Raw genomic sequence first — 110,089 nt, 5'->3', positions numbered from 1 at the left:
CAGCAGGGCGCCTGCCACGGAGGCAGCGCCGAGCCGCACGGAGGTGCGGTTCATGGGTGTGGCTTTCTGTGGGGTGAAGAGGAAGAGGGCGGTCAGACCGCTGCGGGCGGTGCCCGCTCCCCCACCACGAGCACCCGGATCCGGGACGGCTCCACCAGCCGACGGCCGGTGGCGGGGACGGCCCACAGTGCGGGCGTCCCGACGCGAGGCACCGACCAGTGCGACACCACACGGTCGGCGAGCGCGAGAAGTGCCCGCTCGCCCCACGTGAGCACGGCGAGGCTCACCGCCGTGCCGACGGCGTGGCCCACCAGCATCGTCCCGCCTGCCGACGGATCGGCCGACGAGCACGCCAGGTGGACGGCGGCCTGGGCCAGGACGAGGAGTCCGAGCAGCCGGCCCGTCCCGAGCCTCTCGCCGGCCAGGGACCAGCAGAGCGGCACGAGCGCGGCGTAGAGAGCCACGACGACGGCACCGTCGGCCTGGCCGCCGCTCCCGAGGTGGGCGCCCGCGGCTGCGATGGTGACGACGGCCGCGGCTCCGAGGGCACGAGCCGCCCGGAGACCGGCCACGGGGGGCGCCCAGGGCGCCACGCTCGTCCGGTCCGTCACGGCACCGAGCCTATCCTGGCTCCGTTACGGTGGAGGAATGGCCACCACACCCCGTGCACAGTCGTACATCGAGCTCGACGAGCGCTGGGGAGCGCACAACTACCACCCGCTCCCCGTCGTGATCTCCGAGGCCGAGGGCGCCTGGGTGACCGACGTCGAGGGCAACCGCTACCTCGACTTCCTGTCGGGCTACTCCGCGCTGAACTTCGGGCACCGCCATCCCGACCTCGTCGCCGCCGCCCACGAGCAGATCGATCGCCTCACGCTCACGTCGCGCGCGTTCCACAACGACCAGTTCGGTGCGTTCTGCGCTGAGCTGGCCGACCTCACCGGCACCGAGACCGTCCTCACCATGAACACCGGCGCCGAGGCCGTGGAGTCCGCCATCAAGGTGGCGCGCAAGTGGGCCTACGAGGTCAAGGGCGTCGCGTTCGACAGCGCCGAGATCATCGTCGCCACCAACAACTTCCACGGTCGGACCACCACGATCGTCTCCTTCTCCGACGACCCCGCGGCCCACGACAACTACGGGCCGTTCACGCCCGGCTTCGTCACCGTGCCGTACGGCGACGCCCAGGCCGTGCGCGACGCCATCGGCCCCAATACCGCCGCCGTCCTGATGGAGCCCATCCAGGGCGAGGCCGGCGTCATCGTCCCGCCGGCCGGCTTCTGGTCCGACGTCCGCGCCGCGTGCGACGAGAACGACGTGCTGCTCATCTCCGACGAGATCCAGTCGGGGCTCGCGCGCACGGGCAGGCTGTTCGCGCTGGACCACGAGGACGTCCGGGCCGACCTCTACACCCTGGGCAAGGCGCTCGGCGGCGGCATCATCCCGGTGTCGGCCGTCGTGGGACGTTCCGACGTGCTCGGCGTCCTCAAGCCCGGCCAGCACGGATCGACGTTCGGCGGCTATCCCGTGGCCTGCGCCGTGGGCCGCGCCGTCGTGGGCCTGCTCGCCACGGGCGAGTTCCAGGAGCGTTCGGAGAAGCTGGGAGCCCACCTGCACGAGCGCCTGCAGGCCCTCGTCGGCCAGGGCGTCGCCGAGGTGCGTGGGCGCGGCCTGTGGGCCGGCGTCGACATCGACCCGCTGGCCAAGACCGGACGCGAGGTCTCCATGGCGCTGCGGGACCAGGGCGTCCTGTGCAAGGAGACGCACGAGCGCACACTGCGCATCGCGCCTCCGCTCGTGATCACGGAGTCCGAGATCGACCACGCCGTCGACGCGCTGGCCATCGCCCTGAAGGCATGAGCGAGGCGCTCGCCCTCGACGGCGTGACCTTCGTCCGGGGCGGGCGCACCCTCCTCGACGACGTCACGTTCCACGTCGGCCGGGGCGAGCAGTGGGCCCTGCTGGGCCCCAACGGTGCGGGCAAGAGCACGCTCCTGTCCATCTGCTCGGCCACCACGTTCCCGAGTCGCGGCACGGCCTCGGTGCTCGGGAGCCGCATGGGGACGGTGGACCTCCGCGAGCTGCGCCGCTCGATCGGGGTCGTGGACCCGCGCCACCCGCTGCGCTCCAACCTCGGTGTGCTCGACATCGTGCTCACCGGCATCACCGGCACCGTCGAGCGCGTCCCGCGCTGGCAGCCCACCGACGAGCAGCTGGAGCGGGCGCACCACCTCGTCAAGACGCTCGGAATCGACGGTCCGGAGGATCCGCGCTGGCTCACGATGTCGCAGGGCGAGCGCGGTCGGGCACTCATCGCCCGAGCCCTCATGACCGATCCGCCCCTCCTGCTCCTCGACGAGCCCAGCACGGGGCTCGACGTCGCGGCGCGCGAACAGATGATCCGGACGCTCGACGAGCTGCCCGTCACGGTGCCGGGCATCACGACCGTGGTCGTGACGCACCACTTCGAGGAGCTCCCGCGGGGCACCACCCACGCCGCACTGCTGCGGAACGGTCGCCTCGTCGCGGCGGGGGCCGTCGACGACGTGCTCACGTCGGAGCACGTGAGCGCCTGCTTCGACCACGGCATCAGGGTGGAGCGCGACGACCGCGGGCGCTGGCGGGCTACCGCTTGACCTGAGCTGCCCACTTGTCGGTCCAGCGCGGCGGGGAGGCGAGGACCTCGAGCAACCGGTCGAGGTCGCCGTCGATCGCGACGATGTCGCGCTGGCTCTCCTTCACGAACCCGGCCTCGATCATCGAGTCGAGCATCTGGCGCATCGGCTGCCAGAACCCGAGCACGTCGAGGAAGCCCGACCGCTTGTCGTGGATCGTGAGCTGGGCCCACGTCCACTGCTCGGCGATCTCCTCGAGCGTGCCGGCGCCGCCGGGCAGGGCGAGGAAGGCATCGGAGTGATCGGCCATGACGGCCTTGCGCTCGTGCATCGTCTCGACGACGTGCAGGTCGGTGACCCCGGTGTGGGTCAGCTCGCGGTCGTGCAGCGACCGCGGGATGACGCCGACGACGCGACCGCCGGCCGCCAGGGCCGCGTCGGCGACGGTGCCCATGAGGCCCACGTGTCCGCCGCCGTAGACGACGTCGATGCCGCGCTCGGCCAGGGTGCGCCCGGTGAGCGCGGCCGCCGCGGCGTAGGCCGGGTCGTTCCCGAGGCTCGAGCCGCAGAACACGGCGACGGCACCCAGCGTCATCCGGCCACCACGCGCAGCCGGCGCACGCCGCCGGGCTCGGCGATCTCGACGAGTGCTCCGGGCGAGAGCTGGCGCCCGCGCCGGGTCTCCACCTCGCCGTCCACGCTCACGTCGCCCTCGGCGACGAGGGCCCCTGCCTCGGCACCCGAGTCCGACACACCGCTGAACTTGAGCAGCTGGCCCAGACGGATCATGTCTCCGCTGATGGGGATGTCCTCGATCTGACCGGTCATGGGTCCATGGTCTCAGGCACCGTAGGCTCGACGTCGTGGAGTCCGTGCGCGTCGACGTCTGGGTGTGGTCGGTGCGTCTCTATGCCTCGCGCTCGGCCGCGTCGACGGCCTGCAAGGGTGGCCAGGTGCACGTGAACGGCAAGCGGGCCAAGGCCTCGCAGGCTGTGCACGTGGGCGACAAGGTCGAGGCCACCACGCCCGGAGGCCCACGCGTCGTGATCGTGAAGGGTCTGCTGTCCAAGCGCGTGGGTGCAGCCCCGGCCCGCGAGGCCTACGAGGACCACTCGCCGCCCCCGCCGCCGCGGGAGATCCGGCTCTCCATGCCGCAGCGCGACCGTGGCGCCGGGCGCCCGACCAAGCGGGAACGACGCAAGCTCGAGCAGCTCAGAGGACGCGACGGCTGAGCAGGAGCGGCAGCAGCACGTCCTTGCTGAGCGGCGCCAGGCTCACGTTCCCTGGATGCGCGGGGTCGATCCGACGCATCTCGGCGATCTCGGCTGCGGCGACGGGCATCTCGTCCATGAGCTGTGCCGACCAGACGTCGGCGCTCAGGCGGTGACCCGGCTCGTTGGCGGCGTCGGACTCGAAGCGTCCGAGCGCCTCGAACCGCTCGGGAGCCAGGTCGAGGCCCAGCTCCTCCCGCAGCTCTCGGCGCAGGGCCTCGAGCAGGTCCTCACCCGGCTCGGGCTTGCCACCTGGCTGCATGAACGGCTGCGTGCCGTGCTTGCGGACCATGACCGCCAGACCGTCCGCGTCGGTGAGGAGCGCCGCGACGACCTGGATCACGAACCGGCCAGCAGGTCGACCGCACCACCCACGGCGGACGGGCGCCCCGCGACGTACCAGCGGTAGCCGTCGACCTCCACCGACGTGGCCGAGCCGCCGACGCCGAGCAGCAGCGCACAGCCCGGCAGCCAGTCCCACGCCGGCGTGGAGTGCTGGTACCAGAGCCCGAGCCGGCCGAGAGCGACGTCGACCATCTCCATGGAGCCGGAACCGAAGGTGCGGAGCGTGGCCGGACCGGTGGCAGCGCGGAGCCAGGGCGTGCGGACGGCATCCTCGCCGACCCACCCAGGATGCAGGTAGGTGGCGGCGCCGACCTGGCCGAGCTCGCGGTCCTCGAGGCGTGGCAGGACCTCTCCGTTGCTCGTCGTCGGCAGGTCCGGCCCACCGACGAGGACGCGCTGGTCCGCGTGGTGCGCGACGGCACCCAGGACCACGTCCTCGCCGTCCTGGAGGGCGAGCGCCGAGCACCAGTGGTGCAACCGATGAGCGAAGTTGTAGGTCCCGTCGACCGGGTCGATGACCCACCGTCGGCCGGAGCGGCCCTCCTCGGCCGTGCCCTCCTCGCCGAGCAGCCCGTCGTCGGGGCGCTCGCGCTGGAGGGTCTCCACGACGAAGGCCTCGGCGGCCTTGTCGGCGTCGGTCACGAGGTCGGACACCGAGGTCTTGCGGCTCACGTCGAGCCCTTCGTCGCGCATGCGCGCGGCGAGGGCGGCTGCCTCGGTGACGAGATGGGCTGCGAGTGCGGCGTCGTCCACGATCCTCAGGCTAGCCTGCGCCCATGGACGTCCTGCACGTAGCCGTGGCCGCCTTCGCCGCGCTGCTCCCGATCACCAACCCGTTCGGCGCGCTGGCGGCCTTCGCCGGTCTCACCGGCTCTCTTCCCGCCGAGCAGGTGCGCCGCCAGGCCGTGCTCACCGGGATCTACGTGGCCGCCATCCTCGGGGTCTTCGCGCTGCTCGGCTCGCTCGTGCTCGAGGCGTTCGGCATCAGCCTGCCGGCCCTGCAGATCGCCGGCGGACTCGTGGTCGCGCACTCCGGCTTCGGCATGATCGTCCCGCGCGAGAACTTCAGCGAGGCCGAGAAGGCCCACGCCGCGACCAAGGCGGACGTCTCCTTCTCCCCCATGGCGCTGCCGCTCGTGGCCGGGCCAGGCGCCATCGGCGTCGTGATCGCCCTGGGTGCTCGTTACCCGGGGATCGAGTCGCGGCTCGCCGTTGTCGTGGCGGCCGTGGCCCTCGGGCTCGTCGTGGCGGTGCTGCTGCGCTTCGCGACGCCGTGGGTCGAGAAGCTGGGGGCGACGGGGATCGGCGCCCTCACGCGGATCATGGGGTTCCTGATCCTGGCCATCGGCGTGGAGCTCGTGACGCACGGCGTCCTCGCCGTGACACGCTGACCTCAGGCGCCCGAGGCCGCCAGCCCGTCGCGGATCTTGGCCAGCAGGCCCCTCAGGGTGACGAGGTCGTCGAGGTCGATGCCGAGCGAGCCGATCATGAGCTGGGCCATGCGCGGGGCGAGCGAACGCATGGCGTCGCCCTCGGCGGTGAGCGTGACGATCGTCGAGCGCTCGTCGGCGGGGTTGCGGTGACGCGTGACCAGACCGCGGGCGTCGAGGCGCTTCACGAGCGGCGAGATGGTCCCGTAGTCGAGGTTCACCCGGCCCGACAGCGCCTTCATGGACTGCTCGTCCTCCTCCCACAGCGCGAGGAGCACGAGGAACTGCGGGTACGTCATCCCCACCTCGTCGAGCAACGGCCGGTAGACACCGATCACCTGGCGCGACGTCGCGTACAGGTCGAAGCACAGCAGGTCAGACAACGTGAGCTCGCGGGCTGTGTCCGAGGTCGGCGTGGTGGCCATGTCCCTCACGATACATCGCCCACGATGTTTCATCCAGGAAAAGCGTTCCCACCGCTGCCGGGGCGGGCCAGACTGACTCAGCGCTGCTGGTTCTAGACCCTGACGCCTGCCGCAGCCATCGTCTCGACGGCGGCGGCGCTGGACTCCGCAGCCACACCGGCGTGCAGCCCGTCGAGCAGGCGCACCGAGAAGCCAGCACCCCGGGCGTCCAGCGCCGTGGCGCACACGCAGTAGTCGGTGGCGATGCCGCACACGTCGACCTGGTCGATCTCCCGAGCACCGAGGAAGTCGGCAAGGCTCTCACCGTCGGGGCCGAAGCCCTCGAACCCCGAGTAGGACGGCATTCCGTCGCCCTTGCGGAAGACCGCCTCGATGCGGCTCGTCTCGAGGTGGGTCGAGAAGTCGGCACCCTCGGTCCCCTGCACGCAGTGCACGGGCCACGTGGTCGTGAAGTTCGGCTCGGCGTCGAGCGCGAAGTGTCCTCCGTTGTCGCCCTCGGCCTGGTGCCAGTCCTTCGTGGCGACGATCGCGGCGTAGTCGTCGTGATGCTCGTCGATCCAGTCCGAGATCCTGGCGGCGACGGCATGACCTCCCTCCACGGCCAGCGACCCGCCCTCGCAGAAGTCGTTCTGGACGTCGACGACGACGAGTGCGCGCTTCGTGTTGCTCATGCGTCCAGGCTAGACGGACGTGTCGGCCGCGCAACGAGCCCGAGCGAGCACTACGGTCGGACGCATGGACGACCAGGGACGCAAGCCGTCGCAACGCTTCCGGCCGGGTTTCTGGCGTCAGTACGGGATGCTGCTGGGTCTCGCCCTGGCCAGCTGGGCACTCCTGCTCCTCCTGGACCAGGTGATCGACTCCGAGTCCGGCGAGCTCGTCCTGGTCTTCGTCCGCCTCGCGGTGACCATCGCCTTCGTGATCCTGTTCTTCCGCTTCATCCGCCGTGAGCGCGACCGGAACGACCGCGCCGAGCTCTGAGGGCTGAGCCGTCGAGCTCCGCGTGGGAATCACTGCCGGAGACGCAGAGAGCCGGGACGCTCTCGGCGTGAGAACGTCCCGGCTCTGCAGTGATTCCATCGGTCGGGCTGACAGGATTTGAACCTGCGACCCCCTGACCCCCAGTCAGGTGCGCTACCAAGCTGCGCTACAGCCCGATGAACCTCGGTAACTCTATCCCACGAGGTGCTCCGCCCCGCACCGGGCCGGTCCCACGCAGCGATGTGTGCCGCTGTCGTCGTCATGAGGGCCGTTTGACCGCGGAAAGGTCACAAATCGGGGTGGGCGCGGGGGGAGCGGCGGTAGGCCGAGACGGTCGGGTCCCCCGTGACCCAGAAGCGCCAGGGGACGTCGGCGGCCTTGGAGACGCCCACGCGAGGACCGGCCGTGATCGGCGGTGGCGTGGCGGGCTCGGGGCCGAGGCGGACCGCCGAACCCTCCTGCAGCAGCGGGGTGCCGAGGTCGGCGCCGGTGATGCCCAGCGCCTGCGCCAGGTTGCCGGGGCCGCGGGCCAGGCGGACGTCGGGGACTCCCCCGCGACGCTCGCGAGCCACGTCGAGCCCGTCGACCACCTCGCCTGCCCGCACGAGCACCGCCGCGGCCTGCTCCGTCGGGCCCGTCACGATGTTGGCGCACCAGTGCATGCCGTACGAGCGGTAGACGTAGAGGCGCCACGGCGGGCCGTACATGATCTCCGAGCGCGCGGTGCGCGTGAAGGCGTGGGAAGCCGGGTCGAGCACTCCCCCGTACGCCTCCACCTCGGTGATGCGGACGGTGACGTCGTGACCGTGCAGGTGCCGACCGAGCAGCGAGCGCGCCCGGACGACGACGTCGGGCTGCTCAGACGTCAACGGGTGAGGCGGGAGCGGAGCTCGCCGAGCTGCTCGCTCACGCGGGCCTGGGCGGTGCCGCCGCGACCGTTGCGCGACGCGATGGATCCGCCGACTGACAGGACCGAGCGCACGTCGGGCGTGAGGTGCGGGGAGATGGCGGCGAAGTCGTCGTCGCTCAGGTCCCACAGCTCGATGCCGCGCTGCTCGCACGCCTGGACGCACGCGCCGGAGAGCTCGTGCGCGATGCGGAACGGGACACCCTGCTTCACGAGCCACTCGGCGATGTCGGTGGCGAGGGCGAACCCCTGCGGCGCCAGCTCGGCGAGCCGCTCGGTGTGGAACGTCAGCGTGGCGACCATGCCGGTGAAGGCGGGCAGCAGGACCTCGAGGGTGTCGACGGAGTCGAAGACCGGCTCCTTGTCCTCCTGGAGGTCGCGGTTGTACGCCAGGGGCAGCGCCTTGAGGGTGGCCAGCAGACCGGTGAGGTTGCCGATCAGGCGGCCCGACTTGCCGCGCGCGAGCTCGGCGATGTCGGGGTTCTTCTTCTGCGGCATGATGCTGGAGCCCGTGGAGTAGCCGTCGTGCAGCGTGACGAAGCCGAACTCCTTGGTGTTCCAGAGGATGATCTCCTCCGCGAGACGCGAGACGTCGATGCCGATCTGCGCGGTCACGTACGCGAACTCGGCCACGAAGTCGCGGGCGGCCGTCCCGTCGATGGAGTTGGGCGTGGAGCCGGTGAAGCCGAGGTCGGCGGCGACCTTCTCCGGGTCGAGGCCGAGCGAGGATCCCGCGAGGGCGCCCGAGCCGTACGGAGAGTCCGCAGCGACCCGCTCGTCCCACTGGGCGAGGCGGTCGAGGTCGCGCACGAGCGGCCAGGCATGAGCCAGCAAATGGTGCGAGAGAAGAACCGGCTGGGCATGCTGCAGGTGCGTGCGGCCCGGCATGGGCACGCCGATGTGCTGCTCGGCCTGGGCTGCGAGGGACTCGACGAGCTCGCGGACGAGCTGGGCCACCTGGCGACCGTGGTCCCGCAGGTAGAGCCGGAAGAGGGTCGCCACCTGGTCGTTGCGCGAGCGTCCGGCGCGCAGCCGGCCGCCGAGCTCGGCTCCGAGGCGCTCCACCAGTCCGCGCTCGAGCGCGGTGTGGACGTCCTCGTCGTCGGGCTGCGCGGCGAAGGAGCCGTTCTCGACGTCCACCTCGAGCTCGTCGATCCCGGCGATCATGGCGATGAGGTCGTCGTCGCTCAGCAGGCCGGCGGCGTTGAGGACCCTGGCGTGGGCACGCGACCCCGCGAGGTCGTAGGGGGCGAGCCGCCAGTCGAAGTGCGTGGAGCGGCTGAGCTCGGTGAGCTCCGGGGACGGCCCGCTGCCGAAGCGACCGCCCCAGAGCCGGGTGGTCTCGTCAGGCGTGGAAGTCACAGGGTCTCCTTCGTGGATGCGGCCAGGCGCCGGAAGCGCTCGGCCACGACGGGGCCACCGTCGGCCTCGCGGCAGATCAGCATGACGGTGTCGTCACCGGCGATGGACCCGAGGACGTCGGCCGTCCCCACGTGATCCACCGCAGAGGCAAGGTACTGGGCGGCGCCGGGCGGTGTGCGCAGCACCACCAGGTTGGCCGAGCCCTCGGCCGAGACGAGGAGCTCGCGCGAGAGGCGGGCGAGCCGGGCCTGGGCGGTGGCCGAGTCGGTGGCGGGACGCGGCGTGCGGTCGCCACCCTCAGCGGGAACGGCGTACACGAGCCCGCCGTCGGGATGGCGGACGCGCACGGCCTCGAGCTCGACGAGGTCGCGCGACAGCGTGGACGGCGTGGCGTGCACGCCCTGCACCTCGAGCAGCTCGGCGAGGTCGGCCTGCGACCGCACCGCGTGGCGGCTCAGCAGCTCGATGATCCGCTGGTGCCGCGACGCCTTGGTGTCGGTGACGGTGCTGCGCTGACGCTCGGTCATCGCGAGCGCTCCAGGAGCCACACGAGGAGGGCCTTCTGTGCGTGGAGGCGGTTCTCGGCCTCGTCCCAGACGACGCTGCGGGGTCCGTCGATGACGTCCGCCGCGATCTCCAGGTCTCGATAGGCGGGCAGGCAGTGCATCACGATGGCCTCGTCGTCCGCGAGGTCGACCATGTCCTGGGTGATGGAGTAGGCGCCGAAGATCTCGAGCCGAGCGGCCTTCTGCTCCTCCTGGCCCATGGAGATCCAGGTGTCGGTGATGAGGACGTCGGCGCCGGTCGCGGCCTCGACCGGATCGGTGGTCACCAGGACCGAGCCGCCCGTGCCGGCCGCGATCTTCTCGGCGTCGGCGACGATGTCGGCCCGAGGCTCGTAGCCCTCCGGAGCCGCGACGCGCACGTTCATCCCGGCCGTCGCTCCGCCCACGAGGTACGAGTGCGCCATGTTGTTGGCACCGTCGCCCAGGTAGGCCACGGTGAGCCCGGCGAGAGCCCCCTTGTGCTCCGCGACCGTCTGCCAGTCGGCCAGGATCTGGCACGGGTGGAAGTCGTCGCTCAGCGCGTTCACGACCGGGACACCGGCGTGGGCGGCCATCTCGTCGAGCCCGGCCTGGCTGTAGGTGCGCCAGACGATGGCGTTCGTCATGCGACCCAGCACGCGCGCGGTGTCGGCGATGGGCTCACCGCGGCCGACCTGCGTGCCGCCGGCGTCGAGGATGACGGCGTGCCCGCCGAGGTCGGCCACACCGACCGCGAAGGACACCCGGGTACGCGTGGAGGCCTTGTCGAAGAGCACCGTGACGCTCTGCGGACCGGCCAGCGTCTGACGGGAGTAAGGCGCGGCCTTGAGCTCGGCCGCGAGGGCCAGCACCTCGGCCTGCTCCGCGGGCGACAGGTCGTCGTCCCGCAGGAAGTGCCGGACGCTCGTCATGACAGCACCTCGGAGATGATCGCCGCCAGGGTGGCGACGGCCTGCGCGGACTCGTCCTCGGTGAGGATGAGCGGAGGGGCGAGCCGCAGCCGGTCCGGGGTGGGCGCGTTGACGATCAGTCCGGCGTCGAGCGCAGCGGCCTGGACCTCCGCGGCGCGCGGCTCCGCCAGCACGACGCCGCGGAGCAGTCCGCGACCGGTGACGGCGACGACCTGCTGGTGACGCTCGAGGCCTGCGGCGAGCTGGTCTCCCCTGGCCACGACGTGGTCGAGGAGCTTCTCGGACTCGATGGTCTCGATGACGGCGAGCGCGGCCGCGGTGGCCACGGGGTTGCCACCGAACGTCGTGCCGTGGTTGCCGGGCTGGAGCAGCGTGGCGGCGTCGCCGATGCCGATGCAGGCACCGATGGGGATGCCCCCGCCGAGCCCCTTGGCGAGGGTCACGAGGTCGGGCGTGATGCCCGATGCCTGGAAGCCGAACCAGTCCCCCGTGCGTCCGACACCCGTCTGGACCTCGTCGATCCAGAGCAGCGCGCCGTGCTCCGTGGTGAGGCTTCGCGCGGCCTGCAGGTAGCCCTCGGGCGCGTCGACCACCCCGGCCTCGCCTTGGATGGGCTCCAGCACGACGGCTGCGACGGTCTCGTCGACGGCAGCGGTGAGCGCCTCGACGTCGCCGTACGGCACCCACCGGACGTGTCCGGGCAGCGGCTCGAACGGCTCTCGGTAGGCGGCCTTGGACGTGAGCGACAGCGCGCCCATCGTGCGGCCGTGGAAGCTGCCCTCGGCCACGACGACCGTGGTGCGACCGGTGCGGCGGGTCGCCTTGAGCGCGGCCTCGTTCGCCTCGGAGCCGGAGTTGGAGAAGAAGGTCCGCACCTCGTGCTCGGGAGCGACGAGCTCGGCCAGCTTCTCGGCGAGCCGCACCTGGGGCTCCGACGTGAAGAAGTTGGAGATGTGACCCAGGGAGCCGAGCTGCGTGGTGACCGCCTCGACGATCGCGGGGTGGGCATGGCCCAGCGCGTTCACAGCGATGCCGGCGAGCAGGTCGAGGTAGTGGTTGCCGTCGACGTCCCAGACCGTGGAGCCCTCGCCGCGCACCAGCACCCGCTGGGGGTCGCCGAAGGTGTTCATGAGAGCACCGCGGTACCGCTCGGTCCACTCCTGACCGCTGGTCTTGCGACCCTGCGCCGCGAACGGGAGCTGCGACCTCTGCTGCTCGCTCATGACCCCTCCTTCGAGACGCTCGTGGAGTAGAGGGCGCTGCGGATCCGGGTGGTCGCACCGGGCACCACCTGCGTGCCCACGCCCTCGTCGGTGAAGATCTCGAGCAGCACCGAGTGCGGCTCACGTCCGTCGACGACGGTCGCGCGGGCGACGCCGCCCTCCACCGCCTTGAGGCAGGCAGTCATCTTGGGGATCATGCCGCTGGCGAGACCGGGGATGAGCTCGGCGAGCGACTCCGGACTGATCTCGCCGATCACGTCGTCACTCTCGGGCCAGCTGGCGTAGAGGCCCTCCACGTCGGTGAGGACGAGCAGCTTCTCGGCCTTGAGCGCGACGGCGAGCGCGGCCGCCGCGGTGTCGGCGTTGACGTTGTGCACCTGCCCCGTGCTGTCCGGGGCCACGGTCGAGACGACCGGGATGCGCCCGGCCTCGATGAGGTCGAGCACCGCCTCGGGGCGCACGCCGACGACCTCGCCGACGAGCCCGACGTCGGTGGGCACGCCGTCGATGACGGGCATGGTCTTCTCGGCGGTGAACAGCCCGCCGTCCTCACCGGAGAGGCCGACCGCGAGGTCGCCGTGCCGGTTGAGCAGGCCCACGAGCTCACGCCCCACCTGGCCCATGAGCACCATGCGCACGACCTCCATGGCCTCCGGCGTGGTGACGCGCAGCCCGCCACGGAACTCGGACTCGATGCCGAGGCGGTCCAGCATGGAGCTGATCTGCGGGCCCCCGCCGTGCACGACCACGGGCTTGAAGCCGGCCAGCCGCAGGAACACGATGTCCTCGGCGAACGCCTTCTTGAGCGACTCGTCGGTCATGGCGTTGCCGCCGTACTTCACCACGACGACCTTGCCGTGGTACTTCTTCAGCCACGGCAGGGCCCCGGCGAGGGTGTGCGCCTTGTCGGTGGCGCGCTTCCAGTCGTCGGGGTTCCACTCGTCGTTCACGTCGGTGGTCTCGGGTGTCTCGCTCATGTCGAGTAGGCGGAGTTCTCGTGGACGTACGCCTGCGTGAGGTCGTTCGTCCAGATCGTCGCCGCCTCCTTTCCTGCCTTGAGGTCGATGGTCACGGTGACGGACCGCTGCTCGAGGTCGACGAGCGTCGGGTCCTCCGCCGGCGTGCTGCGGCGGCAGACCCACACGCCGTTGAGCGCGACGTCGAGGTCGGCCGGGTCGAACGCGGCCTGGGTGGTGCCGATGGACGCCAGCACACGGCCCCAGTTGGGGTCCTTGCCGTAGATGGCGCACTTGAAGAGGTTGCTGCGGGCCACCGAGCGGCCCACCTCGAGCGCGTCGGCCTCCGTGGCGGCGTTCACCGTCTCGATGGCGATCTCGTGATCGGCGCCCTCGGCGTCGGCGAGGAGCTGCAGCGCGAGGTCGCGGCACAGCTCGGTGAGCGTGTCCGCGAACTCGTCGAGGTCGGGCGAGACGCCGCTCGCGCCGCTCGCCATGAGCAGCACCGTGTCGTTGGTGGACTGGCAGCCGTCAGAGTCGAGGCGGTCGAACGACTGCGCGGTGGCGCGCCGCAGGGCCTCGTCGAGCAGGTCGGACGGAAGGACGGCGTCGGTCGTGATGACGACGAGCATCGTGGCCAGCGCCGGTGCGAGCATGCCCGCGCCCTTGGCCATGCCACCGACCGTCCAACCGCCCTCGGGCGAGGAGCCGGAGCGGACGGCCTGCTTGCTCACCGTGTCGGTGGTCATGATCGCCGTCGCGGCCGCCTCTCCCCCGTCGGCCTGCAGCTCGCCCGCGGCGGCACGCACGCCGTCGAGGATCGTGTCGCGGTCGTTCATCAGTCCGATGAGGCCGGTGGAGCAGACCTGGACGTCGATGGGACCGATGCCGAGCAGCTGTGCCGTGAGCTCAGCCGTCTCGTGGACGGTCTGGAAGCCCTCGGGTCCCGTGTAGCAGTTGGCCCCGCCGGAGTTCAGCACGACGGCGCGCGCCGCACCGGTCTTGATGGCCTGCTCGCTCCACAGCACCGGGTTGGCCTTGCACCGGTTGCTCGTGAAGACCGCCGCCGCCGAGGCGGAGGGTCCGTCGTTGACGACGAGGGCGAGGTCGGGCGTGCCGCTGGCCTTGAGCCCGGCGGTGACGCCTGCGGCCCGGAAGCCCTGGGCTGCGGTGACGGTCATGGTGCGACTCCATCGGTGGGGAGACCCGTGGTCTCAGGAAGCCCGAGGGCGATGTTCATGGACTGGACGGCGCCACCGGCCGTGCCCTTGACGAGGTTGTCGATCGCGCTGACGGCCACGAGCCGGCCGACCGCTGCGTCGACGGTCACCTGCACGTGCGCCGTGTTGGACCCGAGCGTGGCTGCGGTGGTGGGCCACTGGCCCTCGGGAAGGAGCCGGACGAACGGCTCCTGTCCGTAGGCGGCCTCGTAGACCTCGCGGACCCGGGCGGCGTCGACGCCCGGCCTGAGCCGTGCCGTGGAGGTGGCGAGGATGCCGCGGGCCATGGGCACGAGGGTGGGGGTGAACGAGATGGTCACCTCGTCGGCACCGGCCTTGCGCAGGTTCTGGCCGATCTCCGGGACGTGCCGGTGGGACCCGCCGACGGCGTACGGTACGGCGCTGCCGAGCGCCTCCGAGGCGAGCAGGTGCGGCTTGGCCGCCTTGCCGGCGCCGGAGTACCCGTTGGCGAGCACCGCCACGAGGTCGGTCGTCTCGATGATCCCGGCCTCGACGGCGGGCTGGAGCCCGAGCGTCACGGCGGTGACGTTGCAGCCCGGCACCGCGATGCGGCGGACGCCCTCGAGCTGGTCGCGCTGCCTGGCGCCGTCGACGACGAGCTCCGGCAGGCCGTAGGGCCACGTCCCGGCGTGCTCCGTCCCGTAGAAGGCGACCCAGTCCTCGGCGCTCTCGAGCCGGTGGTCGGCACCGCAGTCGATGACGACGACGTCGTCGCCGAGCGCCGCCGCGACCTTGCCGGACTCCCCGTGCGGCAGACCGAGGAAGACGATGTCGTGGCCGCCGAGCGTGGAGGCGTCGGTGGGCTCGATGATGCGGTCGGCGAGGCCCACCAGGTGCGGCTGGTGCTCGCCGAGACGCGAGCCCGCGCTCGACGCCGCGGTGACCGCGCCGATCTGGATGTTCGGGTGGTTGCTGAGCAGGCGCAGCACCTCGCCGCCGGCGTACCCGCTGGCGCCGGCCACCGCTGCTGTGAAGGTCGTCATGATCAGTCGGTCCCAGTCTCCATGGCGGCGGCGTCGAGGGCCACCTCGTCCTCGCTGCGCGCCGACGGGTTGGCCTCGATGCGGGTGGCACCGCCGGCCGGGAGCTCGCCGAAGAGCGTCCCGTTCTCGACGAGGACCTGGCCCTGGTCGAGCGGCTGGGCCGCGTACATCTCGAGCTTGGCCCGCGAGTCCGCGATGTCGAGGTTGCGCATCGTGAGCTGGCCGATGCGGTCGGTGGGTCCGAACACGGCGTTGTCGGTGCGCTCCATCGACAGCTTGTCGGGGTGGTAGGAGAAGTTCTCGCCCTGCGTGTCGAGGATCGAGTAGTCCTCGCCCCGACGCAGCCGCAGCGTGACGCTGCCGGTGACGAGCGAGGCGATCCAGCGCTCCACCGACTCCCGCAGCATCATGGACTGCGGGTCGAGCCAGCGGCCCTCGTACATGAGCCGCCCGAGTCTGCGCCCGTGGGCGTGGAAGTTGGCGATCGTGTCCTCGTTGTGGATCGCGTTGACGAGCCGCTCGTAGGCGATGTGCAGCAGCGCCATCGCCGGGGCCTCGTAGATGCCGCGGCTCTTGGCCTCGATGATCCGGTTCTCGATCTGGTCCGACATCCCGAGCCCGTGCCGACCGCCGATGGTGTTGGCCTCGTGGACCAGCGCCACCGCGTCGCCCTCGAAGGTGTTGCCGTCGATGGCCACGGGGCGACCGGCCTCGAACGTGATGGTCACGTCCTCGGTGTCGATGTCGACCGACGGGTCCCAGAACTTGACGCCCATGATGGGCTCCACGGTCTCGAGGGAGACGTCGAGGTGCTCGAGCGTCTTGGCCTCGTGCGTGGCCCCCCAGATGTTGGCGTCGGTCGAGTAGGCCTTCTCCTGGCTGTCCCGGTAGGGCAGTCCTCGCGCCGTGAGCCACTGGCTCATCTCGGTGCGGCCGCCCAGCTCGGACACGAAGTCGGCGTCGAGCCACGGCTTGTAGATCCGCAGCTCGGGGTTGGCGAGCAGCCCGTAGCGGTAGAAGCGCTCGATGTCGTTGCCCTTGAACGTGGAACCGTCGCCCCAGATGTCGACGCCGTCCTCGTGCATGGCTCGCACGAGCAGCGTGCCCGTGACGGCGCGGCCCAGCGGCGTGGTGTTGAAGTAGGTCCGGCCGCCGGAACGGATGTGGAACGCTCCGCACGCGAGGGCGGCGAGCCCCTCCTCCACGAGCGGCTTCTTGATGTCGATGGCTCGGGCCAGCTCGGCGCCGTACTCCATCGCGCGCCCCGGGATGCCGGAGATGTCGGGCTCGTCGTACTGGCCGATGTCGGCGGTGTACGTGCAGGGCACGGCGCCCTTGTCGCGCATCCAGGCAACGGCCACGGAGGTGTCGAGACCTCCGGAGAAGGCGATGCCGACGCGCTCGCCGACGGGAAGGGACGTGAGGACCTTGGACATGCACACATTCTTGCACACCACTGCAAGTTCTTGCATTCAGGGTCAGGTGGCCCACGGGGCCGCGTGGGAGCCCTAGGGTGAGCGGCATGCATCGCCTCGTGCTGCGCAGCATCGCCGTCATCGCGGCCATCATCGTGATCGTCGCCCCCGTGGCCGGCTCCATCATCGACGAGGAAGCCGTCACGAGCGACCCGGTGCGGATCACGGACCACTCGGCTCGCTACACGGTCCAGAAGGACGGGACGCTCGTCGCCCGTGAGGAGATCACGGCGGTCTTCCCGTCGGGGCGCCACGGCATCTTCCGCTTCTGGGACGTCACCGACGCCGACGACCTCCACGTGCGCTACCTCCCCGAGGACATCGCCGTGAGGCTCGACGGCCAGAAGGAGCCCTTCGACCTGTCGTGGAAGAACGCGCGTCGCTTCCGCGTGGCCAAGATCGGCGACGCCGACCGCTTCGTCACGCCCGGGGAGCACACCTACACGATCGACTACCGCGTCGAGGGCGCCTTGTCCCCCGTCCGCGAGCGCACCGGGAACAGCTGGGGCACGAAGACCGACGACGCCTCGGTGTTCGCCTGGCGCGTCGTCGCTCCGGGGTGGCAGATGACGATCGACCGCAGCGAGGAGACCGTGGTCCTGCCCACGGCGCCGGCGTCGGTCACCTGCGTCGTGGCCGACGGGAACCCGTGCGAGGTCAGCACCGAGGGCCAGCAGGTCACGCTCACCACCGGCGCGCTCCGCCCGCCTGACACGGGCGTGACCGCGCGGGTCGGCCTCGACGTGCCTGCCCCGGACCAGGTGCGGCTCCCCTGGTCCGCAGCCTGGGACACCTCCCTGGGTCGCTCCGTCCCCCTGCTGCTGCTCAGCATCGTGCTGGGTCTCGTCGGTCTCGTCGTGGGCTACCTGTGGGACCGTCGCGCCCGCGAGGACGAGCCCGGCGCCCCGGTCATGTTCGAGCCGCCGGCCGGTCTCGGACCGGCGCAGACGGTCTACGTGGCCTCGGAGTCCGCGCCCGACCGCGCCCTGAGCGCCACGATCCTGCACCTCGCCGAGAAGAAGCTGGTGACCCTCGAGCGCGACGGCTCCGACTGGACCATCACGGGTCTGGCCGACGCCGCCGGCTGGGACCAGGCCGACTCGGTCTCCCGGTCGGTGGGCGAGGCCCTCGGCGTCACCACCCAGGGCTCTTCGTTCTCGGCCGACGGCTCCGTCTCGTCGGGCCAGGTCCTCCAGTCGGTCAAGCAGTCCATCCCCGGCACGCTGGCCGAGTGGGGCCAGTCCTCCGAGACGGTCGTCACCGCCGGCAACGAGCGCCTGGGGCAGGTGCTCGTGGGGGTGGCGGTCGCGGTCGTGGGCGTCATGATCTTCGTGCTGCAGGTGCCGGCCACGGCGTACACGCTGCCCTTCCTCGGGTTCTTCGTGGGCGGCGCGGGCCTGTGGTCCACCGGCGTGGGGACACGGCGCACGGCGGCCGGGCGTCAGGTCTGGTCGCACGCGGCAGGATTCCGGCGGCTCCTCACCACCGACTCCGCCGAGACGCGGTTCGACTTCAGCAGCCGCAAGGAGCTCTACACCGCCTTCATCCCCTACGCCGTCGCGTTCGACGCCGCCGACGCGTGGGCCCGCAAGTACGAGCAGTCCACGGGCACCTCGGCCCCGCTCCCCCTCTGGTACGGCGGGGGCGCCGGCGTCGGTGCGTCCTCGTTCAACGACGCCATCTCGAGCTTCGAGTCATCCGTCTCGAGCTCCATCTCCGCCTACGCCGCCACCCAGTCGTCCTCCAGCAGTGGGGGCGGCGGGGGTGGCGGCGGAGGCGGCGGGGGCGGTGGCGGCGGCTCCTGGTGAGCCTCGCCCCCTGCCCCGGTCCTCACGCACCACCCATCCTCTGAAGGAGCCCTCATGGTCATCGCCATCGTCGTGGTCGTCATCGTCGTCGCCCTCGTGCTGTTCGGCGTCGTCGCGTTCAACAAGCTGCGCAAGGCCGACATCGGCGCGCAGGAGGCGCTCGGCGGCATCGACGTCCAGCTCACGCGCCGCGCCGACCTCATCCCCAACCTCGTGAACACCGTGAAGGGCTACGCCGAGCACGAGAAGGGTGTCTTCGAGGAGGTCACGGCAGCCCGTGCGGGCGTCACCGCCGCGGCCAAGGACGGCTCGGTGCCCGAGAAGGCCGCAGCCGACGCCCGCCTCGACAAGGCACTCGTCGACGTCCTCGCCGTCGCGGAGGCCTACCCCGACCTCAAGGCCTCGGCCAACTTCCAGCAGCTCCAGGCCGAGCTGAGCGACACCGAGAACAAGATCAGCTTCGCTCGCCAGTTCTACAACGACGCGGTCGCCACCCTCAACGGCCTGGTCCAGACCATCCCGTGGATGTTCTTCACGGGCATCGCAGGCGTGTCCAAGCGCGAGTTCTACGAGGCTCCCGCGGGCCAGGAGACCCCTCCCGCCGTCCAGTTCTGAGCCGACGAAGGCTCAGCGCAGGACGCCGCCGAGCTGCTCGGCCGCTGACACGAGGGCGGCCCGGGCCTCGGTGATCTCGGTGTCGGTGAGGGTGTGGTCGGGAGCGCGCAGACGCAGCGCGAACGCGAGCGACTTCTGCCCCTCGGGCACCGGGTCGCCGGTGTACACGTCGAAGAGCCGCACCGACTCCACGAGCGGGTGGGCCGACACCAGCGCCGAGCGCAGCGACTCTGCCGTCACGTCGGCGTCGACCAGGAACGCCAGGTCCTCCTTGGCCACGGGCAGCGCCGAGAACTCCGGGCGGGGCCCGATCTCCGGCGAGGCGGCGATGAGCGCGTCGAGATCGACCTCGCCGGCGACGGCCCGCTCGGGCAGGCCGTAGGCGGACGCGACCGAGGGGTGCAGCTCTCCGGCGTAGCCGACGACGGAGCCGTCGAGCCGGAAGGCAGCACAGCGCCCGGGGTGGAACGGAGCCCGCTGGGCCTGCTCCACGACCAGCTCGACGTGCAGCGCCTCGCCGAGGCGACGGACGACGTCGATGGCGTCGGCCCAGTCGGCAGCGCGCCCCGGCCCCGACCAGCCGCGACGGACCCGCTGGCCGACGAGCGCGAAGGCGACGTGGAAGGGCTGCTCCGGGAGCGAGGCGTCGAGGACGGCCAGCTCCTCGGGCGTGGGTCGACGGTCGACGCCGTACAGCGGTGCGTCGGGCGCGCCGGGGCGCGGCAGGAAGACCCGGCCGATCTCGTCGACGGCGACGTCCTCATGACCCCGGCCGACGTTGAGCGACGCCGCCTTCAGCACACCGGTCAGGAGCGTGGTGGTGAGTCCGGGCTCCTCGGAGGAGAGCGGGTTCTCGAGCAGCACCTGGGTGCGACGCGGGTCCTCGTCGGCGAGGCCGAGCCGGTCGAAGTCGGCCGGTCCCACGAACGGGAGGGTCGTGACCTCGACCAGACCCGTGCCGGCGAGCACGTGGCCCACCCGACGGCGCAGCACCTGGCTGCGGCTGAGCCCCCGACCACCGGTGGGGGTCGGCAGGACGGACGGCACGTTCTCGTAGCCGGCCGAGCGCAGCGCCTCCTCCACGAAGTCGTACGGGTCGTTGAGGTCGAACCGCCACGACGGCGGCGTGACGCTGAACGTGTCGCCCTCGCGCGAGACAGCACAGCCGTTGCGCTCGAACGTCAGCTGAGCGTCCTCGGGACTGATGGCCAGGCCGCTGATGCGGGCCGGGAGGTCGACCGGGAACGTGACCGCCGCCCGGGCGGGCGCCTGCCCGATGGTCGTGTGGCCGGGCTCCAGCGTGCCTCCGCCCAGCTCGACGAGCAGCTGCGCCACCCGGGCGGCACCCCGCAGGGTGAGCTCCGGGTCGACGCCGCGCTCGTAGCGCTTGGCCGCCTCGGACGGCAGCTTGTGCCGACGCTCGCCGCGGAAGATCGTGGCCGGGTCCCAGAAGGCAGCCTCCACGACGACGTTGCGGCTCGAGTCGTCGAGCTCGGTGGACGCGCCACCCATGACGCCGGCCAGGCCGATGATGCCGTTGTCGTCGACGATGACGAGGTCCTCGGGCGTGAGCGTGCGCTTCACGTCGTCGAGGGTCGTGAGCGACTCCCCCGCCTCGGCGCGACGGACGACGAGGTCGCCCGCCACCTTGTCGCGGTCGTAGCAGTGGTTGGGCTGGCCCAGCTCGAGCATGACGTAGTTGCTGATGTCGACCGAGAGCGAGATGGAGCGCATCCCGGCCTGCGTGATGCGGCGGGCCATCCAGCTCGGCGTCGTGCGCGTGGGGTCGACACCGGTGACGACGAGGGTCGTGAAGACCGGGCAGCCCAGCGGGTCCTCGACCCGCACGGGGTAGCCACCCGATCCGGTGGGGACGGCAACGGCGTCGGCCGGGTCCTGGAACGGGACGCCGAAGGCGAGGGCCGCGTCGCGGGCGACCCCACGCAGGCTCAGCGCGTAGGCCCGGTCGGGGTTGACCTCGAGGTCGAGCGTCTGGTCGTCGAGACCGAGCAGGCTCGTGGCGCTGTCACCGGGCTGGGCGCTGCCGGGCTCGAGCACGAGGATGCCGTCGGCGGTGGTGGCGTCGTCGGGCAGACCGAGCTCCTTGGTGGAGCAGATCATGCCGTCGGAGACGTGGCCGTAGGTCTTGCGCGAGCCGATCTCGAAGCCGAGCTCGGGCAGGAAGGTGCCCGGCAGCGAGACGACGACCAGGTCGCCGGGCTTGAAGTTGTGGGCGCCGCAGATGATGCCGCGCGAGGGGACGTCGTCGCCCGGGGCGTCGGGGACGGACGGCTCGTTGAGCGCGCCGACGTCGACCCGGCACCAGTTGATGACCTTGCCGTTCTTCTGCTCCTCGGGGCGGACCTCGAGGACCCGGCCCACCGTGAGGGGACCCGTGATGCCGCCGCCGACGATCTCCTCCAGCTTGAGGTCGAACATCGTGAGGCGCTCGGCGATCTCCTCGGTGGAGACGTCAGGGAGCGAGACGAGCGACCGGAGCCACTCCAGGGGAACTCTCATGTCAGGACCACGCCCCCGCCGAAGAGCAAAGATACGGGGACGCTGTCCTGAGTGACTCGTGGTTCACTCGCTGGCGCTCGTTCACAGACCAACTCCGAAGGGCTCGGTGAAGCGGATGTCGCCGTCCCAGAGATCGCGCAGGTCGGCGATGTCGTAGCGGCTCGTGATGGTGCGATCGAGGCCCATGCCGAACGCGAAGCCCGAGTACACCTCGGGGTCCACGCCACAGGCCACGAGGACGCGCGGGTTCACGACACCGCACCCGCCCCACTCGACCCAGCCCTCACCGCGGCAGGTGCCGCACGAGGCGACCTCGGCCGGGTCGTTGTGGCACACGTAGCAGAGCAGGTCGACCTCGGCGCTGGGCTCGGTGAACGGGAAGTACGACGGGCGGAAGCGCGTGGTCATCTCGGTGCCGTAGACCGCTCGGGCGAAGTGGTCGAGCGTCCCCTTGAGGTGGGCCATGGACAGGCCCTTGTCGATGGCGAGGCCCTCGACCTGGTGGAAGACCGGCATGTGCGTGGCGTCGGCCTCGTCGGTGCGGTAGACGCGCCCGGGGACGACGACGTAGATCGGGGGCTCACGCGTGAGCATGGTGCGGGCCTGCACGGGCGACGTGTGGGTGCGGAGCACGCGCGCGGCGCTGGCCGGCGTGACCCAGAACGTGTCCTGCATCGTGCGCGCCGGGTGGTCCGGTCCCAGGTTGAGCGCGTCGAAGTTGAGCCACTCCGCCTCGACCTCGGGCCCCTCGGCCACCTCCCAGCCCATGGCCACGAAGATGTCGGCGACGGTCTCCTGGATGGTGGTGATGGGGTGGCGGGCACCGACGGGGTCGCGGTCGGTGGGCAGCGTGACGTCGACGGTCTCCTCGACGAGCCGGCGCTGCTCCTCGAGCTGCTCCAGCTCGGCTGTCCGTGCGGCGAGCGCCTGGTTGATGGCGCCACGGGCCTGACCGATGCGCTGGCCGGCGTCCTTGCGGGCCTGCGGCGGCAGCGCACCGATCTCGCGGTTGGCCAGCGCGATGGGCGAGCGGTCGCCGGCGTGCTCGATCCGGACCTGCTTGAGCTCGGCGAGGGTGGAGGCCGCTGCGACGGCGGCCACGGCCTCGTCGCGCACGCGCTCCAGCTCGTCGGCCCGCAGCGGGGTGACCTCGACGGGATCGAAGTCCTTGTTGGGCGCAGACATGCGCCCCATCCTAGTGAGGTCTGCGGGGTGCCTGACCCCCGCCCACGCCCCTACGAGCGGTGCCATAGCGTCCGTTTGAGCCACGGATCCGGCTTCGAACGGACGCCAAGTCACCGCAGGCACGTGGAGCGGGCGTGAAACGGACGCCAGCTCACCGCCGGACGGGGGCGGCGGGAGTCAGTCGGTCAGGGCGTCGGGCTCGTTGATGGGGAGCCAGATGCGGATGGCCGCTCCCCCGCCCTCGGAGTCCTGGATGTCGATCCGGCCGCCGTGCTCCTCCACGATGCCGCGCACGATGTACATGCCGAGGCCGCTGCCGGCGCCGGGGCCGGAGCGCCAGAAGCGGCTGAAGACGCGCTGCCGCATCTCCTCCGGGATGCCCGGCCCGTTGTCGTGGATCTGGAGCGAGACGCCGCCCGTGTAGTCGGGGTGCTGCGTGTTCTGGACGAGGACGCGCTTGAGCCCGTGCCCGTGGCGCATGGCGTTCTCGATGAGGTTCGTGATGACCTGGGTGATGCGGTCGGCGTCGCCCCACACGATCTCGAGGTCCTCGCCCACCTCCACGTCGTACTGGTCGCTGTTGCCGGCGGCGGAGATGCTGCGCAGCACGTGGTGGACCACGTCGTCGATGCGCACGGGCCCCCGGCGCAGGGTGAGTCTGCCGGCGTCGATGCGGGCGGCGTCGAGCAGCTCCGTGATGAGCCGCGTCAGCCGGTCGGCGTCGGAGTCGACGGTCTCGAGCATGAGCTGGCGCTGCTCCTCGGAGAAGCGGTCCCACTTGGTGAGGAGCGTGGACGTGAAGCCCTTGATGCCCGTGAGGGGCGAGCGGAGCTCGTGGGCCACGGTCGCGACGAGGTCGGAACGCTCGCGGTCGCGCTGGTTGCGGACCTTGGCGTTGCGCACGCTCACGATGACGCGCTCCACCGTGCCTCCGGGGCGGTCACGCTGCAGGCGTGCCGTGATGAGGTACTCGCTGCCGCGCGGCGACCACCACGACTGCTCCGAGACCCGCGTGCGGATGTTGAGCCCGTCGTAGGGCCGTGTCATGGAGTACCAGCTGTGCCCGTTGAGGTCGTCGAACGGGATCGCCTCCGAGAGGTGCATGCCGAGCATCTCGGTGTCGTCGGCTCGCGCCATCTGCAGGATCCGCGGGTTGACGAACTCGACCTTCTGGTCCGGTCCGGCGATCACCACGCCGTCCGGGAACTCGTCGAGGACGTCCATGGGCCGAATCTAGTACGGACCGCTTACTTCAGCAGGGCCCGGGCACTCGCGTAGAGGCACACGGCGGCAGCCGTGGCGAGGTTGAGGCTCTCGGCCCGGCCCAGGATGGGCACCGACACGACGTGGTCGGCTGCGGCCCTGACGTCGGCGGTCATCCCGCGGGCCTCGTTGCCCATGACCCAGGCCGTGGGACGGGCCAGGTCGAGCTCTGCGTCGAACAGGCCGAGGTCTCCCCCGCCGTCGGCGGCCAGCACCTGCAGACCGCGGTCCCACGCGAGCGTGACCGCCTCCTCGTGGTCTCGGTGCACGAGGACCGGGAGGTGGAACAGGCTTCCGGCGCTGGCGCGGACGGCCTTGGGGCCCTGGGGGTCGACGCTGTCGCCCGTGAGCAGCACGGCATCGGCGCCGACGGCATCGGCGCAGCGAATGACGGCTCCCACGTTGCCAGGGTCGCGGATCTCGTGGCAGATGACCACGAGACGGGCGGGGTCGGGCAGCGCCTCGATGCCCCGCACGAGGCTGGGGCACCGGGCCACGACGCCCTGAGGGTTCACGGCGTCGGCGATCTCGACCACGACGTCGTCGTCGACCACGTGCCACTCGACGTCGGCGGCACGGGCGGCGGCGGCGAGCTCAGGATGCCGCTCAGTGGCCTCGACGGTGGCGAACACCTCGAGCGGCGGCACCGGATGGGCCAGTGCTTCACGCACGGCCTGCGGACCCTCGGCGAGGAACTCGTTGGTCTTGGCCCGGAACGCACGAGTGGCGAGCCGCCGAGCATGCTTCACCCGTCCACTACGGACGGTGAAGGGCTCGGGACTCGCCACTCGTGCGGTTGAGGCAGTCGCGATCAGGCGACCGCGTCGTCCTTCGGCGCGTTGACGTCGGCCGGGAGGCTGTCCTTGGCCACCTGGACGAGCGCGGAGAACGCGGCGGGCTCGTTCACGGCGAGCTCGGCCAGGATCTTGCGGTCGACCTCGACACCAGCGGCCTTGAGGCCCTGGATGAAGCGGTTGTAGGTGAGTCCCTCAGCGCGGGCCGCAGCGTTGATGCGCTGGATCCAGAGCTTGCGGAAGTCACCCTTGCGCGCCTTGCGGTCGCGGTAGTTGTAGACGTGGGAGTGGATGACCTGCTCTTTGGCCTTGCGGTACAGGCGCGAACGCTGGCCGCGGTAGCCCGAGGCCTTCTCGAGTGTCTCCCTGCGCTTCTTCTTGGCATTGACGGAACGCTTGACGCGAGCCATAGGTTTTCTCCTTCAGTTCAGGGACGCGTCAGCGACCGAGCAGCTTCTTGACCTTCTTGGTGTCAGCCTTCGACACGTCGACCGTGCCGGCGAGCCGGCGGGTGCGCGTGGAGGACTTGTGCTCCAAGAGGTGACGACGGTTGGTCTGCTCGCGGCGCAGCTTGCCGGATCCGGTGATCTTGACGCGCTTCTTCATGCCCGAGTGGGGCTTGAACTTCGGCATCTCATGCCTCCATGTCTGGGTCGAGGTTCTCTGAGCGACGCCGGGGCTTCTTGGGCGTCGCGGTCTGGTTGGCGTTGGCGGCCTCGCGGTGTGCCTTGTCGGCAGCCTCGTTGGCTTCGCGTTCCGCGGTCTTCTCAGCCGTGGCCTTGGCCTTCTCGGCCTTGACCTCGGCCTGGGCTTCGGACTTCTTCTTCAGTGGTGCGATGACCATGGTCATGTTGCGGCCGTCCTGGCGAGGACGGGCCTCGACGACACCGAGGTCGGCGACGTCCTCGGCAAGTCGCTCGAGCAGGCGGTAGCCGAGCTCGGGACGGTGCTGCTCACGACCGCGGAACATGATCGTGATCTTGACCTTGTCGCCCGCCTTCAGGAACCGGACGACGTGGCCCTTCTTGGTGGCGTAGTCGTGACCGTCGATCTTGGGGCGGAGCTTCATCTCCTTGATGACGGTGTTCGTCTGGTTGCGTCGCGACTCGCGTGCCTTCTGGGCGGCCTCGTACTTGAACTTGCCGTAGTCCATGAGCCGGCAGACCGGCGGACGGGCAGTCGGGGCCACCTCGACGAGGTCGAGGTCGGACTCGGCGGCGAGACGCAGGGCGTCCTCGATGCGCACGATGCCGACCTGCTCGCCGGCCGGGCCGACGAGACGGACCTCGGGGACGCGGATGCGGTCGTTGACGCGAAGCTCTGTGGTGATGGGTCCTCCTGCAGTTCTTGGAGGAGGCCACGAAAAATGGCCCCCGTGCAAAGCGGGAGCCATCGGATGTGCAGTCCCCACGGTGCGCCTCTCGGCGTCCGTCAGGACCTCGGGGTCAGACCTGGGTCTGACCAGAACCCCACGATCCGGAGATCGAGCAGGTGGGAGATGGCCTCCACTTCGGACTGAACTCTACCAGCGGTGCTGCGCGATCGTGAAATTGACTGGCCGGAAACACTGAGGTAGCAACCGGGCAACGCCCAGGAAGCATCGTGGGACCCATGATGTGGAGGGTGCGCACGACGCTGGCCGACCGCCCGGGCCTGCTGGCACAGATCGCGACGGCGTGCGGGCGCGCCGAGGTCAACATCGTGGCCATGCAGGTGTTCCGCACCCGGCCCGACGACGTGATCGACGAGTTCGTCGTGCAGGCGCCGGAGGGATGGACCGAGGTCCGGCTCGCCGACCTCTTCGTCGCTGCCGGCGGCGACCACGTGTCGGTGACCCGCACCGGCGAGGGATCGCTCGGGGACGCCCCCACCCGCTACCTCGAGGCCGTGCACCAGGTGCTCGAGGAGGAGCGCGACGTGGAGGAGGTCCTCCACGAGCTGCTCGACGTCGCTCCGCCCGACGTCGCCGACTACGCCGGGCACGACGTCCTCGACCTGACGCGGCGCAACGGCACGGTGCTGCGCATCAGCCGTGCCGTGCCGTTCACCCCCGTCGAGCGAGCCCGGGCCCAGGCCCTCGTGTCGCTCGTCAACGACGCCGGGATCGACGTCCCCCTGCTCGAGCCCTCCCCCCGGCACCCGCTCCCGCTGGTGCGCACCGCCACCCTCGCCGACATCGAGGCCGTGGCGGCGCTCCACAGCCGCTGCAGCGTGGAGACGCTCTACACGCGCTACCAGGTGCCGCTGCGCATGCCCATGACCACGCGCATGACCCGACGCCTCGTGGTGCCCGACCACGGCACGGCCCTCGTCGTGCAGGTGGGGCTCGACGTCGTGGGACACGGCGTGCTCGAACGCGTCGAGGACGTGTGGACGTTCCAGCTCCTCGTGGAGGACGCCTGGCAGGGCCGCGGGCTGGGCACGATGCTGGTCAAGCACGCCGCCGGCCGCGCCAAGGGCCTGGGCGCGAGCCACCTCGTCTTCATGTCGGCCGGCACCAACGACACCATGCTGAGGGCCGTCGGGTCCGCCGGGTTCGTGGCCCGCGTGGAGCGTCACGACGGGGCGGTCCACATCACCGTGCCGCTCACGTCGGTCCGGGCGATCGATCCCTCGTCGGGCTCAGGGTCCGAGATCAGCTGAGCCAGGCGGTGCCGGCGTCGGTGCTGACGAGCCGGTGTCCCGCGGCCAGGTGCTGCACGTCCCCGGTCTCCACGACCGTGAACCCGGGGCCGGCGAGGTCGAGCAGCAGGGCGGCGGCGCCCTCGTCGATCGCGGCGCGGGCCGCGTCGCGTCCCCACACCGGGACGGGTCGGGCCTGCGGGTCCCACCGGCCCATCGCGGCCACGCTGCTGAAGGTCAGGAGCGCCTGGCGGCCGTCGGCGCCGGTCATGAGGACGGCGGCCATGTCGGCGTCCTTGTCGCCGCCGGTCTCCGTGCGACCGCCGGACCCCAGGGTCGCAACCACCGGCACGTACACCCGCACGTCCCCGTACACCGCGAGGACCCGGTCGTCGCGGACGTCGTCGGGCTGGGCCAGCGCCTCGGCGAGCTCTGGCGCGACCTGACCGTCGTCGTCGGGGAAGGCTGGAGCGGCGAGCGAGCGCTCGTGCTTGCTCATGCGGCGTCCGCGCGGCGGGCGATGTCCTGGGCGGCGTCGCGCACGAGCGCCGTCCCGCTGCTGGCCTGGATGGCGAACAGCATGACGCGGTCGTCGTCCTGGGTCACGAGCGTGGGCCACGGCGCGCCCTCGGGCAGGGCGACGCCCTTGACGTCGGCCCAGGAGAGCTCGTGCGTGCGGTAGCCGTTGACCACCGTGATGCCGTCGTCGCTGACGCGCACGAGGCTGCGTCCGATGCCGTGCAGGACCGCCATCATGGCGAGGACCGTGGCCAGGAGGGTGAGCGCCTGCGAGAACGTGACCTGGGCGCGGATGTCTGCGGGCAGGGCCACGATGATGGCCACGGTCATGGCCGTGAGCGCGACGCAGCTCCCGTAGACGACGTAGCGCGTCCCGCCGGGACGGTACGTGATCAGACCCGGCACGCCAGGATGTCCGTCACGAGGATGCCGCGGGCGCCCAGCTCGTACAGCCCGTCCATGATCTTCTGGGCGGCGTCGCGAGGCACCATGGAACGCACCGCGACCCACCCCTCGCGATGCAGCGGGGAGACGGTGGGCGACTCGATGCCGGGCGTGAGCTCCACCGCCTGCTCGACGTTCTCGACGCGGATGTCGTAGTCCATCATCACGTAGGACCGCGCCACCAGGACCGAGTCGATCCGGCGCTTGAAGACCTCGTAGCCGGCCGGCTTCTCGACGTCGCGCGTGATGAGCACCGCCTCGGAGCTGAGGATCGGGTCGCCGAACACGGCGAGGTCGGCCTGGCGCAGGGTGCTGCCGGTCTCGACGACGTCGGCGATGGCGTCGGCCACGCCGAGCCTGATGGACGACTCCACGGCACCGTCGAGGCGGACCACGGAGGCCTCGATGCCGAGCGGGCGCAGGTAGTCCTCCACGATGGCCGGGTAGCTGGTGGCGATGCGCTGGCCCTCGAGCTGCTTCACGTCGGTCATCGCTCCCGTGGGGGCGGCGAACCGGAAGGTGGAGGCGCCGAAGCCCAGGGCCATGGCCTCGGTGGCAGGCGCGCGGGAGTCCAGGAGCAGGTCGCGGCCGGTGATGCCGACGTCGAGCGTGCCCTCCCCCACGTAGATGGCGATGTCGCGCGGTCGGAGGTAGAAGAACTCGACGTCGTTCTCGGCGTCGATCGTGACGAGGTCCTTGGCGTTGCGGCGCTGCCGGTAGCCGGCCTCGGCCAGCATCTGGGCCGCGGCCTCGGCGAGGGCTCCCTTGTTGGGAACGGCGATCTTGAGCATCGGTGAAGACTTTCTACGGTGTGCGGGAAGAGCGGATCACGGATCTCTCCTCACAGGTGCGAGTACACGTCCTCGAGCGAGACGCCCTTGGCGATCATCATGACCTGGGCGTGGTAGAGCAGCTGGCTCAGCTCGAGCGCCAGGTCCTCGTGGGTCTCGTGCTCCGCGGCCATCCAGGACTCGGCGGCCTCCTCGACCAGCTTCTTGCCGATGGAGTGGACGCCGGCATCGAGCTCGGCGACGGTGCGCGAGCCCTCGGGGCGGGTGGCCGCCTTCTCGGAGAGCTCGGCGAACAGGGAGTCGAAGGTCTTCATCTCGGCCTCAGTCTAGGGCGCGGAGCCCGCGGAGCGTGGTCCAGGTGGCGAGGGCGGCCTCGACCGCCTCGCGACCCTTGTCCTCCGCGCTCCCCGGGAGACCGGCCCGGTCGATGGCCTGCTCCTCCGTGTCGCACGTCAGGAGACCGAAGCCCACCGGGACGCCCTCGTCGAGCGCCACCCGGGCGAGGCCGTCGGTGGCGGCCGCCGAGACGTACTCGAAGTGCGGCGTGCCGCCGCGGATGATGACCCCGAGCGCGATCACGGCGTCATGGCCGGCGCGGGCCAGGGCCTGCGTGACGAGCGGCAGCTCGAACGATCCGGCGGCACGGACGAGGGTGACATCGGTGACGCCGGCGTCGGCCAGGGCGCTCTGGGCGCCGGCGACCAGACCGTCCATGACGACGACGTGCCAGCTGGACGCCACGATGGCGACGCGCGCGCCCTCGGCCTTCACCGTGAGCGTGGGGGCTCCGTGTCCACTCATGAGAGGTCTTCCTCTGCCAGGCCCAGGTCGGGCAGGTCGTGGCCCATGCGCTCGGCCTTGGTCCGCAGGTAGCGGATGTTCTCAGGCGTGGGCGTGATGGCGATGGGCAGCTGCTCGCTCACCTTCACGCCGTAGGCCTCGAGCGACTCCGACTTGTGCGGGTTGTTGGTGAGGAGACGGACCGAGCCGATGCCCAGCTCGCGCAGCATCTGAGCTCCGGCGGCGTAGTCGCGCTCGTCCTCGCCGAAGCCGAGCTCGAGGTTGGCGTCGACCGTGTCGCGGCCTCGGTCCTGCAGCTCGTAGGCCTGCAGCTTGTGGAGCAGGCCGATGCCACGCCCCTCGTGTCCGCGGAGGTACACGATGACGCCGGCACCTTCGGACATGACCTGGGCCATGGCGGCCTGCAGCTGCGGGCCGCAGTCGCAGCGACGCGAGCCGAAGACGTCGCCCGTGAGGCACTCGGAGTGCAGCCGGACGAGGACGTCGCTGCCGGAGATGTCGCCGTGCACGAGTGCGACGTGCTCAGCACCGTCGATGCGGTCGCGGAAGCCGTGCGCGGTGAACGTGCCGAACTCCGTGGGCAGCTTCGTCTCGGCGAGCCGCTCCACCTGGGACTCGTGCAGGCGCAGGTGGACCTGCAGGTCCTCGATGGAGACGAGGGCGAGGTCGTGCTCGTCGGCGAAGGCGCGCAGCTCGGGGGCGCGCATGAGCGTGCCGTCGTCGTTGACGACCTCGCCGATGACGCCCACGGGCGTGAGTCCGGCCAGCCGGGTGAGGTCGACGGCGGCCTCCGTGTGGCCGGCACGCTCGAGGACTCCCCCGGGCTTGGCCCGCAAGGGCAGGACGTGGCCGGGCATCACGAGCTCGAAGGCCTCGGTGGCGGAGTCGGCCAGGACCCGGACGGTCCGCGCGCGGTCGGCGGCGGAGATGCCGGTGGTGATGCCGTCGCGGGCGTCGATGGAGATCGTGTACGCCGTGCGCATCATCTCGCGGTTGTGCGGGGTCATGAGCGGGATGCCGAGGCGGTCGAGGATCTCCCCGGGTGCCGGTGCGCACACGTAGCCGCTGGAGTGGCGCACGAGGAAGCCCATGAGGGCCGGCGTGGCCTTGCTCGCGGCGAAGATGATGTCGCCCTCGTTCTCGCGGTCCTCGTCGTCGACGACGATGACGGCCTTGCCGTCGTGGATGTCGGCGATGGCCCGCTCGATGCTGTCGAGCCGGACGCTGGAGTGCTGTTCACTCATGCTGTCTTCTCCTGGGGGAGGTGGGCGGCGAGCAGCCGCTCCACGTACTTGGCGAGCACGTCGACCTCGAGGTTGACGCGCGAGCCGGGGGTGAGGGCGCCGAGCGTGGTGTCGGCCAGGGTGGTGGGGATGAGGGACACGGAGAACCAGGGAGCGTCGTCGCCGGTGTCGACGACGTCGACCACCGTGAGCGACGTGCCGTCGACCGTGACGGAGCCCTTGGGGACGAGGTACTTGGCCAGACCGGCGGGGACCGAGAACCGCAGGACCTCCCAGTGCTCGCTGGGCGTGCGGTCGATGAGCGAGCCGGTGCCGTCAACGTGGCCCTGGACGACGTGGCCGCCCATGCGGGCACCGGCCGCCATGGCGCGCTCGAGGTTGACCTCGGCGCCGACGGTCAGGTCGCCGAGCGACGTCTTGTCGAGCGACTCGGCCATGACGTCGGCGCTGAAGACGTCGCCGTCCTGGGCCATGACGGTGAGGCAGCAGCCGTTGACCGAGATGGACGCGCCGTGCGTGGCGTCGGAGGTGACGACGGGACCGCGCACCGACAGGCGCACCGAGTCGCCGAGCGGCTCGATGGCCGTGACGAGGCCCTTCTCCTCCACGAGACCGGTGAACATCAGGGCATCTCCTCTCGCGGGGCACGACCCGGCGTGCCGATGATGCGGATGTCGGGGCCGACCATGCTCACGTCGTGCAGCGTGATCGGGCGGATGTCGGCGAGCGTGGCCGCCTCACCCTCCAGCGCAGCGCGGCCCGAGCCGAGCATGGCGGGGGCGATGTAGCCGATGACCCGGTCGACGAGGCCGGCGTTCCAGAAGCCGCCGGCGAGACGGGGTCCACCCTCGAGCCAGACGTGCTTGATGCCCTGCTCGTAGAGCTTGGTCAGCACCTCGTCGGGCTCGCGCGTCTGGATGAGCAGCGTGGGAGCCACGCGGTCGAAGACGCGGTAGTAGTTGGGGATGTGGGTCTCCCCGACGACGACACGCAGCGGCTGCTGCGCGTAGGGCAGGGGCAGGTCCTCGGTGTCGCGGACCGTGAGTCGCGGGTCGTCGGCCAGCACGGCGCCGGTCCCGGCCATGATGGCGTCGGCCGCGGCGCGGAAGGTCTGCACGTCGCGGCGCGCCTCGGCGCTCGTGATCCACTTGCTGGAGCCGTCGGGGGCTGCGCTGAGACCGTCCATCGTGGCGGCGTACTTCCACGTGACGAACGGACGGCCCTCGGTGGTTGCGAAGGTCCACTCGACGTTGATCTGCTCGGCCTCCTCGGCCAGGACACCGCCCTCGACGTCGATGCCGGCGTCGGCGAGACGCGTGGCTCCGCCTCGCGCCTGCGGGTCGGGGTCGGTCTGGGCGAACACGACGCGTGAGACACCGGCCTCGATCAGGGCGTCGACGCACGGCCCGGTGCGGCCGGTGTGGCTGCACGGCTCGAGGGTGACCACGGCGGTGGCGCCGCGAGCGGCCTCCCCGGCGATGGTGAGCGCCTCGACCTCGGCGTGCGGGTTCCCGGCGCCCTGGTGCACGCCCACGGCGATCTGCTCACCCTGCGCGTCCAGCAGGACGCAGCCGACACGCGGGTTGGGCAGGGCACGCGCGACGGTGCGCGCGGCGGTGACGGCGCGGCTCATGGCCTGCAGCTCGTTCTCGGATGCCATCGCTTCCTCCGGTCGGGCTCACGGGACCGGGGTGATGACGGCACGGCGCAGGGCGCCGTGCCAGCGTGCGCCTCTCCTCCGGACTTTCACCGTCGGTACCGGAGTTCCACCGGTTCAACCTCGCCCCTTGCGGGACTCGGGTCGCGGACTATGACCGCCGGCTCGGAATTACACCGACCCCGGGCACGCGAGCAGTTGCTCGTACGGGAAAAGTCTAGCGCGGGGGCCGCGCTCCGGGCTCAGTGCCCGCAGGCCGAGACAGCGAGGTCGCGCAGGGTCTCCACCATGGCGCCCGGGTCGTCGGCACCGAAGACCGCAGAGCCGGCCACGAAGGTGTCGGCACCGGCCTCGGCACAGCGCTCGATGGTCTCGACGGACACACCGCCGTCGACCTGGAGCCAGACGTCGCCACCCACCTGGTCGAGGAGGGCTCGCGTCCGCCGGATCTTGGGCAGGCAGAGGTCGAGGAACTTCTGGCCGCCGAAGCCGGGCTCGACGGTCATGATGAGCACCATGTCGAGCTCGGGGAGCAGGTCGGCGTAGGGCTCGATAGGCGTGGCGGGCTTGAGCGCCATGGAGGCTCGAGCGCCCTGGCCACGGATCTCGCGGGCGAGCCGCACCGGGGCGGCGGCCGCCTCGACGTGGAACGTGATGCTCCCCGCGCCGGCCTCGGCGAAGGCCGGGGCCCAGCGGTCGGGATCGGCGATCATGAGGTGCGCGTCGATGGGCTGGTCGGCTGCCTTGCTGAGCGCCTCGATGACGGGCGCGCCGAGGGTCAGGTTGGGGACGAAGTGGTTGTCCATGACGTCCATGTGGAGCCAGTCGGCCGACGGGATGCGGGCCGCCTCGGCCGACAGGTTCGCGAAGTCGGCGTTGAGCAGGCTCGGGGTGATCTGGATGCCCATGGGGCGGAGCCTATCGACGACGCAGGAGCGCGACGAACATGGCATCGGTGCCGTCGCGGTGCGGCCACCAGCGGCGGACGGCCTCGAGCGTGGCCACGCCCGGCCCCACGGACTCGATGACGTCGATGGTCTCGGCGGGCGACGGTGAGCACGTGGCGTACGCGATGAGACCGCCGGGACGCGTCAGCTCGACCGCGCGACGCAGCAGCGCCGTCTGCAGCGGGACGAGTGCCTCGAGGTCGGCCGCCGTGCGCCGCCACCGCGACTCGGGGCGTCGGCGCAGGGCACCGAGACCGGTGCAGGGCGCGTCGACGATGACACGGTCGAACGAGCCGCTCTCCCACGGGCCTTCGCGGCCGTCGTGCACCGTGACCTCGATGTTCTCGAGCGCACGAACGGCCTGGCGGACCAGCTCGGCGCGGTGCGGCTGCACCTCGTTAGCCACGAGCGTGGCGCCTCGCTGCGCGGCGATCGCGCCGAGGAGAGCCGCCTTGCCGCCCGGCCCCGCGCAGAGGTCGAGCCAGCGCGAGTCCTCCCCCTCGACCGAGGCCTCGGCCAAGGTGACCGCGACCATCTGGGAGCCCTCGTCCTGCACGCCGGCGCGGCCGTCGCGGACCTCGGGGATCTCGCCCGGGTCACCGCCCGTGAGGATCTTGGCGTAGGGCGAGACCGTGCCGGGGTCGCCCGGGAGGTCGTCGGGCGAGCTGAGGCCGGGTCGAGACACCAGCGTGACCCGCGGCGGCGCGTTGTCGGCCGCGAGCAGCGCCGGCAGCTCGTCGGGCGCATCGATGACGCGCAGCGCCTTGCGCAGCTCGTCGACGATCCAGCGGGGGTGTGACGTCCTGATGGACAGCGCAGCGTCGTCGTCGAGCCCCCGGGTGACGACGTCGAGCCACATCTCGAGGTCCTTCTCCGCCACGCGGCGCAGGACCGCGTTCACGAAGCCGGCCGGCTTGTGGCCGATGTCGCGTCGGACGAGCGAGACCGTGGTGGACACGGCCGCGTGCGACGGGACCCGCATCGAGAGCAGCTGGTGAGCGCCGAGACGCAGGGCGTCACGCACCGCCGGGTCGATCTCTCGCTTGGCCAGGGTGTCCAGGATCGCGTCGTACGTGCCCTGCCTGCGGATCGTGCCGTGGGTGAGCTCCGTGGCCAGGGCGGCGTCGCGCCCCTCGACGCCGCGCTCGCGCAGCAGGCCGGGCAGGATCAGGTTGACGTAGGCCTGGCGTTCGTCGACGGCCCTCATGACCTCGAGGGCGATGGAGCGGGGGTCGGAGCTGGGAGCCTTGGGCGAGGCGACGGAGGGACTCACGCGAGCACCAGGCCGGGTGCCAGCTGGGCACCGCGGCCCCAGTCGGCCGCTGCCATGAGCTTCTTGCCGTGCGGCTGGACCTCGCCGAGGAGGACGTCGGTGGTGGCGGTGCCCACGCGGACCTCACGCTTGCCCACCGCGAGCTCACCCGGGGCGAGGGTGTCCTCGACCGTGGTGGTGACGGGCCCCAGCTTGAGTCGCTGCTCCCCCGCCATCGTCCAGGCGCCGGGCGCGGGCGTGCAGCCCCGGATCTGGCGGTCGACGGCGAACGACGGGAGGTCCCACCGCACGTGCGCGTCCTCGACGGTCAGCTTGTCGGCGTAGGAGATGCCCTCCTCCTGCTGGGGCACAGCGCCGATGTCACCGTCCTCGATGTGGTCGAGCACGTCGCGGAGCAGGTGGGCACCCTGGTGGGCGAGGCGGTCGAGCAACGTCCCCGAGGTGTCGTCGTCACGGATCCGCTCGGTGATGGTGCCCAGCACCGGGCCGGCGTCGAGGGCCTCGACGAGGCTGAAGACGCAGGCGCCGGTGACCTCGTCGCCGCCCATGATGGAGCGCTGGACAGGCGCCGCTCCGCGCCAGGCGGGGAGCGCCGAGAAGTGCAGGTTGATCCAGCCGTACTCGGGGATGTCGAGCGCCTCACGTCGGATCAGGGCGCCGTAGGCGACGATCGGGGCGCACGCCGGGTCGATCTCTCGCAGCCGGTCCATGAACTCCGGGTCGGACGGCTTGGCGGGCGTCAGGACCTCGATGCCGAGCTCGCGGGCCCGCTCGGCCACGGGCGACGGCACGAGCTTGCGGCCGCGTCCGGAGGGGGCGTCGGGACGCGTCACCACCGCGGCCACCTCGTGCCGACTCGCCACCAGGGCGTCGAGCGACGGCAGGGCGGTCTCTGGGGTTCCTGCGAACACGATCCTCACGTCGGCCGAGTCTAGGTGCACCGCCCCCAGCCCCCGCTGAGTGTGACGTTTCTGGGGTGAAATGGGCCGTTCTACCCCCGAAACGTCACACTCAGCGGGGTGGGGGGTCAGAGGGAGGCGGGGTCGACCTGGATGCGCAGGGGCGGGAGCTTGGCGGCCGTGCGCTCGGCCTGGACGGCTCGGACGGCATCGGCGAGGGCGAGCCCCTCCCGGCGCGGGGAGCGAAGGACGAGCCGCTCGGCCTCGCCGTGCCGCACGGGTCCGAGCACCTCGGTGTTGGGCGTCCAGGTGCGCTGCGCCAAGGGCTCGAGGACGTCGGCCGCGGCGTCGACGACGACGAGCCGCCCCACGGGCGGCAGGTGGGTCTCGGTGCGGCCGGCCAGCTCGCGCTCGGCCACTCCGACCGGATCAGCGCGCACGAGCGCCTGCAGCTGGGCGGGGTCGCCGACGACCACGGCGGCAGCCCGCTCCCTGGCGAGTGCGAGCGCGTTGAACCAGCGTCGGTGGGTCTCCTCGACCACGCGCAGGTCGTCGCGGCCGAGCGCGAGCCATGTGTCCATGAGCACGACGAGGTGATAGCCGCCCTCCACGCGCGGCTCCGCGCCGGGCGTGGCCAGCACGATGCGGCGGCCCGGCTCCACCTCGTCGAGCACCTCGGCTCCTCCCGACGTGACGACCTCGTGGTCGGGGAACGCCTGGCCGTACTCCTCACCCGTGCGGAGCTGCCCCACGGTGGGTGCACGCAGCCGGTGCGAGCCGCAGTGCCGGCACGTCCACGGCTGCTCCGGCTCCGTCCCGCACCAGCGACAGGCCAGCGGCGCTCGCGCAGCGACCTGGGCGAGCGGCCCCTCGCACGCCGCGCAGCGGGCCGGGTTGCGGCAGTCCTGGCAGGCCAACGACGTGCGGTAGCCACGCCGTGGCACCTGGACGAGGACGGCACCTTCGGCTGCGCGGATGGCCGAGAAGACCTCGCGCGGGAGCCGGGCCGGCGCTCCCCCGTCCACTGATCCGTCGGTGACGGTGACGGTGGGCCAGGCCAGACGCCGCGTGGTGGACTCGGCGACCACCTCGGCGCACCAGCCCGACGCCACGAGCGCCTGCGCCTCGGGACTGCGGGCGTACCCCGCGAGCAGCACGGCGGTGTCGTGCTGCACGGCCCGGGTGAGCAGGACCTCGCGCGTGTGGGCATAGGGGGCGCGCTGCTCGACGTACAGGTCGTCGCCCTCGTCCCACAGCGCGACGAGCCCCAGTTTCCGCACGGGAGCGTAGGCCGCAGCGCGCGTGCCGAGGACCACCTGAACCTGTCCACGGCTCACGGCGAGGAAGCTGCGGTACCGCTCCGGGGGCTTCTGCGCTCCGGTGAGGACCACGTGCCGGTCCGGTCCCAGGACCTCGGCGAAGACGTCGTCCCAGCGGGCGACGTCGCGGACGTCGGGCACGCACACCACCGAGCCTCGCCCTGCGTGCAGCGCCGCGAGGGCCGCCTGGGCGAACGCCCGAGCGGGGTCGTGACCGGGCAGGGCGCTCCAGACGGCCCGGGGAGACTCGCCGTCGACGAGGGCCTCGACGAGGCCCGGACCCTGCGGCCAGGCGAGCCAGGCATCGGGATCGAGCGCGGGCAGGTCGGCGATCTCCGGGGCCACCCGGACGTGGGCCTCGGCCCGCGCGTGCCGCGGCGGGATGGCGAGCCGCAGGACGTCGTTGACGGTGCCGGCCCAGCGCTGCGCGACGGCGCGGGCCAGCTGCAGCACCTCCGGCGTGAGCACCGGCTCGGGCGAGACCACCTTGGCCAAGGGAGCGAGCCTTCCCTCGTGCTCGGTGACCTCGGGACGCTCCACGACGAATCCGTCGACGAGCCGGCCGGCGAAACGGACCTTCACCCGGCTGCCCGGGACTGCCGCTGCCGAGAGCGCCTCGGGGACGCTGTAGTCGAAGGGACGGTCCAGGTGCGCCAGCGGCGTGTCGACCAGGACACGGGCGATGGCGGACGTGGAAGGCACGGCCCAAGTTCTATCAACCGGTCCTGACATGACGAAGGCCCCCGTCCGTGAGGACGGGGGCCTTCGAGGCGTTCAGCTCAGAGACCGGCGGCGGCGCGGAGGGCGTCGGCGCGGTTGGTCTCCTCCCACGGCAGACCTGCACGGCCGAAGTGGCCGTACGCGGCGGTCTGCGCGTAGATGGGACGCAGCAGGTCGAGGTCGCGGACGATCGCGCCGGGGCGCAGGTCGAAAACCTCGAGCACGGCCTCACGGATCTTGTCGACCGGGACGACCTCGGTGCCGTAGGTGTCGACGTAGAAGCCGACCGGCTTGGAGACGCCGATGGCGTACGCGACCTGGACCTCGACCTTGGTGGCCAGGCCCGCGGCGACGACGTTCTTGGCGACCCAGCGCATGGCGTAGGCGGCCGAGCGGTCGACCTTGCTCGGGTCCTTGCCCGAGAAGGCGCCGCCACCGTGACGGGCGTAGCCGCCGTAGGTGTCGACGATGATCTTGCGGCCGGTGAGGCCGGCATCGCCCATGGGTCCGCCGATGACGAACTTGCCCGTGGGGTTGATGTGCAGACGGTAGTCCGAGGAGTCGATGTCGTACTGGCTCAGGACCGCGTCGATGACGTGCTTCTTGAGGTCGCCCGGGAGCTGGGTCTCGAGGTCGACACCGTCCTCGTGCTGCGTGGAGACGACGATGGCCTCGACGCGGACGGGCTTGTCGTTCTCGTCGTACTCGATGGTGACCTGGGTCTTGCCGTCAGGACGCAGGTACGGCAGCGTGCCGTCCTTACGCACCGCGGTGAGCTGCTCGGCCAGACGGTGGGCGATGGTGATGGGCAGCGGCATGAGCTCGGGCGTCTCGTCGACGGCGAAGCCGAACATGAGGCCCTGGTCGCCGGCACCCTGGAGGTCGAGCGGATCGGTGGCACCGCCGACGCGGGCCTCCTCGGCCTTGTCGACGCCCTGGGCGATGTCGGGGCTCTGCGCGTCGAGGGTGACCTGCACGGCGCAGGACTCTCCGTCGAAGCCCTTGGTGGAGGAGTCGTAGCCGATCTCGAGGACGCGGTCACGCGCGATGCGCGCGATGTCGACGTAGGCCTCGGTGGTGACCTCGCCACCGACGAGCACCATGCCCGTGGTCACGAAGGTCTCGGCCGCGACGCGACTCTTGGGGTCCTGGGCGAGCAGGGCGTCGAGGATGCTGTCGCTGATCTGGTCAGCGATCTTGTCCGGGTGGCCCTCGGTGACGGACTCGGACGTGAACAAGCGGCTCACTCAGGTACTCCTGGGATCGGTAGGGGTGGGGATCTGCACTGCGGCTTCGGTGAGTCTAACGACGGCTCACGGCAAGGGTGACGGTCGTTCCAGACGCTGGACGGCCTCGTCCCAGATGGCATGGGCCAGATCGATCTTCGGACCGCGGGCCACCGGCCTGGCCGAGCCGTCGGCGCCGAGGATGACGGCCTCGTTGTCGGTGCGCCCGAACACCTGCTCGTTGCTCACGTCGTTGACGACGAGCAGGTCGCAGCCCTTGCGCTCCAGCTTGGCCCTGGCGTGGTCGAGGACCGTGCCGTTCTCGTCGCCGGTCTCGGCCGCGAAGCCGACGATGACGGGCGCCTTGCCGGTGCGGGACCGCACGAGCTCGGCCAGGATGTCGGGGTTCTCGACGAGGGTGATGACGGGCGTGGTGCCGTCGTGCGACTTCTTGATCTTGGAGCCGACGAGGGTGTCGGGGCGGAAGTCGGCAGGGGCGGCCGCCATGACGACGGCGTCGGCCTCGGCGGCTGCCTCCACCACGGCCTGCCGCAGCTCCTCGGTGGAGGTGACGCGGACGATCGTGGCGCCGGCGGGGTCGGGCAGGCTCACGTTGGCGGCCACGAGCGTGACGGTGGCGCCACGGGCGACGGCGGCCTGGGCCAAGGCGTAGCCCTGCAGCCCCGAGGACCGGTTGCCCAGGTAGCGGACGGGGTCGAGGAACTCACGGGTGCCGCCGGCGGAGACCACGACGTGGCGACCCTGGAGGTCGAGCCCGCGCCCCTGGAGCACCTGCGTGCACACGGCGTGGATGGCCTCGGGCTCGGGCAGACGCCCGGCGCCCGTGTCCTTGCCGGTGAGACGACCGGTGGCGGGCTCGATGACGACGTGGCCACGCGAGCGGAGCGTGGCGACGTTGGCCTGCGTGGCCGCGTTCTCCCACATCTCGGTGTGCATGGCCGGCGCGAAGACGACCGGGCCACGCGTGGTGAGCAGCGTGTTGGTGAGGAGGTCGTCGGCCAGGCCGTGGGCCGCCTTGGCGAGCGTGTTGGCCGTGGCCGGCGCGACGACCACGAGCTCGGCCTCCTGGCCCAGCCTCACGTGCGGGACGCGCGGGACGTCGTGGAAGACGCCCGTGGCGACGGGGTGGCCGCTGAGGGCCTCCCACGTGGGGGCGCCGACGAACTCCAGCGCCGCCTCGGTGGGCACGACGCGGACGTCGTGCCCCTCCTCGGTGAAGAGACGCAGGAGCAGCGCCGCCTTGTACGCGGCGATGCCCCCGGCGACACCCAGCACGATCACGTGCGGAGCCTTACTTCTGCTCGTCCTCGGGCTCGATGTCCTCGGCGGTCAGCAGGTCGGCGTTGATCTCGCGGAGCGCGATCGACAGCGGCTTCTCCTGGACACCGGTCTCGAGCAGGGGGCCGACGTACTCGAGCAGGCCCTCGCCGAGCTGCGAGTAGTAGGCGTTGATCTGGCGGGCGCGCTTGGCGCTGTACAGGACGAGCTTGTACTTGGAGTCCGCCTTGTCGAGCAGGTCGTCGATGGGCGGGTTGGTGATGCCCTCGGCAGCTGAACGCGTGGTGGTCACAAGGCCTCGCAGAGATTCGGTGTACGGATGGTTCACGACGAAGTGCGCGAACTGAACAAGTCTACCAACTCACGGCACGCGGTCGGGACATCGGTGTTGACGATCGTCACGTCGAACTCGCTCTCGGCCGCCAGCTCCTCGCGGGCGGTGCGCAGACGGCGCTCCCGCTCCTCGGCGTCCTCGGTGCCGCGACCGACGAGCCGGCGCTCCAACTCCTCGAAGCTGGGCGGGGCCAGGAAGCACATCAGGGCGTCGGGCATGCGCTCGCGGACCTGCCGGGCGCCCTGCAGGTCGATCTCCAGGAGCGCGGGCCGACCGGCCTCCAGCTGCTCCTCGACGGCCGCCCGCGGCGTGCCGTAGCGGTTGCGTCCGTGCACGACGGCCCACTCCAGCAGGCCGTCGGTCGCGACCAGGTGGTCGAACTCCTCGTGGCTCACGAAGTGGTAGTGCACGCCGTCGATCTCACCGGGCCGCGGCGCTCGCGTGGTGGCCGAGACCGAGATCCAGATGTCGGGGTGCTGCTCCCGGATGCAGGCCGCGACCGTGCCCTTGCCCACCGCGGTGGGACCGGCGAGGACGACGAGCCTGGACCGCGTGGGGTGGTGCTCAGCGGTCACGATGCCCGAACTCGCGCAGGAGGGCCTGGATCTGGTTGGCCCCCAGCCCCCGGAGCCGGCGCGACTCCGCGATGCCGATGCGGTTCATGATCTCCTGCGCCCGCACCTTGCCCACGCCGGGCATGGACTGCAGCAGGTCGACGACCTTGAGCTTGGCGATGACCTCGTTGGCCTTGGACTCCTGGATGACCTCGGCCAGGCTCGCACCGGAGTTCTTCAGGCGGTTCTTGACCTCGGCACGCAGGCGACGGGCCTGGGCGGCCTTGTCGAGCGCAGCTTGACGCTGCTCGGGCGTCAGCTTGGGCAGTGCCACGACGTACACCTCTCTGGAGGGCGGGTAGGAGCGGGACGGACGGGTCCGATCACGTGAGGGTGATCTTGCACTCCTGCTTCACATTCTTCACGACGGCCGTGCGCTGGTCGTTGGTGGCGTTGAACGCCTTGTAGGCCGTGTTGAGCTTCTTGAGGTCGGCCGTGCTGAGCTTCTTGACGGCGGCGGCCGACGTCATCTGCTCGAGCCTGAGCCCGACGTCCTTCTGCGCGGCCAGGACGGTGTCGGTGGCCTTGGCCAAAGCGGTCCAGTCGTCCTTGACCGTGGTGGGTGACTCCTTGGCGATGGCCCGGAACGTGGAGGCGTACTTGGTGTACGCCGCGTTCGACTTGGTCTTGCCGAAGCTGTTGAGCGTGTCGGTGCTCTTCTCGACCGTGTCGCAGTAGGGGTTGCCCCCGCCACCACAGCCGGCGAGCACGACCGCGGACATGCCTGCGGCCGCGAGACCGAGCGCCAGACGCTTCATCGAGGTTCCTCCTGGGGTCGTCACGCGCAGAGCCTACAAGCCACGCAGCTCGTCGTTGGTGCGGAGCGCCGCATCCCGCAGCGCCGTCACGTCGGGTCCGGCGGCGAGGACTCCGCGCGACGTCGAGGGAAGCACGTTGGCCGACACGTCGCCGAACAACCGGCGCAGGTCGTCGACCGTGCCGCCCTGGGCGCCGTACCCGGGGACGAGGAGCGGTCCGTTGATGTCGAGGTCCTCGTCGGTGGAGCCGATCGTGGCGCCGACGACGGCCCCGTACGAGCCCATGGGGGTGGCCCCGGCGTTGGCGTCGCGCAGGTGGTCGAGCATCGTGCCGGCCACCGTCCGCTCCCCCGGGCCGTCGGTGCGGGCGTGCTGGACCTCCGGGCCCTCGGGGTTGGAGGTGAGAGCGAGGACGAAGACCCCGCCGTCGTTCTTCTCCGCCGCGGCGAGGAACGGCGCCAGCGAGCCGAACCCCAGGAACGGGCTCACCGTGACGGCGTCGGCACACATCGGGCTGTCCTCGTCGAGGTAGGCGTCGGCGTAGGCCGCCGCCGTGCTGCCGATGTCGCCGCGCTTGACGTCGAGCACCACGAGCGACCCGGTGTGGCGCAGGTCCTGGATGGTGCGCTCCAGGACGGCCACGCCGGCCGACCCGAAGCGCTCGAAGAACGCCGACTGAGGCTTCACGAAGCCGACCTTCCCGGCGAACGCCTCGACGCACGTGGCGGCGAAGCGCTCGAGCCCGTCGAGGTCGTCACCGAGGCCCCACGCCTCCAGCAGCGAGCTGTGGGGGTCGATGCCGATGCAGGCCGGCCCGTACGCGTCGATGGCCGCCCGGGCCCGCGAGCCGAAGCTCATGCGCCCGTGACCTCGCTGGCCCAGGACTGCAGCGAGCGCACCTCGATGCGCTGCTCGATGAGTGCCTCGATGCCCTGCACCGCGGCGGCGAGGCCCTGCACCGTCGTGATGCACGGAATCCCCTCGGCCACGGCGGCCGTGCGGATCTCGTAGCCGTCGACCCGCGCGTTGGCGCCGGCCGTGACGCCGTGCGGCGTGTTGATGATGAGCTGCACGTCGCGGGCCTTGATCTTGTCGACGATCGTGGATCGTGTCTCGCCCTCGAGCGGCTCCTCGGCCAGCTTGCGGATCTCGGTGGCCTTGACGCCGTTGCGGCGCAGCACCTCGGCCGTGCCACGGGTGGCGAGGATCTCGAAGCCCAGGTCGGCGAGACGCTTGACCGGGAAGATCATGTGGCGCTTGTCGCGGTTGGCCACGGACACGAAGACCTGTCCCGAGGTGGGCAGCCCGTTCTGGGCACCCGCCTGGCTCTTGGCGAACGCGACGCCGAAGCCGGAGTCGATGCCCATGACCTCTCCGGTGGAGCGCATCTCCGGGCCCAGGATGGTGTCGACGTACGTGCCCTCGTAGGTGCGGAAGCGGTTGAACGGCATGACCGCCTCCTTGACCGCGATGGGCGCGGCGGGAGGAAGCTTGCCGCCGTCGCCCTCGGCCGGGAGCACACCGGCGACCCGCAGCTCGGCGATGCTCTCGCCCAGCATGAGCCGGGCCGCCGCCTTGGCGAGCTGGGTGTTGGTGGCCTTCGACACGAACGGCACCGTGCGCGACGCGCGGGGGTTGGCCTCCAGCACGTAGAGGGTGTCCGAGCTCAGGGCGAACTGGATGTTGATGAGCCCGCGCACGCCCACGCCGGCCGCGATGGCCTCGGTGGAGCGCCGGATGTCCTCGATCTCGAGGTCACCGAGCGTGATGGGCGGCAGGACGCACGCCGAGTCGCCGGAGTGCACCCCGGCCTCCTCGATGTGCTCCATGACGCCGCCGAGGAACAGCTGCTCGCCGTCGTAGAGCGCGTCGACGTCGATCTCCACGGCGTCGTCGAGGAACCGGTCGACGAGCACGGGGTGCTCGGGCGAGATGAGCGTGGAGCGACTGATGTAGCCCTCCAGGGTGGGCTCGTCGTAGACGATCTCCATGCCGCGGCCGCCCAGGACGTACGACGGACGCACGAGGACCGGGTAGCCGATCTCGTCGGCGATCTCCTTGGCCTCCGCGAACGTGGTGGCCGTGCCGTGCTTGGGAGCCGGCAGGTCGGCGGCGGCGAGCACCCGGCCGAAGGCACCCCGCTCCTCCGCGAGGTCGATGGCCTCGGGCGACGTGCCGACGATGGGAACGCCCGCGGCCTTGAGCCCTGCGGCGAGGCCCAGCGGCGTCTGGCCACCGAGCTGCACGATGACGCCGACGACGGGGCCGGCCTGCTGCTCGGCGTGCACGATCTCGAGCACGTCCTCGAGCGTCAGCGGCTCGAAGTAGAGCCGGTCCGACGTGTCGTAGTCGGTGGAGACGGTCTCGGGGTTGCAGTTGACCATCACGGTCTCGTAACCGACCTCGGACAGCGCGAGCGCGGCGTGCACGCAGGAGTAGTCGAACTCGATGCCCTGGCCGATGCGGTTGGGACCGCTGCCGAGGATCAGGACGGCCGGCTTCTCACGCGGCTCCACCTCGGTCTCCTCGTCGTACGAGGAGTAGTGGTACGGCGTCTTGGCCGAGAACTCGGCAGCGCACGTGTCGACGGTCTTGTAGACCGGGCGGATGCCGAGGGCGTGACGCACGCCCCGCACCACGCCGTCGCTGAGGCCGCGGATCTTTCCGATCTGGGTGTCGGAGAACCCGTGCCGCTTGGCGCGGCGCAGCAGCGTCGGGTTGAGCTCGTCGGCCTCGATGAGCTCGAGCGCCACCTCGTTGATGAGCGAGAGCTGGTCGAGCCACCAGGGGTCGATCTTGGTGGCGTCGAAGATCTCCTCCGGCGTGGCTCCCGCGCGGATGGCGTCCATGACCTTCTTGAGCCGGCCGTCGTGCGGGACCTTGATCTCCTCGAGCAGGGACGCCTTGTCGAGCTCGACGAAGTCCTTCTCCCAGTCGAAGGCCGCCTCGGGACGCTCGAGCGAGCGCAGTGCCTTCTGGAGGGCCTCCGTGAAGCTGCGCCCGATGGCCATGGCCTCGCCGACGGACTTCATGTGCGTCGTGAGCGTGGGGTCGGCGGCGGGGAACTTCTCGAAGGCGAAGCGCGGGACCTTGACCACGACGTAGTCGAGCGTGGGCTCGAAGCTGGCCGGGGTCTCCTGCGTGATGTCGTTGGGGATCTCGTCGAGCGTGTAGCCGACGGCGACCTTGGCCGCGATCTTGGCGATCGGGAAGCCGGTGGCCTTGGAGGCCAGGGCCGACGAGCGCGAGACCCGCGGGTTCATCTCGATGACGACGATGCGGCCGTCCTCGGGGTTCACGGCGAACTGGATGTTGCAGCCGCCGGTGTCGACGCCGACCTCGCGGATGATGCCGATCGAGATGTCGCGCAGACGCTGGTACTCGACGTCGGTCAGGGTCATGGCCGGCGCCACGGTGATGGAGTCGCCCGTGTGGACGCCCATGGGGTCGAGGTTCTCGATGGAGCAGACGATCACGACGTTGTCGGCCGTGTCGCGCATGACCTCGAGCTCGTACTCCTTCCAGCCCAGGATGGACTCCTCCAGGAGCACCTCGGTGGTGGGGCTGAGCGCCAGGCCGGAGCCGGCGATGCGGTGCAGGTCGGCCTCGTCGTACGCGAGGCCCGAGCCCGAGCCGCCCATCGTGAACGACGGACGCACGACGACGGGGTAGCCGCCCAGCTCGGGGACGCCGGCGAGGCAGTCCTCCATGGTGTGGCAGATGACCGACTTGGCCGACTCCGCACCCCACTCGGGAGGCAGCGTGGCGACGACCTCCTTGAAGGACTCGCGGTTCTCGCCCTTCTCGATGGCCTCGATGGAGGCGCCGATGAGCTCCACGCCGTACTTCTCGAGCACGCCGGCCTTGTCGAGGGCGATGGCGGCGTTGAGCGCCGTCTGGCCGCCGAGGGTCGCGAGCAGTGCGTCGGGGCGCTCCAGGGCGATGACCTTCTCGACGAACTCCGGCGTGATGGGCTCGACGTAGGTGGCGTCGGCGAACTCCGGGTCGGTCATGATCGTGGCCGGGTTGGAGTTCACGAGGATGACCCGGATGCCCTCCTCGCGGAGGACGCGGCACGCCTGCGTGCCGGAGTAGTCGAACTCGCAGGCCTGACCGATGACGATCGGGCCGGAGCCGATGACGAGGACCGACGCGATGTCAGTGCGCTTGGGCATCAGGCAGTCACCTTGCTGGAGTGGGGGCTCGGGTGGGTGTCCATGAGCTCGACGAAGCGGTCGAACAGGTAGGCGGCGTCGTGGGGTCCGGCCGCGGCCTCGGGGTGGTACTGGACGCTGAACGCCGGGCCGTCGACGAGCGCGATGCCCTCGACGACCTGGTCGTTGAGCCCGACGTGGGTCACGTGCGCGTCGCCGTAGGGCGTCTCGAAGGTGCCGTCGAGCGGGGCGTCGACCGCGAAGCCGTGGTTCTGGCTCGTGATCTCGACCTTGCCGGTGGTGCGGTCCTGCACGGGCTGGTTGATCCCGCGGTGGCCGTACTTGAGCTTGTAGGTGCCGCGACCGAGCGCCCGGCCGAGCATCTGGTTGCCGAGGCAGATGCCGAAGTAGGGGATCTTGCGGTCGAGGACCTCGCGCAGCACGCCAACGACGTGGTCGGCGGTGGACGGGTCGCCGGGGCCGTTGGACATGAAGACGCCGTCGGGAGCGACGGCGAGCACGTCCTCGATCGTGGAGGTGGCGGGCAGGACGTGCACCTCGATGCCGCGCTCGGCCAGCCGGCGAGGCGTCATGCCCTTGATGCCGAGGTCGATGGCCGCGACGGTGTAGCGCTTCTCCCCCTGCGCCGGGACGACGTACGCCTCGGGCGTGGTCACGTCGGCGAGGAAGTTGGCGCCCTCCATGGTGGGCGCGTCGTTGACGAGCCGCGCGAGCGCCTCGACGTCGCTGTGCTCGGTGCTGATGGCGGCCCGCATGGAGCCCCGCTCGCGCAGGTGGCGCGTGAGAGCACGCGTGTCGACGCCGCTGATGCCGACGACGCCCTGCTCGGTGAGGAGGTCGTCGAGGCTCTTGTTGGCGCGCCAGCTGCTGCGCACGCGCGAGGGCTCGCGGACGACGTAGCCGTCGACCCACACCCGGCGCGACTCGAAGTCCTCGTCGTTGACGCCGGTGTTGCCGATGTGCGGCGCCGTCATGACCACGATCTGGCCGCGGTACGAGGGGTCGGTGATGGTCTCCTGGTACCCGGTCATGCCGGTGGCGAAGACGATCTCGGCGATCGTGGTGCCGGTGGCCCCGTAGGACTCACCGCGGAAGGTGCGGCCGTCCTCGAGGACGAGGATCGCTTCCTGGGGGGCGCTCATGCGGGGACTCCTTCGGTGAGGGCGCCGTCGAGCACCGTGGCGTGGCCGCGCAGGAAGGTGGCGACGACGCGTCCGGGCAGCTCGTGGCCGCGGTAGGGGGTGTTGCGCGAGAGGGAGGCCGTGTCGGCCGGCTCGACGACGCGGGTGGCCGCGGGGTCGTAGAGCACGACGTTGGCCGGCTCGCCGACGGCGATGGGGCGCCCGTGGTCGGCGACGCGGCCGATGCGGGCGGGGGCCGTGGACATCCGGTCGGCGACCTGGGCCCACGTGAGGAGCCCGGTGTCGACCATGGTCTGCTGGACGACCGACAGCGCGGTCTCGAGGCCGATCATGCCGAACGCCGCGGCGTTCCACTCGCACTCCTTGTCCTCCATGGGGTGCGGTGCGTGGTCGGTGGCGACGATGTCGATCGTCCCGTCGGCCAGGCCCTCGCGGACCGCGGCGACGTCGTCGGCGGAGCGCAGCGGCGGGTTGACCTTGTAGATGGGGTCGTAGCTGCGGACGAGCTCGTCGGTGAGGAGCAGGTGGTGCGGCGTGACCTCGGCCGTGACGTCCCAGCCCTTGCTCTTGGCCCAGCGCACGATCTCGACCGAGCCGCGCGTGGAGAGGTGGCAGACGTGCAGCCGAGAACCGACGTGCGCGGCGAGCACGCAGTCGCGGGCCACGATGGCCTCCTCGGCAGCGGCGGGCCACCCCGTGAGGCCGAGCTCGCCGGAGAGGATGCCCTCGTTCATCTGGGCGCCCTCGGTGAGGCGGGGCTCCTGCGCGTGCTGCGCGATGACACCGCCGAATGCCTTCACGTACTCCAGGGCGCGGCGCATCAGGACGGCGTCGGAGACGCACTTGCCGTCGTCGGAGAAGACCCGGACCCCGGCGGCGGAGTCGGCCATGGCGCCCAGCTCGGCGAGCTGCTCCCCCGCCAGACCGACGGTGACGGCGCCGACGGGCTGCACGTCGCAGTAGCCGGCCTCGCGGCCGAGACGCCAGACCTGCTCGACCACGCCGGCGGTGTCGGCGACGGGGTCGGTGTTGGCCATGGCGTGGACGCACGTGAAGCCACCGCGGGCAGCGGCCATGGTGCCGGTGCGCACGGTCTCGGCGTCCTCGCGGCCCGGCTCGCGCAGGTGCGTGTGGAGGTCGACGAGGCCGGGCAGCGCGATGAGGCCCTGGCCGTCGACGACGTCGTGGTCGCCGGTCGGGAGGTCGGTGCCGACGGCGGTGATGACGCCGCCCTCGATGGCGATGTCGACGACGTCCTCACCGAGGAGGCGGACCTGACGGATCACGGTCATTCCGTGTCTCCTTCCGTGGAGCCTCCGACGAGGAGGTAGAGGACGGCCATGCGGACCGCCACGCCGTTGGTGACCTGCTCGACGATGACCGAACGACCCGAGTCAGCGACGTCGGCACTGATCTCCATGCCGCGGTTCATCGGGCCGGGGTGCATGACGATGGCGTGCTCGGGCAGGCGGTTCATGCGAGCCGTGTCGAGCCCGTACCGGCGGCTGTACTCGCGCGCACTGGGGAAGAACGAGGCGTTCATGCGCTCGCGCTGCACGCGGAGCATCATGACGGCGTCGGCCTTCTCGAGGGAGGCGTCGAGGTCGTAGGAGGTCTCGACCGGCCAGTGCTCCACCCCGACCGGAAGGAGCGTGGGTGGCGCGACGAGCGTGACGTGGGCACCGAGGGTGTGGAGGAGCAGCGCGTTGGAGCGCGCCACGCGGCTGTGCAGCACGTCGCCGACGATCGTGATGTTCTTGCCGGCGAGGTCGCCCACGCCGTCGTTGAGGTGGCGGCGCATCGTGAAGGCGTCGAGCAGGGCCTGGGTGGGGTGCTCGTGCGTGCCGTCGCCCGCGTTGATGACCGCGCCCTTGGTCCACTCGGCGTGGGCGAGACGGTGTGGGGCGCCGGAGTGGTGGTGGCGGACCACCACGGCGTCGGCTCCCATGGCCTGAAGCGTGAGCGCGGTGTCCTTGAGGCCCTCGCCCTTGGAGGCGCTGGAGCCCTTGGCGGAGAAGTTGATGACGTCGGCGGAGAGGCGCTTGGCGGCGGCCTCGAAGCTGATGCGCGTGCGGGTGGAGTCCTCGAAGAACAGGTTCACCACGGTGCGGCCCCGCAGCGTGGGGAGCTTCTTGATGGGGCGCTTGGCCACCCCCAAGAGCTCCTCGGCCGTGTCGAGGATGCGCAGGGCGTCCTCGTGCGTGAGGTCGCCGGCGCTCAGGAGGTGCTTCATTCGCTGCCTCCCTCGATGGTGACCGAGTCGGTCTGCTCGTCGATCTCCTCGAGCCGGACCTTGACCTTCTCGGCGAGCGAGGTGGGCAGGTTCTTGCCCACGAAGTCGGCGCGGATCGGTAGCTCGCGGTGGCCCCGGTCCACGAGGACGGCGAGCTGGACGGCCTTGGGGCGGCCGAGGTCGGCGAGGGCGTCGAGCGCGGCGCGGATGGTGCGGCCGCTCATGAGGACGTCGTCGACGAGGACCACGGTCTTGCCGTCGACGTCGTCGGGGATGTCGGTGTGCTCGAGGCTGCGGACCGGACCGCGGCGCAGGTCGTCGCGGTACATCGTGATGTCGAGGGCGCCGGGCGTGATGGTGCGGCCCTCGACCTCGCTCATCCGAGCGGCGATGCGCTGCGCGAGGTGGACCCCTCGCGTGGGGATGCCGAGGAGGACGAGTCCTTCGGCGTCGCGGTTCTTCTCGAGGATCTCGTGAGTGATCCGAGTCAACGCGCGGGAGATGTCGGTGTCGTCGAGGACGGTGCGTCCCGGCGAGTGTCCGGGCGTTCCGACAGCAGGGCTCGTAGAAGCCACGCTGACCTCCTTCTCCGCCTCACAGGACGGTGGTTAAAGGATGTCTGTTAACGGGATCGAGTCTACCAGCGCGGATCGGCCCCGACGGACGCGGCTCACCCCCGCCCGAGGACGAACGATGAGGGTTCGTGGTCGTCCCAGCGACCCCGACCCCTCGTCCTTGCCACGACGGAGACCAACGATGAGGGAATGCGGTCGTCACAGCGACCACGAACCCTCATCCTTGCCACGACGGAGACCAACGATGAGGGAATGCGGTCGTCCCAGCGACCACGAACCCTCATCGTTCGTCGGTCGGGCTACAGCTCCGTGTCGTCCGAGGACGGCTCGACGTCGTCCGACGCCTCGGCCGGCACCGGCGCCAGGTCACCCAGCGTCGGCTTGACCTCGACGATGCGGCTCAGCAGACCGTTCACGAACGACGGTGACTCGTCGGTGCTGAGCTCCTTGGCCAGCTCGACGGCCTCGTTAACGGCGACGGCGTCGGGGACGTCGTCCTCGTGCAGGATCTCGAACGTGGCGATGCGCAGCAGGTTGCGGTCGACCGCGGGCATGCGGTCGAGCGACCAGCCCTTGGCGTGCTCGGTGAGGAGCGCGTCGATGGACTCGCCGTGGGCGATGACGCCCTCCACGAGGTGCACCGAGTACGCATTGACCGGCGGGTCGTTGATCTCGAGGCGCTGCGCCAGCGTGCCGCCCGTGGTGGTGCCCTGCGCCTCGGACTCGAAGAGGATGTCGAGGGCGCGCTTGCGGTACTTGGTGCGGGCGCCCATCAGGCCTTCACGCGGCCGAGGTAGCTGCCGTCGCGGGTGTCCACGCGGATCTTCTCGCCCGAGGTGATGAACAGCGGGACCTGGATCTCGCGGCCGGTCTCGAGCGTGGCGGGCTTGGTGCCGCCGCTGGAGCGGTCGCCCTGGAGGCCCGGGTCGGTGTGCTGGACCAGGATCTCGACCGAGGCGGGCAGCTCGACGTAGAGCACGGTGCCGTCGTTGGTGGCCACGACGGCGTCCTGGTTCTCGAGGAGGAAGTCCACGGACGTGCCCATGGCCTCGGGCTGGATCTCCGTCTGGTCGAACGTGTTCTTGTCCATGAAGACGTAGGCCTGGCCGTCGTTGTACAGGTACTGCATGTCGCGCTTGTCGACCGTGGCCGTCTCGACCTTGGTGCCCGCGTTGAAGGTCTTGTCGACGACCTTGCCGGAGGCGATGCTCTTCAGCTTGGTGCGCACGAAGGCGGGGCCCTTGCCCGGCTTGACGTGCTGGAACTCGACGACGGTCCAGAGGTTTCCGTCGATGTTGAGAACGAGGCCGTTCTTCAGGTCGTTCGTGGTGGCCATCAGGCAATCTCCAGCAGCTCGGTGGGAAACTCGGTGAGCACGACGGGACGCTGCCCCTGGCTCGTCACGAGGACGGTGTCCTCGATGCGCACTCCCCCACGGCCCGGCAGGTAGATCCCCGGCTCCATCGTGAGGGTGGTGCGAGGAGCCAGTCTACCGGCGTTGCTCGGGCCGAAGAACGGGTCCTCGTGGATCTGCAGTCCCACCCCGTGGCCGAGGCCGGTGGTGAACCAGTCGAGCCAGCCCGCTGCGTCGAGCGAGCCACGCACCAGGGCGTCGACGTCGGACGGCACAGCACCCTCGACGAGCGCCTCGACACCGGCGGCCTGCGCCTCGCGGACGGCTGCATGGATCTCGCGCTGCCAGTCCGCCGGAGGTCCGAGGACGACGGTCCGCGTGCAGTCGGCGTGGTACCCGGCCACCCGGGCCCCGAAGTCGATCTTGAGGAGGTCGCCCGACTCGATCACCCGGTCCGTGGGGTGGTGGTGCGGGACGGCGCTGTGGGGCCCCGAGGCCAGGATCGTCTCGAACGCGATGGCCTCGGCTCCCAGGGACAGCATCCGCCACTCGAGGTCGCGCGCGACGTCGCGCTCGCTGCGTCCCACGAGCGGTCCCTCGAGCAGCGCCCCGAGGGCCTGCACCGAGATGGCGCAGGCCTCACGCAGCGCCTCGACCTCGTACTCGTCCTTGACCTCGCGCACGGACTCGACGACACGCTCGGCCGAAGCGACCTCGTGCTCGTCGAGCCGGCTGTGGTCGTCGACGCTCAGCGTGTGGGTCTCCACGGCCCAGGCATCGGAGGAGCCGGTCATGCGCCGACCACCCTCGCCCACCAGGTCGCGGGTGATGAGCAGCTCGAGACCGGGGACCTCGTCGGCGGCCTGGTCCTGGTACCGACCATCGGTGAGGAACACCCCTGTCCCCTCGGTGGGCAGGACGAGCGCCCCGTTGGACCCGGTGAAGCCCGTGAGGTAGCGGACGTTGACCAGCGTGGTGACGAGAAGACCGGCGAGTCCGCGGTCGCGCAGCCGCCGGACGACGGCGTCGCGACGAGCCTGCAGCTGGTCTGCTGACGGTCCTGTCACGGCCTGAGCGCCTCGAAGGACGCCCGGAGCACGTCCTCGTCGGGGCCGGCCAGGACCGACGGCCGCGCCAGCGCCTCCAGCACGACGAACCGGAGCTGGTCACCGCGGGTCTTCTTGTCGACCCGCATGGCGGCCAGGGCCGGCTCGAAGTCTCCGGTGTAGGTGGTGGGGAGACCGAGCAGGGTCAGGACCGAGCGGTGCCGCTCCAGCAGCTCGTCGTCGATGCGGCCCACGCGGTGGGCGAGCTCGGCCACGAAGACCATCCCGATGCTGATGGCCTCGCCGTGTCGAACGGTGTAGCCCGTGACGCGCTCGATGGCGTGCCCGAGCGTGTGGCCGTAGTTGAGTGCCTCCCGACCGACGGTGCCGTCGGCGCCCGTCTCGTGAAGGTCGCCGGCGACCGTGCGAGCCTTCACGCCGATGCCTTGGGCGATGAGCTCGGCCAGGATCGGCGAGGTGGGATCGAGGACCGACGAGGGGCCGGCGCTCTCGATGAGCTCGAGGATCGAGGGTGCCGCGATGAAGCCGCACTTGGCGATCTCGGCCATGCCGCTGCGCAGCTCCGAGCGTGGCAGCCCCTGAAGCATGTCGAGGTCGCACAGGACGGCGACCGGCTCGTGGAACGCGCCCACGAGGTTCTTGCCGGACGCCGTGTTGATGCCGGTCTTGCCGCCCACGGCCGCGTCGACCATGCCGAGCACCGTGGTGGGCAGGTTCAGGAACCGCACGCCGCGGAGCCAGCTGGCCGCCACGAATCCGGCGAGGTCGGTGGTGGATCCGCCGCCGAGCCCGATCACGACGTCGGAGCGCGTGAAGCCCGCCCGACCGAGGACGTCCCAGCAGAAGGTGAGCACCTCGGCCTGCTTGGCCTGCTCGCCGTCGGGGACCTCGATGAGGTGCGCCTCGAGCGCAGGCCCCTTCACGAAGTCGCGCAGGTCCTCGGCACGCTCACGCACGGCCGGGGCGTGGATGATGGCCACCCGCCGGACGTCGTCGCCGAGCGAGTCCAGGACGTGCGGGACCTCGCGGTGCGCACCGGCCTCGACCAGCACCTCGTAGGGGGATGCGGTCTCGACCCTCAGTCGGGTCATGCGCGGTCGTCCATCGTGCGGGTCTCCTCGTGGATCAAGGCGGCGACCTTCTCGGTCACGGCCTCGGGGGTCAGGCCGTCGGTGACGACCGTCCACCGCGCGACGGACCGGTACAGCGGCTCCCTCTCGTCGCGCAGCAGCTTCAGCGTGGCCCGAACGTTACCGAGCAGGAGGGGTCGCGACGTCCCGAGGCCCACGCGGCGGGCCTCCTCGGCGAGTCCGACCTCGAGGAACACCACGGGACGACCCGCGAGTGCAGCGCGCGTCTCCTCGGCGAGGATCGCCCCGCCGCCGAGGGCGAGCACCCCCTCGTGCTCCTGGAGCGCGGCCTGCACGGCCGCCGCCTCGAGCTCACGGAAGCGAGCCTCACCGTCGTCGATGAAGATCTCCGACACCGGCTTGCCGACGGTGTCCTCGACGTCGTGGTCGGTGTCGCGCACCGCGACGCCCAGCCGCCTGGCCAGGCCCCGGGCCACCGTGGACTTGCCCGCTCCAGGCGGGCCCACGAGGACCACGACGGGTCCCGTGGAGGATCTCGTCATCGGACCCGGAGCGAGGCGAGGTAGGACTCGACGTTGCGTCGCGTCTCCCCCACCGAGTCGCCGCCGAACTTCTCCGTGATGGCCTCGGCCACGACGAGCGCGACCATGGCCTCGGCCACGATGCCGGCAGCAGGCACGGCGCAGACGTCGGAGCGCTGGTGGTGCGCCTTGGTCTCCTCGCCCGTGCCGACATCGACGGTGCGCAGGGCCCGCGGGACGGTGGCGATGGGCTTCATGGCTGCGCGCACGCGCAGGGTCTCGCCCGTGGTCATCCCGCCCTCGGTGCCGCCGGAGCGGCCCGAGGCGCGCTTCACGTGCAGCGTGTCCGAGCCCTCCTCGCCCTCTGCGGGCAGGATCTCGTCGTGCGCGAGGGAGCCCCGGGTGCGCGCCAGCTCGAAGCCGTCGCCCACCTCGACGCCCTTGATGGCCTGGATCCCCATGAGGGCCGCGGCGAGGCGCGCGTCGAGACGCCGGTCCCAGTGCGTGTAGGAGCCGAGTCCGGGCGGGAGACCGTCGACGACCACCTCGACGACGCCACCGAGCGTGTCGCCGTCCTTGTGGGCCACGTCGATCTCCGCGACCATCGCGGCGCTCGTGGCGGGGTCGAAGCAACGCACGGGGTCGGCGTCGAGCTCGGCGAGGTCGGCGCGCGTGGGCACGGCCGACCCGGCGGGGACACGCACCGTGCCCAGCTCCACCACGTGCGACACGATCCTGGCTCCGGTGGCCTGCGCGACGAACTGCGCAGCCACCTCGCCGATGGCGACACGGGCCGCGGTCTCCCGGGCGCTCGCACGCTCGAGGACGGGACGGGCCTCGTCGAAGTCGTACTTCTGCATCCCGGCGAGGTCGGCGTGGCCCGGACGCGGGCGGGTGAGCGGAGCACCGCGCTTGAGTCCGGCGAGGGTCTCCTCGTCGACGGGGTCGGCCGACATGACCTGGTCCCACTTGGGCCACTCGCTGTTGCCGATGCGCAGCGCGACAGGGCTGCCGAGCGTGAGGCCGTGACGCAGGCCGCCGATGACCTCGAGCTCGTCGGCCTCGAAGGCCATCCGGGCACCGCGGCCGTAGCCGAGCCGACGTCGGGCCAGGGCGGCCTGGATGTCCGTGCTGGTCACCTGCACCCCGGCCGGAAGTCCTTCGAGAACGGCGACGAGTGCGGGGCCGTGGGATTCACCGGCCGTCAACCAACGGAGCATGAGCGGAATTGTTCCACGCGGCCGTTCACGCCCCGACGGGGCCCGTGTCAGCCGAAGACCGGACCCAGGGCGACACCGAGCGCCGCGCCCACCACGAGGTAGGGCCCGAACGCGAAGGAGCGCGGGTTCACGATCTTGAGGGCGGACAGGACGAGTCCGCCGACAGCGCCCAGCAGGAACCCGGCGTAGCCGCCCACCGTCGTGGTGGTGGACCCCAGCGGGCCGAGCGCGAGACCGATGACGGCCCCGAGACGGACGTCGCCGTAGCCGAGCGCTCCGCCGCGGAACCGGGTGCCGACGAACCACAGGATCCAGAAGACGGCGAAGAGCACGACGTTGCCGACCAGACCGTGCACGAGCACCGACCAGTCCCGCTGGAGGAGCGCGGCCAGTGCCACGAGGAGCAGGACGCCGGCGTGCAGCGGCACCGTGATCATGAACGGGAGCAGCCGGGTCCGCCAGTCGATGAAGGCCAGCCAGGCCCCGACACCGGAGAACAGCACCCACACGGGCGCGAAGGACGGCTCGTCCCGCAGCGGGTAGGTGCTGAGGGCCGCCAGGACGGCCGCGCCGAGCGCGAGCCACAGGGCGAGACCTCGGGTGCGCGCGAGATCGGCGTAGAGCGGCTTGGGCTCCTCCTCGACGGGCGGCGCCTCACCCTCGACGCCCTCCTCCGACGGAGCGGGCTCCGCCGGCTCGGGCTCGGGCAGCACGGCCAGGACCCGAGGGCCGGCCGCCCCCACGAGGGCAGCGGCGAGCACGGAGACGACGACGGTCAGCACGTCGCCACCCTAGTGAGTGACTCGGTCCAGGTGGTCGAGGGCGGCCGTCCGCAGGAGGTCGACCTTCACCTCGTGCCCCGTCATGAGGCGGACCTGGAGCGCGGCCTGGTGCGCGAGGAGGTCGAGCCCGGTGGCCGCAGGGCGACCGTCGCGCTCCGCCGCCTGGACCAGGACCGAGGGCCACGGCTCGTAGGCCACGTCGAACACCGCACGCGCCGACCCGACGAGCTCGGCCGCGCGGCCCTGGAACGTGCCGCCCGGGATGGTGGAGACGAGGAGGTCGGCGACGTCGAGCATGGGCTCGTCGACGAGGGCGACCGCGACCTCGAGCCCGGCTCGCTCCCCCGCGGCCCGCGCCTCGTCGGCTCGCGCGGCGTCGCGCACCACCAGCTCCAGGCGGACGGCACCCAGTCCGGCCACGGCGTGGGCGACGGAGGCCGCAGTGGCCCCGCCGCCCAGGACCCGCACGAGCGGGACCTGGTCGATGCCTCGCTCCACGAGCGCGCTCACGGCACCGGGCACGTCGGTGTTGGACGCCTCGACACGGCCGTCGTCGCCGCGGACGAGGGTGTTGGCCACTCCTGTGAGCAGCACGACGTGGTCGGAGGAGTCGGCCAGGCGGGCCGCCTCACGCTTGAGCGGAGCCGTGACCGACAGCCCGCGCCAGGACGGGCCGAGGTCGGCCACGTGCTGGGCGAGCCGGCCCTCGGCCACCTCGCTGGCCTCGTACGACCAGTCGAGCCCGAGAGCGTCGTAGGCCGCTCGGTGCATGACCGGCGACAGCGAGTGGGCGATGGGCGAGCCCACGACGCCGCACGAGCGTGCCGTCACGCGATCAGCACTCCTCGTGGGTGCGGCAGTACTCGCGCGCCTTGTCGGCGGCCCGCTCGTGGTCGGCCAGGTTGTTCGTGAAGACGGTCGTGCCCTTCTCGAAGTCGGGCACGAAGTAGAGCCAGTCGCCGTCGTCGGGGTTGAGCGCAGCCTCGATGGTCACCTCACCCGGCGATCCGATGGGTCCCGGCGGCAGGCCCTGGTGCTGGTAGGTGTTGTAGAGCGAGGGGTTGGCTCGCTCGTCGGGCGTGGTCCACACGTCGCCCTCGCGCTGGCTCACGTAGGAGACCGTGGAGTCGAGCTGCAGCGGGATGTTCTGCTCGATGCGGTTGTAGAGGACACGGGCGACCTTGGGGTAGTCGACCTTACGGTTGGCCTCGTACTCGAGGATGCTCGCCACCGTGAGGACCTGCTCCTTGTCGAGCCCGAGCGCTGCGGCCCGCGTCTCGATGTCGAGGCTCTTCTCGACCGCGAGGGTCTTCTGCACCATCTGCTGCAGGAGCTCGAGGGCCGTGGTGCCGGGCTCGACCGTGTACGTGGCGGGGAACAGGTAGCCCTCGGGGTTGCCGTTGGCCTCCGGCGGAAGGCCGAGCTTGCTCGGGTCGTCGAGCTGCTTGGTGACGTCGGCGGCCTTGATCTCCGAGCCGGCCGCGATGGCCTTCACGATCTGCCCGACGCGCGAACCCTCAGGGACCACGACGCGGCCCTCGACCCGGTTGCCCTTGTCGACGAGACCGCGCAGGGCGTTCTCGGCCGACATCTGCTTGCGCAACGTGTAGAAGCCCGCCTGGACCTGGTTGATCCGCTCGTCCTTCAGCACCAGCTGGTAGAACGCCTCGGCACTCTTGACGACGTCCTGCTTGACCAGGATGTTGGCGATCTGCTGACCGCCGGCTCCCGACGGGATCTCCACGGTGACCTGGCCCGTGCCTGCGCCGGAGTAGTCCTCGGCGCCGGCGAACCGGTCGGAGACCTTGCCGTACGCCCAGAAGCCGCCGGCGACGACGGCCACCAGCACCACCAGGACGACGACCCAGCGGCCGATCGGCTTGCGCCGAGGGGTGTCGGCCCTGCGGCGCCCGCCCCGCGAGGAGCCTCCGGCTCCGCCCGAGTCGTCGCCACTGGTCATGATGTCGAGTCCGCTGTCGCTCACACTGTCCTCACAAGGTCTCGCCCGGGGCAGTCCCGCGGGTCCGTTCGGCGTCCAAGGCTCCCTGAAGGATCACGGTAGCGGCTGCCTGGTCGATCACGTTCCGACTCATCTTGCTGGACTTGCCGCCCTGCCGCAGGAGAGATGCGGCCGTCATGGTGGTCATGCGCTCGTCGAAGAGCCGCACCTGGACCTCGTCGGGCAGGGCCGCGAGCAGCTCGAGGGCGTAGCCGCGAACCTTCACCGCGGCCGGTCCCTCGCGGCCGTTGAGCGACTTGGGAAGCCCCACGACGACCTCGAAGGCGCCCGCCTCCTCGGTGATCTCGACGAGCCGCGCGATGGATCGCGGCCCGGCCGGGACGGTCTCCACCGGCGTCGCCACGAGTCCGTCGGGGTCACACACCGCGACACCGATCCGGACGTCACCGACGTCGACCCCGAGCCGGCGACCCCTGCGCATGGTCATCGGCCGGGTCAGCCGGCCGAACGGACGGCATGCTCGACAGCGGCGAAAGCCGCATCGATCCCCGACACGTCGGTGCCGCCGCCCTGGGCGACGTCGGCCTTGCCGCCACCGCGTCCGCCCACGTGCTCCCCGATGACCCCGACGAGCGCGTTGGCGCTGAGACCGCGGTCCTGGGCGCCCTGGTCGAGCGCGACGACCACACCGGCCTTGTCGCCGGCGGTGCCGACGACCACCACGACGGCAGGGCGGCCCTGGAGCCGGCCGCGGAGGTCGAGCGCGAGGGAGCGGACGTCGCCACCGCCGAGTCCCTCGGCGCGATGGGTGACGAGTGCGATGCCGTTGACGTCGGCGGCGTTCTTCACGAGCTCGCCCGCGACGTCGCCCTGCTGGGCGGCCTTGAGACGCTCCACCTCCTTCTCGGTGGCCTTGAGCCGGCCGAGGAGGTCCTGGACGCGCGCAGGGACGTCGCCCGGCTGCGCCTTCAGGAGGTCGGTGAGCTGCAGCACCAGGTCACGCTCCTTGGCGAGGTACTGGAAGCCCTCGATGCCCGTCAGGGCCTCGATGCGCCGGTTGCCCGCGCCCACGGAGGAGTCGGAGGTGACCACGACGGTGCCGATCTGGCTGGAGCGCTCGACGTGCGTGCCGCCGCACAGCTCCCGGGACCACGGGCCACCGATCTCGACGACGCGGACCTGCTCGCCGTACGTCTCGCCGAAGAGCGCGAGCGCGCCCCACTCCCTCGCCTCCGGGAGCGTCATGTACTGCGCGGAGACCGCGAGGTCCTCGCGGAGCGCACGGTTGGAGACGTGCTCCACGTCGTGCAGCTGCTCGGCACTGAGCCCGCCGTTCCAGCCGAAGTCGAGCCGCAGGTAGCCGGGACGGTTGTACGAGCCGGCCTGCAGCGCGGTGGGGCCGAGCACCTCGCGCAGGGCCGCGTGCACGACGTGCGTGCCCGAGTGCGCCTGGCGCGCGCCGAGGCGCCACTCGTGGTCGACGTCGGCCGACAGCGTGGTGTCGAGCGTGAGCTCACCGTCCAGGACACGGACCTGGTGGACCACTAGTCCCTTGATGGGCCGCTGGACGTCGAGCACCTCGGCTCGGCCGCCGTCCCACGTGAGGGTGCCGGCATCGGCGTTCTGACCACCGGACTCGGCGTAGAAGGGAGTGCGGTCGAGCACGACCTCGCCGACGGATCCGGACGCGATGGCCGGCACTGAGAGGCCCTCGGACAGCAGCGCCTGGACCTTCGACTCGGTGGAGAGCGCCGAGTAGGCCTGCCAGTCGGTGGGGCCGAAGGTGTCGAGCGCCTGGCGGTAGCCCGAGGTGTCGGCGTGGAGCCCCTTCTTGGACTTGGCGTCGGCCTTGGCCCGCGCCCGCTGCTCAGCCATGAGCGAGCGGAAGCCGTCGGCGTCGACCTCGAGGCCCTGCTCCGCGGCCATCTCGAGCGTCAGGTCGATGGGGAACCCGTAGGTGTCGTGAAGGGTGAAGGCGGCCTCGCCGCTCAGACCGGGCCCGCCCTTGTCCTTCACGTCCGAGACGGCCATGTCGAAGATCTGCGTCCCCTTGCCGAGCGTCTGGCGGAACGCCTCCTCCTCGGCGTAGGCGACCTGCTCGATGCGCGGGAAGTCCGCCTCGAGCTCGGGGTAGGAGGCCTTCATGCGCTCGAGGCTCACCGGGAGGAGCGCCGGCAGGGCCGGGTCCTCGTAGCCGAGCAGGCGCATGGACCGGACCGCACGACGCAGGAGCCGGCGCAGCACGTAGCCGCGCGCCTCGTTGCCGGGCTTCACGCCGTCGCCCATGAGCATGAGGCCGCTGCGGACGTGGTCGGCCACGACGCGGAAGCGGACGTCGTCGGTGTGGTCGGCGCCGTAGCGACGACCGCTCAGCTCCGCGGCACGCTCGATGACGGGGAAGACCTCGTCGATCTCGTACATGTTCTGCTTGCCCTGGAGCAGGTAGGCGACGCGCTCCAGGCCCATGCCGGTGTCGATGTTCTGCTTGGGCAGCGGCTTCACGACGTCGAACGTGTCCTTGGACTGGACGTTCGTGATCTCCTCCTGCATGAACACCAGGTTCCAGATCTCGAGGAAGCGGTCCTCGTCGACGACGGGGCCGCCGTCCTGGCCGTGCTCGGGTCCACGGTCGATGTAGATCTCGCTGCACGGACCACCGGGGCCTTCCACGCCCATGTGCCAGTAGTTGTCGTTCTTGTCGCGGGTCTGGATGCGCTCGTCGGGCAGTCCCGCGATGGTCTTCCACAGCGCGCGCGACTCGTCGTCGCCCTCGAGGACGGTGACCCACACGGTGTCGGCGTCGAGGCCGAGCCCGCCGTCGGCGTCGTTCCCCGTGATGAGGCGCCACGCGTGCGAGATGGCGCCTTCCTTGAAGTAGTCGCCGAAGCTGAAGTTGCCGTTCATCTGGAAGAACGTGCCGTGCCGCGTGGTCTTGCCGACCTCCTCGATGTCGAGGGTGCGCACGCACTTCTGGACGCTCGTGGCCGTGTGGAACGGCGGCGTCTCCTGACCCAGGAAGTACGGCTTGAAGGGCACCATGCCGGCGTTGACGAACAGCAGGTTGGGGTCGTCGAGCAGCAGCGGGGCCGAGGGCACGACCGTGTGGCCGGCGGCCTCGAAGTGAGCGAGGAATCGGCGCCGGATCTCTGCGGTCTGCATCAGGAGGGGTCTCTCTCGGTGTCGTTCTGGAATGAGTCTTCGGGAAGCTCGGCGAAGGCGGCGTGATGCGCGTCGCCGAGCTGTCTGGCCAGCTGCGTCTCGTGGGCGGCCGCGCCGTCGCGCACCTCCGCGCTGAAGGCACGCCAGCCGGTTCCCAGGGCGGCGGCCTGGTCGATCAGTCCGGGCATGGACAGCCGATAGGCGGCTCGCCGGGCCTTGGCCGAGGCATAGACGCCTGCAGCCGTGCCGGCGAGGAACCAGGCAGCCCTGGTGGGTCTCACGACTCCGCCCCTCGCCCGGGGGGAAGCTCGCCCAGCCAGTGCTGGTTGGGGTCGGTGGGAGCGCGGTGCTTGGCGCGGGCAGCCTGACGACCGGCCCGCAGCCGCTCGCGCCGACGCTGTCGGTACTCGCGACGCATGAGCGCGACGATACGGTCACGGCTCTCCGGACGGAGCGCGTGGGCGAGGCCTCGGCCCAGTGTCGCGAGCCGGACCGACGGGCGTGTCAGCGCGGCCACGGCGACCTGCTCCGCCGTCGGGACCACCACGACCCGCCCCTCCACGATCCGAGCCGGCTCCGGCACGCTCGCCACGACCGCCGCGTCCTCGAGCGGCGCACGATGGCTGTTCTGGGACGGCGCGTCGTGCCGATCTGGGCCACTCGCGATCCGGTCTGCGCCACTGGGCGTCGAGATGCGCCGCGCAGCCCGCACGGCCACCACCGCTGCGCTCACCGCCACGACCGCGAGCACCGCGGTCGCGACGAGGATCGCGACGTCGAGAGGCATGTGCACGAGGTTACTAGCCCTGCGCGCCTCCGCTCCCGGGCGGTGGATCCTCCACCGAAAGCCGACCCCCAGCGCCGAGCGGTGGATCCTCCACCGAAAGGGGCTCTTATCGGTGGCAGAACCACCGCCCACCTGGCTGGACGCTCATGCGGTGGCAGGACCACCAGGCCGGTCAGCGGTCGCGGAGGATCTTGCGGATCATGGCCAGCCGGTCGGTCACGCGGGCCTCGAAGCCGTGCGTGGTGGGCGAGTAGTACTCGGTGCCGTCGACGTCGTCGGGCGCGTACTGCTGCGGCACCACGCCCCGCGGGTCGTCGTGGGCGTACCGGTAGTCGTGGCCGTGACCCAGCTTCTTGGCACCGGAGTAGTGAGCGTCGCGCAGCGCCGGCGGGACCGCCCCCACCTTGCCGGCCCGCACGTCCGACATGGCCGCGTCGATGGCACGGACGACCGCGTTGGACTTGGGCGCCGTGGCGAGGTGGATGACTGCCTGGGCGAGCGGGATCCTCGCCTCCGGGAAGCCAATCATGGCGACGGCCTGCGCCGTCGCCGTGGCCACGGGAAGCGCGGTGGGATCGGCCATGCCGATGTCCTCGCTCGCATGGATCATGAGTCGGCGGGCGATGAACTTGGGGTCCTCCCCCGCCTCCACCATGCGGGCGAGGTAGTGCAGCGCGGCGTCCACGTCGGAGCCTCGGATGGACTTGATGAACGCGCTCGTGACGTCGTAGTGCTGGTCGCCCTGACGGTCGTACCGCACGGCCGCGCGATCGACCGCGAGTGCGGCGTCGTCGACCGTGATCTCGGTGCGCCCCTGCGCCCTGGTGGCCCCTGCCGACGCCTCCAGGTACGTGAGGGCTCGACGCCCGTCGCCGCCCGCGAGCCGCACGAGGTGGTCGAGCGCGTCGTCGCTGAGCGTGACGGCCCCCTTGAGCCCCCGCTCGTCCTCGACGGCACGGCGCACCATCACGGCGACGTCGTCGTCGGTGAGCGACTGGAGCGTGAGCAGCAGCGAGCGGCTCAGCAGCGGTGAGATGACGCTGAAGTGCGGGTTCTCGGTGGTGGCCGCGACGAGCGAGACCCAACGGTTCTCGACGCCCGGCAGCAGGGCGTCCTGCTGAGCCTTGCTGAAGCGATGGACCTCGTCGACGAACAGCACCGTCTCCTGGCCCGTGTTGGCCAGCGCCTGGCGCGCTCCGTTGATGACCTCGCGCACCTCCTTGACCCCCGCCGACACGGCCGAGACCTCGACGAACCGACGATCGGTGTGGCGGCTGATGAGCGAGGCGATGGTGGTCTTGCCCGTGCCGGGAGGACCCCACAGCAGGATGGTGAGCGGCTGGTCGCCGTCGATGACCTGGCGCAGCGGCGAGCCCGGGGCCAGCAGGTGCTGCTGGCCCACGAGCTCGTCGAGCGAGTGCGGACGCATGCGCACCGCGAGCGGCGCCGAGGAGTGCGCGTTGCCGGCGAGGCTCCCGGCCGGGAGGGGTCGCGAGCCGCCACCCTGGCCCGGCAGGTCGAACAGTCCGTCGCTCACCCTGCCGAGCCTAGTCGCCGGTCAGGACTGATCCGCGGCCTCGTCGTCGTCCTCGGGCTCGAAGTCGACCCCGGCCTCGGCGCGCTGCTCGTCGGTGATGGGAGCCGGAGCCGCGGTGAGCGGGTCGTAGCCGCCACCGGACTTGGGGAACGCGATGACGTCGCGGATGGAGTCGGCGCCGGCCAGCAGGGCGACCGTGCGGTCCCAGCCGAACGCGATGCCGCCGTGCGGCGGGGCGCCGTACTTGAACGCGTCGAGCAGGAAGCCGAACTTCTCCTCCGCCTCGGCCTCGCCGATGCCCATGATCTCGAAGACGCGCTTCTGCACGTCCTCGCGATGGATACGGATCGAGCCGCCGCCGACCTCGTTGCCGTTGCAGACGATGTCGTAGGCCTGTGCGAGGGACGTGCCGGGCTCGGCCAGGGTGGCCGGGTCCTTGGGCGCGGTGAACGCGTGGTGCACCGCGGTCCACTCACCGCCGCCCACGGCGACGTCGCCGGAGTCGAGCTCGCTCACGGCCTCGAACATGGGCCAGTCGACGACGAACGCGAACGACCAGGCCGACTCGTCGATGAGGCCGACGCGGCGACCGATCTCGAGGCGAGCCGCACCGAGCAGCTGGCGCGAGGTCTTGACCGGGCCGGCCGAGAAGTACACGGCGTCGCCGGGCTTGGCACCCACGGCGGCGACGAGACCGTCGCGCTCGGCGTCGGACAGGTTCTTGGCGACGGGCCCGGTGAGCGAGCCGTCCTCCTGCACGAGCACGTAGGCGAGGCCGCGCGCACCGCGCTGCTTGGCCCAGTCCTGCCAGGCGTCGAGCGTGCGGCGCGGCTGGTCGGCACCGCCGGGGTGCACGACGGCCCCCACGTACGGCGCCTGGAACACGCGGAACGGCGTGTCCTTGAAGTACTCGGTGAGCTCGGTGAGCTCCAGGTCGAAGCGCAGGTCGGGCTTGTCAGAGCCGTACTTGCCCATGGCGTCGGCGTACGTGATGCGCGGGAACGGGCGCGGCAGCTCGACGTCGATGAGCTTCCAGAGCGCCACGTAGATCTCCTCGGCCAGGGACATGACGTCCTCCTGGTCGACGAAGCTCATCTCGATGTCGAGCTGGGTGAACTCGGGCTGGCGGTCGGCGCGGAAGTCCTCGTCGCGGTAGCAGCGCGCGATCTGGTAGTACCGCTCGAGGCCGCCCACCATGAGCAGCTGCTTGAAGAGCTGCGGGCTCTGCGGCAGCGCGTACCAGCTTCCGGGGCGCAGCCGCGCGGGCACGAGGAAGTCGCGCGCGCCCTCGGGCGTGGAGCGCGTGAGGGTGGGCGTCTCGACCTCGACGAAGTCGTGTCCCTCGAGGACGGTGCGCGCCACGGCGTTGACCTTGCTGCGCAGGCGGATGGCGTGCGCCGGGGCCGGGCGGCGCAGGTCGAGGTAGCGGTACTTGAGGCGAGCCTCCTCACCGACCTCCACGTGTTCGTCGATGGGGAAGGGCAGGGGCGCGGACGTGCTCAGGATCTCGACGTCCTCGGCGATGACCTCGATCTCGCCCGTCGTGATGCCGGTGTTCTCGTTGCCCTCAGGACGCTTCTGGACGCTGCCGACGATCTTGAGACAGAACTCGGAGCGGAGCTGGTGGGCCACCTCCTCGCGCACGACCACCTGGACGACACCCGAGGCCTCGCGCAGGTCGATGAAGGCGACACCGCCATGGTCTCGACGACGCGCGACCCATCCGGCAAGGGTGACCTGCTCGCCGACGTTGGCGGCGGTCAGGGTTCCGGCGTCGTGCGTGCGGATCACGGTGTCTTCTCCTGGGGGTCGGTGCTGGGCTGCTGGATGCGGGGCCGCAGGTCCTCGTCGGGTGGGGACCACGAGCCGAGGTCGACGTCGACCTGCTCGCCGCTGCGGATGTCCTTCACACTAGTTCCACCGAAGCCGGGGTCCTCGCCGGGGAACAGGACGTACGGGATGCCTCGACGCTCGGCGTAGCGGATCTGCTTGCCGAACTTCTGCGCCGACGCCGCCACCTCGGTGGGGATGCCGCGCGAGCGAAGGATCTGCGCGGCAGCGTCGCTGCGGTCGCGGCTCGCCTCGTCGACGAGCGCCACGAGGACGGCCGACGGGACGGAGCGGTCGGCCACGAGACCATCGGCCACGAGCGGCACGATGAGGCGCGAGACGCCGAGCGAGATGCCGACGCCGGGGAACGTGCGCTTCCCGTCGGACGCGAGCTGGTCGTAGCGTCCACCTGAGCACACCGAGCCGAGGTGCTCGTAGCCCGCCATGCGGGTCTCGAAGACGGTGCCGGTGTAGTAGTCGAGGCCGCGCGCGATGCGGAGGTCGGCCAGGACGGTGACGCCCTCGATGCCGGCGCACGCCTCGACGACGGCGGCCAGCTCGCCCAGGCCCTCGTCGAGCATGGGGTGGTTCACGCCGAGCGCGCGCACGCGGTCGACGAACGACGTGTCCGGCGCACTGATCTCGGCGAGGGCGAGGCACGCCCGTGCCTGCTCGTCCGACAGCCCTTGCTCGGCCAGGAGCTCGAGGATCTTCTCGCCCGGCAGCTTGTCGAGCTTGTCGACGACCTGCATGACCGCGGTGGGCTCGACGACGCCCAGTCCGAGGTAGAACCCCTCCAGGACCTTGCGGTTGCTCACCTGCAGAGTCATGGCCGGCACGGGCAGGAGCGCGAGCGCCTCTGCCATGACCCGGGCCACCTCGACGTCGGCGTGGAACGGCAGCGACCCGTCGCCGACGATGTCGATGTCGGCCTGCGTGAACTCGCGGAACCGGCCCTGCTGAGGCCGCTCACCACGCCACACCTTCTGGATCTGGTAGCGGCGGAACGGGAACTCCAGCTTGCCGGCGTTCTCGAGCACGAACCGTGCGAAGGGCACCGTGAGGTCGTAGTGGAGTCCCATGCCCGAGTCGCCGTCGCCGGTCTCGTGCAGGCGCCGTAGGACGTAGACCTCCTTGTCGATCTCGCCCTTGCGCAACAGCGTGTCCATCGGCTCGACGGCGCGCGTCTCGAGGTTGGCGAAGCCGTGCAGCTCGAACGTGCGGCGCAGCACCTCCAGCACGGCGAGCTCGGCGTTGCGCTCGGCCGGCAGGAGCTCGGGGAAGCCACTCAGCTTGGCCATGTCAGGCCTCCGTCCCGTCGATGAGCTCGGCGAGGAACGGGTTGGTGACCCGCTCGCGACCGATCGTGGTCTGGCCACCGTGCCCGGGCAGCACGACGACGTCGTCGGCCAGCGGGAGCACGCGCTCGCGCAGGCTGTGCAGCATCTCGGGGTGCGAGCCGCCCGTGAGGTCGGTGCGACCGATGGAGCCGGCGAACAGGAAGTCCCCGGAGAACATGACCTGCGAGACGGGCTCGGGTCCGTCGTAGTCGACGCGGTAGTAGACCGTGCCGGGCGTGTGGCCGGGGACGTGGTCGACCGTGATCGAGAGCCCGTCGACCTCGATGACGGCACCATCGACGGCGTCGCGCACGTCGGCGGGCTCGGTGAACTCCGGAATGTTCTCCAGGCCGAACTGAGCGCGCAGCATGGCCGCGGAGGGACCCGAAATGGCGGCCATGGGGTCGCTGAGCAGGTGCCGGTCGGCCGGGTGGATCCACACGGGGCACCCGTACTCGCGGGCGACGTCCTGCGCGTTCCACATGTGGTCGAAGTGACCGTGGGTGATGAGCACGGCCTCGACGCGCAGGTCGTGCTCGGCCACCACGGCGTGCACGCCGTCCATGGCGTCCATCCCGGGATCGACGAGGGCGCAGCCGGCACCTGCCTCGCGCGCCACGGCATAGCAGTTGGCCTGCAGCGGACCGGCCGGGAAGGACGTGAGAAGCACGTCGGACAGGGTACGCGAGTGCGGCGGTGCCACCGGTCGCCGCGTCCTCCTAGACTGTCCGCATGACCACTGCCGCCGAGCACGCCTGGGGCCGCGTCGACGCCGACGGAAACGTGTACCTCAAGACCACTGACGGAGAACGCCTCATCGGGCAGTGGGCCGTCGGGGAGGACCCCACCGAGGCCTTCGCCTTCTACGAGCGCCGCTACGCCGACCTCGTCACCGAGGTCGACCTGCTGGAGAAGCGCCTCGAGACGGGCAATCTCTCCCCCGACGACGCCGTGAAGGCGCTCGACAAGGCACGCACCAACATCACCGACGCCGCCGCGCTCGGCGACCTCGCCACCCTCCAGACACGGCTCGACGCGCTCTCCCCCGCCATCGAGAAGGCCCGCGAGGAGCGCAAGGCCGCTCGTGAGGCGGCTCAGGCCGAGGCCAAGGTCAAGAAGATCGCCATCGCCGACGAGGCCGAGAAGATCGCTGCGGGCACGGACTGGCGCAACGGTGCCGACCGCCTGCGTGCCCTGCTCGAGGAGTGGAAGGCGCTCCCCCGCCTCACCAAGTCCGCCGACGACGAGATCTGGCACCGCTTCAGCTCGGCGCGCACCACCTACACGCGGCACCGCAAGGCGCACTTCACCGAGCAGAACGAGCAGCGCGACGCCGCCGCCAAGACCAAGAAGGCCCTCATCGAGGAGGCCGAGAAGCTCTCGTCCTCCACGGAGTGGGGCCCGACGTCCACCGCCTACCGCGAGCTCATGTCCCGCTGGAAGGCCGCCGGCTCCGCGCCGCGCAACGTCGAGGACAAGCTCTGGAAGCGCTTCCGCGCCGCCCAGGACGTCTTCTTCACGGCACGCGACGAGGCCAACGCCGCCCAGGACAAGGAGTTCGAGGCCAACGCCGTCGTCAAGCTCCAGATCCTCGTCGAGGCCGAGGCGCTCCTGCCCATCAAGGACCTCGAGGCCGCTCGCAAGGCCTGGCACGACATCGCCGACCGCTGGGAGGCCGCCGGCAAGGTCCCGCGCGGCCAGATCAACGAGCTCGAGGGACGTCTGCGCAAGGTCGAGCAGGCCATCCGCGCCGCCGGCGACCAGGAGTGGAAGCGCAGCGACCCCGAGAAGTCCGCTCGCGCCGACGACATGATCGGCAAGCTCGAGCGTGCCATCGACGAGACCCGTGCCTCCCTCGCCAAGGCCGAGGCCGCCGGCGACGCCCGCAAGGTCAAGGACCTCACGGCCAAGCTGGAGTCCAACGAGTCGTTCCTCGCCATGGCCAAGGCCGCGGCTGCCGACTTCGGCTGAGGCTAGAGCGGCGGGTTCAGCACGAGGTCTGCGGAGCAGCCCAGCTCCCCCGCCATGAGCCACTCCCGGGGGAACCCGCCCGGGAAGCTCACGTCGCCCGCGGCCTCGAGCACGCCGACCTCGCAGTCGCCTCCGGGGCCGGTGCCCACGGCGAGCACCAGACGTCGTCCGTCCGACCCGGCCGAGACGGCCAGGCGCGGGAAGGCCGCGGTGGCCTCGGCCTGGAGCGACGAGGGTGTCGCGCGCCTGAGCGTGCGCTCGATCCTGGACTGCACGTCGGCCGGGAGCTTCTCCTCCGGCGCGAACGTCGGTGACCCGGCCGTCGCTCCGCTCGGGCACGCGATGCTCTCGCGCTCGTGCGCGTGCCGGTTGCCGTTCGCCCCGACGGTGAAGCGGTAGCACCGCTGGGCATCACTGGCTCCGACGGTCGAGCCGAACGTCCCGTCGTTGGACTCGTCCACGTGGGCGGTGATCCGCAGCACGACCTCGGCGCCTTCCTCGGTGCCGGTACGACCCGCCCAGGAGAGCGCCTCGAGCGCCGTGACGCCCGACGACAGCCGTGCAAGCCTGAAGGTCGCCGCCGCCGCGGCTGCCAGGTCAGATCCGTCCTTCGCCTGCCCCGCCGTGCGAGACCAGTCCTGCTCGACCAGGTCGGCCGCATCGTCCGCCACGTCGTCGGCTGCAGACTCGCGGACTGCACCGCCACACCCGACGAGTGCCAGGACGAGCAGCAGCGCACCCAGCGTCCCCCGAGACATGCGGGGAGCGTATCCGTCACCGACGACGTGGGGCCAGTGTCCTGGAGAAGAGACTCCTGCCGTCGACGTCGTGCAGGGTGACCGTCAGCTCACGTGAGGGGCCGTCGATCTGCACCTCGCCGAAGAACTGTGCGCCTTCCCCCGGGCCCGTGTTGGCGTGGGGTGCCGCAGCCACGAACTCGGCCTTCGGGCCGAACGTGCCGTCGAGGGCGTTGGGTCCGAAGGCCCCGGCGTTGAGTGGTCCGGAGACGAACTCCCAGAACGGGTCGAAGCGCTGGTAGGCGGCGCGGTCGGGCGAGTAGTGGTGAGCCGCCGTGTAGTGGACGTCGGCCGTGAGCCACACGTGGTTGCGGATCCCCGACTCCTGCAGGGCCGTCAGCACCCGAGCGATGTCGCGCTCGCGGCCCAGTGGACGGCCGGGGTCGCCCTGTGCGACACCCTCCTGGGCCGTGGTCCCGTCGGGCACGACGAGGCCGATGGGCAGGTCGTTGGCGATGACCTTCCACGTCGCCCTGGACCGGCGGAGCTCCTCGATGAGCCAACGCGTCTGGCGCTCACCCAGCACGCCACCGTCGTCGGGCCCGGACTCGCGGTTGGCCGTGTTGGGGTCCTTGTGCGTGCGCATGTCGAGCACGAACAGGTCGAGCAGCGGTCCGTGGTGGACGACCCGGTAGACCCGGCCGTCGGGGTCGGGCGAGATGTCGGCCACCGGCACGTACTCGTGGAACGCCCGGTGGGCCCGGGAGGCCAGCACGTCGACGCGCTTCTCGGTGTACGCGGGGTCGTCGAGGATCTCCCCGGGGTACCAGTTGTTGGTGACCTCGTGGTCGTCCCACTGCGTGATCTGCGCGGTGGTGGCCAGGAACCGGCGCCAGTTGTCGGCGAGGAGGTTGTACTTGTACTGGCCGCGGTACTCGTCGAGGGTCTCGGCGACCTTGCTCTTCTCCTCGGTCACCAGGTTGGTCCACGTGCTGCCGTCCGGCAGCGCCACGGACTGCTGCACCGGCCCGTCGGCGTAGACGTTGTCGCCGCTGCACAGGAAGAAGTCGGCGTCGCGCCTGATCATCGCGTCGGCGATGCGGAAGCCGCCGTAGGCCGGGTTCACGCCCCAGCCCTGTCCTGCGATGTCGCCCGACCACAGGAAGCGGATGTCGTCGGGGCGCCGGGGCAGCGTGCGGAAGCGGCCCGCGACCGGAGCTCCCGACCGCCGCGGGTCGTGCAGGTCGACCGCTCGGATGCGGTAGTGCACGTCGGTGCCGGAGGGCAGCCCGCGCAGCGTCCACTGACCCGTGAGATCGGTCAGCCCCGAGACGGCCGGCCCTCTCACCGTGACGCTGCGCCGGAACGAGGCATCCCGGGAGACCTCGGCCACGAGCCGCGAGGGACGGTCGGCACGGGCCCACACCGTGGCCTCGTGCCCGTGCACGTCGCCCGCCTGGACGCCGTGCGTGAGCCCGGGCCTGCCGGAGCGCACGAGCGCCGGGGCGGGGCGCGGCCCGGCGAGCGCGGTCCCCGGCAGTGCCACGGCCGCACCCAGGCCGGCCACGCCCAGCCCTGCCGCGCGCACCAGTGCGCGTCTGTCCACGATGAGATCCCCCGATGTCATGACGCCAGGCTGTCCGGCGCAGGCGAACGAGGGATGACCGGAAGATGGACCTACTGCGTCACGCGGTAGACGTCGAAGACACCCTCGACGTGCCGCACCGCGGCGAGCACGTGCCCGAGGTGCTTGGGGTCCGCCATCTCGAACGTGAACTTGGCGCGGGCCACCCGGTCGCGGCCAGTGGTGATGGCCGCGGACATGATGTCGACGTGCTGGTCGGACATGACCCGGGTGATGTCGCTCAGGAGCCTCGGACGGTCGAGGGCCTCCACCTGGATGGCCACGAGGAAGGTGCTCTTGGCTGTGGGCGCCCAGTGGACGGCCACGATGCGCTCGGGCTGGTTGCGCAGCGACTCGAGGTTGACGCAGTCGGAACGATGCACGGACACGCCGGCGCCTCGCGTGACGAAGCCCGAGATGTCGTCGCCCGGCACCGGGGTGCAGCAGCGCGCCAGCTTGGCGAGCAGCTCTCCCGTGACGCCCTCGACGACGACGCCGGCCTCACCGTGGTTGACCTTGCCTCGCCTGCTGCCCGAGCGCGCGATGGTGGTGCCCTCGGCGAGGTCCTCCTCGGCCCCCTCACGGCCTCCGGCCAGGGTGAGGACGCGTTCGACGACGTTCTGGGCGCCCACGTTGCCCTCGCCGACCCCCGCGTACAGCGCCGAGACGTCGGGCAGCCCGAGATCCTTGGCGATGGTGTCGAGGGTGTCGTGCTTGACGATGCGGTGGAGCGGCAGGTTCTCCTTGCGGAGCTGGCGCGCGATCTGGTCGCGCCCGTTCTCGATGGCTTCCTCGCGTCGCTCCTTGGTGAACCACTGCCGGATCTTGTTGCGTGCCCGCGGACTCTTGACGAAGTCGAGCCAGTCGCGGCTCGGACCGGCATCGGGCGACTTGGACGTGAAGACCTCGACGACGTCGCCGGTCTTGAGTGGCGACTCCAGGGACACGAGCCGACCGTTCACCCGGGCACCGATGCAGGCATGGCCCACCTCGGTGTGGACGGCGTAGGCGAAGTCGACCGGGGTGGAGTCCTCGGGCAGCTGCATGACGTCGCCGCGAGGTGTGTAGGCGTAGACGCCGCCGCTGTTCATCTCGAAGCGCAGCGAGTCGAGGAAGTCGGTGGAGTCCTCGGTCTCGGACTGCCAGTTCATGAGCTCGCGCAGCCACACCATGTCGTCGCTGTTGGGAGCCTCGCCGTCCTTGCGCCCCTTGGTGCCGTTCTTGCCGCCCCCGGAGCGCGCCGTGGCGTCCTCCTTGTACTTCCAGTGCGCGGCCACGCCGTACTCGGCGCGACGGTGCATGGCGAACGTACGGATCTGGAGCTCGACGGGCTTGCCCTGCGGACCGATCACGGTGGTGTGCAGCGACTGGTACATGTTGAACTTGGGGACGCTGATGTAGTCCTTGAACCGTCCGGGGATCGGGTTCCACCGGGCGTGCAGCACGCCCAGGACGCCGTAGCAGTCGGCCACGGAGTCCACCAGGATGCGCACGCCGACGAGGTCGAAGATGTCGGTGAACTCGCGTCCGCGCACGAGCATCTTCTGGTAGATCGAGTAGTAGTGCTTGGGCCGTCCGGAGACCGTGGCCTTCACCTTGGCGTGGCGCAGGTCGGACTCGACGTCGCCCACGACGCGTTCCAGGAACTGCTCCCGCGACGGCGCGCGGTCGGCCACGAGCCGGACGATCTCGTCGTAGACCTTGGGGTGCAGGGTGGCGAACGCGAGGTCCTCCAGCTCCCACTTGATGGTGTTCATGCCGAGGCGGTGGGCCAGGGGCGCGAAGATCTCGATGGTCTCGGTGGCGATGCGCTCCTGCTTGTCCTGGCGCAGGTACCTCAGCGTGCGCATGTTGTGCAGTCGGTCGGCGAGCTTGATGACGAGCACCCGGATGTCGCGGCTCATGGCCACGACCATCTTGCGGATGGTCTCGGACTGGGCCGAGTCGCCGTACTTGACCTTGTCGAGCTTGGTGACGCCGTCGACGAGCTGGACGACCTCGTCGCCGAAGTCGGCCCGGAGCTGCTCGAGCGTGTACGACGTGTCCTCGACGGTGTCGTGCAGGAGCGCCGCGCAGAGCGTCGGGGCCGTCATGCCCAGCTCGGCCAGGATGGTCGTGACCGCGAGCGGATGGGTGATGTACGGATCGCCGCTCTTGCGCTTCTGCCCGTCGTGCATCCGTTCCGCGACCTCGTAGGCCTTCTGGATGGACTCGACGTCGCCCTTGGGGTGCGTGGAGCGGTAGACGAGGAGGAGCGGATCGAGGACGGCCGTCGAGGATCCGGGCCGATTACCCATGCGGGCCAGACGGCTGCGCACGCGCACGGAGGCCGGAGCCGTCTCCCCGGGACGCTCAGCGCCCTTGGTCTCGGCCGCGGGTGGGTCGGTCTCGATGCGGTCTGCCACACGTCCTCCTGTCGTGCCCTCCATCGTAGGGCTTGGACGGTCAGGCGGGGGCGGCGGAGCCGCACGTCAGGTCAGAGCAGCTGCTCCACGAGCGTGGCCGCCGTGACGAGCACGAGGACCGCGACGAGGACGATCGCGACGAGACGGGCCTGGCGTGGGTTCACGAGGAGCCTTCAGTAGGTCTGGACGGTGGAGACCGGATGGGCGAGGCGAGCACGACCGCCCAGGGCGGCCAGCTCGATCATGACAAGGTGTGCGACGACCTCGGCGCCCACCGCGTCGACGAGCGATGCTGCCGCCTCGAGGGTGCCACCGGTGGCCAGGACGTCGTCGACGACGACGACCCGCTGACCCGCCTGCAGGGCGTCCGCGTGCATCTCGATGGTGGCCGTGCCGTACTCGAGGGCGTACTCGGCGCTGACGCACTCGGCCGGCAGCTTGCCGGCCTTGCGCACCGGCACGAAGCCGATCCCGAGACGCAGGGCCAGCGGCGCCGCGAGGATGAACCCGCGAGCCTCCACCCCGAGGAGGGCGTCCACGGGTCCGAGGGCCTTGACCTGGTCGGCCATGGCCTCGATGACGGCGTCGAAGGCGTCGGGCTGCGCGAGCAGCGGGGTGACGTCGCGGAACGTGACCCCGGGCTGGGGCCAGTCGGCGATCGGCCGCACCCAGCGCTCGATGAGCGCCGGGGCGGCCGATGCGGAGGAGGTCATGGAGCGGATCAGCTCAGGTTGACCTTGCAGGTGTCCTTGGCGTGCTTCTCGATGGCGTTGGACGCCTTCGTGAACTTGGCACCGCTCAAGGAGGAGAACTCCTTGGCGACGTCCTGCAGCTTGGCCACGTCGACGCCGTCGGGGATCTGGCCCTGCTGGATCTTGGCGAAGTCGCTGAACTTCAGGCCGGCGTCCTTGAGCGCCTTCTCGACGGTCGTGATGGCGCCGTCGAGGGTCTTCCAGTCGCTCTCGATGTCGCTGGGCGACTCGTCGGCGAGCTTGTGGAACGTCTTGAAGGCCTCGTCGAGCTGCGAGACGTCGCTCGAGCTGAGGGAGTCGAACTGCTTCGAGGCCGACTTCAGGTCCTTGCAGTAGTCGCTGTCGGCGTCGCTTCCGCCACAGCCGGCGAGGACTCCGAGGGCGAGCGCGGCCGAGGCGAGGGCCAGAGGGGTCTTCATGGGATCTCCTTGGGTTGATCAGGCGTGCGGTGGGTTCATCGACCGTTCTTGCGACCGGACCGTGAGCTGCGCGTGGGCTGCGAGCGCCGAGCCGATCCAGACGTCTTCACCGCGCGGATTGGAGCCGCGGGTGCTGCCACCACTGTGTCAGAAGCCGACACGGTGCCGTCCTTCGCCCGCCGGGCCAGCACACGCTTGGTGTGCGCCTTGACGTCGGGCTCGCGCTCGCGCAGCTGGCTGGCGAGCGGTGTGGCGATGAAGATGGACGAGTAGGTTCCGGCGGCCATGCCGACGAACAGGGCGAGGGCCAGGTCCTTGAGGGGACCGGTGCCGAGGACGCCTGCACCCACGACGAGCAGCGCCGCCACGGGGAGCAGGGCGGTGACCGAGGTGTTGATGGAGCGCACCAGTGTCTGGTTGACGGCCAGGTTGGCCTGCTCCGCATACGTGCGGGTGTTGGACTTGAAGACGTTCTTGGTGTTCTCGCGCACCTTGTCGAACACCACCACGGTGTCGTAGAGCGAGTAGCCGAGGATCGTGAGGAGACCGGTGACGGTGGCCGGCGTGACCTCGAACCCGGACCAGGCGTAGACACCCGCCGTGATGATGAGGTCGTGCGCCAGGGCGACGATGCCTGCGACGGACATCCGCCACTCGCGGAAGTACGCCCAGATGAACAGCACCACGACCACGAGGAAGACGAGCAGTCCCGTGAGCGCCTTGTTGGCCACCTGCTTGCCCCACGACGGGCCGATCAGGTTCTGGCTCACCTCGGTGGCGCCGGACTCGCTGATGGCGTCGGTGACGGTCTGTGCCTCGTCGGCCGACAGGGCCCGGGTCTGGATGCGGATGGTGTTGTCGCCCGAGGTGTTGACGATGGGGTCGGCCGCCTCGGCGACGCCGGACTCCTCGACCGCCTTCGTCAGGTCGTCGACGGCGCTGGAGTTGGCCGTCTGGACCTTGGCGGTGAACTCGACGCCGCCCTTGAACTCGATGCCCATGTTGAAGCCGCGGACGAAGAACCCGAGCGCCGCGACGATCACGATGAGCAGGGAGACGGTGTACCAGAGCTTGCGACGTCCGACGAAGTCGAAGGAGATCCGGCCCTCGTAGAGGTGGTGCCCGAACTCGCTGATGCGGCCCATCAGGCCTCCCCTCCGTCAGTGCTCACGGTTCGAGCGCCAGGAGCGCTTCCCGTGCGGTCGACACGCCGGCCGGCGATGCCGAGGTGGTCGGCGTCGAGGCCGGAGAGCTTGTGTCCCTGGCCGAAGAACTTCGTGCGCGCCAGGAGCGTGACGAGGGGCTTGGTGAACAGGAAGACCACCACGATGTCGATGAGGGTGGTGAGACCGAGGGCGAAGGCGAAGCCCCGCACCACGCCGATGGCGAAGATGTACAGGATCAGCGCAGCCAGGAACGAGACCGCGTCGGCGGCCAGGATCGTGGTCCGCGCGCGCTCCCAGCCGGACTCCACGGCCAGGCGCAGCGACTTGCCGTCGCGCACCTCGTCGCGGAGTCGTTCGAAGTACACGATGAAGGAGTCGGCCGTGATGCCGATGGCCACGATCAGTCCGGCGATGCCGGGCAGGGTGAGCGTGAAGCCGAGCCCCTTGCCGAGCAGCAGCACGAGGGCGTAGGTGACGGCGGCGGCTGCAAGCAGCGAGCCGATGGCCACCAGGCCGAGACCTCGGTAGTAGAGGAGCAGGTAGACGATCACGAGCACCATGCCGACGGCACCGGCCACCAGACCGGCCTTCAGCTGGGTCCCGGCCAGGGTGGGCCCCTCGAAGGAGCTGCCGTTGAGCGTGAAGGTGAGCGGCAGGGCGCCGTACTTGAGCTGGTCGGCGAGGGCCTTGGACGAGGTGGCGGTGAAGCTGCCGGAGATCTGGGACTGACCGTTCTGGATGTGCGCCTGCGACGTGGGAGCGCTCAGCACCTGGCCGTCGAGCACGATCGCGAACCGCGACTGGGTGGGCGTGAGCGCCTTGGTGACCTGGTCGAAGACCTTGGTGGCGTCGCCCTTGAGCGAGATGGAGACGACCCACTGCGCCTGCTGGGTGGTGTACTCCTGGACGGCCTTCTTGACCTCGGTGCCCTCGATGACCGTGGGGCTGAGGAGCTGGACCTCACCGGTGGTGGGGTCGCACGTGACGAGCGGCTTGGACGACACGTCGTCGACGGCCACGTTCTTCGTGCACTGGAAGGACGCGAGCTGCTGCTGCAGGGCCGCCGTGGCCTTCTGGTACTCCTTGGGCAGCGAGGCGATGCCGCCGGTCTCGGCCTGGATGAGCTGGTCGAGACTGAGCTTCTTCCAGTCGACGGAGTCGACGACCTTCTGCTGGTCCGCGACAGTCTTCTTGTCCGCGGCGGAGACGGCACTCTGACCGGTCCCCCACACGAGGCGGAAGCGGAGCTGCGCCGTCTTGCCGACCTGGTCCACGATCTTGGACTCGTTGGCACCGGGGATCTCGATGATCACCTGGTTGCCGCCCTGCGTCGTGACCTCGGCCTCGGTGACACCGGTGGCGTTCACGCGCTGGTCGATGATGCCGCGGGCCTCGGCGAGCTTGGTGGCGTCGATGTTGCCTCCGCTCTCGTCCTTGGCCTGCAGCGTGATGCGGGTGCCGCCCTGGAGGTCCAGACCCAGGCGCGGCTTCCAGACGGAGTCGTCGCCCTTGCTGCTGGTGAGGTCGAGCGCGGTGAGCAGCGCGTAGGCCGCCACGACGAGGACGAGGAAGATCGCCAGCGTCCGCTTGGGCTTGGGCAGCGTGCGGCTGTTGCGAGTCGCGGCCATCAGTTCTCGTCCTCCGGGGAAGTGGGGTCGGGGACGACGAGGGCCACGGCCTGTCGCTTCACCTCGATGACGGTGTCGGGAGCGATGCGCAGGTGCACGACGTCGTCGTCGAGGTCGGCCACCTCACCGAAGATGCCGCTGGCGAGCATGACCCTCTCGCCCACCGAGAGAGCCTTCTGGGTCTCCTGGAAGTCGCGCTGCCGGGCCCGCGCTGGACGAAGGACCAGGAGGTAGAACACCGGAACGATGAGAAGGAGCGGCAGGAGGCCGACGAGGTCGTTCAAGGGGTTGCTCCGATGGTCGTGGGCGCCCGGACGAGTGCGGGCCTGGGCCGCCGGTCAGTTTAACCCAGCAACCATCGTGGTCCCGACCGGTCTCACTCGGGCGCGGCGTCGAGGTGGTCGATCTCCAGCTGCGCGCCCACCGGAGGCTTGAGCCCGAGGTGGCGCCAGGCGGCCGGGGTGGCCACCCGACCCCGCGGTGTGCGGGCCAGGAAGCCGAGTCGGACGAGGAAGGGCTCGGCGAGCTCCTCGACGGTCTCGCGCTCCTCGCTCACGGCCACGGCCAGCGTGCTGATGCCGACCGGTCCCCCGCCGAAGCTGCTGCACAGTGCGGTGAGCACGGCCCGGTCGAGGCGGTCGAGACCGAGCGGGTCCACCTCGTAGAGCGCCAGCGCCTCGTGCGCGGAGTCGTGGTCGATGACGCCGTCGGACCGGACCTGGGCGAAGTCGCGGACACGGCGCAGGAGACGGTTGGCGATGCGCGGGGTTCCTCGCGAGCGCGACGCGATCTCGGCGCTGCCGTCGGACGTGACCTCGAGGCTCAGCAGGCCTGCCGACCGCTCGACGATGCGCTGGAGCTCGGCGGCCTCGTAGTAGTCGAGCTGGGCGGTGAACCCGAACCGGTCGCGCAGTGGGCTCGGCAGCAGGCCCGCTCGCGTGGTGGCACCCACCACGGTGAACGGGGGGATCTCCAGCGGGATGGCGGTGGCACCGGGACCCTTCCCGACGATGACGTCGACGCGGAAGTCCTCCATGGCCATGTAGAGGAGCTCCTCGGCCGGGCGAGACATGCGGTGGATCTCGTCGATGAAGAGGACGTCGCCCTCGTTGACGCCGGACAGGATGGAGGCGAGGTCGCCGGCGTGCTGGATGGCAGGGCCGCTCGTGATGCGCAGCGGCGCTGCGAGCTGGTTGGCGATGATCATGGCGATGGTCGTCTTGCCCAGTCCGGGCGGACCCGAGAGCAGGACGTGGTCCGGGGTGCTCCCCCGGCCGACGGCGGCCTCGAGCATGAGCGAGAGCTGCTCACGCACCCGTTCCTGGCCCACCAGCTCCTCGAGGGTGCGCGGACGCAGGGCGGCCTCGAACGCGCGGTCCTCGGCGGTTGCTTCCTCGATGCTGTCCATCATCACGCCTTGGAGAGGGCTCGCAGCGCCTCACGCAGGAGCGTGGGCACCTCGGGGACGTCGGAGGTGGGGTGCTGCTCGGCCACGTGCTCGACCGCCCGGTCGGCGTCCTTGGCGTTGTAGCCGAGACCGAGCAGTGCCTCGTGGACCTGCGCCCGCCAGATCTGCGCGGGCGTCTGTGCCGGTGCGATGCCGGGAGCGCCGATGCGGTCCTTGAGCTCGAGGATGATGCGCTCGGCACCCTTGCGCCCGATGCCCGGCACCTGGGTGAGTGCTGCATGGTCGGCCGAGGCGATGGCGGTGCGCAGCCGGTCGGGCGGGAGCACCGCGACCATGGCCTGGGCCACCTTGGGACCGACGCCGCTGGCGGTCTGGACGAGCTCGAACATGTCGCGCTCCTCGGTGTCGGCGAAGCCGTACAGCGTGAGCGAGTCCTCACGGACCACGAGCGACGTGGGCAGCTGGGCCTCCTGGCCGAGCCGCAGGCCAGCGATGGTCCCGGGGGTGCACAGCACGTGGTGGCCCAGTCCCCCGACGTCGACCACGACGGCGTTGAGCGTGAGAGCCGCGACCGGCCCGCGGACGAACGAGATCATCGGGCGGCCTCCACGGCCTGCTGGAGCCTGGTCTTGGCGGCGCCCCGCCAGATGTGACAGATGGCGAGCGCGAGGGCGTCGGTGGCGTCGACCGGCTTGGGCGCCTCGGTGAGCCGCAGCAGGCGCACGACCATGGCGGCCACCTGCGCCTTGTCGGCCCGGCCGTTCCCGGTGACGGCGGCCTTGACCTCGCTCGGCGTGTGCAGGTGCATGGGCAACCCGTGCCGCGCGGCCACGAGCATCGCGATGGCACTGGCCTGGGCCGTTCCCATGGCGGTGCGGACGTTGTGCTGGCTGAAGACGCGCTCGATGGCCACGACGTCGGGACGGTGCGCTGCGACCGCCGCCTCCAGCCCGGCCTCGAGGCGGTGGAGACGCTTCTCGATGGCCAGGTCGGCAGGCGTGGTGAGGACGTCGACGTGCGCCATGGTGAGCGGTCGGCCGACGGATCCCTCGACGACGCCGAGGCCCAGGCGCGTCAGGCCCGGGTCGACCGCGAGCACGCGCGTGTGTGAACGCATGTTCGAACGATAACCGTCCGGTCCACCAACCGGCAGCGCGCCACGCCGAGCCCCGAGATTCGCGGCCTCATCCACCGGATCGTCGATCCGGACGAGGCAGAACGGTGGATGGAGCCGCAGATCTCGGGGTGGGCGGGTCAGAGCTCGGCGAGGACCTCGTCGGAGGCGTCGAAGTTGGCGAAGACGTTCTGCACGTCGTCGCAGTCCTCCAGCGCGTCGACGAGCTGCAGCACCTTGCGGGCGCCCTCGACGTCGACCTCGACGTTCATGGACGGCACGAACAGGGCGTCGGCCGACTCGTAGTCGAGGCCTGCGTCCTGCAGTGCGGTGCGGACGGCGACGAGGTCGCTGGGGTCGCTGATGACCTCGAACGACCCGCCGAGGTCGTTGACCTCCTCGGCACCGGCGTCGAGGACGGCCAGCAGGATGTCGTCCTCGCTCGTGGGTCCGCCCTCCTGCTCGGCGGAGACGATGATGACGCCCTTGCGGCCGAACATGTAGGACACCGAGCCGGGGTCGGCCATGGTGCCGCCGTTGCGCGTCATGGCGGTGCGGACCTCCATGGCGGCGCGGTTCTTGTTGTCGGTGAGGCACTCCACGAGGAACGCGACGCCGCTCGGGCCGTATCCCTCGTACATGATCGTGGTGTAGTCGACGCCTGCGCCGTCGAGACCCCCGCCGCGCTTGACGGCGCGGTCGATGTTGTCGTTGGGGACCGAGGACTTCTTGGCCTTCTGGACGGCGTCGTACAGCGTGGGGTTGCCCGTGAGGTCGGGTCCGCCGGTACGCGCGGCGACCTCGATGTTCTTGATGAGCTTGGCGAACATCTTGCCGCGCTTGGCGTCGATGGCGGCCTTCTTGTGCTTCGTGGTCGCCCACTTGGAGTGGCCTGACATGGCGGGGTCCCTTCTACAGCTGTGTGACGAGGTCGACGAACAGTCCATGGACGCGGTCGTCGTCCCCGACCTCGGGGTGGAACGCGGTGGCCATGAGATGCCCCTGTCGAACAGCGACGATCCTATCGGTGCCCTCGATCTCGACCGAGGCAAGGACCTCGACGTCGGGGCCCGCACGCTCCACCCAGGGCGCCCGGATGAAGACGGCGTGGACCGGGTCGTCCAGCCCGACGAAGTCGAGGTCGCCCTCGAACGAGTCGACCTGACGTCCGAAGGCGTTGCGCCGGACCGTGACGTCGAGGCCGCCGAGCGTCTCCTGCCCGACGATGCCGCCCGTGATCTCGTCGGCCAGCATGATCATCCCGGCGCACGTGCCGAGCGCCGGCATCCCCTCGGAGAGTCGGCCGACGAGCGGCTCGAACAGCTCGAACGAGCGGGCCAGCTTGAACATCGTGGTGGACTCACCACCGGGCAGCACGATGGCGTCGCAGCGCTCCAGCTCGCTCGGCCGGCGGACGCCGATGGCGTCGGCACCGAGGCGCTCGAGGGCGTGCACGTGCTCGCGGACGTCGCCCTGCAGGGCGAACACTCCGATGGTGGGACTGGTCACCGGACCACCCTACGGACGCAACACGACGGCGGTGACGCAAGGTCACCGCCGTCGCTCCCTCTCGGATTCCCTCCCGATTGGGTCGTTGAGAGAGTCCAGGCCGCTCGGGGGCAGCACCTGTTGACTCCCTCGATCACCGGATAGGGGCACTCCTCCCGCCCCGGCGACGTCTTCAATGTACCTCGGTGCAGGTCACGCAACCGATGAGTTGCAGCTGACTCGTCCGAGCAGCAGCGACACGTTGAGGCGCCACGACCGGAACTCGGTCGTCTTCCAGGCGTAGGGGGCATTCGGTGAGGCAGCGGTGTAGACCCGTACCCAGACCGAGGATCCACTGAACCCGCCCAGGAACCCGCTCTCCACGGTGAACGAGGTCGTCGCGCCCGACCCGACGGCCACCGTCATCGTCGAGGTGGCGTTCCCCGAGGCGGACGAGGCGTACTCGATGACGTACGTGTTGTTCTGGTTCGAGGCGGCGTTGGGGACGGTCAGCGTCGCGGTGACCGGGATGCCGAGCGCGTTGTTGTTGTTGGCGCAGGTCATGCTCGCGGCTGCCGTGACGGACCGCGTGGCGACGGTGCCACTGGTGACCCTGCCGGTGTCGACGAAGGTGGCCATGGCGGGCGCCGCGACGGCCAGCGTCACGACACCGGCAAGGGCCGGGACAGCGAGGCGGGCAGCCTTGCGACGTCCACCCGGCCTGCGACGCTGACCACCCGAGCTGCGACGTCCTCCGTGGTCGTCAGGTCCACCGGGGCGCAGGACGACCAGGGCCAGACCAGCCGCCAGCAGACCGAGCAGGAACAGCCCTGCCCCGCTGCGCAGGAAGCTGACGGCGTAGCCGGCGAGCGGGATGTCGAACAGCACCCGGTCGGCCGAGGCCACGCGGTACAGCTCGGCATCGGGGTTCTTGTTGGCGTCGCCCTTGAGCTGCAGCGGACGTTCACCGGAACCGCTCTGGCCGATGGAGACGATGCGGTGCGTGACGCGATCTCCGGAGGAGGTGCTCACGCTCACGACTTCTCCCTTGGAGAGGTCTGCCGCCGGGACGTTCTTGGCGAACGCCAGGGCGCCGGTGCCGATGGACGGGCTCATGGAGCCGGACCGGAACACGAGCGGGCGGACGTCGAGCACGGCGCAGGCGATGGCAGCGACCAGGCACAGGGAGCCCAGGACGGCTCCGACCGTGAGGGCGCGGTCGCGAAGCGTGGTGCTTCTCATCAGCTCGTGGCCTGCGTGGCGTCGAGCTTCATGACGACCTTCGTGGACTTGTTCTGCAGCGTGTTGGTGGCCGTGGAGCTGAGGATCACGCGGACGCAGAGCGACCTGGTGGCTCCGGCCACGAGCTTCACCGGGGTGGCACCGTAGAGCGTCGTCGTGGAGCTGGTGGAGGGGTTCTGGCTGTAGGTGGAGGTGCCGCCGGTGCAGCCTCCGACCCGGTCTCCGTTGGCCGCGGTGCCCGTCGGGGTGGCCGCGGTCGCTCCGTCGAACACGATGACCTGGAGGCCCTGGGTGGGCGTGGCAGCGACGTAGAGATCGTTCGTGGTGGTGGTGACCGTGCCGTTGAAGGTGAAGGGGGCGGTACCCGAGTTCTTGACGACGACCGTCTTGGAGATGCTCTCCCCCGGCGCCAGGTCGCTGACGGCCAGTGCGGTGTAGTCCCAGTTGCTGGCGGCGTCCGTGGCGCCCACGGTGCCGGTCCCGACGAGGTTCTCCGCTCCCGTGGAGGGTCCTGCGGTGAGGTCGAGCGTGCCCGTCTTGATGGTGGCGCCGGTGATGGTGCCGGTGTCGGACCAGGAGGCCCAGGTACCGGTGCTGCCGAGGCAGACGACGACGCCGAGGCACAGGGCGGCCTTCAGGCGGGTGGAGCGCGAGGTCGAGGCAGCGCGTCGCTCGGCCCGGCGACGGGGCGCCGTGTGGCTACCGGAGGTCTGACGCATCTTCGTTCCTGTTCTTCGTGCTGATGAGGAGGAGGCCGCCGCCGAGCAGGACACCGGCGAGGAGCGCCCAGGTGAGGCCGATCTCGGTCCCGGTGTCGGGAAGGAGGCCGCGGAGGCCGCCGCCGTCGCCGTCGCCCTTGGCGCCGTTGCCGTCGCCGTTCCCGTCGAGACCGGCACCGCCGGCGGCGACGTCGGAGAACTGGGTCAGGCGCACCTCGAAGTTCAGCCTGAGGTCCTTGAGCTGGGAGAAGTTGGGCGACAACGGGTCGAAGGAGACCCGGACGGCCACCTTCTGCACGTCACGTGCAGCGACCGTGGCGCGGCTGAGCTCTTGACGACCCGGGGTGGAGATGGAGGTCCACCTGCCGTTGCCGACCCGGGTGGCGACCGAGAGGTCGCCGGTCTCGAGCAGGCTGTCGACCTGGGACCCCAGCACGTCGATCTCGAGCGTCCCGCGGTCCTGGGACTGGTTGCGCACCCAGAAGGCCGACGTCTCGGTGTCGCCCGGGACCCAGCGCATGTCCGGGTCGAAGAGGGGCGTCGTGAGCGAGGAGGACCAGGTCTTTCCGTCCGTGCTGAGACCGAGCTCGTCGGCTGCCTGTGCAGCGACAGGTGCGGCGAGCAGGGTCATGGCCATGACAAGAAGACGGAGGAGGTGACGCTTCATGACGCGACCGCCTCCTTCTTCCGTCGTCCGGGCTCGGGTGTCTTCCTGGTGCGGTCGCGCACGCCGGACCCGATCATCAGGACCGCGTAGGCGATGAGGCCGCCGGCCACGACGTAGACGGCGGTCTGACGCTGCTGGCCGTTGAGCACGTTGTTGACGTACCCGAGGTACTGCACGGAGTACCACCGCTCGCCCCGGATCTGCTCCGGGAGGCGGAGGTCGCCGTCGGGGGTGTCGTTGGCGTCGCCCTTGGTCTCGAACAACGTCGTGCCGTCGAGGCGGTGCTTGACGGCGGAGACGCGGTGCGTCACATACACGTCCTGGCCCGACCTCAGCTGGACGGTGACGACGTCACCGACCTCGAGGGCCTCGGGGTCCACCGGCTTGGCCACGACCAACGTGCCGGGCGGCATGGTGGGCTGCATCGATCCGGTGAGGACCGTGTACGGGGTTGCTCCGGCCAGACGCGGCACGAGGACGGCGACGACGAGCATGGCGACGAACCCCAGGAGCAGTGCCCACACTGCCACTCGGAAGGTGAATCTCGTCGCGCTACGCATCATCCATCGCCTTCTGCACCGTGCCGGACGGGCGGCTCACGCCGCCCGTCCGGACCTGAACGGAGCGGGTCGCTCAGTGGTTGTCGTCCTGGACCAGCGAGATGGCGATGTCGCCGATGGTGGCGGCCTTCTCCTGGGTGTCGTTGCCGTTGACCGTGGTGGACCCGTAGGGGAAGCCGACCTTGATCGTGGCGATCAGGAACTTGCCGTCGTCGGTCGAGTCGATCGTCGTGTCGGCGGGGACCGCGCCGGTGCCGTCGGCAGCCGTGGCGACCTGGTACGAGGCCGTGACGGGCAGAGACTTGGTGGGCGCCGACGTGAGCGTGCCGGTGGCGCCGGCCGTGGCCGGGGTGGTGAGCGTGGCCGAGAGGTGCGCGCCGGCGGCGTTCACCTTGTAGGTGCAGACCTTGGTCAGGCTGTCGCCCGGGACCAGGAGCTGCGTGCCGTAGGTGGCCTCCTTGCCGACGACGCCCTTGTCGAGGATCCAGGATCCGCAGGTGTCGTCGGTGATGGAGAGCTTGCCGCTCGAGATGGACGTGCCGGTGATGGTGGCGCTGTCGCTCCAGTAGGCCAGCGTGCCGACGCCGCCCATGAGCAGGACAGCGGCTCCACCGGCGGCGAGGGCGCCCTTGGTCGACTTCTTCATGATGTGCTCCGTTTCAGATGTGGCGCCCTGGTGGCGCGACATACCAAAGACGGACCGACGAACTGGATGTGACGCCGGAATGACGGAAAAAGTTCGAAAACCTCCGAAATAGTCGTTTGTGACTATCTCGGAGGTCCGAAAGGCCCGGGCCTGAGGTCCTACCAGCCCCGCGTCTCGAGGCGGTGCGGCTCGGGGATCTCGTCGACGTTGATGCCGACCATGGCGTCACCGAGCCCGCGCGAGGCCTTGGCCACGACGTCGGGGTCGTCGAAGAACGTGGTGGCGCGCACGATCGCGGCCGCCCGCTGCTCGGGGTTGCCGGACTTGAAGATGCCCGATCCCACGAAGACGCCCTCGGAGCCGAGCTGCATGACGAGCGCGGCGTCAGCAGGGGTGGCGATGCCACCGGCGGTGAAGAGCGTGACGGGGAGCTTGCCGGCCTCGGCGATCTCCTTGACCAGCTCGTACGGGGCCTGGAGCTCCTTGGCCGCGACGTACAGCTCGTCCTCGCGCAGGCTCTGCAGCTTGCGGATCTGGCCGGTGATGGCGCGGATGTGGGTGACGGCGTTGGAGACGTCGCCGGTGCCGGCCTCACCCTTGGAGCGGATGAACGCGGCGCCCTCGGTGATACGACGCAGCGCCTCGCCCAGGTTGGTGGCGCCACACACGAACGGGACGTTGAAGGCCCACTTGTCGATGTGGTTGGCGTAGTCGGCCGGCGTGAGGACCTCGGACTCGTCGATGTAGTCGACACCGAGGGACTGAAGGATCTGCGCCTCGGCGAAGTGACCGATGCGGGCCTTGGCCATGACGGGGATCGAGACGGCCTCGATGATGCCGTCGATGAGGTCGGGGTCGGAGGACCGCGCCACGCCACCCTGCGCGCGGATGTCGGCTGGGACCCGCTCGAGCGCCATGACGGCGACGGCACCGGCGTCCTCGGCGATCTTGGCCTGCTCGGCGTTGACGACGTCCATGATGACGCCGCCCTTCAGCATCTCGGCCATGCCGCGCTTGACGCGCGACGTGCCGGTACCGGCGGACGGGGACGGGGTGGGGTTCTCGGTGCTCACTCCCCCATCATACGAACGACGGCGGCACGACCCAACGCCGTCCCGTCCGGCGAGACCAGGATCAGAGCGTCGGGTCCTGCACGGCCTGCTTGTGCACGATCGCCATGCGCTGGAACACCGTGATCGTGCTGGCCACCGCCAGGGCCCACAGCGTGATCTCCGTCAGGAACGGGGCGTTGAAGATCCCGTTGAACCCCGTCATCACGAGGATGGAGACCAGTCGGTCCGACCGCTCCGCGATGCCGCCCTTGGCCTGCATGCCGAGGGCCTCGGCGCGGGCGCGGGCGTACGACGTCAGGTTGCCCAGCACGAGGCAGGCCAGGGCGAGGTAGAAGTACGTGCGCGTGGAGCCGAGGTCGGCCTCGGCGTGGACCGAGACGTAGTAGATGGCGAGCCCGCCGAAGATGGCAGCGTCGCCGACCCGGTCGAGGGTGGAGTCGAGGAAGGCGCCCCACTTGCTCGCCTGGCCCGACGCGCGTGCCATGTAGCCGTCCATGATGTCGCTGAAGACGAAGGCGGTGATGAAGAGGACGCCCCAGAGCAGCTCGCCGCGCGGGAAGAAGAAGAGAGCGCCGAACGTGACACCGATCGTGCCGACGATGGTGACGTGGTCGGGCTTGACCCCGAGCCGGAGCAGGAGGTCGGCGAGCGGGGCCCAGACGTTGGTCCAGAACTGTCGGAATCGTTCGAGCATCAGGCTTCCTTGCTGACGGGTGCGGAGTCCCAGGCCTCGGCGAGGAGGTCGCGCGTGTCCTCGAGGAGCTGCGGCAGGATCTTGGTCTGCCCCAGGACGGTCATGAAGTTGGCGTCGCCGGCCCAGCGGGGCACGACGTGCTGGTGGAGGTGCTGCGCGAGCGAGCCACCCGACACGTTGCCCAGGTTGAGACCGACGTTGAAGCCCTGCGGCTGCGAGACGGCCCGCGTGACGGCGAGCGCACGCTGGGTGAGCGTGGCGACCTCGACGGTCTCGTCGGCCGTGAGCTCGGTGTAGTCGGCGACGTGCCGGTCGGGCACGACCATGAGGTGTCCCGGGTTGTACGGGTAGAGGTTGAGCACCACGAACGCGGTCTCCCCCCGGTGCACGACGAGCTCGGACTGCTGGCCGCCCGCCGCGATGCGGCAGAACGGACAGCCGTCGTCGGGCAGGACGCCGGAGTCGGCCTCCTCGCCACGCACGTAGGCCATCCGGTACGGGGCCCAGAGCCGCTGCAGCCGGTCGGAAGTCACGTCGGTCACCCTAGTCGTGGCACTCAGACCTGGGCGCGCGAGGCGATGGCCTCGAGGATCCGTGTGACGGCCTCGTCGACGGGGACGCCGTTCTCCTGGTCGCCGTTGCGGTAGCGGAAGGAGACGGCGTCGTTCTCGACGTCGTTGTCGCCCACGATGAGCATGAAGGGGATCTTCTGCGTCTGCGCGGTGCGGATCTTCTTCTGCATGCGCTCGTCGGAGCTGTCGACCTCGAACCGGATGCCGGCGCCCTTGAGGCGCTGGCCCAGCGTGTAGAGGTAGTCCTCGTGACGCTCGGCCACGGGGATGCCGACCGCCTGCACGGGGGCGAGCCACGGGGGGAACGCACCGGCGTAGTGCTCGACGAGCACGCCGAGGAACCGCTCGATCGAGCCGAACTTGGCCGAGTGGATCATGACGGGCTGCTGACGCGTGCCGTCCGACGCCACGTACTCGAGGTTGAAGCGATCAGCCGACGGCATGTTGAAGTCGTACTGGATCGTCGACATCTGCCATGACCGGCCGATCGCGTCGCGTGCCTGCACAGAGATCTTGGGGCCGTAGTAGGCCGCTCCGCCGGGGTCCGGGACGAGCTCGAGGCCCGTCTCGGTGGCGACGTCGGACAGGACCTGCGTGGCCACGGCCCACTCCTCGTCGGAGCCGATGAACTTGTCCTTGGTGTCGTCGCGCGTGGACAGCTCGAGGTAGAAGTCGTCCAGGCCGAAGTCCTTGAGCAGGCTCAGGACGAAGTGCAGCAGGTGGCGGATCTCGTCGGGCGCCTGCTCGGGCGTGACGTAGGAGTGCGAGTCGTCCTGCGCGAACCCGCGCACGCGCGTGAGGCCGTGGATGACCCCCGACTTCTCGTTGCGGTACACGTGCCCGAACTCGAACAGCCGCAGCGGGAGCTCGCGGTACGAGCGCTGGCGCGAGCGGAAGATCAGGTTGTGCATGGGGCAGTTCATGGCCTTGAGGCGATACTCCTGGCCGTCGAGGTCGAGCGCCGGGAACATCCCCTCGCCGTAGTACGGCAGGTGGCCCGACGTGTAGAAGAGGCCCTCCTTGGCGACGTGCGGCGTACCGACGTACTCGAAGCCCTCCTCGATGTGGCGACGGCGGACGTAGTCCTCCATCTCGCGCTTGATGACGCCACCCTTGGGGTGGAACACGGGCAGGCCGGAGCCGATCTCGTCGGGGAAGCTGAAGAGGTCGAGCTCCGTGCCGAGGCGTCGATGGTCGCGGCGCTGCGCCTCCTCGATGCGGTGCAGGTGCTCCTCCAGCGCCTCCTTGGTGGGCCAGGCCGTGCCGTAGATGCGCTGGAGCTGCTTGTTCTTCTCGTCGCCGCGCCAGTAGGCCGCGGCCGAGCGCATGAGCTTGAACGCCGGGATGCGCTTGGTGGTGGGAAGGTGGGGACCGCGGCACAGGTCCTTCCAGGCCAGCGAGCCGTCGCGCTTGAGGTTGTCGTAGATGCTCAGGCCGCCGTCGCCGACCTCGACGCTCGCACCCTCCGCGGCGCCCTCGATGCCGGCACCGTCGGCGGACGACTTGAGGCCGATCAGCTCGAGCTTGTAGGGCTCCTCGGACAGCTCCTCGCGGGCGTCGTCGTCGGAGATCTCGCGGCGGGAGAACTTCTGGCCCTCCTTGACGATCTTGCGCATGCGCGACTCGATCGCGTCGAGGTCCTCGGGCTTGAAGGGCTCCTCGACGTCGAAGTCGTAGTAGAAGCCGTCGGTGATGGGCGGGCCGATGCCCAGCTTGGCCGCGGGGAAGAGCTCCTGCACGGCCTGGGCCATGACGTGGGCGGCCGAGTGGCGCAGGATGTCGAGACCGTCGGGCGAGTCGATGGCGACGGGCTCCACGCTCTGCCCGTCGACGAGATCGGCGCTGAGGTCCTTGAGCTCACCGTCGATGCGCGCGGCGACGACCTCGGGGGTCTCGGCGAACAGCTGCCAGGCCTTGGTGCCGGGCTCGACCGTGGTGGGGCGGACGCCCTCGCCGTCGACGATGCTGATGGTCAGGTCGGACATGCGGGAACCCCGTTCGATCGTGACGACCCCTACGGCTGGGCCGTGCTGCTTGGTACCAGCGTATCGGCGGGCGGGCTCAGTGCCGGGCCCAGCCCTGCCTTGGTCGGTCGCGAGCAGGCTGCGCTCAGACGGGCTGGATCTCCTGCTCGGGCTTCGCGGCCGCCTCGGGGCGGAGCGTGGGCAGGGGAAGGAGCAGCGCTGCCGGAGCCGACTCGGGGACCGCGGGACGAGCGGGCGCGACCGGGTCGATGCGCCGGTACTCGTCCCCGAGGGCCGGCCGTGGGTCCGACTCGCCCTTGTTGGGCCAGAACGACATGGCTCGCTCGGCCTGGGCCGTGATCGTCAGCGACGGGTTCACCCCGAGGTTGGCCGTGATGGCCGAGCCGTCGGCCACGTGGAGGCCCGGGTGCCCGAACATGCGCTGGTAGGGGTCGATGACGCCGTGCTCGATCGTGGTGCCGATGGGGCAGCCGCCGATGAAGTGCGCCGTGAGCGGCACGCCGGCCAGCTCGCCGAACGAGCTGCCCGGCACTCCGCCCAGCTTCTCCGCGAGGTCCTTGGCGGCGCGGTCGGCCACGGGGATCCAGTCGGGGTTGGGCTCACCCTCGCCCTGCTTGCTCGAGAGCTTGGTCCCGAAGGGGCCGCGCTTCAGGAACGTGGTGATCGAGTTGTCGAGCGACTGCATGACCAGCACGACGATGGACTGCTCGGCCCAGCGGCGCGGCGAGTGCAGGCGCAGCGTCCCGCGCAGGCCCATGACGCGGTAGCCGCGCACCACGGCACGGAACCGGCCGCCGGGACCCGGCCGGTCGGGCAGAGCCATGTTCATGAGGCTCAGAGCGCCCGAGCCGCGTCCGTACCGGACGGGCTCGATGTGGGTGAAGTCGTCGGGGTGGAACGACGACGTGATGGCCACGCCGGGCGTGACGTCGGCCTTGGGGTCGAAGGAGCGTGCGCTCAGGACCGCCTCGGAGTTGGTGCGGCTCAGCTCGCCGATCCGCGCCGACAGCTTCGGCAGGGAGCGACGGCGCAGGCGGTGCAGCAGGTTCTGGGTGCTGAGCGCGTTGCCCGCGAAGACCACGTGCTCGGCCGTGAACGTGCGCCGACGCAGCGCGTTGCCCGTGCGTCGGGTCTTCACCGCGTAGCCGCCACCGTCCAGCGGCTTCACGTCGTGGACGGTCGTGAGCGGGTGCACCTCGGCGCCGGCCTGCTCCGCGAGGTACAGGTAGTTCTTCACCAGCGTGTTCTTGGCGTTGTGGCGGCAGCCCGTCATGCAGGCGCCGCAGTCGATGCACGCCTTGCGGACGGGTCCGGCGCCGCCGAAGAACGGGTCGGGCACGTCGGCCCCCGGCTCGTCGCCGAACAGCACGCCGACGTCGGCCTTGTGGAAGGTCTCCCCCACGCCGTAGTCGCGGGCCAGGGACTGCACGAGGTCGTCGGCCTGGGTGTGGCCCGGGTACGTGGTGACGCCGAGCATCTTCTTGGCCTGCACGTAGTGCGATGCCAGCTCGGACCGCCAGTCCGTGATGGTCGACCACTGCGGGTCGGCGTAGAAGTTCTCGAGCGGCTCGTAGAGCGTGTTGGCGTACACGAGGGAGCCGCCACCCACGCCTACGCCGCTCGTGATGAGCACGTCCTTGAGCAGCGTGATGCGCATGATGCCGAAGCAGCGGGCCCAAGGGGCCCACAGGTAGCGGCGCAGCCGCCAGGAGGTCTCGGGGAGCTCGTCGTCGGCGAACCGGCGACCGGCCTCCATCACACCCACGCGGTAGCCCTTCTCCGTGAGCCGGAGCGCCGTCACGCTGCCGCCGAAGCCGGAGCCCACCACCAGGACGTCGTAGTCATGTGCCATGGCCCACACGATAGACCCACTGTTGACAGTTTGCCAATAAGGTCGCCACACTGGCGCCGTGACCTCCTCCACGGCCCGGCGTCTCGAGCCCGAGACCCGCCGTCGCCAGATCATCGACGCGGTGCGCCCGCTCTACCTCGCGCGCCCGTTCAACGACATCTCCACCGCAGAGCTGGCCGAGGCCGCCGGGGTGGCCCGCGGCCTCATCAACCACTACTTCGGCAGCAAGCGCGACCTCTTCATCGAGGTGATGCGCTCCTCCATCCGCATGCCGGAGAGCGAGCTGCCCGACCTCAGCCACCTCCCGCTCGACGAGCGTGTGCGGCGGACCGTCGAGTGGATCCTCGACGCCGCCGAGACGTACGGCCAGGCCTGGGTCGCCGTCTCCGGAGCCGCCAACCTGCACGGCAGCTCCGACCTGCAGGTGGTGGTCGACGAGGCCGACGACCACGCCGCCCGGCTCACCCTCGACGCCATCGGCCTGCCCGACTCGCCCCTCCTGCGGGCTCGCCTGCGCGCCACCGCCTCGCTCTTCAAGTCCGTCTGCCGGGAGTGGCTGGTGCGCGGGACCTTGACGCGCGCCGAGGCCTCGGACCTCCTGACCGACACCGTCCTGCTGTTCGCCACGAAGGAACCCTCATGACCCGCACCCCGTCCGGCCCGTCGATCGGCATCATCGGCTCGGGCTTCGGCGCCATCGCCGTGGCCCACGAGCTGCTCCGCGCCGGCTACACCGACCTGCGCCTGTGGGAGCGTGCCGACGCCCTCGGCGGCGTCTGGCGCGACAACACCTACCCCGGCGCCGGCTGCGACGTCCCCTCTCCCCTGTACTCGTTCTCGTGGGCGGTGAACACGCAGTGGTCGCGTCGCTACGCCCTGCAGGAGGAGATCCTCGCCTACCTGAACCGGGTCGCCGACGAGGAAGGGATCACCCCGCTCGTGCAGCTCGGTCACGAGGTCGTCGGCGCCACATGGGACGAGAAGGGCTCGCAGTGGACCGTCGCCTTTGGCGACGGGACCGAGCAGGTCGTCGACCTGCTCGTGAGCGCCATCGGCCAGCTCTCCCGCCCGACGCTGCCTCCCGTCCCCGGCATCGAGGACTTCGAGGGCGACTGGTTCCACTCCGCCGAGTGGGACCACGACGTGGAGCTCACCGGCAAGCGGGTCGCTGCGGTGGGCGTCGGCGCGAGCGCCATCCAGTACGTCCCGCAGATCGCGCCCAAAGCGGCGCACACGACCCTGTTCCAGCGGTCGGCCAACTACATCCTGCCCAAGCCCGACGGGCCGTTCCCGAAGTGGTACCGCCCGGCCATCCGCGCCGAGCGCCCGCTGTTCTGGCTGTTCGGCGAGCAGTTCTCCCACGGTCTCGAGGACGGCACGCCCACGGCGGCGGTGGAGAAGACCATCGCCCTGCGCCACCTCAAGGCCAGGATCGACGACCCCGAGCTGCGCGCCAAGCTCACGCCCGACTACCCCATCGGGTGCAAGCGCATCCTGTTCTCCAACAACTTCTACCCCACGGTCAACCGCGACGACGTCGACCTCGTCGACGAGCGGATCGTGCGCGTCACCCCCACCAGCGTCGTGACGGCGGACGGTGCCGAGCACGAGGTCGACGTCATCATCTACGGCACGGGCTTCGAGTCGCAGGACTTCCTGTCCTCGATCGACATCACCGGTCGGGGCGGCCAGAAGCTCGCCACGCAGTGGACCGACGGCGCGCACGCCTACCTGGGCGTCCACGCGCCCGGCTTCCCCAACCTGCTCATCTCCTACGGACCCAACACCAACCTCGGCGGCGGCTCGATCATCTACATGCTCGAGGCGCAGGCCCGGCACATGGTGCAGGTGCTCGACCGGATGCAGGGCGGCGGGTACACGACCGTCGAGGTGACGCCCGAGGCCGAGGCCGCCTACGACGCGCAGGTCCAGGACGAGCTCGACAGCTCGGCCTGGTCGCACTGCGACTCCTGGTACCGGCACCCGTCGGGCCGGATCACGTCCAACTGGCCCGGCGCCACCAAGCCCTACGAGCGTCGGACCCGCACCCTGGAGCCCGAGGCGTTCGCATGGGCGTGAGCTACCCCGAGGAGCCGTGGGACCTGCACGGGCAGGCCCTCGCGACGTCGTTCCTCGTGCCGGCCGAGCGCGTCGGCACTCCCCCGCCCGGCACCCGCATCGTGAAGATCGGTCGGCGCGCACTCGTGACCACCGCGTTCTTCCGCTACGAGGAGCCGAGCCCGCTGCAGTACGACGAGATCATGGCCACCGTGCTCGTGCGCCAGGGACTGCGACCCCGGGTGTGGATCACCCACATCTGGGTCGACTCCCCCGCGTCACGCGACGGCGGACGCGAGCTGTGGGCCATCCCGAAGGACCTGGCCGAGTTCGGGCTCGTGCCGCCCACGTCGTACGTCGCCGACGGCATCGGCTCGGCGACGCTGCGGTCGGTGCGAGCGCTCCCCGGTCGGATCCCGCTGGGGTTCCGGATCGCCCAGGAGCGCGACGGCGCGGCTCTCGTGACGCCGGTGCGGGGTCGCGTCAGGCTGGCGTCGGCTCGCGCCCGCTGGTCGTTCACCGGGCCTCTGGCCCACCTCGAGGGCGGCCGCCAGCTGTTCACCCTGCTCATCCCCCGCTTCAACCTGGTCTTCGGTCGGCGCTGATGCGACCTCGCTCCTCCGGTGACACGGTGGAGTCATGTCTACGTACCGACTGACCGACGAGAACGGCGCCGTCGTCGCCGAGGACGAGCTGGAGCACGACCAGGCGGCCATCTCCTGGCGCTCGGCGCACCCCTTCGAGGGTCCCGGTGTGGACGAGGGCCGTCAGCTGCGCCTGGAGAAGAAGCAGGACGACGGCTGGATCCGTCTCGACGCCCTCGGCACCGCCGACGTCGACTGACCCTCCGGGGGACGAAGGAATCTAGATCCGGCCCGCGGGACGGAGGAATCGACTTCCGGCCCGACTGGGGGTGCGCGATGCAGATCCCTCGGACTACTTCGTGACAGCAACCCATCCCTCGGGCTCGGCCACCTGCTCGATGTCCTCAGGCGTCAGCTCGACGGCCGAAGCCGCGTTCCCGACCGCAGGAAAGACGGACGCGAAGCGTCTGAGCGACTCGTCGAGGTAGACCTTCGCCTCGGGCGGGTTGGCGAACGGGCACAGCCCGCCCGGGGCGTGGCCGGAGAGCCGCTCCACGTCGTCACCCTTGAGCATCTTGGCCTTCAGGCCGAACGCCGCCTTGAACCCTGCGTTGTCGATCCGCGCGTCACCTGCAGCCACGACGAGGATCGCGCCGCCGTCGGCGTCGTAGAACCCGAGCGTCTTGGCGATGCGCGCGGGCTCCACGCCCAGGGCCGCGGCAGCCAGTTCGACCGTCGCGCTCGACTCGGCCGTCTCGATCACGTCGCTGTCGCGCCCGAAGCGCGCCAGGTGCGCCCGCGCCGTCTCGATGCTCATGCGCCGAGGCTACCGACGCACGACGCGGCGTCGTGGTCACCCCAGCGACCCGAGGTCCTCATCCTTCGTCCCGGAGACGCGAGAAGCCCCCGGCGTGGGCCGGGGGCTTCTTCTCGGTGGGCGATACTGGGTTCGAACCAGTGACCTCTTCGGTGTGAACGAAGCGCGCTACCACTGCGCCAATCGCCCGAGTGCGGACACGACTTTAGCCCATGGGTGGGCTCGGGTCCGAACCGAGGGTCCGGCCGTGCGTCGCGCCTCTCGCGTCGAGGCCGCCGGTCACGGGTCCGACGTCTTGGCCGACTCCCGGGCCCAGATCTCCTGCGCCCGCCGGGTGACGGGCCCGGGGGCCTCCAGCTCGCGGTGGTCGACGCGGCTGATGGCCTGGATGTTGCGCGTGGTGCCCACGAGGATCACCTCGTCGGCCTCCTCGAGCACCTCGATGGGCCGGTCCTCCTCCACGACCTCGAGCTCCTCGGAGAGCCACTCCAGGGCCAGGGCGCGCGTGATGCCGGCCAGGCATCCGGACTCGAGCGTGGGCGTGATGATCCGGCCATCCAGCACGTACATGATGTTGGACCCGGTGCCCTCGCACAGCAGCCCACGGGTGTTGGCCATGACGGCCTCCGAGGCGTCGAGGTCGTGCGCGTGCTCGATCATGAGCGCGTTCTCGGCGTACGACGTGGTCTTGAGCCCGGAGACGGCTCCGCGCTCGTTGCGCACCCACGGCACGGTGGCGATGGCGGCGACCGACGGCGGCCGGTCGGCGGGCTCCGTGACCACGACGTGCGTGAGCGGCCCGTCGCCGCGCGGAGAACCGAGCGGCCCCGGTCCCGACGTCACGGTGATGCGGATCCGCCCGAACGGGAGGTCTTGGCCGTCCATCGTGGCCTCGATGCCCGACCGGATGAGCGCGAGGTCGGGATCGCCGATGCCCAGCCCCCTGGCCGACCTCTCCAGCCGCGCAAGATGACGAGTGAGCGCGAACGGCCGGCCGTGCTCCACGGCCACCGTCTCGAACACTCCGTCGCCCACCACGAGCCCGTGGTCGAGCACGCTCACGCGAGGCTCGTCCGGGGATTCCAGCACCTGTCCGCCCACCCATGCCCTCATGCCGCCACGGTACCTCTCCGGGAAGGACCCCCAGTTTGGTCGGCCCGACCCCATCGGCTAATGTTTCTTTCCGCGCCGGAAACGGTCGCAATGCGGACATAGCTCAGTGGTAGAGCATCACCTTGCCAAGGTGAGGGTCGCGAGTTCGAATCTCGTTGTCCGCTCGGAGCGGGTCTCCATGCCCATCCTGCGGTGGGTTGGCCGAGAGGCGAGGCAACGGACTGCAAATCCGTTTACACGGGTTCAAATCCCGTACCCACCTCGACCAAAAACTGAACAGCACCACCCTCGGGCGATTGGCGCAGCGGTAGCGCGCTTCCCTGACACGGAAGAGGTCACTGGTTCAAACCCAGTATCGCCCACCACCAAGAAGGCCCCCGGATTCCGGGGGCTTTCTTTTGTCGGTGCCACCGTCAAAGACTGCGACCGAGCCGCCTCGACGCCCGAGTCGACTCGCGCTCGATCAGTGGTCTCAGACCCTCGGCGAACAGCTCGAGCGCGCCTTCCTCGTTCGACGCCCAGCCCTCGAGGTGAGGAAGGTCCCCGAGCAGGGACACATAGACCGATCCCGTGTTCTCGTCGTACTCGAGCCACACCTCGCCCGCGTAGTCACTGGCCGGCATCTCACCGGTGTCGATGTCACCTTCGTGGAGCAGCACGGCGAACTCGCCGATGTTCCACGGCGTGCCGCCCCCTCCGGGATCAAGAGCCTCCACCCCATGGTCGAGCCCGGCCGCCCTCATCGCAGGTAGGAACCTTGCGAGACATCGCTGCTCGAACTCTCGGTGTCGCCGCTCCCAGGCGACCGAGTCGAGCCGGCGACTTCGCATGGGTGGAGAGTATCCAGCGCCGCGGACGCCGACGTCGGCTCGCTCTCCCAGTGCCTACTTGGGGTAGTTGAGGAGGTCGACGTCTTGGAGCGTGCCGCGGGTGACCACGTCAGCCCCCTGCGGGTCGTCCGGGGTCGTGATGCCCTTGCCCTCCCGAGCGATGCCAGCGGTGTATCTCGGCGCGTAGCGCACCTTCACGGTCACCGTGGCAGAGCAGCGACCGTCGGCCAGCCGCTCACCCTGGGCGGGGATCGCCGACTCAGGGTCGATGGGGCGGGACTCGAACTTCGCGTCCGGAGCGGCCAGGGCCAGCCGGTCGGCGGCGGCCCCGGTGCGCAACGCACGGCACGTGCTCGGGTCGTACGAGATGCCCTTGTCGAGGATCGTGATCCGCAACGTGTGGGTCTTCGGGTCTCCCGGTGCCGGCACGTACGTGTCCTCCGGGCTTGGCGCCGCCGAGGGCGCCGGGGTGGCGCTCGCGCCGGCGCTCGTCTCGGGCGCTGTCGGCGTGGCATCGGCGTCGCTGCCCGAGTCGCTGCAACCGCTCAGCACCGTGAGAAGGACCAGCGCGGCAGCGCTCAACGTCGTTCGCATGAGGGCGACTGTAACGGCTTGAACGGGGCGCGGGCGAGATCAGCTCGTAGAAGATTCCGACGAGTCGTAGAGGTCGACTGCGACGGACCAGGTGACGCCCGGGCTGGCGGTGACCGAGATCTTGGCCCCGTCCTTCACGTCCTGTGCTCCGACTCGTCCGACCGTCGCTTCCTTCAGGTCCGCGCACTTGCTGCTGACGAGGACGTTGCCGATCTTCACCTCGACCGCGTCGTCCTCGTCGTCGTCCCCGACGCAGTCGATGATCACGGCCATCAAAGGCCTGGTGCGGTCGATCTGGACCGTGTCGTCGACGTCGTCCTGGCTCCCGTACGTCTCGAACACCCTCACCGCTCCGGCGTACGGGACCAGCTTGAAGTCAGTGGCCAGGTCGGCGGTCGTCCGAGGACCGCCGCCGCATCCCGTGAGCGGGAGCAGGAGCAGCGCCGCGAGTCCGAGAGCGGGGCTGAGCCTCATGCGTCTAGCCTCCCTGACTGGAGCGAAGGATCACGCGGGTGGCCAGGACCGACGCGACGAGCGCGACGATCAGGGCCACGACGATCTCCACCTCTCCGACACTGCTGCCGAGCACTGACACCACGATGGCGACCAGAAGATAGATGAGGACGTAGGCGGCGGCCAGGCGGAGTGCGGTCTTGAGACTCATGGACCTCTGACCTCTCAGATTCCTTCGCCGCGCCAGGACGGCCGACCGGTGGCAGCCAGAACGGCGACCAGCAGGATGACCCCGACTCTTACCTCCGGCGAGCGGCGGCGAGGGCCGACGTCGACGGAGGCCATGGTCACGGACCGACTACTGCGCCGAGCCCGAGGACCACTTGAAGCGGCCGTCGGAGCTGACGATCACGACCGACGCCGTCGTCGCCTTGGAGGGCGAGGACTGGATGCGGACGCTGCACCCGAAGGACGTGCCGACCTTGGCCGACACCGAGCCGGGGCAGCCGACGCTGACGGGCTCCCCCGTCGTCGTGGCGAGGCGCTGGCTGATGACCTTCTCGATGTAGCTCGTGGACAGGCTGGTGGGAGCCGGCTTCTTCGTGGGCTCGGGCGTCGGCTTCTTCGTCGGCGTGGGCGTCGGGGTGGGCGTCTTGCTCGGCGTGGGCTTGGCGCTCTTCGTGGGCGACGACGTGGGGGGCGCGGACGCCTCGGCGCTCGCCTCGTCCGTCGGCGAGGGCGAAGCCGTCGGAGAGGTCCCGAGGTCGCCGTCGCCCTTCTCCGTGCCGACCCAGGAGCGCAGGCCGAAGACGGCCCCCGCACTCAGCAGGACGGCCACGACTCCCAGCACGATCACGGCGGGAAACTTCAGGCTGCTCATCTACTGCTCCTTGGGGGTGGCTTTCCACGTGAAGTGCCCGTCGGGGCCGTCGATCTCGACGTCGGCGGTGGACACTGCAGCGGTGCCGGGCTCATCGGCGAAGAAGACGTCGCAGTCGAACGTCGTGCCGACCTTCTGCTTCACCTTCTTGGGGCACTCAACCGAGATCTTGCGGTTGGACACCGTCTCCAGACGGGTCTTGATCTTGTTCTCGATGGACACGGTCGACATCAGGACCGACCGCGGCTTGACCTTCTCGGTGACCGTCGCCGAGGGTTCGGGAGCGGCCTCGTCGGCGGTGTCCTGCTGGCATGAGCGCAGAGCGAACAGGATGGCCGCGGCCCCCAGCAGGATCAGCACGACGGTGGTGATCTTGCGCCACGTGCTGAGCGGCGCGGGTCCCGGTGCTGACGGGGGAAGGTCGGTCATGCAGGGATCCTATCGGCCGCGTTCCGAGCCGTACCCAGCAATGGCGTGATGTGGCCTACGGTGGACTCCTCCATCGTCGCGCGCCGCGCCATCTTGATCGCGAGCTGAACCATGCGTTCCCTCTCCACCGCCCTCGTGCTGTCCGCCGTCGCGACCTTCGTCGCCGGAGCAGCCCTCCGAGCCGCCGACGCCTCCCAGGCCGTGCTGGCCGTCGCCGCCGTCACGGCCCTCACCTGGCTGGTGTCGTCGTGGAGCACGGACGAGGAGACGTCGGGGCCTGCCCTGGCGTCCCCGTCCGCGCTGCTCGCCCTGCTGCTCGTGGGCCGCGCGCCCGTCGGCACGGCCTTCGCCGTGTTCACCGCCCAGGTCGTGGGCGCCGTCGTGGGTGGGCTCGGACTCCTGGCGCTCGGCACGGACGGCACCCTCGTCTGGACCGAGCCGACCCTCGTCGCCACTGCAGCGCTGGCCGCGGTGGTCGGGCTCCTCGCCGGATGGCTGACCCTCGCCGTGGAGGGTGGTCAGCACCTCGCCTGGTCCGCCGCCGCGCCGGTCGTCGCCGGTGCCCTGCTCGGTCCCGCGCTCGCCGTGACAGCGTCGGCCGGACCGCTCGTGGGCCTCGCCGTGGCCGACCTCCTGCCGTGGGACGTCGCTCTCGTGGCGGCCGGATCCGCGCTCGTAGGAACCGTCCTGGGCGTCTTCTCGACCTCTGTGGTGTCACGCCGCGAGGAGTGATCCAGGCCACATCGGCCCACGCCAGCACAACGATCGTGCTCCGCGCGTCTCACATGTTGAACGCAACATCCACCATGCGAGACAGACGTTTGTCCCGCCGTCCTGACGGTCAGCAGACTGTCCCCATGCTGATCGCACACCCCGTGTACCTCGTGGAGCGTCTCCACGTGGACCTCGGTCGTGCTCGATCCATGATGTGTCGCTGAACCCTGGTCGAACCCCCGTGCTCCAGCACGACCTTCCCAGGCAGCTCAGACCTGACCTCCTCCGCTCAGAAAGCGACTTCTCATGGCATCGGACAGCCCCGCACCCACTCGCGCTCCCCGCCGCAAGCGCGGCGAGGGACAGTGGGCTCTCGGCTATCGCGAGCCGCTGAACCCCAACGAGCAGTCCAAGAAGGACGACAACCCGCTCAACGTCCGGGCGCGCATCGAGAACATCTACGCGGTCCGCGGCTTCGACAGCATCGACCCGGGCGACCTGCGTGGCCGCTTCCGTTGGTGGGGCCTCTACACGCAACGCAAGGCCGGCATCGACGGCGGCAAGACCGCCACGCTGGAGCCGGAGGAGCTCGACGACCGCTACTTCATGCTGCGCGTGCGCATCGACGGCGGTCAGCTCAACCTCGAGCAGCTGCGCACGATCGCCGACATCTCGGTCGACTTCGCCCGCGACTCCGCCGACCTCACCGACCGCCAGAACGTCCAGTACCACTGGATCGACGTCGTCGACATGCCCGCCATCTGGGAGCGCCTGGAGTCGGTGGGCCTCTCCACGCAGGAGGCCTGTGGCGACTGCCCGCGCGTCATCCTCGGCAGCCCCGTGGCCGGCCTCTCCGAGGACGAGATCATCGACGGGCGCCCGGCCATCGACGCCATCGAGAGCCGGTACATCGGCGACCGGAACTTCTCGAACCTGCCGCGCAAGTTCAAGTCGGCCATCAGCGGTCACCCGGGCCACGACGTGGTCCCCCAGATCAACGACATCGCCTTCATCGGCGCCACGCACCCCGAGCACGGCGCCGGGTTCGACGTCTGGGTCGGCGGCGGCCTCTCCACCAACCCCATGCTGGCGCAGCGGCTCGGCGCCTGGGTCCCGATCGACGAGGTCCCTGAGGTCTGGGAGGGCGTCGTCAGCATCTTCCGCGACTACGGCTACCGCCGCCTCCGCGCCCGTGCCCGCCTGAAGTTCCTCGTCGCCGACTGGGGCATCGAGAAGTTCCGCGAGGTCCTCGAGACCGAGTACCTGAAGCGCGAGCTCGTCGACCTCGAGGCACCCGAGGTCCCGGAGACCCCCGTCGACCACGTGGGCGTGCACCGTCAGAAGGACGGCCGTTACTACGTGGGCGTCGCCGCCACCGTCGGCCGCATCTCCGGCACCCTGCTCAACCAGGTGGCCGACATCGTCGAGGCGCACGGCTCCGAGCGGGTCGCCACCACGCCCATGCAGAAGCTCGTGGTCCTCGACGTCGCCGAGGACCAGGTCGAGTCGCTCGTGGCCGCTCTGGCCGAGGTCGGCCTCGACGCCGGGCCGTCGGTGTGGAAGCGCAACACCATGGCCTGCACCGGCATCGAGTTCTGCAAGCTCGCGATCGTCAACACCAAGGACCGCGCCGCCGAGCTGATCGGCGAGCTCGAGGACCGGATTCCCACGATCGACACGCCCATCACGATCAACGTGAACGGCTGCCCCAACTCCTGCGCGCGCATCCAGACGGCCGACATCGGCCTCAAGGGCCAGCTCGTGATGGACGAGAACGGCGACCAGGTCGAGGGCTTCCAGGTCCACCTGGGTGGCGCACTCGGACTCGACGCCGGCTTCGGCCGCAAGCTCCGCGCCCACAAGGTCACGGGCGCCCAGCTCCCGGACTACGTGGAGAAGCTCTCGCGCACCTTCCTCGAGCAGCGCGAGGACGACGAGTCGTTCGCCCGCTGGGTCGCCCGCGCCGACGAGGCGGTCCTGCGATGAGCGCCGGGCAGCGCGCGGTGCCGTTCCACTGCCCGTTCTGCGGCGACGAGGACCTCCGACCGCACGGCGAGACCCACGGCCAGTGGGAGTGTCGCAGCTGTCAGAGGGCGTTCAGCCTCAAGTTCCTCGGCATCCTCAACCCCAGCCACACCACCCAAGAACCTCCCGGAAGGAGGACAGCACCATGACCGCACCAGCACTCGTTGCTCTTGCACACGGCAGCCGGGATCCCCGCTCTGCCGCCACCATCACTGCCCTGACGGAGATGATCGCGTGCATGCGTCCTGATCTCCGGGTCGCGCCCGCGTTCCTCGACCTCGCCGATCCCGACCTCGACTCGGTCGTCGACCGACTCGTGGCCGAGGGCCACAGCGAGATCGTCGTGGTCCCGCTGCTGCTCACCGAGGCGTACCACGCCAAGGTCGACGTGCCGGCCGTCGTGGAAGCCGCCCGCGGTCGTCACGACGACGTCATGATCGAGGTCACCGACGTCCTCGGCATCGAGAACGTCTTCTTCAAGGTCCTCGACCTTCGGCTCCGGGAGGCGTTGCGCGAGCACCGCGTCCGCGAGCTCGACGCGCTCGTCCTGGCCGGCGCCGGCTCCTCGGACCCGGTCGCCAACGCCGCCATCGCCCGCGCCGCCCGCGCGTGGGGACACCACCACAAGCTGCCGGTCATCGCAGCGTTCGCGTCGAGCGCTCCCCCGGCGGCCGGCGAGGCCGTGCGTGCGCACCGTGCCGACGGGCGTCGTCACATCGCGGTCGGCCAGCTCATGCTGGCCCCCGGCTTCCTGCCCGACCGCGTCAAGGAGCTGGCCTACGAGGCCGGCGCCGTCGCGGTGGCCGAGCCCCTCGGAGCCCACGAGGAGATCGCCCACGTGATCCTTGCCCGGTACGCCGTCGGCGCTGTGTCGCTCGTGTCGTTCGAGGCTCTCTTCGCCTGATGGCTTGTCCGTGAAGGCCTGGCTGGGGCTCGCCGCGCTCGTCGCGGCGGCCTCGGCCGGGTTCACGCTGGTCGGCCTCCCCTCCCCGCTGCTGTTCGGCGGCCTCGTGGGCGCGCTCGCCTACGCGCTGCTGCCGACCCGTGAGCTGACGCTCCCCCGCCCGCTCTTCCTGTCCGGGCAGGGAGTCATCGGAGTCGTCGTCGGCGCCTCGGTGGAGTGGTCGACGCTCGGCGAGCTGGGCTGGGACTGGCCGGCCGTCGTCCTGGTGTCGGCGCTCACCCTCGTCATCAGCGTCCTGGCCGGACAGATGCTGCGGCTGCACGGCGTCTCCGCCGTCACGGCCTCCTTCGCGTCCATCGCCGGCGGCGCGTCGGGCATGACGGCCCTCGCGCGCGACCTGGGCGCCGACGACCGCGTGGTCACCGTCATCCAGTACCTGCGGGTGCTGATCATCCTGTTCTCCATGCCCGCGGTCGTGGCTGTTGCCTTCCACGTCCAGGACTCCGGAGGAGGAGCTCCCGCGCCGGCGTGGGACGTCTCCGACGTCGTCTTCTGCGTCCTCGCCGTCGGCCTCGGGCTGGCGGTCGGGAAATGGGGTCGCTTCCCCTCGCCGGCCGTGCTCGGACCGCTCCTCGCGGCCGTCGTCCTGCGGCTCCTCCCGGTGTTCGACGACGCCGTCGTGCCGCTGTGGGTGCAGGCCATCGGGTACGTCGCGATCGGCGTCCAGGTCGGTCTTCGATTCACCCTCGACAGCCTGCGGTCCATCAGCCGCATGGTCCCCACGGCGCTCGTCTCGATCCTCATCACGCTCGTCCTGTGCGCGGCGATGGCCTGGGGCCTCTCCGCGGCGACGGGGGTGAGCCGGCTCGACGCCTACCTCGCCACCACCCCCGGGGGCCTCTACGCCGTGCTGGCCACGACCACGGCCACGGGCGGCGACGTCACCTTCGTGACCGCGGTCCAGATGCTGCGCCTGCTCATGGTGCTGCTCCTCGCCCCCGTGCTGGCCCGCCTCCTCAGCCGACCCGAGTAACACTCCCCTCGGCAACCTGACCCATACCTCGGGAAGCTTCCCGAGGTATGGGTCGGCTTGCCAACCCCCCGTGGTAAACCGCGATGGGGGTCAGGCCATGGCGGCGAGGCGGGCCTTCTGCTCGTCGATGTCGTACTCGGGCGCGGGCCACTCCAGGTCGAGGGCGCGCAGGTGCTCGAGCAGCAGGGTGGCGACCGCCCAGTTCCGGTACCACTTGCGCCCGCTCGGCACCACGAACCACGGGGCCGCGTCGGTCGAGGTCCGCTCCAGGACCACCTGGTAGGCCTCCTGGTACTGCGCCCAGACCTCACGCTCGTCGAGGTCGCCGGGGTTGAACTTCCAGTGCTTGGTGGGGTCGTCGAGACGCGCGGCGAGCCGGTCGCGCTGGTCGTCGGCGTCGATGTGCAGCAGGCACTTCACGATGGTCCCTCCGCCGTCGACGTAGGCCTGCTCGAAGGCATTGATGGCCGTGTACCGACGCTCGATCTCCTCCGGGTCCGCGAGCCGACGCACCCGCCCGATGAGCACGTCCTCATAGTGCGAGCGGTCGAAGACACCCAGCTGTCCCGCGGCGGGGAGCCCGTTCGTGACGCGCCACAGGAAGTCGTGCTCCAGCTCCTCGGGCGTGGGCTTCTTGAACGACGTGATCTTGACCCCAAGTGGGTCGACCATCCCGACGACGTGGCCGATGACGCCACCCTTGCCGGAGGTGTCCATCCCCTGGAGGACCAGGAGCACCGAGCGCGGATCGTCCTGCGTGCCCCGGGCGTAGAGCTTCTCCTGCTCGGCGGCCAGCTCGACCCCGGTGGACCAGATCTGCTTCTTCGCCGCCTTCTTCCCGCCGTCGAAGCCCGGGGTGTCGCGGGAGTCCAGGTCGGTCAGGTGTCGGACGGCCAGCTGCTCGCTCAGGGAAGGCATGTCGGAAGTATGCCCCTACCCTGGGCCGCATGGACGCCTCGCTGTACGCCTACCCCGACCTCGGACCCGCGCCGCAACGACCCTGGGTCCGCACCAACTTCGTGGTCACGGTCGACGGCTCGGCACAGGACGAGTCAGGCGTGTCCGGAACGCTCGGCGGGGAAGCCGACCACCGCGCCTTCCAGGCCATGCGCGAGGCGTGCGACGTGGTGGTCGTGGGCGCCGGGACGGCTCGCGACGAGGGCTACGGACCGACCGACCGACCGCTCGTGCTCGTGACCCGACGGCTCGACGTCCCCGAGAAGCTGCGGACCTCGGGCGTCCTCGTGCTCACCACCACCGACGCCGACACGGACCTCGCAGCCTCGCTCGAGTCGGACGGCGTCGAGGTGCTCCGGCACGGCACGGGCACGATCGACTGGGAGCCGGCCCTCGAGGCCCTTGCGGCCCGGGGCTGGACCAAGGTGCTGTGCGAGGGCGGACCGCACCTGCACGGCGAGCTCGTCGAGCAGGACCTCGTCGACGAGGTCTGCCTGACCGTGGCTCCGGCGCTCGTGGCCGGCGAGGGCCTTCGACCGGCCCAGTCGAACCAGGCCGTCCGGCGCGACCTGCGGCTGGCCCACGTCGTGGAGGAGGACGGCGTGCTGCTCACCCGGTGGGTGCGCGACCGCTGACGTCGTCCACCGCGCGAGGAGCCTGGTGCCCGAACGGAAGCACGTGCCCCGTCTCCTGCTCACCCAGCGCGGCCAGCACCGACGGGAGCATGGCCTTGGCGGTGCGCTTGTAGCCCACCGCGCTGGGGTGGAACCGGTCGAGCGAGAACATCTCGTCGGGGTTGGTGATGAAGAACGGCCCGACGACGTCGGCCAACGACACCGACCACGCACCGTGGTCGAGCGCGGCCACCCGCTGTGCGGCGGCCAGCTGGCGTGAGGCCCGCGAGCCGAGCGCCCTCAAGGGCTGCGGCACCGGACGCAGCGCGCCGAGGTCGGGGCACGTCCCCACCACCACCTCGGCGCCACGGGCCTGCAGCTCCTCGACGGCGCCGACGAGGTGCTTGACGGACTCCGAGACCGGTACGCGGTGGGTCACGTCGTTGCCGCCCACCACGATCACCGCGACGTCGGGACGGAGGTTGGCAGGAAGGTCGGCGACCTGCTCGCCGAGCACGCTGCTCTCCGAGCCCACGCGCGCCACCGTGGTGAGCCGCACGGAGCGCCCGGACGCCTTGGCCACGCCGCGGGCGAGCCGTGAGCCCAGCGTGCCCCGCTCGTCGTCGGCTCCCAGCCCAGCAGCGATGGAGTCGCCGAGCAGCACGAGCTCGACGCGGTCGCCGAGGCGCTTCTTGTACACGCGGTCCGCGTCGGGAGCCAGCTCGCCGAGCGGCTTGCCGATCACGGCTCGGGCCACCGCGGCCTGGCGCCGCAGCACCTCCCGGGTCGTGATGGCGCTGACGGCACCGGCACCGGCCAGCACCGCCGAGGTCATGAAGAGTCGTCGCACGAAGGTCACCCCTCCATCCACCACACCGAGGTGAACGGTGTCCCAACAGCGCTCGACCCCCTGGCATAGGCTGGAGATCGACGAAGGGGAACAGCATGTATGACGTGGCACTGCTCATCGAGCGCCGTATGGAGGAGCTCGACGCCGACCAGGCCGTCGCGCTGCACGAGGGTCTCGACGACACCGTGCGCTACCACCTCCTGATGCCGGTCCAGAGCTCGTCGGCGCTGCTCGCGTCGTCGCTCGGCGCCGTCGGCGGCTCGCCCGTCCCGGTCACGGAGCCCGGTGCTGTCCTGGAGGTGCAGGAGGAGCTGGCCAACGCGGCCGAGGACGACATCGCCGCCAGCGCGGCGCTTCTCACCGCGCGCGGACAGCAGGTCACCACGACGCTCACCGAGGACGACCCCGTCGACGCCCTCGTCAAGCTCGTGAAGGACACCGGCTCCTCGGAGGCCATCATCCTCACCGAGTCGCACCTCGTGCAGGAGCTGCTGCGCATCGACTGGTCCTCGCGCGCCAAGCGCCACCTCGACGTCCCCACCCTGCACCTGCTCGAGAGCGTGCCGTTCGACGCGCAGACACCGCCCGGCCAGTGAGGCTCTTCCGGCGAGGTCTTGCCCGGGACCGTAGGCTGGGAGACATGGCTTACGAGGTCGAGAAGACCGATGAGGAATGGCGCGCCGAGCTGAGCGCGAAGGAGTACCACGTGCTGCGGCAGGCGGGCACCGAACGGCCCTTCAGCAGCCCGTTCGAGACCGACCCCACGGTGGGCGTCTACGCGTGTCGCGCGTGCGGATCCGAGCTGTTCCGCAGCGAGACCAAGTTCGACGCGCACTGCGGCTGGCCCGCCTTCTACGCACCGCTCGCCGAGGACCGCGTCCAGTACATCGAGGACCGCGCGATGGGCATGAAGCGGGTCGAGGTGCGCTGCGCCAACTGCGGCTCCCACCTGGGCCACGTGTTCGAGGGTGAGGGCTTCGACACCCCCACCGACCAGCGCTTCTGCATCAACGGCATCAGCCTCACCCAGGTCCCCGACCAGGCCTGACCCGAGCCGCAGAAAAGCATCACGGGGGCGCCCGTGGTGCCCTAGCGTGCTGGCATGCGACGCATGGTGCCCCTGCCGGCCACGGTTGCCCTCGCTGTCGCGACGGCCCTCGTGGGAGGACTCCTCACCTGGACCGCTCTGTGGTGGGACGACCGCGGCGACCGTCTCGGAGTGAGGCTCGAAGCCGAGAGCGGGCTCTCCGTCGCCGTCACCGCACCGAAGCCACGAACCCAGGTCGTGAGCGGCACGTTCGTCTGCCTGACCGGCGATGCCCGCGCCAAGATCCTCGCCGTCAAGCCATTGAGGTCCACGCCGAACGTGTCGATCCGGTCGTTCGCCCTCATGGCGCCCGGCGGTGGCTACGGAGTCAACGACGACACCGACCTCCAGACCTTCGTCGACGACCACGGGAACGGCCGGACTGCTCCGCTCACCCGTGTGCTCTCCCAGCGTTGCCGATCGAGTGACTACTCCGACCGTCCTCTGGCGCTCGAGCTGCAGGTGCGGGGCACGGCCCGTCCGGCGGCGCTGGTCGGGCTCGACATCACGTACCGCGTCAACGGCCGGACGAAGCACGTGACGAGCCGCAACGCCGTGACCTTCTGCTCCGGTCGAGAGACCTCAGATGACGACGAGCTTCTCCGCTCCGAGCTCGGCCTCTCCGAGACCGACATCTACTCCGTCTGCACCGACGTCTCCTGACCGGCTGCCCGACGCTACGGCCAGAGAGTCGTGAGGTCCGCGACGGAGTGGTTGCGGCCCGTGTAGAACGGGATCTCCTCGCGCACGTGGCGACGGGCGCGGCTGGCGCGGAGCTCGCGCATGAGGTCGACGATCCGGTGAAGCTCGTCGGCCTCGAAGGCCAGGATCCACTCGTAGTCGCCCAGCGCGAACGAGGCGACGGTGTTGGCGCGGACGTCGGGGTACGGGCGGGCCTGCATCCCGTGCTCCTTGAGCATGTCGCGGCGCTCGTCCTCGGGCAGCAGGTACCACTCGTAGGAGCGCACGAACGGGTAGACGCAGACCCAGTCCTTGACGGACTCGTCGGCCATGAAGGCGGGGATGTGGGAACGGTTGAACTCGGCGGGGCGGTGCAGGGCCATCTGCGACCAGACCGGAGCCATGCGTGAACCGAGAGCCGTGCGCCGGAACGCGTTGTAGGCAGCCTGCAGCGCGTCGGCGGTGGAAGCGTGCCACCAGACCATGAGGTCGGCGTCGGCGCGCATGCCGCTCACGTCGTAGGTGCCGCGCACCACGACGTCGTCGGCGGCGAGCTTCGCGATGAGGTCGTCGACCTCGGCGGCCTCGGCAGCCCGGTCGGCGTCGCCGAGCACCCGCTCGAGCTTGAAGACCGACCACATCGTGTAGCGGATCGTGTCGTTGATCTCCTTGGCCAGCTTGCCCTGGTTGGCTACGCGCTCGGTCATGACTCGATTCTCTCCTGTCCGAGAAGTCGGTCGACAGCCGCCTGCGCGGATGCGATGACGGCAGGGATGCCGATGCCCCGATAGGCGGCGCCGCAGACCTCGAGGCCCGGCACCGACGCGACGGCAGCCTCCACTCCGTCGACCAGCTCGAGGTGCCCGACGTCGTACTGCGGGAGCGCTCCTCCCCATCGCTGGACGTGGGAGGCGAGCACGGGCGGCAGCTCCCCGAGGGCCCGGCGGAGGTCGGCGGCGGCCAGCTCCACGACGGTCTCGTCGTCCTGGTGCAGGATCGCGGTCTCGCCGCGTCGCCCGATGGACGCACGCAGCACGGAGGCCCCAGCAGCCTCCTCGGCCAGCCACGGCCACTTCTGGGACGAGAACGTGGAGGCCTTGATGGTGGTGCCGTCGACGGGCGGCACGAGGAAGCCTGACCCCTCGGCAGCGAGCGGCCCGTCGACGACGAGGGTCACGATGGCCATGCTGGCGTAGTCGAGTCCCGCGAGGGCGAAGGCTGCGGCGGGCGCGGCCTCGGCGAGCAGCCTCGCCGTGGCAGGTGCCGGCGTGGCCACGACGACGGCGTCGGCGGTGATGGTCTCGATGGCCGACGTCGGACCCACCGCGAGCTCCCAGCCCGAGCCGGTGCGCGTGACGACGCGGACCGGGGCGTCAAGACGGAGCTCGAAGTCGCCGGCGGCGAGCGTCTCGGCCAGGCGTGCCACTCCCCCGCGCAGCCCGGCGAACACCGGGGTCCCGGGCGGGTGTGGCTCGGTGGCGAGGGCTGCCGCGAGCGGGTCTGCGCCCAGGGCCAGGACCTGTGGCGCGGCGGCGCGCAGGGAGAGCTGGTCGGAGTGACCGGCGTAGACGCCGCCCAGGAGCGGCTCGACGAGACGGTCGACGACCTCGGCACCGACACGGGGCTCGAGGAAGGCCCTGACCGACACG

Annotated in this window: 121 protein-coding genes, 5 tRNA genes and 1 riboswitch (2 of these 127 only partly in view); of the genes, 24 read left to right on the top strand and 102 right to left on the bottom strand. The window is 70.6% G+C overall.

The window, feature by feature from the left end:
- Both ASD11_RS06445 and ASD11_RS06440 read right to left on the bottom strand, forming a co-directional pair.
- Positions 1 to 54 carry the start of a YcnI family copper-binding membrane protein gene (locus ASD11_RS06445; protein WP_056284777.1) on the bottom strand. It extends 642 nt beyond the left edge of the window, so the window shows 54 of its 696 coding nt (coding positions 1-54); its start codon is at positions 52 to 54; the stop codon falls past the left edge of the window.
- A 38-nt stretch (positions 55 to 92) separates the two neighbouring features.
- Complete coding sequence (locus tag ASD11_RS06440) at positions 93 to 611, bottom strand: hypothetical protein (protein ID WP_056284774.1); 519 nt, start codon at positions 609 to 611, stop codon at positions 93 to 95.
- A gap of 37 nt (positions 612 to 648) precedes the next feature.
- Between ASD11_RS06440 and rocD the strand changes: the two genes are divergently transcribed.
- A complete protein-coding gene (gene rocD / locus ASD11_RS06435; protein WP_056284771.1) occupies positions 649 to 1,860 on the top strand; it encodes an ornithine--oxo-acid transaminase in 1,212 nt (403 codons plus the stop codon).
- A complete protein-coding gene (locus ASD11_RS06430; RefSeq protein ID WP_056284768.1) occupies positions 1,857 to 2,636 on the top strand; it encodes an ABC transporter ATP-binding protein in 780 nt (259 codons plus the stop codon). Before rocD ends, ASD11_RS06430 begins: the two co-directional genes overlap by 4 nt.
- Here the strand turns inward: ASD11_RS06430 and ASD11_RS06425 are convergent.
- Both ASD11_RS06425 and ASD11_RS06420 read right to left on the bottom strand, forming a co-directional pair.
- Complete coding sequence (locus ASD11_RS06425) at positions 2,626 to 3,210, bottom strand: TIGR00730 family Rossman fold protein (protein WP_056284766.1); 585 nt, start codon at positions 3,208 to 3,210, stop codon at positions 2,626 to 2,628. The genes ASD11_RS06430 and ASD11_RS06425 overlap by 11 nt on opposite strands.
- Complete coding sequence (locus tag ASD11_RS06420; protein ID WP_056284763.1) at positions 3,207 to 3,443, bottom strand: RNA-binding S4 domain-containing protein; 237 nt, start codon at positions 3,441 to 3,443, stop codon at positions 3,207 to 3,209. Before ASD11_RS06420 ends, ASD11_RS06425 begins: the two co-directional genes overlap by 4 nt.
- A gap of 35 nt (positions 3,444 to 3,478) precedes the next feature.
- Between ASD11_RS06420 and ASD11_RS06415 the strand changes: the two genes are divergently transcribed.
- Positions 3,479 to 3,847, top strand: coding sequence for an RNA-binding S4 domain-containing protein (locus ASD11_RS06415; RefSeq protein WP_056284761.1), 369 nt, complete (start codon positions 3,479 to 3,481; stop codon positions 3,845 to 3,847).
- On the opposite strand, the gene ASD11_RS06410 is transcribed toward ASD11_RS06415, so the two are convergent.
- Together ASD11_RS06410 and ASD11_RS06405 are read right to left on the bottom strand one after the other, a co-directional pair.
- The gene (locus tag ASD11_RS06410) at positions 3,828 to 4,229 is read right to left on the bottom strand and encodes an NUDIX hydrolase (RefSeq protein WP_056284760.1); all 402 of its coding nucleotides are present in this window, start codon (positions 4,227 to 4,229) and stop codon (positions 3,828 to 3,830) included. The two genes, ASD11_RS06415 and ASD11_RS06410, sit on opposite strands and share 20 nt — an antisense overlap.
- The gene (locus ASD11_RS06405; RefSeq protein WP_156464615.1) at positions 4,226 to 4,984 is read right to left on the bottom strand and encodes an inositol monophosphatase family protein; all 759 of its coding nucleotides are present in this window, start codon (positions 4,982 to 4,984) and stop codon (positions 4,226 to 4,228) included. Before ASD11_RS06405 ends, ASD11_RS06410 begins: the two co-directional genes overlap by 4 nt.
- A gap of 23 nt (positions 4,985 to 5,007) precedes the next feature.
- Here ASD11_RS06405 and ASD11_RS06400 point away from each other — a divergent pair, with 23 nt between their 5' ends.
- Positions 5,008 to 5,622: a MarC family protein gene (locus ASD11_RS06400; protein ID WP_056284756.1), complete on the top strand. Its 615-nt coding sequence runs from the start codon at positions 5,008 to 5,010 to the stop codon at positions 5,620 to 5,622.
- 2 nt (positions 5,623 to 5,624) lie between these two features.
- Here the strand turns inward: ASD11_RS06400 and ASD11_RS06395 are convergent, their stop codons facing one another.
- Both ASD11_RS06395 and ASD11_RS06390 read right to left on the bottom strand, forming a co-directional pair.
- A complete protein-coding gene (locus ASD11_RS06395) occupies positions 5,625 to 6,086 on the bottom strand; it encodes a MarR family winged helix-turn-helix transcriptional regulator (protein WP_056284754.1) in 462 nt (153 codons plus the stop codon).
- 92 nt (positions 6,087 to 6,178) lie between these two features.
- On the bottom strand, positions 6,179 to 6,757 hold the full coding sequence (locus ASD11_RS06390) for an isochorismatase family protein (RefSeq protein WP_056284752.1): 579 nt from the start codon (positions 6,755 to 6,757) through the stop codon (positions 6,179 to 6,181).
- A 64-nt stretch (positions 6,758 to 6,821) separates the two neighbouring features.
- On the opposite strand from ASD11_RS06390, the gene ASD11_RS06385 reads away from it, so the two are divergent.
- Complete coding sequence (locus ASD11_RS06385; RefSeq protein WP_056284749.1) at positions 6,822 to 7,067, top strand: hypothetical protein; 246 nt, start codon at positions 6,822 to 6,824, stop codon at positions 7,065 to 7,067.
- 102 nt (positions 7,068 to 7,169) lie between these two features.
- Here the strand turns inward: ASD11_RS06385 and ASD11_RS06380 are convergent.
- The 10 genes from ASD11_RS06380 to argG all read right to left on the bottom strand — a co-directional run bounded on the left by ASD11_RS06380 (position 7,170) and on the right by argG (position 16,631).
- A tRNA-Pro gene (locus tag ASD11_RS06380) sits at positions 7,170 to 7,243 on the bottom strand.
- Between the two features lie 111 nt (positions 7,244 to 7,354).
- Complete coding sequence (locus tag ASD11_RS06375; RefSeq protein WP_056284747.1) at positions 7,355 to 7,936, bottom strand: DNA-3-methyladenine glycosylase; 582 nt, start codon at positions 7,934 to 7,936, stop codon at positions 7,355 to 7,357.
- Positions 7,933 to 9,336 carry an argininosuccinate lyase gene (gene argH, locus ASD11_RS06370; RefSeq protein ID WP_056284744.1) on the bottom strand — a complete coding sequence of 468 codons (1,404 nt, stop codon included), beginning with the start codon at positions 9,334 to 9,336 and terminating at the stop codon, positions 7,933 to 7,935. The genes ASD11_RS06375 and argH overlap by 4 nt, the downstream gene beginning before the upstream one ends.
- Entirely contained in the window at positions 9,333 to 9,863 is a 531-nt protein-coding gene (locus ASD11_RS06365; protein WP_056284742.1) for an arginine repressor, read from the bottom strand. Before ASD11_RS06365 ends, argH begins: the two co-directional genes overlap by 4 nt.
- Positions 9,860 to 10,792 (bottom strand): ornithine carbamoyltransferase, encoded by a 933-nt coding sequence (gene argF, locus ASD11_RS06360; protein ID WP_056284739.1) that lies wholly within the window; start codon positions 10,790 to 10,792, stop codon positions 9,860 to 9,862. The genes ASD11_RS06365 and argF overlap by 4 nt, the downstream gene beginning before the upstream one ends.
- Positions 10,789 to 12,015, bottom strand: a complete 1,227-nt coding sequence (locus ASD11_RS06355) for an acetylornithine transaminase (protein WP_056284737.1) — start codon at positions 12,013 to 12,015, stop codon at positions 10,789 to 10,791. The genes argF and ASD11_RS06355 overlap by 4 nt, the downstream gene beginning before the upstream one ends.
- Positions 12,012 to 12,992 (bottom strand): acetylglutamate kinase, encoded by a 981-nt coding sequence (gene argB / locus ASD11_RS06350; protein ID WP_082554199.1) that lies wholly within the window; start codon positions 12,990 to 12,992, stop codon positions 12,012 to 12,014. The genes ASD11_RS06355 and argB overlap by 4 nt, the downstream gene beginning before the upstream one ends.
- Positions 12,989 to 14,152: a bifunctional glutamate N-acetyltransferase/amino-acid acetyltransferase ArgJ gene (argJ, locus tag ASD11_RS06345; protein WP_056284735.1), complete on the bottom strand. Its 1,164-nt coding sequence runs from the start codon at positions 14,150 to 14,152 to the stop codon at positions 12,989 to 12,991. The genes argB and argJ overlap by 4 nt, the downstream gene beginning before the upstream one ends.
- Entirely contained in the window at positions 14,149 to 15,195 is a 1,047-nt protein-coding gene (gene argC / locus ASD11_RS06340) for an N-acetyl-gamma-glutamyl-phosphate reductase (protein ID WP_056284732.1), read from the bottom strand. Before argC ends, argJ begins: the two co-directional genes overlap by 4 nt.
- A 2-nt stretch (positions 15,196 to 15,197) precedes the next feature.
- Positions 15,198 to 16,631 carry an argininosuccinate synthase gene (argG, locus tag ASD11_RS06335; RefSeq protein WP_056284729.1) on the bottom strand — a complete coding sequence of 478 codons (1,434 nt, stop codon included), beginning with the start codon at positions 16,629 to 16,631 and terminating at the stop codon, positions 15,198 to 15,200.
- An 86-nt stretch (positions 16,632 to 16,717) separates the two neighbouring features.
- Between argG and ASD11_RS06330 the strand changes: the two genes are divergently transcribed.
- Together ASD11_RS06330 and ASD11_RS06325 are read left to right on the top strand one after the other, a co-directional pair.
- On the top strand, positions 16,718 to 18,478 hold the full coding sequence (locus ASD11_RS06330) for a DUF2207 domain-containing protein (protein WP_082554405.1): 1,761 nt from the start codon (positions 16,718 to 16,720) through the stop codon (positions 18,476 to 18,478).
- A 54-nt stretch (positions 18,479 to 18,532) separates the two neighbouring features.
- Positions 18,533 to 19,093, top strand: a complete 561-nt coding sequence (locus ASD11_RS06325; RefSeq protein WP_056284721.1) for a LemA family protein — start codon at positions 18,533 to 18,535, stop codon at positions 19,091 to 19,093.
- 12 nt (positions 19,094 to 19,105) lie between these two features.
- On the opposite strand, the gene pheT is transcribed toward ASD11_RS06325, so the two are convergent.
- The 7 genes from pheT to infC form a co-directional block, all read right to left on the bottom strand.
- Positions 19,106 to 21,613 (bottom strand): phenylalanine--tRNA ligase subunit beta, encoded by a 2,508-nt coding sequence (pheT, locus tag ASD11_RS06320; RefSeq protein ID WP_056284719.1) that lies wholly within the window; start codon positions 21,611 to 21,613, stop codon positions 19,106 to 19,108.
- A gap of 81 nt (positions 21,614 to 21,694) precedes the next feature.
- Positions 21,695 to 22,798, bottom strand: a complete 1,104-nt coding sequence (pheS, locus tag ASD11_RS06315) for a phenylalanine--tRNA ligase subunit alpha (protein ID WP_056284717.1) — start codon at positions 22,796 to 22,798, stop codon at positions 21,695 to 21,697.
- A gap of 177 nt (positions 22,799 to 22,975) precedes the next feature.
- On the bottom strand, positions 22,976 to 24,022 hold the full coding sequence (locus ASD11_RS06310; protein ID WP_056284715.1) for a sensor histidine kinase: 1,047 nt from the start codon (positions 24,020 to 24,022) through the stop codon (positions 22,976 to 22,978).
- 23 nt (positions 24,023 to 24,045) lie between these two features.
- Positions 24,046 to 24,810, bottom strand: a complete 765-nt coding sequence (locus ASD11_RS06305) for a TrmH family RNA methyltransferase (RefSeq protein WP_235503259.1) — start codon at positions 24,808 to 24,810, stop codon at positions 24,046 to 24,048.
- Positions 24,811 to 24,872: 62 nt separating this feature from the next.
- The gene (gene rplT / locus ASD11_RS06300; protein ID WP_056284712.1) at positions 24,873 to 25,265 is read right to left on the bottom strand and encodes a 50S ribosomal protein L20; all 393 of its coding nucleotides are present in this window, start codon (positions 25,263 to 25,265) and stop codon (positions 24,873 to 24,875) included.
- Positions 25,266 to 25,293: 28 nt separating this feature from the next.
- Positions 25,294 to 25,488, bottom strand: a complete 195-nt coding sequence (rpmI, locus tag ASD11_RS06295) for a 50S ribosomal protein L35 (RefSeq protein WP_056284709.1) — start codon at positions 25,486 to 25,488, stop codon at positions 25,294 to 25,296.
- Between the two features lies 1 nt (position 25,489).
- Positions 25,490 to 26,248, bottom strand: coding sequence for a translation initiation factor IF-3 (gene infC / locus ASD11_RS06290; RefSeq protein ID WP_235503258.1), 759 nt, complete (start codon positions 26,246 to 26,248; stop codon positions 25,490 to 25,492).
- 230 nt (positions 26,249 to 26,478) lie between these two features.
- Between infC and ASD11_RS06285 the strand changes: the two genes are divergently transcribed.
- Positions 26,479 to 27,498 (top strand): GNAT family N-acetyltransferase, encoded by a 1,020-nt coding sequence (locus ASD11_RS06285; RefSeq protein WP_162246465.1) that lies wholly within the window; start codon positions 26,479 to 26,481, stop codon positions 27,496 to 27,498.
- Here the strand turns inward: ASD11_RS06285 and ASD11_RS06280 are convergent.
- From ASD11_RS06280 to ASD11_RS06080, 41 genes are all read right to left on the bottom strand, one after another.
- Complete coding sequence (locus ASD11_RS06280) at positions 27,491 to 27,976, bottom strand: SseB family protein (RefSeq protein ID WP_056284702.1); 486 nt, start codon at positions 27,974 to 27,976, stop codon at positions 27,491 to 27,493. The genes ASD11_RS06285 and ASD11_RS06280 overlap by 8 nt on opposite strands.
- Positions 27,973 to 28,401 carry a PH domain-containing protein gene (locus ASD11_RS06275; RefSeq protein ID WP_056284699.1) on the bottom strand — a complete coding sequence of 143 codons (429 nt, stop codon included), beginning with the start codon at positions 28,399 to 28,401 and terminating at the stop codon, positions 27,973 to 27,975. The genes ASD11_RS06280 and ASD11_RS06275 overlap by 4 nt, the downstream gene beginning before the upstream one ends.
- Complete coding sequence (hisG, locus tag ASD11_RS06270; RefSeq protein WP_056284696.1) at positions 28,389 to 29,231, bottom strand: ATP phosphoribosyltransferase; 843 nt, start codon at positions 29,229 to 29,231, stop codon at positions 28,389 to 28,391. The genes ASD11_RS06275 and hisG overlap by 13 nt, the downstream gene beginning before the upstream one ends.
- Positions 29,232 to 29,281: 50 nt before the next feature.
- Entirely contained in the window at positions 29,282 to 29,545 is a 264-nt protein-coding gene (locus ASD11_RS06265) for a phosphoribosyl-ATP diphosphatase (RefSeq protein WP_056284693.1), read from the bottom strand.
- Between the two features lie 7 nt (positions 29,546 to 29,552).
- Positions 29,553 to 30,032: a 6,7-dimethyl-8-ribityllumazine synthase gene (gene ribH / locus ASD11_RS06260; protein WP_056284692.1), complete on the bottom strand. Its 480-nt coding sequence runs from the start codon at positions 30,030 to 30,032 to the stop codon at positions 29,553 to 29,555.
- Entirely contained in the window at positions 30,029 to 31,276 is a 1,248-nt protein-coding gene (locus ASD11_RS06255; protein ID WP_056284688.1) for a bifunctional 3,4-dihydroxy-2-butanone-4-phosphate synthase/GTP cyclohydrolase II, read from the bottom strand. The genes ribH and ASD11_RS06255 overlap by 4 nt, the downstream gene beginning before the upstream one ends.
- Entirely contained in the window at positions 31,273 to 31,899 is a 627-nt protein-coding gene (locus tag ASD11_RS06250; protein WP_056284684.1) for a riboflavin synthase, read from the bottom strand. Before ASD11_RS06250 ends, ASD11_RS06255 begins: the two co-directional genes overlap by 4 nt.
- Entirely contained in the window at positions 31,899 to 32,936 is a 1,038-nt protein-coding gene (gene ribD, locus ASD11_RS06245) for a bifunctional diaminohydroxyphosphoribosylaminopyrimidine deaminase/5-amino-6-(5-phosphoribosylamino)uracil reductase RibD (RefSeq protein ID WP_056284679.1), read from the bottom strand. Before ribD ends, ASD11_RS06250 begins: the two co-directional genes overlap by 1 nt.
- A 62-nt stretch (positions 32,937 to 32,998) precedes the next feature.
- Positions 32,999 to 33,128, bottom strand: a riboswitch (FMN riboswitch).
- 47 nt (positions 33,129 to 33,175) lie between these two features.
- Positions 33,176 to 33,841, bottom strand: coding sequence for a ribulose-phosphate 3-epimerase (gene rpe / locus ASD11_RS06240; RefSeq protein ID WP_056284676.1), 666 nt, complete (start codon positions 33,839 to 33,841; stop codon positions 33,176 to 33,178).
- Between the two features lie 10 nt (positions 33,842 to 33,851).
- Positions 33,852 to 35,153 carry an RsmB/NOP family class I SAM-dependent RNA methyltransferase gene (locus ASD11_RS06235; protein WP_235503257.1) on the bottom strand — a complete coding sequence of 434 codons (1,302 nt, stop codon included), beginning with the start codon at positions 35,151 to 35,153 and terminating at the stop codon, positions 33,852 to 33,854.
- Positions 35,150 to 36,073: a methionyl-tRNA formyltransferase gene (fmt, locus tag ASD11_RS06230; protein WP_056288495.1), complete on the bottom strand. Its 924-nt coding sequence runs from the start codon at positions 36,071 to 36,073 to the stop codon at positions 35,150 to 35,152. Before fmt ends, ASD11_RS06235 begins: the two co-directional genes overlap by 4 nt.
- Before the next feature lie 107 nt (positions 36,074 to 36,180).
- Positions 36,181 to 38,073: a primosome assembly protein PriA gene (locus ASD11_RS06225; RefSeq protein WP_200940092.1), complete on the bottom strand. Its 1,893-nt coding sequence runs from the start codon at positions 38,071 to 38,073 to the stop codon at positions 36,181 to 36,183.
- 77 nt (positions 38,074 to 38,150) lie between these two features.
- Positions 38,151 to 39,338: a methionine adenosyltransferase gene (gene metK / locus ASD11_RS06220; protein ID WP_056284673.1), complete on the bottom strand. Its 1,188-nt coding sequence runs from the start codon at positions 39,336 to 39,338 to the stop codon at positions 38,151 to 38,153.
- Between the two features lie 66 nt (positions 39,339 to 39,404).
- Positions 39,405 to 40,619, bottom strand: coding sequence for a bifunctional phosphopantothenoylcysteine decarboxylase/phosphopantothenate--cysteine ligase CoaBC (coaBC, locus tag ASD11_RS06215; RefSeq protein ID WP_442854181.1), 1,215 nt, complete (start codon positions 40,617 to 40,619; stop codon positions 39,405 to 39,407).
- Between the two features lie 10 nt (positions 40,620 to 40,629).
- A complete protein-coding gene (rpoZ, locus tag ASD11_RS06210) occupies positions 40,630 to 40,908 on the bottom strand; it encodes a DNA-directed RNA polymerase subunit omega (protein WP_056284670.1) in 279 nt (92 codons plus the stop codon).
- Between the two features lie 32 nt (positions 40,909 to 40,940).
- A complete protein-coding gene (gene gmk / locus ASD11_RS06205; protein WP_156464614.1) occupies positions 40,941 to 41,525 on the bottom strand; it encodes a guanylate kinase in 585 nt (194 codons plus the stop codon).
- Positions 41,515 to 41,838, bottom strand: coding sequence for an integration host factor, actinobacterial type (gene mihF, locus ASD11_RS06200; protein ID WP_056288486.1), 324 nt, complete (start codon positions 41,836 to 41,838; stop codon positions 41,515 to 41,517). The genes gmk and mihF overlap by 11 nt, the downstream gene beginning before the upstream one ends.
- Positions 41,839 to 41,887: 49 nt before the next feature.
- A complete protein-coding gene (locus tag ASD11_RS06195; protein WP_156464613.1) occupies positions 41,888 to 42,346 on the bottom strand; it encodes a hypothetical protein in 459 nt (152 codons plus the stop codon).
- A 9-nt stretch (positions 42,347 to 42,355) separates the two neighbouring features.
- A complete protein-coding gene (gene pyrF / locus ASD11_RS06190) occupies positions 42,356 to 43,180 on the bottom strand; it encodes an orotidine-5'-phosphate decarboxylase (RefSeq protein ID WP_056284659.1) in 825 nt (274 codons plus the stop codon).
- Positions 43,177 to 46,497: a carbamoyl-phosphate synthase large subunit gene (gene carB / locus ASD11_RS06185; RefSeq protein ID WP_056284658.1), complete on the bottom strand. Its 3,321-nt coding sequence runs from the start codon at positions 46,495 to 46,497 to the stop codon at positions 43,177 to 43,179. Before carB ends, pyrF begins: the two co-directional genes overlap by 4 nt.
- On the bottom strand, positions 46,497 to 47,639 hold the full coding sequence (carA, locus tag ASD11_RS06180) for a glutamine-hydrolyzing carbamoyl-phosphate synthase small subunit (RefSeq protein WP_056284655.1): 1,143 nt from the start codon (positions 47,637 to 47,639) through the stop codon (positions 46,497 to 46,499). Before carA ends, carB begins: the two co-directional genes overlap by 1 nt.
- The gene (locus ASD11_RS06175) at positions 47,636 to 48,931 is read right to left on the bottom strand and encodes a dihydroorotase (RefSeq protein WP_056284652.1); all 1,296 of its coding nucleotides are present in this window, start codon (positions 48,929 to 48,931) and stop codon (positions 47,636 to 47,638) included. The genes carA and ASD11_RS06175 overlap by 4 nt, the downstream gene beginning before the upstream one ends.
- Entirely contained in the window at positions 48,928 to 49,872 is a 945-nt protein-coding gene (locus tag ASD11_RS06170) for an aspartate carbamoyltransferase catalytic subunit (protein ID WP_056284649.1), read from the bottom strand. Before ASD11_RS06170 ends, ASD11_RS06175 begins: the two co-directional genes overlap by 4 nt.
- Entirely contained in the window at positions 49,869 to 50,447 is a 579-nt protein-coding gene (gene pyrR, locus ASD11_RS06165) for a bifunctional pyr operon transcriptional regulator/uracil phosphoribosyltransferase PyrR (protein WP_056284646.1), read from the bottom strand. The genes ASD11_RS06170 and pyrR overlap by 4 nt, the downstream gene beginning before the upstream one ends.
- Before the next feature lie 299 nt (positions 50,448 to 50,746).
- Entirely contained in the window at positions 50,747 to 51,220 is a 474-nt protein-coding gene (gene nusB / locus ASD11_RS06160) for a transcription antitermination factor NusB (protein ID WP_056284645.1), read from the bottom strand.
- Entirely contained in the window at positions 51,220 to 51,783 is a 564-nt protein-coding gene (gene efp / locus ASD11_RS06155) for an elongation factor P (RefSeq protein WP_056284643.1), read from the bottom strand. Before efp ends, nusB begins: the two co-directional genes overlap by 1 nt.
- A complete protein-coding gene (locus ASD11_RS06150) occupies positions 51,783 to 52,868 on the bottom strand; it encodes a M24 family metallopeptidase (protein ID WP_235503256.1) in 1,086 nt (361 codons plus the stop codon). The genes efp and ASD11_RS06150 overlap by 1 nt, the downstream gene beginning before the upstream one ends.
- The gene (aroB, locus tag ASD11_RS06145; RefSeq protein WP_056284640.1) at positions 52,865 to 53,959 is read right to left on the bottom strand and encodes a 3-dehydroquinate synthase; all 1,095 of its coding nucleotides are present in this window, start codon (positions 53,957 to 53,959) and stop codon (positions 52,865 to 52,867) included. The genes ASD11_RS06150 and aroB overlap by 4 nt, the downstream gene beginning before the upstream one ends.
- Positions 53,956 to 54,501: a shikimate kinase gene (locus ASD11_RS06140; RefSeq protein WP_056284637.1), complete on the bottom strand. Its 546-nt coding sequence runs from the start codon at positions 54,499 to 54,501 to the stop codon at positions 53,956 to 53,958. The genes aroB and ASD11_RS06140 overlap by 4 nt, the downstream gene beginning before the upstream one ends.
- Complete coding sequence (aroC, locus tag ASD11_RS06135) at positions 54,498 to 55,700, bottom strand: chorismate synthase (RefSeq protein WP_056284634.1); 1,203 nt, start codon at positions 55,698 to 55,700, stop codon at positions 54,498 to 54,500. The genes ASD11_RS06140 and aroC overlap by 4 nt, the downstream gene beginning before the upstream one ends.
- Positions 55,701 to 55,747: 47 nt before the next feature.
- A complete protein-coding gene (locus ASD11_RS06130) occupies positions 55,748 to 56,482 on the bottom strand; it encodes a prepilin peptidase (RefSeq protein ID WP_056284631.1) in 735 nt (244 codons plus the stop codon).
- Between the two features lie 9 nt (positions 56,483 to 56,491).
- On the bottom strand, positions 56,492 to 57,313 hold the full coding sequence (locus tag ASD11_RS06125) for a hypothetical protein (RefSeq protein WP_056284629.1): 822 nt from the start codon (positions 57,311 to 57,313) through the stop codon (positions 56,492 to 56,494).
- A gap of 4 nt (positions 57,314 to 57,317) precedes the next feature.
- Positions 57,318 to 58,466: an endolytic transglycosylase MltG gene (gene mltG, locus ASD11_RS06120; RefSeq protein ID WP_056284627.1), complete on the bottom strand. Its 1,149-nt coding sequence runs from the start codon at positions 58,464 to 58,466 to the stop codon at positions 57,318 to 57,320.
- Positions 58,467 to 58,473: 7 nt separating this feature from the next.
- The gene (ruvX, locus tag ASD11_RS06115) at positions 58,474 to 58,929 is read right to left on the bottom strand and encodes a Holliday junction resolvase RuvX (protein ID WP_327019520.1); all 456 of its coding nucleotides are present in this window, start codon (positions 58,927 to 58,929) and stop codon (positions 58,474 to 58,476) included.
- Between the two features lie 8 nt (positions 58,930 to 58,937).
- Complete coding sequence (gene alaS / locus ASD11_RS06110) at positions 58,938 to 61,601, bottom strand: alanine--tRNA ligase (RefSeq protein ID WP_056284624.1); 2,664 nt, start codon at positions 61,599 to 61,601, stop codon at positions 58,938 to 58,940.
- Positions 61,601 to 61,882, bottom strand: coding sequence for a DUF6167 family protein (locus ASD11_RS06105; protein ID WP_056284619.1), 282 nt, complete (start codon positions 61,880 to 61,882; stop codon positions 61,601 to 61,603). The genes alaS and ASD11_RS06105 overlap by 1 nt, the downstream gene beginning before the upstream one ends.
- Positions 61,879 to 62,388, bottom strand: a complete 510-nt coding sequence (locus tag ASD11_RS06100; RefSeq protein WP_056284616.1) for a hypothetical protein — start codon at positions 62,386 to 62,388, stop codon at positions 61,879 to 61,881. Before ASD11_RS06100 ends, ASD11_RS06105 begins: the two co-directional genes overlap by 4 nt.
- Positions 62,389 to 62,560: 172 nt before the next feature.
- Positions 62,561 to 63,925 carry a replication-associated recombination protein A gene (locus tag ASD11_RS06095; protein WP_056284615.1) on the bottom strand — a complete coding sequence of 455 codons (1,365 nt, stop codon included), beginning with the start codon at positions 63,923 to 63,925 and terminating at the stop codon, positions 62,561 to 62,563.
- Between the two features lie 21 nt (positions 63,926 to 63,946).
- On the bottom strand, positions 63,947 to 65,716 hold the full coding sequence (gene aspS / locus ASD11_RS06090; protein WP_056284612.1) for an aspartate--tRNA ligase: 1,770 nt from the start codon (positions 65,714 to 65,716) through the stop codon (positions 63,947 to 63,949).
- Positions 65,713 to 67,056: a histidine--tRNA ligase gene (hisS, locus tag ASD11_RS06085; protein ID WP_056284611.1), complete on the bottom strand. Its 1,344-nt coding sequence runs from the start codon at positions 67,054 to 67,056 to the stop codon at positions 65,713 to 65,715. Before hisS ends, aspS begins: the two co-directional genes overlap by 4 nt.
- A gap of 1 nt (position 67,057) precedes the next feature.
- On the bottom strand, positions 67,058 to 67,765 hold the full coding sequence (locus ASD11_RS06080) for an MBL fold metallo-hydrolase (protein ID WP_056288476.1): 708 nt from the start codon (positions 67,763 to 67,765) through the stop codon (positions 67,058 to 67,060).
- 62 nt (positions 67,766 to 67,827) lie between these two features.
- Here ASD11_RS06080 and ASD11_RS06075 point away from each other — a divergent pair, with 62 nt between their 5' ends.
- Entirely contained in the window at positions 67,828 to 69,066 is a 1,239-nt protein-coding gene (locus tag ASD11_RS06075) for a DUF349 domain-containing protein (RefSeq protein ID WP_056284609.1), read from the top strand.
- A 2-nt stretch (positions 69,067 to 69,068) separates the two neighbouring features.
- Here the strand turns inward: ASD11_RS06075 and ASD11_RS06070 are convergent, their stop codons facing one another.
- The 23 genes from ASD11_RS06070 to ASD11_RS05960 form a co-directional block, all read right to left on the bottom strand.
- Positions 69,069 to 69,824 (bottom strand): hypothetical protein, encoded by a 756-nt coding sequence (locus tag ASD11_RS06070; RefSeq protein WP_056284606.1) that lies wholly within the window; start codon positions 69,822 to 69,824, stop codon positions 69,069 to 69,071.
- Between the two features lie 16 nt (positions 69,825 to 69,840).
- Positions 69,841 to 71,409 carry an alkaline phosphatase D family protein gene (locus tag ASD11_RS06065; protein ID WP_235503255.1) on the bottom strand — a complete coding sequence of 523 codons (1,569 nt, stop codon included), beginning with the start codon at positions 71,407 to 71,409 and terminating at the stop codon, positions 69,841 to 69,843.
- A 71-nt stretch (positions 71,410 to 71,480) separates the two neighbouring features.
- On the bottom strand, positions 71,481 to 73,856 hold the full coding sequence (locus ASD11_RS06060) for a RelA/SpoT family protein (protein WP_082554197.1): 2,376 nt from the start codon (positions 73,854 to 73,856) through the stop codon (positions 71,481 to 71,483).
- Positions 73,857 to 74,005: 149 nt separating this feature from the next.
- On the bottom strand, positions 74,006 to 74,545 hold the full coding sequence (locus tag ASD11_RS06055; protein ID WP_056284597.1) for an adenine phosphoribosyltransferase: 540 nt from the start codon (positions 74,543 to 74,545) through the stop codon (positions 74,006 to 74,008).
- 8 nt (positions 74,546 to 74,553) lie between these two features.
- Positions 74,554 to 75,003 carry a hypothetical protein gene (locus ASD11_RS06050; RefSeq protein ID WP_056284594.1) on the bottom strand — a complete coding sequence of 150 codons (450 nt, stop codon included), beginning with the start codon at positions 75,001 to 75,003 and terminating at the stop codon, positions 74,554 to 74,556.
- A 35-nt stretch (positions 75,004 to 75,038) separates the two neighbouring features.
- Positions 75,039 to 76,148, bottom strand: coding sequence for a protein translocase subunit SecF (gene secF / locus ASD11_RS06045; protein ID WP_056284590.1), 1,110 nt, complete (start codon positions 76,146 to 76,148; stop codon positions 75,039 to 75,041).
- Positions 76,148 to 77,797, bottom strand: coding sequence for a protein translocase subunit SecD (gene secD / locus ASD11_RS06040; protein WP_056284587.1), 1,650 nt, complete (start codon positions 77,795 to 77,797; stop codon positions 76,148 to 76,150). The genes secF and secD overlap by 1 nt, the downstream gene beginning before the upstream one ends.
- Positions 77,797 to 78,081 carry a preprotein translocase subunit YajC gene (yajC, locus tag ASD11_RS06035; protein WP_156464612.1) on the bottom strand — a complete coding sequence of 95 codons (285 nt, stop codon included), beginning with the start codon at positions 78,079 to 78,081 and terminating at the stop codon, positions 77,797 to 77,799. The genes secD and yajC overlap by 1 nt, the downstream gene beginning before the upstream one ends.
- A 92-nt stretch (positions 78,082 to 78,173) precedes the next feature.
- A complete protein-coding gene (gene ruvB, locus ASD11_RS06030; protein WP_235503254.1) occupies positions 78,174 to 79,205 on the bottom strand; it encodes a Holliday junction branch migration DNA helicase RuvB in 1,032 nt (343 codons plus the stop codon).
- Positions 79,206 to 79,207: 2 nt separating this feature from the next.
- A complete protein-coding gene (ruvA, locus tag ASD11_RS06025; protein WP_056284580.1) occupies positions 79,208 to 79,801 on the bottom strand; it encodes a Holliday junction branch migration protein RuvA in 594 nt (197 codons plus the stop codon).
- Positions 79,798 to 80,322: a crossover junction endodeoxyribonuclease RuvC gene (gene ruvC, locus ASD11_RS06020; RefSeq protein WP_056284577.1), complete on the bottom strand. Its 525-nt coding sequence runs from the start codon at positions 80,320 to 80,322 to the stop codon at positions 79,798 to 79,800. The genes ruvA and ruvC overlap by 4 nt, the downstream gene beginning before the upstream one ends.
- 137 nt (positions 80,323 to 80,459) lie before the next feature.
- On the bottom strand, positions 80,460 to 81,218 hold the full coding sequence (locus ASD11_RS06015; protein WP_056284575.1) for a YebC/PmpR family DNA-binding transcriptional regulator: 759 nt from the start codon (positions 81,216 to 81,218) through the stop codon (positions 80,460 to 80,462).
- Between the two features lie 13 nt (positions 81,219 to 81,231).
- Positions 81,232 to 81,828: a pyridoxal 5'-phosphate synthase glutaminase subunit PdxT gene (gene pdxT, locus ASD11_RS06010; RefSeq protein ID WP_056284571.1), complete on the bottom strand. Its 597-nt coding sequence runs from the start codon at positions 81,826 to 81,828 to the stop codon at positions 81,232 to 81,234.
- Between the two features lie 192 nt (positions 81,829 to 82,020).
- Positions 82,021 to 83,049: a signal peptidase I gene (locus ASD11_RS06005; RefSeq protein ID WP_056284567.1), complete on the bottom strand. Its 1,029-nt coding sequence runs from the start codon at positions 83,047 to 83,049 to the stop codon at positions 82,021 to 82,023.
- The gene (locus ASD11_RS06000; protein ID WP_056284564.1) at positions 83,049 to 83,768 is read right to left on the bottom strand and encodes a SipW-dependent-type signal peptide-containing protein; all 720 of its coding nucleotides are present in this window, start codon (positions 83,766 to 83,768) and stop codon (positions 83,049 to 83,051) included. Before ASD11_RS06000 ends, ASD11_RS06005 begins: the two co-directional genes overlap by 1 nt.
- The gene (locus tag ASD11_RS05995) at positions 83,749 to 84,435 is read right to left on the bottom strand and encodes an LPXTG cell wall anchor domain-containing protein (protein ID WP_056284561.1); all 687 of its coding nucleotides are present in this window, start codon (positions 84,433 to 84,435) and stop codon (positions 83,749 to 83,751) included. The genes ASD11_RS06000 and ASD11_RS05995 overlap by 20 nt, the downstream gene beginning before the upstream one ends.
- On the bottom strand, positions 84,432 to 84,965 hold the full coding sequence (locus ASD11_RS05990) for a signal peptidase I (protein ID WP_162246463.1): 534 nt from the start codon (positions 84,963 to 84,965) through the stop codon (positions 84,432 to 84,434). Before ASD11_RS05990 ends, ASD11_RS05995 begins: the two co-directional genes overlap by 4 nt.
- A gap of 103 nt (positions 84,966 to 85,068) precedes the next feature.
- A complete protein-coding gene (locus ASD11_RS05985) occupies positions 85,069 to 85,641 on the bottom strand; it encodes an alternate-type signal peptide domain-containing protein (protein ID WP_056284554.1) in 573 nt (190 codons plus the stop codon).
- 158 nt (positions 85,642 to 85,799) lie between these two features.
- Positions 85,800 to 86,714 (bottom strand): pyridoxal 5'-phosphate synthase lyase subunit PdxS, encoded by a 915-nt coding sequence (gene pdxS / locus ASD11_RS05980; protein WP_056284552.1) that lies wholly within the window; start codon positions 86,712 to 86,714, stop codon positions 85,800 to 85,802.
- 61 nt (positions 86,715 to 86,775) lie between these two features.
- Positions 86,776 to 87,408: a phosphatidylinositol phosphate synthase gene (pgsA, locus tag ASD11_RS05975; protein ID WP_056284549.1), complete on the bottom strand. Its 633-nt coding sequence runs from the start codon at positions 87,406 to 87,408 to the stop codon at positions 86,776 to 86,778.
- Entirely contained in the window at positions 87,408 to 87,941 is a 534-nt protein-coding gene (locus ASD11_RS05970) for an HIT family protein (RefSeq protein WP_327019519.1), read from the bottom strand. Before ASD11_RS05970 ends, pgsA begins: the two co-directional genes overlap by 1 nt.
- Before the next feature lie 23 nt (positions 87,942 to 87,964).
- Complete coding sequence (gene thrS / locus ASD11_RS05965; protein WP_056284545.1) at positions 87,965 to 89,965, bottom strand: threonine--tRNA ligase; 2,001 nt, start codon at positions 89,963 to 89,965, stop codon at positions 87,965 to 87,967.
- 124 nt (positions 89,966 to 90,089) lie between these two features.
- Positions 90,090 to 91,817 (bottom strand): GMC family oxidoreductase, encoded by a 1,728-nt coding sequence (locus ASD11_RS05960; RefSeq protein WP_056284542.1) that lies wholly within the window; start codon positions 91,815 to 91,817, stop codon positions 90,090 to 90,092.
- A gap of 58 nt (positions 91,818 to 91,875) precedes the next feature.
- On the opposite strand from ASD11_RS05960, the gene ASD11_RS05955 reads away from it, so the two are divergent.
- From ASD11_RS05955 to ASD11_RS05940, 4 genes are read left to right on the top strand one after another with little or no spacing between them, the layout of a single operon-like run.
- Positions 91,876 to 92,460 carry a TetR/AcrR family transcriptional regulator gene (locus ASD11_RS05955; protein ID WP_082554195.1) on the top strand — a complete coding sequence of 195 codons (585 nt, stop codon included), beginning with the start codon at positions 91,876 to 91,878 and terminating at the stop codon, positions 92,458 to 92,460.
- A complete protein-coding gene (locus ASD11_RS05950) occupies positions 92,457 to 93,896 on the top strand; it encodes a flavin-containing monooxygenase (protein WP_056284537.1) in 1,440 nt (479 codons plus the stop codon). Before ASD11_RS05955 ends, ASD11_RS05950 begins: the two co-directional genes overlap by 4 nt.
- Complete coding sequence (locus ASD11_RS05945) at positions 93,887 to 94,480, top strand: acetoacetate decarboxylase family protein (RefSeq protein WP_056284534.1); 594 nt, start codon at positions 93,887 to 93,889, stop codon at positions 94,478 to 94,480. Before ASD11_RS05950 ends, ASD11_RS05945 begins: the two co-directional genes overlap by 10 nt.
- Positions 94,481 to 94,514: 34 nt before the next feature.
- A complete protein-coding gene (locus ASD11_RS05940) occupies positions 94,515 to 94,718 on the top strand; it encodes a hypothetical protein (RefSeq protein WP_056284531.1) in 204 nt (67 codons plus the stop codon).
- A 93-nt stretch (positions 94,719 to 94,811) separates the two neighbouring features.
- Here ASD11_RS05940 and ASD11_RS05935 read toward each other — a convergent pair whose 3' ends face one another.
- From ASD11_RS05935 to ASD11_RS05925, 3 genes are all read right to left on the bottom strand, one after another.
- Positions 94,812 to 95,276 (bottom strand): YbaK/EbsC family protein, encoded by a 465-nt coding sequence (locus ASD11_RS05935; protein WP_056284524.1) that lies wholly within the window; start codon positions 95,274 to 95,276, stop codon positions 94,812 to 94,814.
- A 117-nt stretch (positions 95,277 to 95,393) separates the two neighbouring features.
- A tRNA-Val gene (locus ASD11_RS05930) sits at positions 95,394 to 95,465 on the bottom strand.
- A gap of 90 nt (positions 95,466 to 95,555) precedes the next feature.
- A complete protein-coding gene (locus ASD11_RS05925) occupies positions 95,556 to 96,338 on the bottom strand; it encodes an aminotransferase class IV (RefSeq protein WP_327019518.1) in 783 nt (260 codons plus the stop codon).
- 143 nt (positions 96,339 to 96,481) lie between these two features.
- Here ASD11_RS05925 and ASD11_RS05920 point away from each other — a divergent pair.
- From ASD11_RS05920 to ASD11_RS05910, 3 genes are all read left to right on the top strand, one after another.
- Positions 96,482 to 96,553: transfer RNA gene (locus ASD11_RS05920), tRNA-Gly, on the top strand.
- A 27-nt stretch (positions 96,554 to 96,580) separates the two neighbouring features.
- A tRNA-Cys gene (locus ASD11_RS05915) sits at positions 96,581 to 96,651 on the top strand.
- Positions 96,652 to 96,679: 28 nt separating this feature from the next.
- Positions 96,680 to 96,754: transfer RNA gene (locus ASD11_RS05910), tRNA-Val, on the top strand.
- Positions 96,755 to 96,802: 48 nt separating this feature from the next.
- On the opposite strand, the gene ASD11_RS05905 is transcribed toward ASD11_RS05910, so the two are convergent.
- The 6 genes from ASD11_RS05905 to ASD11_RS05875 form a co-directional block, all read right to left on the bottom strand.
- Positions 96,803 to 97,132, bottom strand: coding sequence for a hypothetical protein (locus ASD11_RS05905; RefSeq protein WP_056284519.1), 330 nt, complete (start codon positions 97,130 to 97,132; stop codon positions 96,803 to 96,805).
- A gap of 141 nt (positions 97,133 to 97,273) precedes the next feature.
- On the bottom strand, positions 97,274 to 97,813 hold the full coding sequence (locus tag ASD11_RS18060; RefSeq protein WP_156464611.1) for a hypothetical protein: 540 nt from the start codon (positions 97,811 to 97,813) through the stop codon (positions 97,274 to 97,276).
- A gap of 39 nt (positions 97,814 to 97,852) precedes the next feature.
- Positions 97,853 to 98,287, bottom strand: a complete 435-nt coding sequence (locus ASD11_RS05890) for a hypothetical protein (protein ID WP_056284511.1) — start codon at positions 98,285 to 98,287, stop codon at positions 97,853 to 97,855.
- Between the two features lie 4 nt (positions 98,288 to 98,291).
- Complete coding sequence (locus tag ASD11_RS05885) at positions 98,292 to 98,477, bottom strand: photosystem I reaction center subunit XII (RefSeq protein ID WP_056284508.1); 186 nt, start codon at positions 98,475 to 98,477, stop codon at positions 98,292 to 98,294.
- A 147-nt stretch (positions 98,478 to 98,624) separates the two neighbouring features.
- Positions 98,625 to 99,146, bottom strand: a complete 522-nt coding sequence (locus ASD11_RS05880; protein ID WP_056284507.1) for a DUF4333 domain-containing protein — start codon at positions 99,144 to 99,146, stop codon at positions 98,625 to 98,627.
- Positions 99,147 to 99,575 (bottom strand): DUF4333 domain-containing protein, encoded by a 429-nt coding sequence (locus ASD11_RS05875; protein ID WP_056284504.1) that lies wholly within the window; start codon positions 99,573 to 99,575, stop codon positions 99,147 to 99,149.
- 111 nt (positions 99,576 to 99,686) lie between these two features.
- Here ASD11_RS05875 and ASD11_RS05870 point away from each other — a divergent pair, with 111 nt between their 5' ends.
- From ASD11_RS05870 to ASD11_RS05855, 4 genes are all read left to right on the top strand, one after another.
- Positions 99,687 to 100,307 (top strand): hypothetical protein, encoded by a 621-nt coding sequence (locus tag ASD11_RS05870; RefSeq protein WP_056284502.1) that lies wholly within the window; start codon positions 99,687 to 99,689, stop codon positions 100,305 to 100,307.
- Positions 100,308 to 100,595: 288 nt separating this feature from the next.
- Entirely contained in the window at positions 100,596 to 102,275 is a 1,680-nt protein-coding gene (locus ASD11_RS05865; protein ID WP_056284499.1) for a nitrite/sulfite reductase, read from the top strand.
- Between the two features lie 184 nt (positions 102,276 to 102,459).
- Positions 102,460 to 103,218 (top strand): sirohydrochlorin chelatase, encoded by a 759-nt coding sequence (locus ASD11_RS05860; RefSeq protein ID WP_056284496.1) that lies wholly within the window; start codon positions 102,460 to 102,462, stop codon positions 103,216 to 103,218.
- Between the two features lie 10 nt (positions 103,219 to 103,228).
- Positions 103,229 to 104,251 (top strand): AbrB family transcriptional regulator, encoded by a 1,023-nt coding sequence (locus tag ASD11_RS05855; RefSeq protein ID WP_056284493.1) that lies wholly within the window; start codon positions 103,229 to 103,231, stop codon positions 104,249 to 104,251.
- A gap of 90 nt (positions 104,252 to 104,341) precedes the next feature.
- On the opposite strand, the gene ASD11_RS05850 is transcribed toward ASD11_RS05855, so the two are convergent.
- Positions 104,342 to 105,169, bottom strand: coding sequence for a PPK2 family polyphosphate kinase (locus ASD11_RS05850; protein ID WP_056284491.1), 828 nt, complete (start codon positions 105,167 to 105,169; stop codon positions 104,342 to 104,344).
- 29 nt (positions 105,170 to 105,198) lie between these two features.
- Here ASD11_RS05850 and ASD11_RS05845 point away from each other — a divergent pair, with 29 nt between their 5' ends.
- A complete protein-coding gene (locus ASD11_RS05845; protein ID WP_056284487.1) occupies positions 105,199 to 105,843 on the top strand; it encodes a dihydrofolate reductase family protein in 645 nt (214 codons plus the stop codon).
- Here ASD11_RS05845 and ASD11_RS05840 read toward each other — a convergent pair.
- Positions 105,818 to 106,681, bottom strand: a complete 864-nt coding sequence (locus ASD11_RS05840; protein WP_235503253.1) for an SGNH/GDSL hydrolase family protein — start codon at positions 106,679 to 106,681, stop codon at positions 105,818 to 105,820. The genes ASD11_RS05845 and ASD11_RS05840 overlap by 26 nt on opposite strands.
- A gap of 86 nt (positions 106,682 to 106,767) precedes the next feature.
- Between ASD11_RS05840 and ASD11_RS05835 the strand changes: the two genes are divergently transcribed.
- Genes ASD11_RS05835 through ASD11_RS05825 form a run of 3 tightly spaced genes read left to right on the top strand, consistent with a single transcriptional unit; the run spans position 106,768 to position 108,422 of the window.
- Positions 106,768 to 107,268, top strand: coding sequence for a hypothetical protein (locus tag ASD11_RS05835; RefSeq protein WP_056284485.1), 501 nt, complete (start codon positions 106,768 to 106,770; stop codon positions 107,266 to 107,268).
- A gap of 44 nt (positions 107,269 to 107,312) precedes the next feature.
- Complete coding sequence (msrB, locus tag ASD11_RS05830; protein ID WP_056284482.1) at positions 107,313 to 107,720, top strand: peptide-methionine (R)-S-oxide reductase MsrB; 408 nt, start codon at positions 107,313 to 107,315, stop codon at positions 107,718 to 107,720.
- Positions 107,721 to 107,774: 54 nt separating this feature from the next.
- Positions 107,775 to 108,422 (top strand): hypothetical protein, encoded by a 648-nt coding sequence (locus ASD11_RS05825; RefSeq protein WP_056284480.1) that lies wholly within the window; start codon positions 107,775 to 107,777, stop codon positions 108,420 to 108,422.
- A gap of 14 nt (positions 108,423 to 108,436) precedes the next feature.
- On the opposite strand, the gene hemQ is transcribed toward ASD11_RS05825, so the two are convergent.
- Together hemQ and hemG are read right to left on the bottom strand one after the other, a co-directional pair.
- Positions 108,437 to 109,147, bottom strand: a complete 711-nt coding sequence (gene hemQ, locus ASD11_RS05820; protein ID WP_056284478.1) for a hydrogen peroxide-dependent heme synthase — start codon at positions 109,145 to 109,147, stop codon at positions 108,437 to 108,439.
- Positions 109,144 to 110,089 carry the 3' portion of a protoporphyrinogen oxidase gene (gene hemG, locus ASD11_RS05815; protein WP_056284474.1) on the bottom strand. It continues 389 nt past the right edge of the window, so only the last 946 of its 1,335 coding nucleotides appear in the window; the start codon falls outside the window, past its right edge; the stop codon is at positions 109,144 to 109,146. Before hemG ends, hemQ begins: the two co-directional genes overlap by 4 nt.

This window comes from Aeromicrobium sp. Root495 (genome assembly GCF_001426755.1).
GTDB lineage: Bacteria > Actinomycetota > Actinomycetes > Propionibacteriales > Nocardioidaceae > Aeromicrobium.
The sequence above is the reverse complement of the archived record's forward strand: the minus strand, read 5'-3'. Positions and strand labels throughout refer to the sequence as shown.

Bases quoted from the DNA above. Each gene is read 5' to 3' on its own strand.
- rocD (WP_056284771.1), top strand. From the start codon at position 649: ATGGCCACCACACCCCGTGCACAGTCGTACATCGAGCTCGACGAGCGC.
- ASD11_RS06430 (WP_056284768.1), top strand. From the start codon at position 1,857: ATGAGCGAGGCGCTCGCCCTCGACGGCGTGACCTTCGTCCGGGGCGGG.
- ASD11_RS06425 (WP_056284766.1), bottom strand. From the start codon at position 3,210: ATGACGCTGGGTGCCGTCGCCGTGTTCTGCGGCTCGAGCCTCGGGAAC.
- ASD11_RS06420 (WP_056284763.1), bottom strand. From the start codon at position 3,443: ATGACCGGTCAGATCGAGGACATCCCCATCAGCGGAGACATGATCCGT.
- ASD11_RS06400 (WP_056284756.1), top strand. From the start codon at position 5,008: ATGGACGTCCTGCACGTAGCCGTGGCCGCCTTCGCCGCGCTGCTCCCG.
- ASD11_RS06395 (WP_056284754.1), bottom strand. From the start codon at position 6,086: ATGGCCACCACGCCGACCTCGGACACAGCCCGCGAGCTCACGTTGTCT.
- ASD11_RS06390 (WP_056284752.1), bottom strand. From the start codon at position 6,757: ATGAGCAACACGAAGCGCGCACTCGTCGTCGTCGACGTCCAGAACGAC.
- ASD11_RS06385 (WP_056284749.1), top strand. From the start codon at position 6,822: ATGGACGACCAGGGACGCAAGCCGTCGCAACGCTTCCGGCCGGGTTTC.
- ASD11_RS06365 (WP_056284742.1), bottom strand. From the start codon at position 9,863: ATGACCGAGCGTCAGCGCAGCACCGTCACCGACACCAAGGCGTCGCGG.
- argF (WP_056284739.1), bottom strand. From the start codon at position 10,792: ATGACGAGCGTCCGGCACTTCCTGCGGGACGACGACCTGTCGCCCGCG.
- ASD11_RS06355 (WP_056284737.1), bottom strand. From the start codon at position 12,015: ATGAGCGAGCAGCAGAGGTCGCAGCTCCCGTTCGCGGCGCAGGGTCGC.
- argB (WP_082554199.1), bottom strand. From the start codon at position 12,992: ATGAGCGAGACACCCGAGACCACCGACGTGAACGACGAGTGGAACCCC.
- argJ (WP_056284735.1), bottom strand. From the start codon at position 14,152: ATGACCGTCACCGCAGCCCAGGGCTTCCGGGCCGCAGGCGTCACCGCC.
- argC (WP_056284732.1), bottom strand. From the start codon at position 15,195: ATGACGACCTTCACAGCAGCGGTGGCCGGCGCCAGCGGGTACGCCGGC.
- argG (WP_056284729.1), bottom strand. From the start codon at position 16,631: ATGTCCAAGGTCCTCACGTCCCTTCCCGTCGGCGAGCGCGTCGGCATC.
- ASD11_RS06330 (WP_082554405.1), top strand. From the start codon at position 16,718: ATGCATCGCCTCGTGCTGCGCAGCATCGCCGTCATCGCGGCCATCATC.
- ASD11_RS06325 (WP_056284721.1), top strand. From the start codon at position 18,533: ATGGTCATCGCCATCGTCGTGGTCGTCATCGTCGTCGCCCTCGTGCTG.
- pheT (WP_056284719.1), bottom strand. From the start codon at position 21,613: ATGAGAGTTCCCCTGGAGTGGCTCCGGTCGCTCGTCTCGCTCCCTGAC.
- pheS (WP_056284717.1), bottom strand. From the start codon at position 22,798: ATGTCTGCGCCCAACAAGGACTTCGATCCCGTCGAGGTCACCCCGCTG.
- ASD11_RS06310 (WP_056284715.1), bottom strand. From the start codon at position 24,022: ATGGACGTCCTCGACGAGTTCCCGGACGGCGTGGTGATCGCCGGACCG.
- rplT (WP_056284712.1), bottom strand. From the start codon at position 25,265: ATGGCTCGCGTCAAGCGTTCCGTCAATGCCAAGAAGAAGCGCAGGGAG.
- rpmI (WP_056284709.1), bottom strand. From the start codon at position 25,488: ATGCCGAAGTTCAAGCCCCACTCGGGCATGAAGAAGCGCGTCAAGATC.
- infC (WP_235503258.1), bottom strand. From the start codon at position 26,248: ATGGCTCCCGCTTTGCACGGGGGCCATTTTTCGTGGCCTCCTCCAAGA.
- ASD11_RS06280 (WP_056284702.1), bottom strand. From the start codon at position 27,976: ATGAGCAAGCACGAGCGCTCGCTCGCCGCTCCAGCCTTCCCCGACGAC.
- hisG (WP_056284696.1), bottom strand. From the start codon at position 29,231: ATGCTCAAGATCGCCGTTCCCAACAAGGGAGCCCTCGCCGAGGCCGCG.
- ASD11_RS06265 (WP_056284693.1), bottom strand. From the start codon at position 29,545: ATGAAGACCTTCGACTCCCTGTTCGCCGAGCTCTCCGAGAAGGCGGCC.
- ribH (WP_056284692.1), bottom strand. From the start codon at position 30,032: ATGAGTGGACACGGAGCCCCCACGCTCACGGTGAAGGCCGAGGGCGCG.
- ASD11_RS06255 (WP_056284688.1), bottom strand. From the start codon at position 31,276: ATGAGTGAACAGCACTCCAGCGTCCGGCTCGACAGCATCGAGCGGGCC.
- ASD11_RS06250 (WP_056284684.1), bottom strand. From the start codon at position 31,899: ATGTTCACCGGTCTCGTGGAGGAGAAGGGCCTCGTCACGGCCATCGAG.
- ribD (WP_056284679.1), bottom strand. From the start codon at position 32,936: ATGGCATCCGAGAACGAGCTGCAGGCCATGAGCCGCGCCGTCACCGCC.
- rpe (WP_056284676.1), bottom strand. From the start codon at position 33,841: ATGGGCATCCAGATCACCCCGAGCCTGCTCAACGCCGACTTCGCGAAC.
- pyrF (WP_056284659.1), bottom strand. From the start codon at position 43,180: ATGAGCTTCGGCTCGCGGGCCCGGGCGGCCATCGACGCGTACGGGCCG.
- carB (WP_056284658.1), bottom strand. From the start codon at position 46,497: ATGCCCAAGCGCACTGACATCGCGTCGGTCCTCGTCATCGGCTCCGGC.
- carA (WP_056284655.1), bottom strand. From the start codon at position 47,639: ATGAGCGCCCCCCAGGAAGCGATCCTCGTCCTCGAGGACGGCCGCACC.
- ASD11_RS06175 (WP_056284652.1), bottom strand. From the start codon at position 48,931: ATGACCGTGATCCGTCAGGTCCGCCTCCTCGGTGAGGACGTCGTCGAC.
- ASD11_RS06170 (WP_056284649.1), bottom strand. From the start codon at position 49,872: ATGAAGCACCTCCTGAGCGCCGGCGACCTCACGCACGAGGACGCCCTG.
- nusB (WP_056284645.1), bottom strand. From the start codon at position 51,220: ATGGGCGCCCGCACCAAGTACCGCAAGCGCGCCCTCGACATCCTCTTC.
- efp (WP_056284643.1), bottom strand. From the start codon at position 51,783: ATGGCCACCACGAACGACCTGAAGAACGGCCTCGTTCTCAACATCGAC.
- aroB (WP_056284640.1), bottom strand. From the start codon at position 53,959: ATGACCCGACTGAGGGTCGAGACCGCATCCCCCTACGAGGTGCTGGTC.
- ASD11_RS06140 (WP_056284637.1), bottom strand. From the start codon at position 54,501: ATGACGAGATCCTCCACGGGACCCGTCGTGGTCCTCGTGGGCCCGCCT.
- aroC (WP_056284634.1), bottom strand. From the start codon at position 55,700: ATGCTCCGTTGGTTGACGGCCGGTGAATCCCACGGCCCCGCACTCGTC.
- ruvX (WP_327019520.1), bottom strand. From the start codon at position 58,929: ATGACCATGCGCAGGGGTCGCCGGCTCGGGGTCGACGTCGGTGACGTC.
- alaS (WP_056284624.1), bottom strand. From the start codon at position 61,601: ATGCAGACCGCAGAGATCCGGCGCCGATTCCTCGCTCACTTCGAGGCC.
- ASD11_RS06100 (WP_056284616.1), bottom strand. From the start codon at position 62,388: ATGCCTCTCGACGTCGCGATCCTCGTCGCGACCGCGGTGCTCGCGGTC.
- hisS (WP_056284611.1), bottom strand. From the start codon at position 67,056: ATGGCCAAGCTGAGTGGCTTCCCCGAGCTCCTGCCGGCCGAGCGCAAC.
- ASD11_RS06075 (WP_056284609.1), top strand. From the start codon at position 67,828: ATGACCACTGCCGCCGAGCACGCCTGGGGCCGCGTCGACGCCGACGGA.
- ASD11_RS06070 (WP_056284606.1), bottom strand. From the start codon at position 69,824: ATGTCTCGGGGGACGCTGGGTGCGCTGCTGCTCGTCCTGGCACTCGTC.
- ASD11_RS06060 (WP_082554197.1), bottom strand. From the start codon at position 73,856: ATGGAGGGCACGACAGGAGGACGTGTGGCAGACCGCATCGAGACCGAC.
- ASD11_RS06055 (WP_056284597.1), bottom strand. From the start codon at position 74,545: ATGACCTCCTCCGCATCGGCCGCCCCGGCGCTCATCGAGCGCTGGGTG.
- ASD11_RS06050 (WP_056284594.1), bottom strand. From the start codon at position 75,003: ATGAAGACCCCTCTGGCCCTCGCCTCGGCCGCGCTCGCCCTCGGAGTC.
- secF (WP_056284590.1), bottom strand. From the start codon at position 76,148: ATGGGCCGCATCAGCGAGTTCGGGCACCACCTCTACGAGGGCCGGATC.
- secD (WP_056284587.1), bottom strand. From the start codon at position 77,797: ATGGCCGCGACTCGCAACAGCCGCACGCTGCCCAAGCCCAAGCGGACG.
- ruvB (WP_235503254.1), bottom strand. From the start codon at position 79,205: ATGGACAGCATCGAGGAAGCAACCGCCGAGGACCGCGCGTTCGAGGCC.
- ruvA (WP_056284580.1), bottom strand. From the start codon at position 79,801: ATGATCTCGTTCGTCCGCGGGCCGGTCGCGGCTCTCACGCTCAACGCC.
- ruvC (WP_056284577.1), bottom strand. From the start codon at position 80,322: ATGCGTTCACACACGCGCGTGCTCGCGGTCGACCCGGGCCTGACGCGC.
- ASD11_RS06015 (WP_056284575.1), bottom strand. From the start codon at position 81,218: ATGTCAGGCCACTCCAAGTGGGCGACCACGAAGCACAAGAAGGCCGCC.
- ASD11_RS06005 (WP_056284567.1), bottom strand. From the start codon at position 83,049: ATGAGAAGCACCACGCTTCGCGACCGCGCCCTCACGGTCGGAGCCGTC.
- ASD11_RS06000 (WP_056284564.1), bottom strand. From the start codon at position 83,768: ATGCGTCAGACCTCCGGTAGCCACACGGCGCCCCGTCGCCGGGCCGAG.
- ASD11_RS05995 (WP_056284561.1), bottom strand. From the start codon at position 84,435: ATGAAGCGTCACCTCCTCCGTCTTCTTGTCATGGCCATGACCCTGCTC.
- ASD11_RS05985 (WP_056284554.1), bottom strand. From the start codon at position 85,641: ATGAAGAAGTCGACCAAGGGCGCCCTCGCCGCCGGTGGAGCCGCTGTC.
- pgsA (WP_056284549.1), bottom strand. From the start codon at position 87,408: ATGCTCGAACGATTCCGACAGTTCTGGACCAACGTCTGGGCCCCGCTC.
- thrS (WP_056284545.1), bottom strand. From the start codon at position 89,965: ATGTCCGACCTGACCATCAGCATCGTCGACGGCGAGGGCGTCCGCCCC.
- ASD11_RS05960 (WP_056284542.1), bottom strand. From the start codon at position 91,817: ATGGCACATGACTACGACGTCCTGGTGGTGGGCTCCGGCTTCGGCGGC.
- ASD11_RS05950 (WP_056284537.1), top strand. From the start codon at position 92,457: ATGACCCGCACCCCGTCCGGCCCGTCGATCGGCATCATCGGCTCGGGC.
- ASD11_RS05945 (WP_056284534.1), top strand. From the start codon at position 93,887: ATGGGCGTGAGCTACCCCGAGGAGCCGTGGGACCTGCACGGGCAGGCC.
- ASD11_RS05940 (WP_056284531.1), top strand. From the start codon at position 94,515: ATGTCTACGTACCGACTGACCGACGAGAACGGCGCCGTCGTCGCCGAG.
- ASD11_RS05935 (WP_056284524.1), bottom strand. From the start codon at position 95,276: ATGAGCATCGAGACGGCGCGGGCGCACCTGGCGCGCTTCGGGCGCGAC.
- ASD11_RS05905 (WP_056284519.1), bottom strand. From the start codon at position 97,132: ATGAGGGCGGCCGGGCTCGACCATGGGGTGGAGGCTCTTGATCCCGGA.
- ASD11_RS18060 (WP_156464611.1), bottom strand. From the start codon at position 97,813: ATGCGAACGACGTTGAGCGCTGCCGCGCTGGTCCTTCTCACGGTGCTG.
- ASD11_RS05890 (WP_056284511.1), bottom strand. From the start codon at position 98,287: ATGAGGCTCAGCCCCGCTCTCGGACTCGCGGCGCTGCTCCTGCTCCCG.
- ASD11_RS05885 (WP_056284508.1), bottom strand. From the start codon at position 98,477: ATGAGTCTCAAGACCGCACTCCGCCTGGCCGCCGCCTACGTCCTCATC.
- ASD11_RS05880 (WP_056284507.1), bottom strand. From the start codon at position 99,146: ATGAGCAGCCTGAAGTTTCCCGCCGTGATCGTGCTGGGAGTCGTGGCC.
- ASD11_RS05875 (WP_056284504.1), bottom strand. From the start codon at position 99,575: ATGACCGACCTTCCCCCGTCAGCACCGGGACCCGCGCCGCTCAGCACG.
- ASD11_RS05870 (WP_056284502.1), top strand. From the start codon at position 99,687: ATGCGTTCCCTCTCCACCGCCCTCGTGCTGTCCGCCGTCGCGACCTTC.
- ASD11_RS05865 (WP_056284499.1), top strand. From the start codon at position 100,596: ATGGCATCGGACAGCCCCGCACCCACTCGCGCTCCCCGCCGCAAGCGC.
- ASD11_RS05860 (WP_056284496.1), top strand. From the start codon at position 102,460: ATGACCGCACCAGCACTCGTTGCTCTTGCACACGGCAGCCGGGATCCC.
- ASD11_RS05850 (WP_056284491.1), bottom strand. From the start codon at position 105,169: ATGCCTTCCCTGAGCGAGCAGCTGGCCGTCCGACACCTGACCGACCTG.
- ASD11_RS05845 (WP_056284487.1), top strand. From the start codon at position 105,199: ATGGACGCCTCGCTGTACGCCTACCCCGACCTCGGACCCGCGCCGCAA.
- ASD11_RS05835 (WP_056284485.1), top strand. From the start codon at position 106,768: ATGTATGACGTGGCACTGCTCATCGAGCGCCGTATGGAGGAGCTCGAC.
- msrB (WP_056284482.1), top strand. From the start codon at position 107,313: ATGGCTTACGAGGTCGAGAAGACCGATGAGGAATGGCGCGCCGAGCTG.
- ASD11_RS05825 (WP_056284480.1), top strand. From the start codon at position 107,775: ATGCGACGCATGGTGCCCCTGCCGGCCACGGTTGCCCTCGCTGTCGCG.
- hemQ (WP_056284478.1), bottom strand. From the start codon at position 109,147: ATGACCGAGCGCGTAGCCAACCAGGGCAAGCTGGCCAAGGAGATCAAC.